The following is a 110,003-nucleotide window of genomic DNA, read 5'->3' as shown; positions in this document are numbered from 1 at the left end:
TGCTCTGCAGGGCACCATGCGTGCTCTGGTGGCCAACATGGTCAAGGGCGTAACCACCGGTTTCGAGCGCAAGCTGAACCTCGTCGGCGTGGGCTATCGTGCCCAGCTGCAAGGCGCTGCGCTGAAGCTCCAGCTTGGTTTCTCGCACGACGTGATCCATGAGATGCCGGAAGGCGTGAAGGCGGAAACGCCGACGCAGACCGAGATCATCATCAAGGGTGCGGACAAGCAGAAAGTCGGTCAGGTTGCCGCGGAAGTCCGCGCGTACCGCCCGCCTGAGCCCTACAAGGGCAAGGGTGTGCGTTACTCGGACGAGCGCGTCATCCTGAAGGAAACCAAGAAGAAGTAAGGGGTGCAATGATGAACAAGAAAGACGCTCGTTTGCGCCGTGCACGTCAGACCCGCGCCAAGATCGCGGAGATGAAAGTCAATCGTCTGACCGTGTTCCGTACGAATTCGCATATTTACGCCCAGGTTTTCTCGGAGTGCGGCACCAAGGTGCTGGCTTCCGCGTCGACCGCCGAGGTGGAAGTGCGCAAGGAACTGGATGGCAAGGGCGCTACCGCCGCTGCCGCCACCGTGGTTGGCAAGCGCATCGCCGAGAAGGCGAAGGCTGCCGGCGTGGAAACTGTCGCGTTCGATCGCGCCGGCTTCCGTTTCCATGGCCGCGTCAAGGCCCTGGCAGACGCCGCTCGCGAAGCCGGCCTGAAGTTCTAAGCGCATAGAGAGAGATACGTCATGGCAAAGATGCAAGCAAAAGTCCAACAGGACGAACGCGACGACGGCCTCCGCGAGAAGATGATCTCGGTCAACCGCGTCACCAAGGTGGTGAAGGGTGGCCGGATTCTCGGTTTCGCTGCGCTGACCGTGGTTGGTGACGGCGATGGCCGCATCGGCATGGGCAAGGGCAAGGCCAAGGAAGTGCCGGTTGCTGTTCAGAAGGCAATGGACGAAGCCCGTCGCAAGATGGTCAAGGTCTCGCTGAAGAACGGCACGCTGCAACACGAAGTCGTTGGCAAGCACGGCGCCGCCAAGGTGCTGATGATGCCCGCCAAGGAAGGTACCGGCGTGATCGCCGGCGGCCCGATGCGCGCGATCTTCGAAGTGATGGGCGTCACCAACGTGGTGACCAAGTCGCACGGCTCCACCAACCCGTACAACATGGTTCGCGCCACGCTGGACGGCCTTCAGAAGATGAGCACGCCGGGCGAAATCGCCGCCAAGCGTGGCAAGTCGGTCGAAGACATCCTGGGTTAAGGTGAACGCAATGTCGCAGAAAACCGTAAAAGTGCAACTCGTGCGCAGCCTGATCGGCACGCGCGAGGATCATCGCGCCACTGTTCGTGGCCTGGGCCTGCGCCGCATCAACTCGGTGTCGGAGCTGCAGGACACGCCCGCTGTGCGCGGCATGATCAACAAGGTCTCGTACCTGGTCAAGGTTCTGGCCTGATACCGGGAACTCGGAGAGCAAGATGCAACTGAACAACCTGAAACCGGCCGCCGGTTCGAAGCACGCCAAGCGTCGCGTCGGCCGCGGTATCGGCTCCGGCCTGGGCAAGACTGCCGGTCGCGGCCACAAGGGTCAGAAGTCGCGTTCGGGCGGCTTCCACAAGGTGGGCTTCGAAGGCGGTCAAATGCCGCTGTATCGTCGCCTGCCCAAGCGCGGCTTCACCTCGCTGACCAAGGCGTTCAACGCCGAAGTCACGCTGCGTGACATCGAGCGCCTGGAAGCGGCCGAAGTCGACCTGCTGGTCCTGAAGCAAGCTGGCCTGGTGGGCGAGCTGGTCAAGAGCGCCAAGGTCATCAAGGCTGGCGAACTGACCCGCAAGGTGACGATCAAGGGTCTGGGCGCCACCGCTGGCGCCAAGGCCGCGATCGAAGCCGCCGGCGGCCAGATCGCAGCCTGACAGGCATTTATCGCAGCATAGGCAGTTATAGTCGGAGCATCGTTTGGCCACGGCGAAACCCAATGCAAGCGCGCAAGCCAGGAACACGGCGAAGTACGGCGACCTCAAGCGCCGGCTGATGTTCCTGGTGCTGGCCCTGATCGTGTACCGCATCGGCGCTCATATTCCGGTGCCCGGTATCGATCCGGAGCAGCTTGCGAAGCTTTTCCAGAGTCAGTCGGGTGGCATCCTCGGGATGTTCAACCTGTTCTCGGGCGGGGCGCTGTCGCGCTTTACCGTCTTCGCGCTCGGCATCATGCCGTACATCTCGGCGTCGATCATCATGCAGTTGCTGACGATCGTGCTGCCGCAGCTGGAGGCGCTGAAGAAGGAAGGGCAGGCAGGGCAACGCAAGATCACGCAGTACACGCGCTACGGCACCGTGGTCCTGGCCACGTTCCAGGCGTTGTCGATTGCGGTGGCGCTGGAGTCGCAGCCTGGGCTGGTGCTGGATCCGGGCCTGATGTTCCGGGCCACGGCAGTGATTACGCTGGTGACCGGCACGATGTTCCTGATGTGGCTGGGTGAGCAGATCACCGAGCGTGGTCTGGGCAACGGCATCTCGATCATCATCTTCGGCGGTATCGCGGCGGGCCTGCCCAACGCGATCGGCGGACTGTTCGAACTGGTCCGCACGGGTTCCATGAGCATCATCGCGGCGATCTTCATCGTGGCGATCGTGATCGGTGTGACCTTCGCCGTGGTGTTCGTCGAGCGGGGCCAGCGCAAGATCCTGGTGAACTATGCCAAGCGTCAGGTCGGCAACAAGGTGTACGGCGGCCAGTCGTCGCACCTGCCGCTGAAGCTGAACATGGCAGGGGTGATTCCGCCGATCTTCGCATCGTCGATCATCCTGTTCCCGGCGACGATCGCGGGCTGGTTCACGTCCGACGCGACGGGTTCGGTTGGCGGGTTCATCAAGGACCTGGCTGCCACGCTGTCGCCGGGCCAGCCGGTCTACATCCTGCTGTACGCTGCTGCGATTGTATTTTTCTGCTTCTTCTACACGGCCCTGGTGTACAACAGCCGTGAAGTGGCAGACAACCTGAAGAAAAGCGGTGCCTTCATTCCGGGCATTCGTCCGGGCGAGCAGACGACGCGCTATATCGACAAGATTCTGGTGCGCCTGACGCTGGCTGGTGCGGTCTATATCACACTGGTCTGCCTGTTGCCGGAATTCCTGGTGCTGCGGTGGAACGTTCCGTTCTACTTTGGCGGAACCTCGCTGCTGATCATCGTGGTCGTCACGATGGACTTCATGGCTCAGGTTCAGTCTTACGTGATGTCGCAGCAATATGAGTCGCTGCTGAAGAAGGCGAATTTCAAGGGCAATCTGACCTTGCGCTGACTTCGGATCGGTACAGGCTAGGTATGGCAAAAGACGACGTCATCCAGATGCAGGGGGAGGTCCTGGAAAACCTTCCCAATGCGACGTTCCGGGTCAAGTTGGAAAATGGCCATGTAGTACTGGGCCATATCTCCGGCAAGATGCGAATGAACTACATCCGGATTCTTCCGGGTGACAAGGTGACGGTCGAGCTGACCCCATATGATCTGTCGCGCGCACGAATCGTCTTCCGGACGAAGTGAGCGAACAGGAATTGAAGGAAGAGGAAAATTATGAAAGTGCTGGCTTCTGTTAAGCGCATTTGCCGCAACTGCAAAATCATCAAGCGCAACGGTGTCGTGCGCGTGATCTGCTCGTCGGATCCCCGCCACAAGCAACGCCAAGGCTAATCGGAAAGAGGATTGACGAATGGCACGTATCGCAGGGGTTAACATCCCGAACCACAAGCACACCGAAATCGGCCTGACGGCCATTTATGGTGTCGGCCGCTCGCGCGCTCGCAAGATTTGCGAGGCCACCGGTGTACCGTTTGACAAGAAGGTCAAGGATCTGACCGACGCCGACCTGGAAAAGCTTCGTGACGAAGTGGGCAAGGTCACGGTCGAGGGTGACCTGCGTCGTGAAACCACGATGAACATCAAGCGTCTGATGGACCTTGGTTGCTATCGTGGCATGCGTCACCGCAAGGGCCTGCCCATGCGCGGTCAGCGTACCCGGACCAATGCCCGCACCCGCAAGGGTCCGCGCAAGGCCGGCGTGGCTCTGAAGAAGTAAAGCCGAAGGCAGAGGAAGAAACTAATGGCAAAAGGTCCGAATAACGCCGCTCGCGCGCGTAAAAAGGTCAAGAAGAACGTTGCCGACGGCATTGCGCACGTCCACGCCTCGTTCAACAACACCATCATCACGATCACCGACCGCCAGGGCAACGCCCTGTCGTGGGCGACCGCCGGTGGCCAGGGCTTCAAGGGTTCGCGCAAGTCGACCCCGTTCGCTGCCCAGGTTGCTGCCGAGAACGCCGGCCGCGTGGCGCAAGACCAGGGCATCAAGAACCTGGAAGTGCGCATCAAGGGCCCCGGCCCGGGTCGTGAATCGGCTGTCCGCGCGCTGAACGCGCTGGGCATCAAGATCGCGATCATCGAAGACGTCACGCCGATTCCGCACAACGGCTGCCGTCCGCCGAAGCGCCGCCGCATCTGAGCGTTGGTGTGTCCGGGCCCGGTGGGTTTACCTGCCGGTTTCGGATATGGTAGTATCGCGCGTTGACCTGCTGCATTTTAATGCGGCAGGTTTTCGTTTTGCGTCGAGGGAATGTCTCTTACGGCACATTCCCATGCCGGCGCACCGTAAATGCTTGCAGCGTTGTACCGGCAACGGGACGCGCTTAATAAGCCCACCGTCCGTCACGGTCTCCCGGGTGCAGAAATGCACTGCGGAAGTACTGCGTTGACGGACTCGCGGCGCGTCTTGAAGGCGTCGCGATCGATCAAAGGAAGACAACGTGGCACGTTATACCGGCCCGAAGGCCAAACTTTCCCGCCGTGAAGGCACCGACCTGTTCCTGAAGAGCGCCCGTCGCTCGCTCGCCGACAAGTGCAAGCTGGACAGCAAGCCGGGCCAGCACGGCCGCACCTCGGGTGCACGCACCTCCGACTACGGCAACCAGCTGCGCGAAAAGCAGAAGGTCAAGCGCATCTACGGTGTGCTCGAGCGCCAGTTCCGCCGCTACTTCGCCGAAGCCGACCGCCGCAAGGGCAACACCGGCGAAAACCTGCTGCAACTGCTGGAATCGCGCCTGGACAACGTCGTGTACCGCATGGGCTTTGGCTCGACCCGCGCTGAAGCGCGCCAGCTGGTGTCGCACAAGGCGATCCTGGTGAACGGTCAGACCCTGAACGTGCCGTCGGCCCAGATCAAGTCTGGCGACGTCGTCACCATCCGCGAACAGTCGAAGAAGCAAGTCCGTATCGCTGAATCGCTGTCGCTGGCCGAGCAGTCGGGCTTCCCGACCTGGGTGGCCGTGGATTCGAAGAAGTTCGAAGGCACCTTCAAGCAAGTGCCGGATCGCGCCGATATCTCGGGCGACATCAACGAAAGCCTGATCGTCGAACTGTACTCGCGTTAATCACGCGAGCGGAACGGCCCAGAGCTTGCGTTCGCCGCAAAGCTTCCCTTCCAGCCCGACGCGCTGTACGCGCGGTCGGGCTTCGCCCATCTCGCGATGGGATTTTCAGGTTCCAAACGTCAGCCTTATCGGTGTAACGAGCCGAGGGTATTGAAAAGGACAACCTAATGCAAACAGCACTCCTCAAGCCAAAAATCATCGCCGTCGAGCCTCTGGGCGACCATCACGCCAAAGTCGTGATGGAGCCGTTCGAGCGCGGCTACGGCCATACGCTCGGTAACGCCCTGCGTCGCGTGCTGCTGTCGTCGATGGTCGGCTATGCACCGACCGAAGTCACGATCGCTGGGGTGGTCCACGAGTATTCCACCATCGACGGCGTGCAGGAAGACGTCGTCAACCTGCTGCTCAATCTGAAGGGCGTGGTGTTCAAGCTGCACAACCGCGACGAAGTCACGGTGTCGCTGCGCAAGGATGGCGAAGGCGTGGTCACGGCTGCCGATATCGAGCTGCCGCACGACGTCGAGATCATCAACCCGAACCACGTGATCGCCCATCTGTCGGCCGGTGGCAAGCTGGACATGCAGATCAAGGTCGAGCAAGGCCGCGGCTATGTGCCGGGCAACGTGCGCAAGTTCGGCGACGAGTCGGGCAAGGTCATCGGCCGCATCGTGCTGGACGCCTCGTTCTCGCCGGTGCGCCGCGTCTCGTACGCGGTTGAATCCGCTCGCGTGGAACAGCGTACCGACCTGGACAAGCTGGTGATGAACATCGAAACCGACGGCGTGATCTCGCCCGAGGAAGCGATCCGCCAGTCGGCCCGTATCCTGGTCGACCAGCTGTCCGTGTTCGCAGCGCTGGAAGGCACCGAGTCGGCAGCCGAAGCTGCATCGAGCCGTACGCCGCAGATCGACCCGATCCTGCTGCGCCCGGTCGACGACCTGGAGCTGACGGTGCGTTCGGCCAACTGCCTGAAGGCCGAGAACATCTACTACATCGGCGACCTGATCCAGCGTACCGAGAACGAACTGCTCAAGACCCCTAACCTGGGTCGCAAGTCGCTCAACGAGATCAAGGAAGTCCTCGCCTCGCGTGGCCTGACCCTCGGCATGAAGCTCGAGAACTGGCCGCCCGCAGGTCTGGAGAAGTAATTGTGGCGCGGGGCATTGGTCCCGCACCGCGGTAACCGCCCTGGCTTCGTGCCAGGGCTCGTATGACTACCGGCCCGCGTCCAGCCGCATCGGACGATAGAAGAGCTGGTCAAACACTTAACTGAAAGGAATCATCATGCGTCACCGTCATGGTCTGCGGAAACTGAACCGCACCTCGTCGCACCGTCTCGCGATGCTGCGCAACATGTCCAACTCGCTGTTCCAGCACGAGCTGATCAAGACCACCGTGCCCAAGGCCAAGGAACTGCGCAAGGTTGTCGAGCCGCTGATCACGCTGGCCAAGAAGGACACCGTTGCCAACCGCCGCCTGGCTTTCGCCCGCCTGCGCGACCGCGACATGGTCACCAAGCTGTTCACCGAACTGGGCCCGCGCTACGCCACCCGTCCGGGCGGCTACACCCGCATCCTGAAGTTCGGTTTCCGTCAGGGCGACAATGCGCCGATGGCGCTGGTCGAACTGGTGGATCGTCCGGAAATCACCGAAGCCCCGGCTGAAGAAGCCGCGGAATAAGGTTGGTTTCCCGACCCGTCGCTGCGACGGGTCCGGGCACACCGCTTTACAATCGAGCCAGGCATCCGCCTGGCTCTTTTGTTTTTGGGACGCCGCAAGGAGAGTGTCGATGCAAAGTCATACCGACCCGGCCGAGGTGATCGTCGTGATCACCAATGCCCCCGATGCCGAGACTGCCGCGCACCTGTCGCAGGTAGTGCTGCAGGCGCGCGCCGCCGCCTGCGTGAACCGCCTGGCGCCGGTCGAGTCCGAGTACTGGTGGCAGGGCAAGCTGGAGCGCGCGCAGGAGTGGCCGCTGCTGATCAAGACCACGCGTGCACGTTACGCTGCGCTGGAGGCCGTGATCCGGCAACATCACCCCTACGACGTGCCGGAACTCATAGCGTGGCCGGTGACGGCTGGTTACGCGCCGTACCTGGCCTGGGTCCGTAGCGAGACCGAGACCGCCTCAGCGCCGGCAAAGTAGGGGCAACCGCGCCCGCAGCGCAGCAGCAGGTACGCCGGCCCCCCAGTTCAAGACAGACAGGAAACAGCGAGATGACCATTGGTTTGGCACTTCCGGAGCGCGCGCTCGGGCAGGACTGGGCGCGGCATATTGCCGCAGCGCTGTTGGCGGCATTGGCCTGGGTGTGCCTGGCGGGCGGCGTGCATGCCGCCACCGAAGACGACTTCCTGCCGCCGGAGCAGGCCTTCCGCTTCGCCGCGAGCCAGCTTGACGACAAGACGGTCGAGGTGCGCTTCGAGGTTGCCCCCGGCTACTACATGTACCGCGAGCGCTTCGCCTTTGCCGCGCAACCCGCCGACGTGAAACTGGGAACGCCGGCGTATCCGCCCGGCAAGGTCAAGTTCGACGAGACCTTCGGCAAGGAGATGGAGACCTACCGCGACAGCGTGGTCATCCGCGTGCCGGTGGAGGCGGCTCCGGCCGACGGCAAGTGGTCGCTGACGGTCACCTCGCAGGGCTGCGCCGACAAGGGCCTGTGCTATCCGCCGATGGAGAGCGTGTACAAGGTCGGCGGCAGCGGGCTTGCCGACCTGTTCGGCAAGCGCGGGCGCTCGGATGCGCCGGCGGCCGTGCCTGCCCCTGCGCCAGCCGCCCCCGCGGTGCTGCGCGCCGACGACAGCGACCGCATCGCCGGCGCGCTGGCGAGCCGCAACCTGGCCCTGATCGCCGCGCTGTTCTTCGGCCTGGGCCTGCTGCTGACGTTCACCCCGTGCGTGCTGCCGATGGTGCCGATCCTGTCCTCGATCGTCGTGGGCGAGCACGTCACGCGCGGCCGTGCGCTGGTGGTGTCGCTGGCCTACGTGCTGGGCATGGCGGTGGTGTACACCGCGGTCGGCGTGGCTGCCGGGCTGCTGGGCGAGGGCCTGTCGGCCGCGCTGCAGACACCGTGGGTGCTGGGCCTGTTCGCGGCGCTGATGGTGGCGCTGGCGCTGTCGATGTTCGGGCTGTACGAGCTGCAACTGCCGCAGCGCTGGCAGACCCGCCTGACCGAATCGTCGAACCGCCGCCAGGGCGGCCAGGTGGCGGGTGCGGCGGCGATGGGCGCGATTTCGGCGCTGATCGTCGGGCCCTGCGTCACTGCGCCGCTGGCCGGGGCGCTGGCCTATATCGCGCAATCCCGCGATGCCGTGATCGGCGGCGCGGCGCTGTTCGCCATGGCGCTCGGCATGGGCGTGCCGCTGGTGCTGGTGGGCGTGGGCGCGGGCAACCTGCTGCCGCGGGCCGGGCGCTGGATGGAGGTCACCAAGCGCTTCTTCGGCTTCCTGCTGCTGGGCGTGGCGCTGTGGATGCTGGGGCCGGTGCTGCCGGCCTGGGCCTCGATGCTGGCGCTGGCGGGGCTGCTGCTGGTGGCGGCGGTGTTCCTGGGCGCCTTTGACGGCCTGGGCCCGGATCCGCGCAACCTGGCGCGGGTGGGCAAGGGCGTGGGCGTGCTGTTCGCGATCGCAGCGGCCATCGTGCTGATCGGCGTGGCCTCGGGCGGGCGCGATCCGCTGCAGCCGCTGTCGCACCTGAGCGTGGCACGCGGTGGCGCAGAAGCCGCTGCCGGCGCGCAGGCGGTGCGCTTCGAGCGCGTGCGCAGCGTGGCCGAGCTCGATGCCCGCGTGGCGCAGGCCGCCGCCGCAGGCAAGCCGGTGCTGCTGGATTTCTACGCCGACTGGTGCGTCAGCTGCAAGGAAATGGAGCGCATGACCTTCGTCGATCCGCGCGTGCGCGCGCGGCTGTCCGAGATCGTGCTGCTGCAAGCGGACGTGACCGCCAACAATGCCGACGACAAGGCGCTGCTCAAGCGCTTCGGCCTGTTCGGGCCGCCCGGCATCATCCTGTTCGGGCCTGACGGGCGCGAGCGCCCGGTGCGCGTGATCGGCTACCAGTCGGCCAACCGCTTCCTGGAAAGCCTGGAGCGGGCCTTCGGCACGCGTACCAGCACCTGAGGCGTACCTTGGTGCTGCGCTGCGGCTACCGTTCCAGCCGCCGCCCCAGCGCCCACAGCGCGGCCAGCCCCAGCGCCACGGCGCCCATCAGGCCGATCGACCACCAGAACCCGTGCGGCTCGCGCAGCCAGGGCATGCGGTCGAAGTTCATGCCGAAGACACCGGTGATCAGCGTCAGCGGCATGAACAGCGCCGTGATCAGCGTCAGCGCGCGCATGGTGCGGTTGGTCCGGTGCGCCACGGCGGAGAAGTGGATCTGCACCGCCGACTCGATCGAATCCTCCAGCCGGCGCGCGTGCGCCAGCACGCGCTGGATATGCTCCATCACGTCGTTGATGCGCACCAGCAGCACCTCGTCACGCCCCGGCGCATTGGCCGGGCCGCCGGGCTGGTCGCTGCTGTAGCGGTTGTCGAGCAGGCTGTCGCGGAATTCCTGCAGCGCGTCGCGTTGCTCTTCGCTCAGGTGCTCCAGCTTGCGCAGCTGGATGCGGGCATCCAGCAGTCCCTCCCAGCTTGAGAAGCTGCGGCGCGAATTGAGCAGCGCGCGCTGCCAGCGGTCGAGCTGGCGCGTCAGCGGCGCGCGCAGTTCCAGGTAACGGTCGACCATCGCATTGAGCAGGCGCAGCATCAGGTCCTCGGGCCGGCTGGGCGGGCGCACGCCGTGCAGCAGCGGCTGGCCATTGCCGCGCACGGGCGTGGCCTGCGGGCGTGGTGCCTGGCATAGCTCGACCAGGCGCTGGCGCACCTGGTCAACGGTGCGCGATTGCCCCGAGCGCACCGTGACCAGCACCGTGTCGAACACGAAAAACGTGACCGGCTGGGTGTCGATCTTGGCCAGTGCCGGGAGGAAGCCGGGCGGATAGCGCTTCTGGCGGGCGGCGGACTCGGCAGCGGACGGCTTCGCCGTGCCGGCCGCAGGGTCCTGCGGCTCGGCCTCGGCGATGGCGCGGCTGGTCTCGAAGGTGAGCTTGCGGAAGATCACCATGTCGTACGCATTGGTCGTGTCGAAATACGACGGATGCGCGGCATTGGTGGCGTCGGCCAGGTGCAGGTCCAGGATCGGCGCGCCGGCAAGCTGGCGCACGCTCTCGCGCCAGGCATCCGGCGCGGCGGTGACTTCCTCGGTGGAGAAATCCGCCCAGACGAACAGTGACGCGGCATTGCCGCCGAGGAAGTTGCCCGCGTCGGTGAGCGAGGCGAGCGGGTGTACCTGGCTGGCCGAGAAGCCTAGCAGTTCCATAGGCGCTCTGTCGGTTGGCCGCTCAGGCCGTCAGCAGCCGCGCGGCGTCGCGCGCGAAATAGGTCAGGATGCCGTCGGCGCCGGCGCGGCGGAAGGCCAGCAGCGATTCCATCATCACCTTGTCGTGGTCCAGCCAGCCGTTCTGCGCGGCGGCCTTGAGCATCGCGTACTCGCCGCTGACCTGGTAGACGTAGGTGGGGAAGCGGAACTCGTCCTTCACGCGGCGCACGATGTCCAGGTACGGCATGCCGGGCTTGACCATCACCATGTCGGCGCCTTCCAGGATGTCCTGTGCCACTTCGCGCAGGGCTTCGTCGGTATTGGCCGGATCCATCTGGTAGGTCATCTTGTTGCCCTTGCCCAGGTTGGCGGCCGAGCCCACCGCGTCGCGGAAGGGGCCGTAGAACGCCGACGCATACTTGGCCGAGTACGCCATGATGCGCGTATGGATATGGCCGTTGTCTTCCAGCGCGGTGCGCACCGCGCCGATGCGGCCATCCATCATGTCGGACGGGGCCACGATGTCGACACCGGCTTCGGCCTGTGCCAGTGCCTGGCGCACCAGGATCTCGACGGTCACATCGTTGATGACATAGCCGTTGTCGTCCAGCACGCCGTCCTGGCCGTGGCTGGTGTACGGGTCGAGCGCCACGTCGCAGAGCACGCCGAGCTCGGGGAAGCGGTCCTTGAGCGCGCGCACGGCACGCGGCACCAGGCCCTCGGGGTTGGTGGCCTCGATGCCGTCCGGCGTCTTCAGCGACGGGTCGATCACCGGGAACAGCGCGATCACCGGGATGCCCAGCTTGACGCAGTCTTCGGCCACCGGCATCAGCAGGTCGACCGACACGCGCTCGACGCCCGGCATCGACGCCACCGCCTGGCGCTGGTTCTGGCCGTCGAGGATGAAGACGGGGTAGATCAGGTTGTCCGGCGACAGGCGATGCTCGCGCATCATGCGGCGGGAGAAATCATCGCGGCGCATGCGGCGCGGGCGGTATTCGGGGAAGGTGGACATGGCGGGCTTCTTGACTGTAGGGCTGGACAGGAAAGCGGGCCGGCAAGCACGGCGCGCGCGGCAAAGCGCGGTCCAAAGCCGCTGGCCGAAGAAAAACTAAACTTTTGAGCGTGCCCGCTATCATACTCGCGGACACTTTGCGTTGCGCCCTGCGTGGCGCGGTGTCTCCCGCTACTCCTCCCTGAGCGGGTACCCGCCCCAGCGGCGGGAAAGTTTGTCCCCGTTGCTTGCAGCGGGGCTTTTTTTTGCGTGCTGACCTGGTGATTACACTGCGGGATCGGCAGCAGGCGGCTCGCTCTTCTCCGCTGCGGACCGGGCTTCGGCCTTCTGCGCTTCCGGCAGGTTGAGCCAGCCGGCGATCACGCCCTGCGCCTCTTCGATGCCGCGGCGCTTCAGGCTGGAGAAGAGCTGTGCCGTCATCGGCACCGGTGTTTCCATCTGCTCGGCGTAGCCCTGCAGCATCTTGCGGGTCTCGCGCAGCGCCTTGGCGTTGTCGCTGTTGGTCAGCTTGTCGGCCTTGGTCAGCAGCACGTGGATGGGGCGCCCCGTCGGCAGGAACCACTCCACCATCTGGCAATCGAGATCCGTGAACGGACGGCGCGCGTCCATCATCAGGATCAGGCCGGACAGTTGCTGGCGCGTCTGCACATAGTCGCTCAGCAGTCCCTGCCAGTGGTACTTGGCCGAGCCCGAGACCTCGGCATAGCCGTAGCCGGGCAGGTCGACCAGGAAGGCGAGCGGGTCGGGCGCCTTGACCGGCGCCACCGAGAAATAGTTGATGTGCTGCGTGCGCCCGGGGGTGCGCGACGAGAACGCCAGCCGCTTCTGGTTGCACAGGATGTTGATGGCCGTGGACTTGCCGGCGTTGGAGCGGCCGGCGAACGCCACCTCCGGCACGGCCGTGGCGGGCAGGTCGCGCAGGTGGTTCACGGTGATGAAGAAGCGGGCCTGGTGAAGAAGGGACATGCGCTAGAGCGGTGGGGCGGGCCGCGGAGGCTGTGCGCATTGCGCATGCCGGGGCCGGGGTCTCGCCAGGGTGGGATGGCTGGCGGCCTGGGCCGCCCGCCGGGGTTGATCTGGCGCAGCCCGAAAGGGGCATGACAAGGCGCAAGGCATCAATCCGGCACATAACTTATTGTACAATACGCCGGTTTACGGTCTCCTGAACGGGTGACGCGTGGCATCCATGGCCGCGTGCCTCGACTGCCGTCGTCCGGGCGGGAAGCCTAGTGTGTCGTTCCATCGTGGGCAGGGCCTTTGCCCCGCATTGCGCGTTGCACCGGAGGGTGCGGCGGCGGGAGCGGGCTGGCGGGGTCTGCCGCCACGGCCAGCGCTTTGCGGATCGGTCAGCCGCGCGCGGGTGGCCACGATACCAGCCTTTGCACCGGTGCGTCCTCACCGCCGGCAAAGCGCCGGGGCGGCACGCATCACGGTATCCAAAACAATTCAGAGAAGGTGTGCGAATGAACCGCATTGCGAAGATTCTGGGTGTCCTGGCTTTGGCCGTTCCTGCCGCCGCCCTTTCCGGAATGGCATCTGCCGCAGAGCAGGCCGCCGCAAAGGCTGACCCGGCCAAGGGTGAAACGCTGTACACGCAAGGTGCCCCCGACCGCAATGTGCCCGCCTGCCTGAGCTGCCACGGCGCCGCCGGCAACAGCGCTGCCGCCGCCAACCCGAAGCTGGCCGCCCAGCATCCCGAGTACGTCCACAAGCAGCTGGCCGACTTCAAGTCCAAGGCACGCAACAACGCGATCATGGTGCCGATGGCATCGGTACTGACCGACGAGGAAATGCGCAACGTCGGCGCCTACCTGGCCAAGCAGTCGCTCAAGCCGGCCACCGCCAAGAACAAGGACACCATCGAAGCCGGCCAGAAGATCTACCGCGGCGGCATCGCAGCCAAGGGCGTGCCCGCCTGCGCCGCCTGCCACGGTCCTACTGCCGCCGGCATCCCCGCCCAGTACCCGCGCATCGGCGGCCAGTGGGCGGACTATACCGAGGCACAACTGGTGGCATTCCGCCAGGGCACCCGCAAGAACAACCCGGTCATGACAACCATCGCCGCCAAGATGTCGGATGCCGAGATCAAGGCGGTGGCGGATTACGTCGCCGGCGTTCGATAACGATTCCGCGACTCCGCTGGCGCCCGCCAGGCGCCGGCGCGTTGGTTTGGCGGTCCCCCGTTCCGGCGGGGGGCCGCGGCATGCAACCGAACGCGCCTGTCACAATCGAAAAGGGTGGCCTGCTTGCCAAAGCAGGTCCGCCCTTTTTTCATTTCCAGCCGCACGTTGTTTTAGGTTTCCCTGCACATGTCGACCGCTTCCACTTCAGGGCTGCACCTGAAGACCTCTCACCGCGTGCTGCGCGACGCGGTCGAATTGTTGTCCTCGATGCGCTTCGCGATCGCGCTGCTGACGGTGATCTCCATCGCCAGCGTGATCGGCACCGTGCTCAAGCAGAACGAGCCGTATCCCAACTACGTCAACCAGTTCGGGCCGTTCTGGGCCGATGTGTTCCACACGCTGTCGCTGCAGAAGGTCTACGGTTCCTGGTGGTTCCTGCTGATCCTGGCCTTCCTGGTGGTGTCGACCAGCCTTTGCCTGATCCGCAATGCGCCCAGGATGGTGGCGGACATGCGCTCGTGGAAGGACCATGTGCGCGAGCGCAGCCTGCGCGCCTTCCATCACCGCGGCGAATTCGACGGCGCGCGCCCGCGCACCGAGGCGGTGAGCCGCCTGTCGGCGCTGCTGCGCAACCGCGGCTACCGCCTCAAGGCGGTCGAGCATGACGGCGCCACGCTGCTGGCGGCCAAGGCCGGCGCGGCCAACAAGGCCGGCTATATCCTGGCGCACACCGCCATCGTGGTGATCTGCATCGGCGGCCTGCTGGACGGCGACCTGCTGATCCGCGCGCAGATGTGGCTGGGCGGCAAGACCCCGATCAGCGGCAACGCGGTCATCAGCGAGATCCCGCCGCAGCACCGGCTGTCGGCGAGCAACCCGGGCTTTCGCGGCAACGCCTACGTGCCCGAGGGCTCGACCGTCTCCACCGCTATCCTGAACATTTCGGACGGCGCGCTGGTGCAGGACCTGCCGTTCGCGATCACGCTCAAGAAGTTCAAGGTCGATTTCTACGAGACCGGCATGCCCAAGCTGTTTGCCTCGGATGTGATCGTGACCGACCGCGCGACCGGCAAGCAGACCGAGGCCACCATCAAGGTGAACGAGCCCCTGATCGTCGACGGCATCGCCATCTACCAGTCCAGCTTCGAGGACGGCGGCTCGCGCCTGAAATTCGTCGGCTACCCGATGCAGGGCAGCGGCCACGCCACCTTCACCATCGATGGCGCGGTGGGCGGCAACAAGCCGCTGGCGGGCACCGGCACCAGCGCCGACAGCGATGGCCTGACGGTCGAGTTCAGCGACTTCCGGCTGATGAACATCGAGAACGTCACCGATGCCTCGGGCAAGCCCGACGCGCGTGGCGTGGCGCGCAAATCGTTCAACGAGACCCTGGAAAAGCACCTGGGCGCCGCCGCCAGCACCGACCGCGCCAAGACGCTGCGCAATGTCGGCCCGTCGGTGCAATACAAGCTGCGCGACCGCACCGGCCAGGCGCGCGAGTTCAACAACTACATGGTGCCGGTGCAGATGGACGGCCAGTCGGTGTTCCTGGCCGGCATGCGCGAATCGCCCAGCGAACAATTCCGCTATCTGCGCATCCCCGCCGACGACCAGGGCAGCGTGGCCGACTGGATGCGCCTGCGCGCCGCGCTGCAGGACCGCGCGCTGCGCGGCGAGGCCGCGCGCCGCTTTGCGCTGGCCTCGATGCCGGGCGATGACAAGGCCGACCTGCGCCGCCAGCTGGCCGAAAGCTCGCTGCGTGCGCTCGACCTGTTCGCAGGCGCCACGCGGCCTACGCCGGATTCGCCCCCGGGCGGCTTCACCGCGATCGCCGCGTTCCTGGAGAAATCCGTGCCCCCGGCCGAGCAGCAGAAGGCCGCCGACGTGCTCCTGAAGATCCTGAACGGGTCGATGTGGGAGCTGTGGCAGCTGGCGCGCGCCCAGGACAAGCTGCCGGTGGTAGCCAACAGCGCCCAGAGCGGCACCTTCCTGCAGCAGGCCATCAACGCGCTGTCGGACAGTTTCTTCTACGGCGCGCCGGTGTTCCTGCAGCTCGACGACTTCAAGGAGATCAAGGCCAGCGTGTTCCAGCTGACCCGTGCGCCGGGCAAGAACATCGTGTATCTTGGCTGTCTGCTGCTGGTGCTGGGCGTGTTCGCGATGTTCTATATCCGTGAGCGCCGGGTCTGGATCTGGGTGAAAGACAAGCCCGCCGAGGGCGACACCGAGCCTGGCAGCCATGTGCTGATGGCGATGTCGACCCAGCGCCGCACGATGGATTTCGAAAAGGAATTCACGGCGCTGCGCGACGATATCGGCCGCGCCGCAGGGGGCCGCAGCGAGGCGCCCGAGCCCGCCGGCACCCCCCACTGAATTGAGCAGGTACGCTATGTCCTCAAATGTGAACCAGGCCGGTCCCGCCATGCGCGGCACCACGCGCGCCGACACCGGCGCTGACGAGGCCTATCTCGAACCTTCCTTCCTGCGCCGCCTGACCTGGGTGGACTGGCTCTTTGCGCTGGCGCTGGCAGTTGGCGCCGGCGTGGCGCTGTCGCAATACGGGCAGTGGATGGACGGCTACGACAAGGCCGTGCTGATCGGCGCCGTGCCTGCGTTCGCACTGCTCGGCTGGCACTGGAAGGCGGTGCGCCCGCTGATGCTGGCGCTCACCGCGCTGTCGCTGTTCGCGATCCAGCTCTACCAGGGGCAGCTGGCGCGCGCGGACCAGGCCTTCTTCCTGAAGTATTTCCTGTCAAGCCAGTCGGCCATCCTGTGGATGAGCGCGCTGGTGTTCCTGTCCACGCTGTTCTACTGGCTCGGGCTGGCGGCGCGCTCGAACACGGGCTACAGCATCGGCAGCAAGCTGTGCTGGGGCGCGGTGGTGCTGGGCTTCACCGGCCTGCTGGTGCGCTGGTACGAGTCCTACCTGATCGGCACGGACATCGGCCACATCCCCATTTCCAACCTGTATGAAGTGTTCGTGCTGTTCACGCTGATCACTTCGCTGTTCTACCTCTACTACGAAGGCCGCTACGCCACGCGCGCGCTGGGCCCGTTCGTGATGCTGGTGGTGTCGGCCGCGGTGGGCTTCCTGCTGTGGTACACGGTCAGCCGCAATGCGCAGGAGATCCAGCCGCTGGTGCCGGCGCTGCAAAGCTGGTGGATGAAGATCCACGTGCCGGCCAACTTTATCGGCTACGGCACCTTTGCGCTGGCGGCGATGGTCTCGGTGGCCTACCTGCTCAAGCAGCGCGGCATCCTGGCTGAACGCCTGCCATCGCTGGAGCTGCTCGATGATGTGATGTACAAGGCCATCGCAGTCGGCTTTGCCTTCTTCACCATCGCCACCATCCTGGGCGCGCTGTGGGCGGCCGAGGCCTGGGGCGGCTACTGGAGCTGGGACCCGAAGGAAACCTGGGCGCTGATCGTCTGGCTGAACTACGCGGCGTGGCTGCACATGCGGCTGATGAAGGGCCTGCGCGGCACGGTGGCGGCCTGGTGGGCGCTGGTCGGCCTGCTGGTGACGACCTTTGCGTTCCTGGGCGTCAACATGTTCCTGTCGGGCCTCCACAGCTACGGCGAACTGTGACGCGGCGCCATGCTGCAATGCAAAACCTGCCTCCGGGCAGGTTTTTTTTCGTCTTTTTTCAATTTTTCTGGATGCCCATGGAATAAAGGCGTCACATCCGGTGTTTACTTGAGGAGCGGTGCCGGCTGGCGGTACCGGTTTGTATGGAGAACAAGATCATGGCACGTGTGCGTCTTACCACTGCAGCATCCCTCGTTCGTCCCGCCGCGCTCGCGCTCGGCTGTGCGGCTGTCCTGCTCGCCGGTTGTTCCGGCATGGGCCTGGGCGGTGGCGGCGGCGCCGGCAACTTGCCGCCCACGGTGAAGGTGACCAGTGGCGTGCTGACCGATCCGCAGGGCCTGACGCTGTACACCTTCGACCGCGACACCGCCGGCAGCGGCAAGAGCGCCTGCAATGGCCCGTGCGCCACCAACTGGCCGCCGCTGATGGCCGCGCCTGGCAGCAATGCGTCGGGCCAGTACACCATCATCACGCGCGATGATGGCGGCAAGCAGTGGGCGTACCGCGGCATGCCGCTGTACCGCTTTGCCAAGGACGCCAAGCCGGGCGACCGCACCGGCGACAACCTCAACAACGTCTGGCACGTGGCCAAGCCCTGACGCTTCGGCAGCCACCGCAGCCACGGCATGGAAGGGTTTGACGGCCAGCTCGTCGCGCTGGCGCCGCGGCTGCGGCGCCATGCGCGCGGCCTCACCGGCGACGCGGCGCTGGCCGACGACCTGGTGCAGGACACGCTCGAGCGCGCGCTGCGCTACCGCTGGCGCTTCCGCCTGCGCCCCGGCGCCTGGTGGGGCGACGGCGCCGATGGCCTGCTGCCGTGGCTGCTGACCCTGATGCACCGCCTGCGCCTGAATACCGTGCGCAGGAAGGAACTGGTGGTCACCACCGAGACGCTGCCCGAGGTCAGCGCCCCCGCTGACGACCCCGGCCTGCGCCGCGACCTGGTGCAGGCGCTGGCGCAACTGCCGGAGGCGCAGCGCGCGGTGCTGCTGCTGGTCAGCCTGGAACAACTGACGTACGCCGAGGCCGCGCGCGTGCTCGATATTCCGCAGGGCACGGTGATGTCGCGCCTGGCGCGGGCGCGCGAGCAGATGCGGCGGCTGCTCGACGGCGCCGGCCCGGCCCGGCCTGCCGCCGCCAGCCCCCTGCAGCGGGTGAAATGATGTCCGCCATCCACGAAGCCGATCTACATGCCTACGCCGATGGCCAGCTTTCCGGCGCGCGGCGCGCCGCCGTGGAGGCGTACCTGGCGCAGCACCCGGAGGCGGCGGCACAGGTCGCAGTCTGGCGCCGGCAGGCCGATGCCCTGCACGGGGCGCTGGATCCCGTACTGAACGAACCCGTACCGCTCGCGGCCTTGCCGCCGGGGCTGCACGGAGATCGCAAGCGCAATGCCGCGCGAACCAAGCCGCGCTGGGCCATGGCGCTGGCGGCCACCTGCGCGTCGGTGGCGCTGCTGGCGGTGGGCGGCGCTCTCGGCTGGCTGGCGCATGACCGCCTTGGCAGCAGCACGCTGGTGCTGGCGCCCGGTGAGCGCTTTGCGCGCGAGGCGCTGGCGACGCACGCGGTCTACGCTCCGGAAATGCGCCACCCGGTTGAAGTCGCGGCGACGGAAGAGGCCCACCTGATCGCATGGCTGTCCAAGCGCCTGGGCACGGCGCTGCAGGTGCCGGACCTGCGCGCGCAGGGCTTCCACTTGATCGGCGGCCGCCTGGGCGTGGCCGAAGGCGGCCCGTCGGCCATCCTGATGTATGAAGCGGACGACGGTACGCGCCTGTCGCTGCAGCTGCGGCGCATGGCACAGGGCACGCCCGATACGGGCTTCCGCGTCGAGCGCATGCCAGGCGCAGGCTCCAGGCGGCCAGCCGCCGGCCGCGACCCGATGATGGCCTTCTACTGGATCGACCGCGACCTGGGCTTTGCGCTGGCGGGCCCGCTGGAACGGGCGCGGCTGCTCACGGTGGCGCAGGTGGTGTACCAGCAGTACCAGGGCGGATAGCCGCGCGCGAGGTGCCGGCGGCACATTGCGTGTGCCTGGCACCTCATGATCCGCGGCATTCCGACGCAGGCACAAAAAACTGTCAGGACTGGCCCGCACTCTCCGACCAAGGCCAGAGTCCAATCCTGCAAGCGTGTGGGCGCGACCGGCGCCGGCACGGCCAGGCAACGAGGAAAACCATGCTGATCCCTACCCCCAAATGGTTGCGCGGCGGCGATATCGCCGCCGGCGAGATCACGCCCCGTCACGTCTTCGAAGCGCGCCGCCGCGTGCTGGCGCTGGCCGCGGCCGGCGCCGCCGGCAGCACGCTGGCGCCGTGGTTCGCGCGCCAGGCCCTGGCGCAGGGGCAGCACGGCCAGAAGCTGGCCGCCACGCCCAACAACGCCTATGTCATCACCGACAAGCGCACGCCCTTCGAGGACGTCACCACCTACAACAACTTCTACGAATTCGGCACCGACAAGTCCGACCCGGCGCGCAACGCCGGCACGCTGCGCCCGCGCCCATGGCAGGTGTCGGTGGAGGGGCTGGTGAAGAAGCCCAAGGTCTATGACCTGGACGAGCTGATGAAGCTGGCGGCAATGGAAGAGCGCGTCTACCGCCTGCGCTGCGTGGAGGGTTGGTCGATGGTGATCCCGTGGATCGGCTACCCGCTGGCCGAGCTGATCCGGCGCGTCGAGCCGCAGCCTGGTGCCAGGTACATCCAGTTCATCACGCTGGCCGACAAGAAGCAGATGCCCGGCGTCAGCAGCGGCGTGCTCGACTGGCCGTACAGCGAGGGCCTGCGCATGGACGAGGCCATGCACCCGCTCGCGCTGCTGACTTTCGGCCTGTACGGCGAGGTCCTGCCCAACCAGAACGGCGCGCCGGTGCGCATGGTGGTGCCGTGGAAGTACGGCTTCAAGAGCGCCAAGTCGATCGTGAAGATCCGCTTTGTCGACAAGCAGCCGCCCACCAGCTGGAACCTGGCCGCGCCGCAGGAATACGGCTTCTATTCGAACGTGAACCCGGACGTGGACCATCCGCGCTGGAGCCAGGCTACCGAGCGCCGCATCGGCGAGGAGCGCGGCAGCGGCTTTGGCGCGTTGTTCGCACCCAAGCGCAAGACCCTGCCGTTCAATGGCTACGGCCAGCAGGTGGCGTCGCTGTACCAGGGCATGGACCTGAAGAAGTTTTTCTGATGCAAGGCGAGCGCATGGCTACCTCTTCCACCAGCGCCGCCGCCGTGGCGGCGCGCAAGCCGGCCGGCCTGGCCACGCTGTCGCCGCAGCGCGTGCGCGCGCTCAAGCTTGCGGTCTGGCTGCTGGCGCTGCTGCCGTTCGTACGGCTGCTGTACCTGGGGGCCACGGAGCAGTTCGGCGCCAATCCGCTTGAATTCGTGACGCGCTCCACCGGCACCTGGACGCTGGTGATGCTGTGCCTGACGCTGACCATCACCCCGCTACGCCGCCTCACCGGCTGGAACTGGCTGATCAAGCTGCGGCGCATGCTGGGCCTGTTCGCGTTCTTCTACGGCCTGCAGCACTTCCTGCTGTGGATCGGCGTGGACCGCGGATTTGACCTCGCCTACATGATCAAGGACGTGTACAAGCGGCCCTTCATCACGGTCGGGTTCACCGCCTTCATGCTGATGGTCCCGCTGGCGCTGACCTCGACCAACGGTATGGTGCGCTGGCTGGGCGGCAAGCGCTGGCAGGCGCTGCACAAGCTGGTCTATGCGATCGCGGTGCTGGCCATCCTGCACTACTGGTGGCACAAGGCGGGCAAGAACGACTTTGGCGAAGTGTCGATCTACGCGGCGGTGGTGTTCATGCTGCTGGGGATGCGGCTGTGGTGGCGGCTGCGCAAGCCCGCCGAGGGGGTGCGCCAGCCCGCCACGTAGGCGGGCCGGGCTTTGGGATTTAATCCTGCAGCAGGCGTTCGTCGCGGAACAAGTCCTCGACCAGTTCGCGCTCGCGCACCAGGTGCACCCTGGCGCCATCGACCATCACTTCGGCGGCGCGCGGGCGGGTGTTGTAGTTGGAGCTCATGGTGAAGCCGTAGGCGCCGGCCGACATCACTGCCAGCAGGTCGCCCGGCTGCACTGCCAGCGCGCGGTCGCGGCCGAGCCAGTCACCGGATTCGCACACCGGGCCGACGATGTCGTAGGTCACCGCTTGCGCGTCGCGCAGCACCACCGGCTCGATGCGGTGGTAGGCCTCGTACATGGCCGGGCGAGCCAGGTCGTTCATGGCGGCATCGACGATGCAGAAGTTCTTGGCCGCGCCGGGCTTGAGGAACTCCACCTGCGTCAGCAGCACGCCGGCGTTGCCCACCAGCGAGCGGCCCGGCTCGAACAGCACCTCGCGGTGGCCGTGGCCGCGCGCGGCCACGCGTTCCAGCAGCGTGGTGGCAAAGCCGGTGATGTCCGGCGGGGTTTCGTCGGTGTAGGTGATGCCCAGGCCGCCGCCCACGTCGATATGCTCCAGGCGGATGCCGTCGCGCTCGAGCGCCTCGACCACGTCCAGCACCTTGTCCAGCGCTTCCAGATAGGGCTCGACCTCGGTGATCTGCGATCCGATATGGCAGTCGATGCCGGTCACTTCCAGGTGCGGCAGCGCGGCCGCGGCGCGGTAGGTCGGCAGCACGTCCTCGAAGGCGATGCCGAACTTGTTGCCCTTCAGGCCGGTGGAGATATACGGGTGCGTCTTGGCGTCGACGTCCGGGTTGATGCGCAGCGACACGCGCGCACGCTTGCCCACGCGGCCGGCCACTTCGTTGAGGCGGTCCAGCTCGGGGATCGACTCGACATTGAAGCAACGCACGTCATGTGCCAGCGCCAGTTCCATTTCCGCCGCGCTCTTGCCCACGCCCGAGAACACCACCTTGCGCGGGTCGCCGCCGGCGGCCAGCACGCGCTTGAGTTCGCCGCCCGAGACGATGTCGAAGCCGGCACCGAGCTTGGCAAGCACCTGCAGCACCGCCAGGTTGGAGTTTGCCTTCATGGCGTACTGGACCTGCGCCTTGCGGCCCTGGCAGGCGGCGGCGTAGGCCTGGTAGGCAGCGGTCAGCGCCGCGCGCGAGTACACATAGGTCGGCGTGCCGAATTCAGCAGCGATGCGCGCCAGCGGCACCTGCTCGACGGCAAGCGCGCCGTCCTGGCGATGGAAAAATGCGGTCATGGTTATCGGGTGGTGGAGGCGGCAGGGGACGAGGCCGGCTGCGCGGCGGGGGCAGGGGTGGCGGGCGGGGCCGGCATGGCATCGGCGCGGCCCAGGCCCGGATCCGTCACGGTCGGCGGGGTCGGCTCGGGCGGCACTTTGGGCATGGTCAGCGGCCCGCGGATGCCGCATCCGCCCAGTAGGGGCATCGCAAGGGCGGCGGCAAACGCCGATACAATCGCAACACGACGCAGCATCGGGTCGTCCTTTAGGCTGTTGGCAAGGCGTTGGATGGCCCGCGCGCAACGGCCGGGCATCCGAAGGATTCTTAACAAAAAAGCCGTTCGCGCCACGTACGCCCGGTCCGGGCAGCGGCGGCAACGGCGGTCTCGGAGTTTAGCATGCCCCCCTTGAGCGAAAGCGAGTTCCTGGCCCTGGCCACGCAGGAGCTGGACCGCATCGAAGCCACGGTCGAGGCGGCCGCCGACGCGGCCGACGCCGATATTGAGATCAGCCGCACCGGCAACGTGATGGAGCTGGAGTTCGAGAACGGCACCAAGATCATCATCAACAGCCAGGCGCCGATGCAGGAACTGTGGGTGGCCGCGCGCGCCGGCGGCTTCCACTTCCGCCGCGACGGCGAGCGCTGGATCGACACCCGCAACGGCGGCGAGCTGTACGCGGCGCTGTCGGGCTACGTCAGCGAGCAGGCCGGCGCGGCCCTCACGCTGGGCTGACGCAAAGCCTGCCTCGCGGCAAAAGAAAAGCCGGCCTCGTGGGCCGGCTTTCCGCTGTCTGGCGGCCGTGATCAGGCGCCGCCGAACATCTCCAGGATCTTCTTCTTCTCGGTCTCGGTGTCGGCCGGCGCGTTGGTCGACTCCTCCGGCTTGCCCGGCCACGGATCGCCCAGGCCCACCGAAGCCACCCCGGCGCCGCCGGCATTCTCTTCGAAGGTCCAGTCGCCGCCCACCATCAGCACGCCTTCCGGCGCAGGGCGCTCCGGCGACTCCGGCACGCCCTTGAGCGCCTTGCTCATGTAGCCCACCCAGATCGGCAGCGCCAGGCCGCCACCGGTTTCGCGCACGCCCAGGCTCTTGGGCTGGTCGTATCCCATCCAGGCGATTGCCACCAGGTTGGGCGTGTAGCCGGCAAACCAGGCATCGACCGCGTCGTTGGTGGTGCCGGTCTTGCCCGCCAGGTCGTTGCGGCCCAGGCGCTGCTTGGCGCTGTTGGCGGTGCCTATGCGCACCACGTCGCGCAGCATGGTGTCGGCGAGAAAGGCGGTGCGTGCGTCAAGCACGCGCACGGCGTCGGTGCCGGCGCGCTGCGGCTGGGTTTCGGAGATCACGTTGCCGCGCGCGTCCACCACCTTCTGGATCAGGTACGGGTTGATGCGGTAGCCGCCGTTGGCGAACACCGAGTACGCGCCCGCCATCTGCAGCGGCGTCACGGCGCCCGAGCCCAGCGCCATCGGCAGGTAGGCCGGGTGCTTGTCGGCCTCGAAGCCGAAGCGCGTGATGTAGTCCTGCGCGTACTGCGTGCCGATCGCGCGCAGGATCCGCACCGAGACCAGGTTCTTGGACTTGGCCAGCGCGCGGCGCATGGTCATCGGGCCCTCGAAGCGGCCGTCATAGTTCTTCGGTTCCCACACCTGGCCGCCGGTATCGGGGCCGATCGTCAGCGGTGCGTCGTTGATCACCGTGGCCGGCGAGAAGCCCTTTTCCAGCGCGGCCGAGTAGATGAACGGCTTGAAGCTGGAACCCGGCTGGCGCCAGGCCTGGGTCACGTGGTTGAACTTGTTGCGGTTGAAGTCGAAGCCGCCCACCATCGAACGGATCTCTCCGTCCTGCGGGTTGATCGACACGAACGCCGCGGCCACTTCCGGCAGCTGGGTCACCGACCAGTTGCCTTTCTCGTCCTGGGTCACGCGGATGACCGCGCCGGGGCGCATCTTCATCTTGGGTTGCGCGTTGGACGACAGCGACGGCGCGATAAAGCGCAGCGCCGAGCCCTCGATGGTTGCCACTTCGCCGGACAGCAGCGTCGCCTTCACCTGCTTGGCCGACACGCTGGTGACCACGGCCGAGCGCAGGTCGCCGCTGCCGGGGTGCTCGACCAGCGCATCGTCGATGGCCTGCTCGCGCTCGGCCGGGTCGGAAGGCAGGTCGATAAAGGCCTCGGGGCCGCGGTAGCCGTGCTTGCGCTCGTAGTTCATGATGCCGGTGCGCACCGACTCATAGGCGGCGTCCTGGTCCGGCTTGGTCAGCGTGGTGTAGACCGTCAGGCCGCGCGTGTAGGTTTCTTCGCGGTACTGCGCGTACATCAGCTGGCGCACGATCTCGGCGACGTATTCGGCGTGGGTCGAGAACTCGTTGCCCTCGGTGCGCACCTTAAGCTCGGCATGCACGGCCTGCTCGTACTGGTCGGGCGTGATATAGCCCAGGTCGCGCATGCGCTGCAGGATGTACTCCTGGCGCACCTTGGCGCGGCGCGGGTTGACCACCGGGTTGTACGCCGACGGCGCCTTGGGCAGGCCGGCCAGCATGGCGGCCTCGGCCGGCGTCACTTCGCGCACCGACTTGCCGAAGTACACGCGCGCGGCGCTGTCGAAGCCGTAGGCGCGCTGCCCCAGGTAGATCTGGTTCATGTACAGCTCGAGGATCTGGTCCTTGTTCAGGTTGGCCTCGATCTTGTACGCCAGCAGCATCTCGTAGATCTTGCGCGTGTAGGTCTTCTCGCTGGACAGGAAGAAGTTGCGCGCCACCTGCATGGTGATGGTGGAGGCGCCCTGCGACAGCCCGCCGCGCAGGTTGGCCAGCCCGGCGCGCAGCACGCCGACAAAGTCGACGCCGCCGTGCTCGTAGAAGCGGTCGTCCTCGATCGCCAGGACCGCTTTTTTCATCACGTCCGGAATCTCGGCGATGGGCACGAAGTTGCGCCGCTCTTCGCCGAATTCGCCGATCAGCACATTGTCCGCGGTGTAGATGCGAAGCGGGATCTTGGGCCGGTAGTCGGTGATGGTGTCCAGCGAAGGCAGGTTGGGCGCGGCCACCAGCAGCGCGTAGCCGAGCAGCAGCGCAATCACGACGGCACCGGCGACAACCAGTCCGACCGCCCAGAACATGAGCCGCGTCCAGATCGGACGGCGGGCAGGGTGGGACGGCTTGTGTTGTGCGGTGGCCATAAGGGAAATACCTAGTCAGGGGTGCCCGGGATTATATCTTCCGGCATCGGCCCGCCCGGGCGTACAGTGGTGCGGGCGCCGCTATCGCGCTGTTACAAGATGTAATGTGGCGAATGCGTGCACGCACGGCGATGTTGTGTGCAGCTAGAGGGGTACGGGCAGGCGCACAAGCGGGCACGGAAGGGAACCCGACGACCGTGGGGTTTTGGCAACGGATTGGTGAGGGGCTTCTCAAAAAGAACTCGGCGCCAGTTCGGCACATTGCCACCGATGCTGGATTTTGTGAGAATCGACCAACATAAAAGAGCAAAGGTTTCATTCAAGAAACAAGGCTCGCCCGATTAGAGCGTTCAAGCCAGGGGCGAGTTCAAAAGTCAGGGGGTCACCTTGCGTCGGGGCATTTTGTCGGGGCTTCTACGCCGGACTACGGTCGGCGTGGATATCGGGTCGTCCAGTGTCAAGGTAGTCGAGCTGTCCGTAGGGGGCAGCAGGCAAGACTATCGGCTGGAAAAATGCGCCAGCGAACTGCTGGACCGCAACGCCGTTGCCGATGGCAACGTCATCAATATCGAGGCCGTCGGGATCGCGCTCAAACGCGCGCTGGGCAAGGCCGGCATCCGTTCGAAGGACGTGGTGCTGGGCGTGCCGTCCATGCTGACGGAGTCACAGACGGTCAGCCTGCCGGACAACCTGTCCGAAGACGAGCTGTATTCCCAGGTCGAGTCCGAGGCGCACCGGCTTTATCCGCCGTCGCAGGCGGTCAACTTCGACTTCGCCGTGATCGGCCCCAGCGAGACCGAGGGCGGCATCGGCGTGCGCGTCACGGCGGCCAACAGCGACCGCGTGCAGGAGCGCGTGACCGCGGCCGAGATGGCCGGGCTCAAGCCCCAGGTCATGGATGTCGAGGAATACGCGGTGCAGCGCTCGATCGTGCAGATGCTGGGCGTGCCGCACGAGATGCCCGAGGCCGATGCGCGCGCGCTGCCGGTGGTGGCGGTGATCCACCTGGGCGGCAGCCGTTCCAAGGCGATCTTCTACCAGGGCTGGAAGGAACTCTACGAGCAGCCGCTGAACAGCTACGGCGACCAGCTCACGCAGAGTGCGGCGCGCATGTTCACCCTCGACGCGCTCAAGGCCGAGATCAAGAAGCGCAAGAACACGCTGCCTGAAGCCTGGCGCGCGCAGTTGCTCAAGCCGTCGCTGGATGCACTGGCGATGGAAGTGCAGTCCGCGGTCGGCAACTTCATCGCCAGTTCCAGCCTGGGCCGGGTCGACGAGATCCTGCTCTCGGGCGGACATGCGTCGCTGCTCGGCGTGCAATCGGCAATCCAGCACCAGACCAAGATCACCACCACGCTGGCGAACCCGTTCGCCAACATGGCGACCAACGCCAAGGTCAACGAGCGCTACCTGCAGCGCGACTTGCCGGCGTACATCGTCAGTGCCGGCCTGGCCCTGCGCGGCCTGCAATAACGCACCGGAGGCATCAGATGTCTACGAACACACTGCCTTCGGTCAACCTGCTGCCTTACCACGAAGCCCGCAAGGCAGCACGCCGCAAGAAGGTCTATACGATGCTGGCCGGTGCCGCGGTGGCTGGCGCTGCCGTGGTGCTGCTGGGCGGCTTCTATATCGACGGGCGCATCGCTTCGGTGGTCGCGCTCAACCAGGTATTGAGCACTGAGAACGCCAGGCTGGACGGGCAGATCCGCGAGGTCAACAGCCTGAAGAAGGACATCGACGCGCTGCTGCAGCGCCAGAAGGCGGTTGAAAGCCTGCAGACCGAGCGCAACCGCCCGGTGCAGCTGCTTGAGGAACTGGTGCGGCAGGTGCCGGAGGGCGTCTACCTGACCAGTCTGAAGCAGACCGGCGAGGCCTTCACCATCGCGGGCGTGGCGCAGTCCAACGAGCGCATTTCCGAGCTGCTGCGCAACCTGAGCGGGGTGGCCTGGCTGGACAAGGCCGAGCTGGTCGAATCCAAGGCTGTCACCATGACCAACAACCTGCGCGAGCAGCGCCGGTTGTTCGACTTCTCGATGCGTTTCGCGTACCGCGCGCCGGAAGCGGCGGCCGACGGCAAGAAGGCCGTGCCGGGCGCGTCCGCACCCGCAGCCGCCCCAGTTCCCGCACCCGCAGCCGGAAAGGCCTGACCATGGCGCTCAATACTGAAATCAACCTGGCCGACCTGACCGGCCAGTTCCGCGGGCTCAACCTGAACGAACCGGAGACGTGGCCGGCCGCGCCGCGCGTGCTGTTCGCGGTGCTGGCCGCGGCCGTGGTGCTGCTGCTGGGCTGGCAGTTCTACTGGAGCGCCAAGTTCGACGAACTCGACCGCCAGCGCCAGGAGCAGGAAAGCCTGAAGCAGGCGTACCAGTCCAAGGTGGCGCAGGTGGCCAACCTGGACGCACTGCGCGAGCAGAAGAAGCAGGTGGAGCAGCGCGTGGCGCTGCTGGAGCGGCAGCTGCCCAACAAGGCCGAGATGGATGCACTGCTGGCCGACGTCAACCACGCCGGTGTCGCACGCGGGCTGCAGTTCGAGCTGTTCAAGCCGCAGGGGGCGGTGATCAAGCCCTACTTCGCCGAGATCCCGGTGAACCTGCGCGTGACCGGGCGCTACCACGAGGTGGCGCAGTTCAATGCCGACGTTGCGGCCCTGTCGCGGATCGTGTCGATGCAGAACCTGCAGCTGGCCAATACCAAGGAAGGCGGGATGTCGATGGAGGCGGTGGCGATGGCCTACCGCGCGCTCGACCCGGACGAGCAGGCCGCGCAGCGCAAGGCCGCGGCAGCCGCTGCGGCAGCCAAGGCAGGAGGTGCCAAATGAGGCGCACCGCCCGTACCCGCAGCCTCGCGTGGATCACGGCGCCACGCACGTTCGCGGCGGCGGCGCTGGCCGTCGGCCTGCTCGGCGCCTGCGGCGCCAGCGATGAAGACGCCTTGCGCCAGTGGATGGATGCCACACGCAGCGCGCGCGCCAAGCCGCCCGAGCCGCTGCCCGACGCCCGGCCCTATGTGCCGCGCGAGTACGCCGCAGCCAAGGCGCCCGAGCCCTTCGCGCAGGCCAAGATCGGCGAGCTGAACAAGACGCTGGCGGATTCGCCCGAAGCCGGGCGGCGCCGCGAGCCGCTGGAGGACTACCCGCTCGAGAACTTCAAGATGCTCGGGATGATGAAGAAGCACGGGGAGACTTTCGGCATCGTGCGGGTTGATAACAAGATCCACCATATCAAGGTGGGTCAGTATCTCGGCCAGAGCTATGGCCGGGTGGTCCGCATCACCGATCAGGAGATCGTGCTGCGCGAATTGGTCCGGGAGGGGGTATCAGAGTGGAAAGAGAAAATGACCAGCCTGAAGCTGGAGGTGGCGGCATGACCCTCGCGCGCTGGTACCGTGCGCTCGCGGGCGCCGCAAGAATGGCAATGGCGCTGTTGCTGGTGATTGCCGCGCCGGCCGCGCTGGCACAAAGCAACCGCATCAAGTCGGTTGACGTCAGCATGGTCGGGGAGCAGACCGTGTTCACGATCGAGCTCGAACGGCCGCTGGCGCAGAAGCCGGCGGACTTCACCACGCAGAACCCGGCACGGCTCGCGATCGATTTCTTCGATACCGGCTTTGCCAACCGGCGCGCGCAGTACGACTACGGCGGCAAGCTGGTCAAGTCAGCCAACGTGGTGCAGATCGGCGACCGTACCCGCGTGATCCTCGACCTCACGCGCAACGCCACCTATCGCACCGACCAGCGCGGCAACTATTTCGTGGTGGCGCTGGATAATGTGGCGCCGGCGGTCAAGAACGCTGCGCCCACGTTTGCGCCGGCTGCGACGGCGACGTCCACAGCCGCGGCGGCGCGGCCGTCGGTGCGCAATGTCGACTTCCGCCGCGGTGCCGATGGCGCCGGGCGCGTGGTGGTGGACCTGTCCTCGCGCGATTCGGGCATCAACATCGCGCAGCAGGGCAAGAATATCGTGGTCGATTTCCTCGGCACCACGCTGCCTGACAACCTGCGGCGGCGTTTCGACGTCAGCGACTTCGGCACGCCGGTGCAGGGCATGCAGGCCTCGGACACCAACGGCAACGCGCGCCTGACGATCGAGCCGCGCGGCAACTGGGAATACAGCTCGTACCAGACCGATACCCAGTTCGTGGTCGAGGTGCGCCCGGTCAAGGAAGACCCGACCAAGCTGATCAGTGGCCCAGGCTACCGCGGCGAGCGCCTGTCGCTGAACTTCCAGAACATCGACATCCGCTCGCTGCTGCAGGTGTTTGCCGATTTCACCAACCTGAACATCATCACCAGCGAAAGCGTGCAGGGCAACCTGACCCTGCGCCTGAAGGATGTGCCGTGGGACCAGGCGCTGCAGATCGTGATGGATGCCAAGGGCCTGGCCTCGCGCCGCAACGGCAATGTGCTGTGGGTGGCGCCCAAGGCGGAGCTGCAGACCAAGGAGAAGCTGGAACTGGAGTCGCAGCAGCAGATCAATGACCTGGAGCCGATCCGCAGCCAGGTGTTCCAGCTCAATTACCAGCGTGCCGAAGACGTGCGCAAGATGCTGCTGGGCATGGGGGCGGGCGGCGGTGCCGTGGCCGCCGTCAGTACCGCCGGGGCGGCGGGCGCCAGCACGCGCATGCTGTCCAGGCGCGGTTCGTTGACGGCCGATGCGCGCACCAACCAGCTCTTCGTCTCGGATATCGCCAGCAAGCTGGAAGAGGTGCAGAACTTCATCGGCAAGATCGACATCCCGGTGCGCCAGGTGATCATCGAGGCGCGCATCGTCGAGGCCACCGACTCCTTCAGCCGCAACCTGGGTGTGAAGCTGGGCTTTGCCGGGCAGTACAACAATGCCCGCGTCGGCAACACGTACAACAACGTGCTGCCCGGGGCCACCTCCGACAACGGCCCGTTCCTGAGCCTACCCGCCGGTGCCATCAACGGCACCAACCCGGCCAATGTCGCGGTCAGCCTGTTCAACAGCGCCGCCACCAAATTCCTGGCACTGGAGTTGTCGGCGCTGGAAGCGGATGGCAAGGGCAAGATCATCTCCAGCCCGCGCGTGGTCACGGCCAACAACATCAAGGCGCTGATCGAGCAGGGTACCGAGCTGCCGTACCAGGCGGCGACCTCCAGCGGTGCGACCTCGGTGCAGTTCCGCAAGGCCAACCTGAAGCTGGAAGTGACGCCCCAGATCACGCCCGAAGGCAATGTGCTGCTCGATGTGGATGTGAACAAGGACAGCGTCGGCATCCAGACCACTTCCGGCTTTGCCATCGACACCAAGCACGTGCAGACCCAGGTGCTGGTGGAGAACGGCGGCACGGTGGTGATCGGCGGCATCTACACCCAGACCGAGTCCAACGAAACCGACAAGGTGCCGCTGCTGGGTGATATCCCGGTGCTGGGCTACCTGTTCAAGAACAACGCCAAGGTGCGCAACCGCACCGAGCTGCTGGTGTTCCTGACCCCGCGCATACTGAACGAGAGCGTGTCGCTCCGGTAGGGACATGGCGTCCGGAGGACGCCGGATACAGTAGACTGGCAGGCCGCATCGAGGGATGCGGCCTTTTTTTTGCGCGCCGCGGGGGGCGGAGACGGCCCCGGGACGGGCCAGCCATGTGGGCCATGCCGCATTCGCCACTTGCCGGCCGCGCCACAACATAAGAAGATGATGCAGTTCCCAACCGGGGAGGACGGCCCGCATGCCGCGCTCCCGAACGACAGTCCAGTGACAGCCTCAGCGACAGGCCCGGCGGCACAGCGCCAGGCCCAGGATCGGCGCGATGCCGATCGATCTGACTCCGAGCGACCGGAATCCGATCGACCCAACCTCTTTTTCGTCGGCCTGATGGGCGCCGGCAAGACCACCGTGGGCCGCACGGTGGCGCGGCGCCTGCACTATCCGTTCTTCGATTCCGACCATGAACTGGAGGCGCACTGCGGCGTGCGCATCCCGGTGATCTTCGAGGTCGAGGGCGAAGCCGGCTTCCGCGACCGCGAGGCCGCGATGATCCGCGAGCTGGCCGCGCGCCAGGGCATTGTGCTGGCCACCGGCGGTGGCGCCGTGCTGCGCGCCGAGAACCGCGAGGTGCTGAAGGCCCGCGGCACGGTCGTGTACCTGCGCGCCAGCCCTCACGACCTGTGGCTGCGCACCCGCCACGACCGCAACCGGCCGCTGCTGCAGACCGAGGACCCCAAGGGCAAGCTCGAGGCGCTCTATGCCGAGCGCGACCCGCTCTACCGCGAGGTTGCCGACTTCATCATCGAAACCGGCAAGCCTTCGGTGGCGCAGCTTGCTAATATGGTGTTGATGCAACTTGAAATGGCCGGTTTCCCGATCGATCCCCCGCAGCCGGCCTCCGCGCCGCCGGAAGCGTCGGAGCCGCCGGCGCAGGACCCCAATCCATGATTACGCTTGAAGTCGACCTGGGCGAGCGCAGCTACCCCATCCATATCGGTACCGGCCTGCTGGACAACGCCGAACTGCTGCGCCCGCATGTACGCGGCCAGCACGCCGTCATCGTCACCAACGAAACCGTCGGCCCGCTCTACGCGGCGCGGGTGGAGGCGGCCCTGGCCGCGCTCGGCAAGACCGTGCGCACCGTCACGCTGCCCGACGGCGAAGCCTTCAAGCACTGGGAAACGCTGAACCGGATCTTCGACGCGCTGCTGCAGGCCGGCGCCGACCGCAAGACCACGCTGGTCGCGCTGGGCGGCGGCGTGGTGGGCGACATGACCGGGTTTGCCGCGGCCTGCTACATGCGCGGCGTGCCCTTCATCCAGATGCCGACCACGCTGCTGGCGCAGGTGGATTCGTCGGTGGGCGGCAAGACCGGCATCAACCACCCGCTCGGCAAGAACATGATCGGCGCGTTCCACCAGCCCAACGCGGTGATTGCCGACATCGACACGCTGCGCACGCTGCCCGCGCGCGAACTGGCCGCCGGCATGGCCGAGGTCATCAAGCACGGCGCCATCGCCGATGCCGAGTACTTCGGCTGGATCGAGCGCAATATCAAGCCGCTGAATGCCTGCGACCCGGACCTGATGGCGCTCGCCGTGCAGCGCTCCTGCGAGATCAAGGCCGGCGTGGTGGCCCAGGACGAGCGCGAGGGCGGCCTGCGCGCCATCCTCAATTTCGGCCACACCTTCGGCCATGCGATCGAGGCCGGCATGGGCTACGGCGCCTGGCTGCACGGCGAGGCCGTCGGCTGCGGCATGGTGATGGCCGCCGACCTGTCGCACCGGCTGGGCTTTATCGACACCGAGACCCGCGCCCGCATCCGTGAGCTGACGCAGGCCGCCAACCTGCCCGTGGTGGCGCCGGAACTCGGTGCCGACCGCTATATCGAACTGATGAAGGTCGACAAGAAGGCCGAGGCGGGCAGCATCAAGTTCATCCTGCTGAAGCAGCTCGGCGAAGCGTTCATCACCACCGTGCCGGACGCTGACCTGCGCGCCACGCTCGCGCACGCCATGCTCAAACCACCCACCGAGGCCCCGGTCGCCTGACCGATCGGTTATGCCTCGCCACCCCGCCCCAGCCACCGGACGCGCCGCATGACCGACTTTGAAAGCCATCTCGCCCCTTACGCCGCCCGCTCTGCGCAGACGCGCGGGCGGGTGCATGCAGAACCCGCATCGCTGTCGCGCAGCGAATTCCAGCGCGACCGCGACCGGGTCATCCACAGCACGGCGTTCCGGCGGCTCGAGTACAAGACCCAGGTCTTCGTCAACCATGAAGGGGACCTGTTCCGCACCCGGCTGACCCACAGCCTGGAGGTGGCGCAGATCGCCCGCTCGATCGCGCGCAACCTGCGCCTCAATGAAGACCTGGTCGAGGCGATCTCGCTGGCGCACGACCTGGGGCACACCCCCTTTGGCCACGCCGGGCAGGATGCGCTCAATACCTGCATGAAGAACCACGGCGGCTTCGAGCACAACCTGCAGAGCCTGCTGGTGGTGGACGAGCTGGAAGAGCGCTACGGCGGCTTCAACGGGCTGAACCTGACCTTCGAGACGCGCGAGGGCATCCTCAAGCATTGCTCGCGGGTCAATGCCTCGGCGCTGGGTGAGCTGGGCCGGCGCTTCCTGGAGGGCACGCAGCCGTCGCTGGAGGCGCAGCTGGCCAACCTCGCCGACGAGATCGCCTACAACAACCACGATATCGACGATGGCTTGCGCTCGGGGCTGCTGACGCTGGAGCAGCTCGACGAGGTGCCGATGTGGGCCCGCCACCGCGCCGAGGTGGCCGAAGTCTTCCCTGGCGTCAACGGCCGGCGCGCCATCAACGAGACGGTCCGGCGCATGATCAATACGCTGATCGTCGACCTGATCGAGACCACCAGCAGCAATATCGCCGCGGCCAACCCGCGCAATATCGACGCGGTGCGCGCCGCCGGCCCGCTGGTCGGCTTCAGCCCGCAGATGCATGAAGAAGCAGCCGAACTCAAGCGCTTCCTGTTCCGGCACCTGTACCGGCACTACCTGGTGATGCGTATGTCGGCCAAGGCGCAGCGCATTGTCGGCGACCTGTTCCAGGCCTTCATGTCCGACCCGCGCCTGCTGCCGCCGCAGTACCAGGCCAGCCATGGCGGCGACCAGTCGCGTCTGATTGCCCACTACATCGCGGGCATGACCGACCGCTACGCGATCCGCGAGCACCGCCGCATCTTCGCGGTCAGCGAAGGCAACTGACGGCCGCGTTCCGGCTGGCCGTCCAATCGGCGCGCCAGCCTGCCGCATAAGTGGGGACGGATCAGGCTATGATGCGGGCATCTATGCTCGCATGACTGTCATGGCACGCCTTCCCCGCTTTTCCCCCGCCGGTCTGCCCGCCCTGGTGTTGCAGCGCGGCAACAACCGCCAGCCCGTATTCCTGGGGCCGGACGACTACCTGCACTACCTCGACTGCCTGCGCATGGCCGCGCGCGAGCATGACCTTGCCATCCACGCCTACGCGCTGCGGCCCAACCACGTTCACCTGGTGGCCACGCCCAAGGAGTCAGACTCGCTGAGCCTGACCATGCAGGCGGTGGGGCGGCGCTATGCGCGCTACTTCAACCGGGTGGCCAGCCGCACCGGCACGCTGTGGGAAGGGCGCTTCCGTTCCGCGGTGTTCGACCCGGCCCGGTGGATGCTGCCGGCGATGCTCTATGTCGAGGGCAACGCGCTGCGCGCGGGCGAGGTGAGCGCGCCCGAGGGCGACCGCTGGAGCAGCTACCACCATCACGCCGGCATCGAGGCCAGCCCGTTTGTGAGCGACCACTCCGCGTACTGGGAGCTGGGCAATACGCCGTTCGAGCGCCAGTCGAACTACCGGATGCTGAGCGCCGAGGGCCTGTCGGGCAAGACCCTGGAGACCCTGCGCGCCCATGCCCACAGCGGCTGGCCGCTTGGCGACGAAGCGTTCCTGGCCCAATTGGAGCGGCACGCAACACGGCGCGTGCAACCGCTGCCGAAAGGGCGCCCCAAAAAGGTGCAAACGGCACCGGTGGATGTGCCAGAGCCGTCGCATAATTAATATGTCCCCATTTAAATAGATCACCGAAACGGTGCGTAACTTAATGTGATCCGACCCCATTTAAAAATTTTGCGAGGCGAACGCGATTCCCATATAGTTGCTCCACCCACAGTCATTGTGCGGCGCGTCACGCTCGTGTACGCCGCTGCGGCCCGCTGACAGCTTCGTCCCCATTTTCCGTCCCGCCGGTTTCCGGTTTGGGTGGAGGAATAAAGAAAACGAGAAAGCGCGCGGTCCCCGTTCCGGTACGCCCAGCCAGTTCGCGCAGCCTTCACCGGAATTCAGCCCGTGGACCAAACGAAAAATCTTTCGGCCCAAGCGCAGACCAGCGAGTCTTCCCACGCCATTGACCTGCGCCCGCAAGCGCAGGGCATGTACGATCCCAGCAACGAGCATGACGCCTGCGGCGTCGGCATGGTCGCGCATATCAAGGGCAAGAAGTCCCACGAGATCATCTCGCAGGGCCTGAAGATCCTGGAGAACCTGGACCACCGGGGTGCGGTCGGCGCCGATGCGCTGATGGGCGACGGTGCCGGCATCCTGATCCAGATCCCGGACCAGTTCTACCGCGAGGAAATGGCCGCGCAGGGCGTGAGCCTGCCGCCCGCCGGCGAATACGGCGTGGGCATGATCTTCCTGCCGAAGGAACACGCCTCGCGCCTGGCCTGCGAGCAGGAACTGGAGCGCACGGTCCGCCTGGAAGGCCAGGTCGTGCTGGGCTGGCGCGACGTGCCGGTCGACGCCAAGATGCCGATGTCGCCGACGGTGCGCACCACCGAGCCGGTGATCCGCCAGATCTTCATCGGGCGCGGCCGCGACATCATGACCACGGACGCGCTGGAACGTAAGCTCTACGTCATCCGCAAGACCGCCAGCCACGCCATCCAGGCGCTCAGGCTCAAGCACGGCAAGGAATACTTCGTGCCGTCGATGTCGGCCCGTACCGTGGTGTACAAGGGCCTGCTGCTGGCCAACCAGGTTGGCGAGTACTACCTGGACCTGCTGGACCAGCGCGCCGTCTCGGCCCTGGCCCTGGTGCACCAGCGCTTCTCGACCAACACCTTCCCGGCCTGGGAACTGGCCCACCCGTACCGCATGGTCGCCCACAACGGCGAAATCAACACGGTCAAGGGCAACGTCAACTGGATCAACGCGCGCACCGGCGCGATCTCGTCGCCGGTGCTCGGCGACGACCTGCCCAAGCTGTGGCCGCTGATCTACCCGGGCCAGTCCGACACCGCATCGTTCGACAACTGCCTCGAACTGCTGACGATGGCCGGCTACCCGCTCGTCCACGCGATGATGATGATGATCCCGGAAGCCTGGGAGCAGCACACGCTGATGGACGACAACCGCCGCGCCTTCTACGAGTACCACGCCGCCATGATGGAGCCGTGGGACGGCCCGGCCGCGATCTGCTTCACCGATGGCCGCCAGATCGGCGCCACGCTGGACCGCAACGGCCTGCGCCCGGCACGTTTCTACGTGACCGAGGACGACATCGTGGTGCTGGCTTCGGAAGCCGGCGTGCTGCCGTTCCCCGAGTCGCGCATCGTTGAGAAGTGGCGCCTGCAGCCGGGCAAGATGTTCCTGATCGACATGGAGCAGGGCCGCATCATCGACGACAAGGAACTCAAGGACAACCTGGCCAACGCCAAGCCGTACAAGAGCTGGATCGACGCCGTGCGCATCAAGCTGGACGAGCTCGACGCCAAGCCGGAAGACGTTGCCGCCGAGAAGAAGCCCGTGGCCAAGCTGCTGGACCGCCAGCAGGCCTTCGGCTACACCCAGGAAGACGTCAAGTTCCTGATGGCGCCGATGGCGCTGGCCGGCGAGGAAGCCACCGGCTCGATGGGCAACGACTCGCCGCTGGCCATCCTGTCGTCCAAGAACAAGACGCTGTACCACTACTTCAAGCAGCTGTTTGCCCAGGTCACCAACCCGCCGATCGACCCGATCCGCGAGAACATGGTGATGTCGCTGGTGTCGTTCATCGGCCCGAAGCCGAACCTGCTGGAGCTGAACAACATCAACCCGCCGATGCGCCTCGAAGTGTCCCAGCCGGTGCTGGACTTCAAGGACATCGCCAAGATCCGCAACATCGAGCACTACACCGGCGGCAAGTTCCGTTCGTACGAGCTGAACATCTGCTACCCGAAGGCCTGGGGCAAGGAAGGCATCGAAGCGCGCCTGGCCTCGCTGTGCGCCGAAGCCGTGGATGCGGTGCGTTCGGGCTTCAACATCCTGATCGTGTCGGACCGCCGCGTGGATGCCGAGCATGTCGCGATTCCCGCGCTGCTGGCCACGTCCGCCATCCACCACCATCTGGTGGAGAAGGGCCTGCGCACGTCCACCGGCCTGGTGGTCGAGACCGGCACCGCCCGTGAAGTGCACCACTTCGCGCTGCTGGCCGGCTATGGCGCCGAAGCCGTGCATCCGTACCTGGCGATGGAAACGCTGGCCGAAATGGCCCAGGGCCTGTCCGGCGACCTGTCGCCCGAGAAGGCCGTCAAGAACTTCGTCAAGGCGATCGGCAAGGGCCTGTTCAAGGTGATGTCCAAGATGGGCATCTCCACCTACATGTCGTACACCGGCGCGCAGATCTTCGAAGCCATCGGCCTGTCGCGCGAACTGGTGCAGAAGTACTTCCATGGCACCCCGTCGAACGTCGAGGGCATCGGCATCTTCGAGGTGGCCGAGGAAGCCCTGCGCCTGCACCGCGACGCCTTTGGCGACAACCCGGTGCTGGAAAGCATGCTCGACGCCGGCGGCGAATACGCCTTCCGCATCCGCGGCGAAGAGCATATGTGGACCCCGGACTCGGTCGCCAAGCTGCAGCACTCGGTGCGCGCCGACGACGGCAAGGGCGCCTACCAGACGTACAAGGAATACGCCAACATCATCAACGACCAGAGCAAGCGCCACATGACGCTGCGTGGCCTGTTCGAGTTCAAGGTCGATCCGGCCAAGGCGATTCCGCTGGAAGAGGTGGAGTCGGCCAAGGAGATCGTCAAGCGCTTCGCCACCGGTGCGATGTCGCTCGGCTCGATCTCGACCGAAGCCCACACCACGCTGGCGCTGGCGATGAACCGCATCGGCGGCAAGTCCAACACCGGCGAAGGCGGCGAGGACGAGAAGCGCTACCGCAACGAGCTGCGCGGCATCCCCATCAAGCAGGGCGATACCCTCAAGGGCCTGCTGGGCGACAACGTGATCGAACGCGACCTGGAGCTGCAGGAAGGCGATTCGCTGCGCTCGAAGATCAAGCAGGTGGCGTCGGGCCGTTTCGGCGTGACCGCCGAATACCTGGCTTCGGCCGACCAGATCCAGATCAAGATGGCGCAGGGCGCCAAGCCCGGCGAAGGCGGCCAGCTGCCCGGCCACAAGGTCTCGGACTACATCGGCAAGCTGCGTTACTCGGTGCCGGGCGTGGGCCTGATCTCGCCGCCCCCGCACCATGACATCTATTCGATCGAGGATCTGGCACAGCTGATCCACGACCTGAAGAATGTCAACCCAGTGTCGGACATCTCGGTCAAGCTGGTGTCCGAAGTCGGCGTCGGCACGGTGGCCGCGGGCGTGGCCAAGGCCAAGGCCGACCACGTCGTGATCGCCGGCCATGATGGCGGCACCGGCGCTTCGCCGTGGTCGTCGATCAAGCACGCCGGCACGCCGTGGGAGCTGGGCCTGGCCGAAACGCAGCAGACCCTGCTGCTCAACGGTCTGCGCAACCGCATCCGCGTGCAGGCCGACGGCCAGATGAAGACCGGCCGCGACGTCGTCATCGGCGCGCTGCTGGGGGCCGACGAATTCGGCTTCGCCACGGCGCCGCTGGTGGCCGAGGGCTGCATCATGATGCGCAAGTGCCACCTGAACACCTGCCCGGTGGGCGTGGCCACGCAGGATCCGCAGCTGCGCAAGAAGTTCCAGGGCAAGCCGGAACACGTGGTCAACTTCTTCTTCTTCGTGGCAGAAGAGGCCCGCGAGATCATGGCCCAGCTGGGCATCCGCAAGTTCGACGAGCTGGTCGGCCGCGCCGACCTGCTCGACACCAAGCCCGGCATCGAGCACTGGAAGGCGCGCGGCCTGGACTTCGGCCGCATCTTCCACCAGGTGTCGCTGGGCGCGGACGTGCCGCTGTACCACACCGACGTGCAGGACCACGGCCTGTCGGCCGAGGCCGGCAAGGCGCTGGACCACGTGCTGATCGCCAAGGCCCGCCCGGCGATCGAGAAGGGCGAGCGGGTCTCGTTCATCCAGCCGGTGAAGAACGTCAACCGTACCGTCGGCGCGATGCTGTCGGGCGTGGTGGCGCGCCAGCATGGCCACGAAGGCCTGCCGGACGACACCATCCACATCCAGCTGCAAGGCACCGCCGGCCAGTCGTTCGGCGCGTTCCTGGCGCACGGCATCACGCTGGACCTGGTGGGCGACGGCAACGACTATGTCGGCAAGGGCCTGTCGGGCGGCCGCGTGATCGTGCGCGCTCCGCATGAGTTCCGCGGCGACCCGACCCGCAACATCATCGTCGGCAACACCGTGCTGTACGGTGCCATCGCCGGTGAAGCGTTCTTCAACGGCGTGGCCGGCGAGCGCTTCGCGGTGCGCAACTCGGGTGCGGTGGCAGTGGTGGAAGGTACCGGCGACCACGGTTGCGAGTACATGACTGGCGGCACGGTGGTGGTGCTGGGCGGCACCGGACGCAACTTCGCGGCCGGCATGTCGGGCGGCGTGGCCTACGTCTACGACGAGGACGGCCTGTTCGACAAGCGCTGCAACACCTCGATGGTGGCGCTGGAAGCGGTGCTGGCCTCGGCCGACCAGGAGAAGGGCCAGCCCGAGGCTTCGTGGCACAAGGTCGACGGCAAGCGCGTGCTGGATGAAGTCATCCTGCGCAACCTGATCGAGCAGCATTTCCGCTACACCGGTTCCGAGCGCGCCAAGGCGCTGCTGGCCGACTGGACCACGGCACGCCGCAAGTTCGTCAAGGTTTTCCCGACCGAGTACAAGCGCGCGCTGGGCGAGATGTACGCCAAGGAACAGGCCGCCCGCGACAGCGACCGCGAAGCCATCGCGGCCTGAGCGAGCGCAACGCAACCACGCAGAGGGGCCGCGGCAGCCGCCGCGGCCCTGACAAGATTCTGACCCCACCGCAGGGCTGGCGACGCCGCCGGTCCCGCGCAGCATGACCAAGGACGCAACATGGGTAAGGCGACTGGCTTTCTCGAATTTCCGCGCCAGAACGAAGGCTACGAACCGGTAGTCAAGCGCGTGAAGCACTACAAGGAATTCGTGTTCGCGCTGTCCGACAGCGAAGCGAAGATCCAGGGTGCGCGCTGCATGGACTGCGGCATCCCGTTCTGCAACAACGGCTGCCCGGTCAACAACATCATTCCCGACTTCAACGACCTGGTGTACCGCCAGGACTGGAAGTCGGCGATCGAGGTGCTGCACCAGACCAACAACTTCCCCGAGTTCACCGGCCGCATCTGCCCCGCACCATGCGAGGCCGCCTGCACGCTGGGCATCAATGAACTGCCGGTTGGCATCAAGTCGATCGAGCACGCCATCATCGACAAGGCCTGGGAAGAGGGCTGGGTCAGGCCGCAGCTGCCGCGCCACAAGACCGGCAAGACCGTGGCCGTGGTCGGCTCCGGCCCCGCCGGCATGGCTGTCGCGCAGCAGCTGGCACGCGCCGGCCATGACGTGACCGTGTTCGAGAAGAACGACCGCATCGGCGGCCTGCTGCGCTACGGCATCCCCGACTTCAAGATGGAGAAGACGCTGATCGACCGCCGCATCGAGCAGATGCAGGCCGAAGGCGTGACCTTCCGTCCGGGCGTGATGGTGACCGACGGCGAACTGCCGGCCGGCATCAAGAACTACGCCCGTGAAACCATCTCGGCCCAGGCCCTGATGGACCAGTTCGACGCCGTGGTGCTGGCTGGCGGCTCGGAAGTGCCGCGCGACCTGCCGGTGCCGGGCCGCGACCTGGCCGGCATCCACTTCGCGCTGGAATTCCTGATCCCGCAGAACAAGGAAGTGGCCGGCGACGGCGAAAACGAGATCCGCGCCGAGGACAAGAACGTGATCGTGATCGGTGGCGGCGATACCGGCTCCGACTGCGTGGGTACATCCAACCGCCATGGCGCCACCTCGGTGACGCAGTTTGAACTGCTGCCGCAGCCGCCGGAAGAAGAGGACAAGCCGCTGGTGTGGCCGTACTGGCCGATCAAGCTGCGCACCTCGTCGTCGCACGATGAAGGCTGCGAGCGCGACTGGTCGGTCGCCACCAAGGAATTCATCGGCGAAAACGGCAAGGTCACCGCACTGAAGGCCTGCCGCGTCGAATGGAAGGATGGCCGCATGCAGGAGGTCGAAGGCAGCGAGTTCATCCTGCCGGCCGACCTGGTGCTGCTGGCGATGGGCTTCACCAACCCGGTGGGTTCGATGCTGGAAGCGTTTGGCGTGGATACCGATGCGCGCAAGAACGCCAAGGCCTCGACCGAGGGCGAGCGTGCTTACCACACCAACGTGCCCAAGGTGTTCGCCGCCGGCGACGTGCGCCGTGGCCAGTCGCTGGTGGTGTGGGCGATCCGCGAAGGCCGTCAGGCCGCGCGTTCGGTCGATGCCTTCCTGATGGGCCACACCGAACTGCCGCGCTGATTCACCCCGGCAGGAACAAAAAGCCCGCCTGGCGCAAGCCGGCGGGCTTTTTGCCGTGCTGGCGCCGGCGCAGCTCAGTCGGCCAGCGTGCGCTCCATCAGCACCGCACTGGCGCCGTAGCTGGCCAGCTTGTCCGCATGGGCGGCGGCCGTGTGGGCCGCCACCGGGGCGTACCCGAGCCTGCGCCACCAAGGCGCGGCCGACTGCACCGCGATCAGCCGCGAACGCCGCAGCCCCGCCGCGCGCGCGGCCGCCTGTGCCGCGGCGTACAGGCGCGGCGCCAGGCCCGCGCCGCGTCCGGCGGGCGCCACCGCCATGTCGTGCACGAACCAGGTGAGGGCGTCCGGCCCGGCGCCATGGCGCCAGCCATGGTCGAGCAGGCCGTCCAGCGGCGGCAGGGTGGCTTCGGGCCAGGCGTGGGTAAAGAGGTAGGCGGCGAGCGCGCCGGGATGTCCGGGATCGTCCGCGACCCAGCAGGTGGCGGGGGACAGCGCCAGCCGGCTTGCCAGCGCGGCCTGGCTCTCCAGCAGGACTTCGGTATAGCAGCTGGCTTGTACCGCCAGCACGGCCGGCAGGTCGGCTGTGACCATCGGCCGCACGGTGAAAATCGTCATCGGCCGATTATAGCCGGCGAGGTCCGTGCATCCATGCCCGCCATGGCGCGTTTGGCAAGGCCTGGCGGGGCCTTCAGGGTTCTCCCGGCTATGGTTTACGTGCCTGTGGTGCCCTGAGCAATGTCCTTACAATTTTCAAAAAACAACTAACGGAAACTGCCTCGCAAATCCTTTTTCCCCAGAACCAGCTTGCCGCCTCCTCAGGGGACCGGCCGGAGGAAATTGATGCCCGAAGTGCGCAATTTGTCGCGGCTTTGGCGAGGTAAAGCGAAGTTCGCGCCGCGCCCCCCACTGGGCGCAGTCCGGCGCTGGCTCCGGTCTTTCCTGTGCCTGTATGCCCTGGGGTGTGCCACGCTGGCGCTTGCGGTGCCAGCCATGCCGGCGCATGCGGGGACCCAGCAGCTCGCCCGCAGCATGTCGTTCCCCGACCGCCCGATGCGCCTGATCGTGCCATTCCCGGCCGGCGGCGTTGCCGATGCGGTGGCGCGCATGCTGGCCGAGCGCCTCTCCGTGCGGCTGGGCGTGCCGGTGGAGGTCGACAACCGACCTGGCGCCGCCGGCACCATCGCCGGCGACGTGGTCGCCAAGGCCAGCTCCGATGGCCACACCCTGTTGTTGCACCAGGCCAATATGCTGATCCAGCCCGGACTGGAGCCGGTGCCGTACGACGTCGTGCGCGATTTCACGCCGGTTGCGCGCGTGGCCACCACGCCGCTGTTCCTGGTGATCGATGCCCGGCTGCCCATGCGCACGCCGGAGCAATGGATGACCGCGGTCAGGTCGAACCCGGGCTCCTACAGCTATGGCTACGGCCAGCCGGGCAGCCCCTCCCACCTGTACGCCGAGTACGCCGTGCGCGGCATCCGCAGCGGCGTGCCGCTGGTCACCGCCAAGGGTGAGGCCGCCGTGGTCCAGGAGATGCTGGCCGGCCGCGTCAGTGCCTGTTTCTGTTCGTTTGCCGCGGTCCAGGGCCAGGTCAGGAGCGGCGGGCTGCGCCTGCTCGGGGTGACGGGCGTGGCCCGCTCGCCGCTGGCGCCGCTGGTGCCGACGTTGCAGGAGTCGGGGCTGGAAGGCTATGCCGCGGCCGCCTGGTTTGGCGTGATGGCGCCGGCCAAGACCCCGCGCGCGATCGTCGCCAGGCTGGCGGTCGAGCTCGACGCGGTCATGTCCGAGCGCGAGGTGCGTTCGCGCCTGCAGGCGGCGGGGGTCACGCCGCTGCGCGATTCGCCGGAGGCGTTTGCCACCGCGATCCGCTCGGAATCTATCCAATGGCAGGTGATCCTGAAGGACGTCTCGCCGATACAGGAGCCTTGAGCAGCAAAGGGATGGGCAGGTTTGGGGGGCTAGGGCAAGTCTGGGAGGCTCCCCCGACGGGGGCATGTGGCGCGGGGCACACGGGCGCCAGCAGGGCTAGGTAGTACACCTTATAATGCGCGACTGTCCTGACCGGTGCCAACGTGACCGATTCTGCTCAAAACCTCGTCGAACTGACTGCGGTGGACTTCGCCTATGCGGACCACGGCAAGCCGATCCTGTCCGGCCTGACCATGCAATTCCCGCGTGGCAAGGTGATTGCGGTGATGGGCGGCTCGGGTTGCGGCAAGACCACGGTGCTGCGGCTGATCGGCGGCCAGGTCCGTCCGCAGGCAGGCACGGTCAGCTTTGCCGGCACCGATATCCACACGCTGGATACCCGCGGCCTGTACACGGTGCGCCGCCAGATGGGCATGCTGTTCCAGTTCGGCGCACTGTTTACCGATCTGTCGGTGTTCGACAATGTGGCGTTCCCGCTGCGCGAGCACACCGACCTGCCCGACTCGATGATCCGCGATCTGGTGCTGATGAAGCTCAACGCGGTCGGCCTGCGCGGCGCGCGCGACCTGATGCCGGCGCAGATCTCGGGCGGCATGGCGCGGCGCGTGGCGCTGGCGCGCGCGATTGCGCTGGACCCGGCGCTGCTGATGTATGACGAGCCCTTTGCCGGGCTGGACCCGATCTCGCTCGGACTGACCGCGCGCCTGATCCGCAGCCTGAACGACGCGCTGGGCGCCACCACGATCATCGTCTCGCACGACGTGCACGAGACCTTCCAGATCGCCGACTACGTCTATTTCATTGCCGACGGCCGCATCGTCGCGCAGGGCGAGCCCGAGGCGCTGCGTGCCTCCACCGACCCGTTCGTGCACCAGTTCGTCCATGCCGAGGCCGACGGCCCGGTGCCGTTCCACTACGCCGGACCTTCGCTGGCCGAGGATTTCGCCGGAGGAGCGCGGTGACGGACTTCTTTACCACCATCGGCGCGGCCGTGCGCCGCAGCGTGTCGGGGCTGGGCCGCGCCACGCGCATGTTCCTGACGCTGCTGGGCCTGTCGCCGACGCTGCTGCGCCGCTTCCGCCTGGTGACCGACCAGGTCTTCTTTGTCGGCAACCTGTCGCTGGTGATCATCGCGGTGTCGGGCCTGTTCGTCGGCTTCGTGCTTGGCCTGCAGGGCTACTACACGCTGAACCGCTACGGGTCCGAGCAGGCGCTTGGGCTGCTGGTGGCGTTGTCGCTGGTGCGCGAGCTGGGCCCGGTGGTGACCGCGCTGCTGTTCGCCGGCCGCGCCGGCACCTCGCTGACTGCCGAGATCGGCCTGATGAAGGCGGGCGAGCAGCTGACGGCCATGGAAATGATGGCGGTGAACCCGCTGCAGCGCGTGATCGCGCCGCGCTTCTGGGCAGGCGTGATCGCCATGCCGGTGCTGGCGGCGATCTTCAGCGCGGTCGGCATCCTGGGCGGCTACGTGGTGGGCGTGCAGTTGATCGGCGTTGACGCCGGCGCCTTCTGGTCGCAGATGCAGGGCGGCGTCGATGTGCGCGCCGACGTGCTCAATGGCGTGATCAAGAGCTTTATCTTTGGCATTGCCGTGACGTTTATTGCCCTGTACCAGGGCTTCGAGGCCAAGCCCACGCCGGAAGGCGTCTCGCGCGCGACCACCCGCACCGTGGTGATTGCGTCGCTGGCCGTGCTGGGGCTGGATTTCCTGCTGACCGCGCTAATGTTCAGCAACTGACGCGGGCCATACCAACGACAAGACAGCGACAAGAACACTACGGGGTTGAAGAAAGAGATTCCAATGAAAAAGAACGCACTCGATTTCTGGGTGGGGCTGTTCGTGGCGGCGGGGTTCGTCGCCGTGCTGTTCCTGGCCCTCAAGGCGGGGAACATGAGCGCCTTTTCCTTCCAGGACACCTACAGCGTGCAGGCGCGCTTTGACAACATCGGCGGGCTCAAGCCGCGCGCGCCGGTCAAGAGCGCGGGCGTGGTGGTCGGCCGCGTGGCGGCGATCCGCTTCGACGACAAGACCTACCAGGCCACCGTCGAGATGAGCCTGGAGAAGCGCTACCAGTTCCCCAAGGACACCTCGGCCAAGATCCTGACATCCGGATTGCTCGGCGAGCAGTACATCGGCCTTGAAGCCGGCGGCGACGCCGCCATGCTGGCCGAAGGCGCGCGCATCACCATGACGCAGTCGGCCGTGGTGCTGGAAAACCTGATCGGACAGTTCCTGTACAACAAGGCGGCAGATGCCGGCGGCGGTGCGCCGGCCGGTGCCAGCGCGCCGGCGCCGGCAGGGGACCTCAAATGAGCGCTGCGCCATCGTTCTGCAAGGGCCTGGCCGCAGTCGCTGCCGCGGCCGTGCTCGCCGGTTGCGCCACGGGCCCCACCGCCAATCCGAAAGACCCGCTTGAGCCGTTCAATCGCGAAATCTCGAAGATCAACGAAGACTTCGACAAGGGCATCCTGCGGCCGGTGGCCCAGGTCTATGCCGACTACATGCCCACGCCGGTGCAGCGCGCGGTGGAGAACTTCTTCTCCAACGTGAGCGATGTCTACTCGGCGGCGAACAACCTGCTGCAGGGCAAGCCCACCCGCGCCGCCGAGGACACCATGCGGGTGGCCATGAACACCGTGCTGGGGATCGGCGGCCTGATCGACATCGCCACCCCGGCCGGCCTGCCCAAGTACAAGGAAGACTTCGGCCAGACGCTGGGCGTGTGGGGCGTGCCGCCCGGGCCGTACCTGGTGCTGCCGCTGTTCGGGCCGAGCACCGTGCGCGACACCGGCGGCATGCTGGTGGACCGCAGTTTCGACCCGTCGGCCTATCTCTATCCGGTATCGCTGCGCAATTCGCTGACCGGCGTGCGCATCGTTGCCGGCCGGGCGCAGTTGCTCGGCGCCAGCAACCTGCTGGAGCAGGCGGCGCTGGACAAGTACTCGTTCCTGCGCGATTCCTACCTGCAGCGGCGCCAGTACCTGGTCTACGACGGCAACCCGCCCGACGGCGACGAGGATGCGGACAGCGCCCCGGAGACCCCGGCGGCGCGCCCTGAAGCCCCTGCCGGGACCGAAGGTGAAACGCCCGCGACGCCCGCCACGCCGGCTGCGCCGTCGCAGCCTGCAGCACAGGCGCCCGCCGCGCCGCCGGCCGACGCCTCGGCCCCGGCCGCCACCCCGGCGCAGCCTGCGCAGACGCCCTCGGGCGACCTGCAGCCTGAGAGCCAGAGCTTGCCGATACCGCCCATGGATCCGATGCAGCGGATCATGCCGGGGGTGCGTATCCGCTGACCCTGCGCGGCGCGGGCGGCTCCAGGGTCCGCGCCAGGCTGTGAATGCCCTGTGAGGGCTGAAACAATTTGTTTGTAAGTAGTGGGAAAGGCGCTTGCGGGTGCAACCACCGCCCCGCGCTTATGTTCCAATCTCCGCAAGGCCGCGCGCCAGCCTGGCGCCTGGCCAGTTCGCCCTCGGCGAAGAACGTCTTTGATAAAGAAGGAAAATCCATGATAAAGCGACTGTTGGTCCCCTTCCTTACGGTAGTTGCCTTCGCAGGCACGGCGCATGCCCAGGTGGCGGCCCAGGACGCGGCCACCCCGGACGGGCTGGTCAAGGCCGTGGTCAACGACGTGATGATCACCGTCAGGGCCGACAAGGACATGCAGGCCGGCAATATCGCCAAGATCACCGCGCTTGTCGAACAGAAGATCATCCCCAACGCCAACTTCCAGAAGACCACGCAGATCGCCATGGGCCGCAACTGGTCCAAGGCCACGCCCGAGCAGCAGAAGCAGATCACCGAGGAATTCAAGACCCTGCTGATCCGCACCTATGCCGGCGCCATTGCCCAGATCCGCGACCAGACCGTGCAGTACCGCCCGTACCGCGGCACGGCTGACGATACCGATGCCACCATCCGCACCCAGGTCGTCAACAAGGGCGAGCCGATCCAGATGGACTACCGCCTGGAAAAGACCGCCCAGGGCTGGAAGGTCTATGACATCAACGTGCTGGGCGCTTGGCTGACCGAAGCCTACAAGGGCAGCTTCAATACCATCGTCGGCCAGCAGGGCGTCGAGGGCGTGATCAAGACGCTGCAGGACCGCAACCGCCAGCTGGCCAGCGCCAAGAGCTGAGGCGCCTGCCCAACGGTGCGCCGCTGCAATGCAGCACGGCGCACCGATCTGCTCTACAATGGCCGCTCGCGGCACAGACTCCCGCCCGACGTGCGGGAGTCGTCGTTTTTGCCACTGTATTCAAGCTACCGATCCCCAGGCCACGCATCCATGCTCTCGCTAGGTACCTCGCTGACCAACCAGAACGCCGCCGCCGTGCTGCGTGACGGGCTGGCGCGCCTGGCGCAGGGCGAGGTGCAGGTCGACTGCACCGGCCTGGCGCAGGTGGATTCCTCCGCGGTCGCCGTGCTGCTGGCATGGAACCGCGCCGCCGCCGCGCGCAAGCAGGCGCTGTCGCTGCGCGGCGTGCCGCCGCAGCTGTCGCAACTGGCCAGCCTGTACGGCGTGGACGGTCTGCTGGGCCTGGCCCCCGCGGCCGCAGCGCAGGTGCACCACCACCGACATTGATCCGGCATCGCCGGTCGCCAGCACGGCGGCCGCCCGCGATGCCGCGGCGACGGCCCTGCGCGGTCGCCGAGCCCCTGGGGGCGGATCAAGCGGGACCATCCCCGCATCCCCTATAATTCCGGGTTGTTCGCCCATCCCCCCGCCTGCTACCGGTTCATGCCATGCCGGGCCAGGAAGTCCGGGCACGCAGTTGCTCCCCAATTCCCGGCGGCCGGCCCCAAAAATGCCGAACCCGCCACAAACAATCGGCCATGAAAGCCATTGAAATCCACGACGTTCGCAAGCGCTACCGCAACCTGCAGGCGCTCAAGGGCGTCAGCTTCACCGTCGAACGCGGCGAATTCTTCGGCCTGCTCGGGCCCAACGGCGCCGGCAAGACCACGCTGATCTCGATCCTCGCCGGCCTGAACCGCGCCGATTCCGGCCGCGTCAGTGTGCTTGGCCACGATGTCGTTGCCGACTACCGGATGGCCCGGCGTATGCTGGGCGTGGTGCCGCAGGAGCTGGTGTTCGATCCGTTCTTCACGGTGCGCGAGACGCTGCGGCTGCAGTCGGGCTACTTTGGCCTGACCCGCAACGACGACTGGATCGACGAGATCATGGCCAACCTGGACCTGACCGGGAAAGCCGACGCCAATATGCGCCAGCTCTCGGGCGGCATGAAGCGGCGCGTGCTGGTGGCGCAGGCGCTGGTGCACCGCCCGCCGGTGATCGTGCTGGACGAGCCCACTGCCGGTGTGGACGTGGAACTGCGCCAGACGCTGTGGAAATTCATCTCGCGCCTGAACCGGGAAGGGCACACCATCATCCTGACCACGCACTACCTGGAAGAGGCCGAGGCCCTGTGCGACCGCATTGCCATGCTCAAGTTCGGCGAGGTGGTGACGCTGGACCGCACCAGCAACCTGCTGACGCAGTTTGCCGGCCTGCAGCTGGTGCTGACCTTTGCGCGCGGCGTCCTGCCGCCGGCGCTGGAGCCGCTGCGCATGCCGGCCAACCCCGGCGAGCGCGCGGTGCGCCTGCGATTGTCGGGCTACCAGGCGGTTGAACCGATCCTGGCCGCCTGCCGCGAAGCGGGCTGTGACATCGAAAACATGGAAATCAACAAGGCCGACCTCGAGGACGTATTTGTGCAGATCATGCGCCGCGAGGGGCATATGCCCGGTGCGCTGCCCGATCCGGCGATGGAGGCCGTGGCATGAAGCAGCCTGGCGATATCGAGGTCCTGGACGACACCGGCCTCGGGCCGATGGCCGTGGGCGGCCTGGTGGGTTTCCGCACCCTGCTGTACAAGGAAGTGCTGCGTTTCTGGAAGGTGAGCTTCCAGACCGTGGCCGCGCCGGTGCTGACCGCGGTGCTGTACCTGCTGATCTTCGGCCATGTGCTGGAAGACCGGGTCAAGGTCTATGACCAGATCAGCTACACCGCCTTCCTGGTGCCCGGCCTGGTGATGATGAGCGTGCTGCAGAACGCGTTTGCCAACAGCTCGTCATCGCTGATCCAGTCCAAGATCACCGGCAACCTGGTGTTCGTGCTGCTGCCGCCCTTGTCGCACTGGGAAATGTTCGGCGCCTATGTGGTGGCCTCGGTGATCCGCGGGCTGACCGTGGGCCTGGGCGTGCTGCTGGTGACGGCGTGGTTTGCCAACCTGCATTTTGCCAATGTGGGCTGGATCCTCGTCTTTGCGCTGCTGGGTGCGGGCATCCTAGGCACGCTGGGCCTGATCGCCGGCATCTGGGCCGAGAAATTCGACCAGCTGGCCGCGTTCCAGAACTTCCTGATCATGCCGGCGACCTTCCTGTCCGGCGTGTTCTATTCGATCCATTCGCTGCCCGCCTTCTGGCAGGCGGTGTCCCATGCCAATCCGTTCTTCTACATGATCGACGGTTTCCGCTATGGCTTCTTCGGCGTCTCGGACGTGTCGCCGCTGTTCAGCCTGGCGGTGGTCGGATCGGCGTTCGTGGTGCTGGCCGCGCTGGCGCTGCGCTTGCTGAAGTCCGGATACAAGCTGCGCCACTGAACTGTGGCCGGCCATACTGAATCACGCTGAAGAGAACCCCATGCTGCCTACACCGGAACAAGTCAGGGATTACATTGCCCAAGGACTGCCCTGCGAACATCTGCAAGTCGAGGGCGATGGCCAGCACTTCTTTGCCACCATCGTCAGCGCCGAATTTGAAGGCAAGCGGCTGATCCAGCGCCACCAGCGCGTCTATGCCGCGCTGGGCGACCGCATGCGTGCCGAGATCCACGCGCTGTCGATGAAGACGCTGACGCCTGCCGAGTGGCAGGCGGGCGAAGGCAAGTAAGCCCCGCCAATATGCGCCGCGCCACCCGCGCGGCCCCAGAACCATGACGCCGGGCGCGTGCCCGGCTCCAGACGACAGAACATGGACAAATTCCAGATCCACGGCAATGGCCCGCTGAAGGGCGAAATCCGCGTGTCGGGCGCCAAGAACGCAGCCCTGCCGATCCTGTGCGCGGGCCTGCTGACGGCGGATACCGTTTCGCTGGACAACGTGCCTAACCTGCAGGACGTGCGCACCACCCTCAAGCTGCTGCGCCAGATGGGCATGCAGGCCGAGCTGGATGGCGCCCGCGTGACCCTGAACGGCGCCGACGTCAACGTGCTCGAGGCCCCGTACGAGCTGGTCAAGACCATGCGCGCCTCGATCCTGGTGCTGGGCCCGCTGGTGGCCCGCTTCGGCGAGGCCCGCGTGTCGCTGCCCGGCGGCTGCGGCATCGGCGCGCGCCCGGTCGACCAGCACATCAAGGGCCTGCAGGCGATGGGCGCCGAGATCACCATCGAACACGGCTTTATCCATGCGCGGGCCAAGCGCCTGAAGGGCGCGCGCGTGGTCACCGACATGATCACCGTGACCGGCACCGAGAACCTGCTGATGGCCGCCACGCTGGCCGAAGGCGAGACCGTGCTGGAAAACGCCGCGCGCGAGCCCGAGGTGACCGACCTGGCCCAACTGCTGGTCAAGATGGGCGCGAAGATCGAAGGCATCGGCACCGACCGCCTGGTAGTGCAGGGCGTGGAGCGCCTGCATGGCGCCAGCCACAGCGTGATCGCCGACCGCATCGAGGCCGGTACCTTCCTGTGCGCCGCCGCCGCGACGCTGGGCGACCTGGTGCTGCGCGGCGTACAGCCGGACATCCTCGACACCGTGCTCGACAAGCTGCGCGAAGCCGGCGCAAAACTCGAGACCGGCGCCGACTGGATCCGCCTGGCCATGCCCCAACGCGCGAAGGCCGTGAGTTTCCGCACCTCGGAATACCCGGCCTTCCCGACCGATATGCAGGCGCAGTTCATGGCGCTCAATGCCGTGGCCGAAGGCACCGCGCGCGTGACCGAGACCATCTTCGAAAACCGCTTCATGCACGTGCAGGAACTGAACCGCCTGGGCGCCGACATCGCGGTCGAAGGCAATACCGCGGTGGTCAACGGCGTGCCGCGCCTGTCGGGCGCCAACGTGATGGCGACCGACCTGCGCGCCTCGGCCAGCCTGGTGATCGCCGGCCTGGTGGCCGATGGCGAGACCGTGATCGACCGCATCTACCACCTGGACCGCGGCTACGACCGCATGGAAGACAAGCTGTCGGCAGTGGGCGCGAAGATCCGCCGCATTGCCTGAGGAAGTCCGATGAGCCCCACTTTCAACGCATCGCCCAACCAGCTGACGCTGGCGCTGTCCAAGGGCCGCATCTTCACCGAGACGCTGCCGCTCTTGGAAGCCGCCGGCATCCGCGTCACCGAGGACCCCGAGACCTCGCGCAAGCTGATCCTGCCGACCTCCGACCCGGCCGTGCGCGTGGTGATCGTGCGCGCCTCGGACGTGCCGACCTACGTCCAGTATGGCGCCGCCGATTTCGGCGTGGCCGGCAAGGACGTGCTGATGGAAAGCGGCATGGCCGGCCTGTACGCGCCGATCGACCTGAACATCGCGCGCTGCCGCATGTCGGTGGCGGTGCCGGCCGGGTTTGACTATGCCAACGCGGTGCGCCAGGGCGCGCGCCTGGCCGTGGCCACCAAGTATGTGCAGACCGCGCGCGAGCATTTTGCGAAAAAGGGCGTTCACGTCGACCTGATCAAGCTGTACGGTTCGATGGAGCTGGGCCCGCTGGTGGGCCTGTCCGACGCCATCGTCGACCTGGTCAGCACTGGCAGCACGCTGCGCGCCAACAACCTGGTTGAAGTCGAAGAGATCGTGCAGATCTCGTCGCGGCTGGTGGTGAACCAGGCCGCGCTCAAACTCAAGCGCGAGCGGCTTGCGCCGATTCTCGACGCATTCGAACGGGCTTCGGCGGCGCTGGCGTAAGGCCACACCAGGCCCGCGCCGACTGAGAGGAAAGTAGTCATGAACGCAACCGAAATGGAAAACCTGCCGATCCGCCGGCTCGATTCCAGCAAGCCTGGCTTTGCCGAGGCGCTGCGCCAGGTGCTGGCCTTCGAGGCTGGCGAGGACGAGGCCATCGATCGCGCCGCGGCGCAGATCCTGGCTGACGTGAAGGCGCGCGGGGATGCCGCGGTGCTGGAATACACCAAGCGCTTCGACCGCGTGGAAGCGTCGTCGATGGGCGCGCTGGAGGTGTCGCAGCAGCAGCTCGAAGCCGCGCTCGAAGACCTCGAGCCCAAGCGCCGCGCCGCGCTGGAGGCCGCCGCCGCGCGCGTGCGCGCCTACCACGAGAAGCAGAAGATCGAATGCGGCAGCCACAGCTGGGAATACACCGAGGCCGACGGCACCATGCTCGGCCAGAAGGTGACGCCGCTGGACCGCGTCGGCATCTATGTGCCGGGCGGCAAGGCCGCGTATCCGTCGTCGGTGCTGATGAACGCAATCCCGGCGCGCGTGGCGGGCGTGAAGGAAATCATCATGGTCGTGCCCACGCCGGGCGGCGTGCGCAATGAGCTGGTGCTGGCCGCCGCGCAGATCGCCGGCGTGGACCGCGTGTTCACCATCGGCGGTGCCCAGGCGATTGGCGCGCTGGCCTACGGCACGGCGACGCTGCCGCAGGTCGACAAGATCGTCGGCCCGGGCAATGCCTATGTGGCCGCGGCCAAGCGGCGCGTATTCGGCACCGTCGGCATCGACATGATTGCCGGCCCGTCCGAGATCCTGGTGATCTGCGACGGCACCACCGACCCCGACTGGGTGGCGATGGACCTGTTCTCGCAGGCCGAGCACGACGAACTGGCGCAGTCGATCCTGCTGTGCCCGGACGCCGGCTATATCGCCCGCGTCGAAGCCAGCATCCAGCGCCAGCTCGGCACCATGCCGCGGCGCGAGGTGATTGCCGCCTCGATCTCCGGCCGTGGCGCGCTGATCAAGGTTCGCGACATGGAAGAGGCCTGCGAGATCGCCAACGCGATCGCGCCCGAGCACCTGGAGATCTCCGCCGAGAACCCGCGCCAGTGGAGCGAGAAGATCCGCCACGCCGGCGCCATCTTCCTGGGCCCCTATACCAGCGAGTCGCTCGGCGATTACTGCGCAGGCCCGAACCACGTGCTGCCGACCTCGCGCACCGCGCGCTTCTCTTCGCCGCTGGGCGTCTATGACTTCCAGAAGCGTTCGAGCCTGATCGAAGTGAGCGAGGGCGGGGCGCAGATGCTCGGCCAGATCGCCGCCGAGCTGGCCTATGGCGAAGGCCTGCAGGCCCACGCCCGCAGCGCGGAATATCGGTTCACCAAACGCAGTTGATCTACTGACCCACGCTGCCTGATAACGCAGCCAACTTTGGAGTTCCCATGTCAGCCGTAGAGCCCTCCCTGATCGAACGCATCATCCGTGACGACGTGCGCGCCATGGGCGCCTACCACGTGCCGGATTCGCACGGTCTGGTCAAGCTCGACGCGATGGAGAACCCGTACCGGCTGCCTCCCGATCTGCGCCGCGAACTGGCCGAGCGCCTGGGCGAGGTCGCGCTGAACCGCTACCCCGTGCCCAGCAGCGAAGCGCTGCGCGCCAAGCTGAAGACTGTGATGCAGGTGCCCGCCGGCATGGACGTGCTGCTTGGCAACGGCTCCGACGAGATCATCAGCATGCTGGCGCTGGCCGCGGCCAGGCCCGGCGCCAAGGTGATGGCGCCGGTGCCGGGCTTCGTCATGTACGCAATGTCGGCGCAGTTCGCCGGCCTGCAGTTCGTCGGCGTGCCGCTGCGCGCGGACTTCACGCTCGACCGCGCCGCCATGCTGGCGGCGATGGCCGAGCACCAGCCCGCCATCATCTACCTGGCGTACCCGAACAACCCCACCGGCAACCTGTTCGATGCCGCCGACATGGAGGGCATCGTCCGCGCCGCCCAGGGCGAGGTCTGCAACAGCCTGGTGGTGGTCGACGAGGCCTACCAGCCGTTCGCGCAGCACAGCTGGATGCCGCGCCTGACGGAATTCGGCAACCTGCTGGTGATGCGCACCGTGTCCAAGCTGGGCCTGGCCGGCATCCGCCTGGGCTACTTGGCCGGCGCGCCCGAATGGCTGTCGCAGCTGGACAAGGTGCGCCCGCCGTACAACGTCAACGTGCTGACCGAAGCCGCCGCGCTGTTCGCGCTGGAGCACGTGTCGGTGCTGGACGAACAGGCCGCCCAGCTGCGCGACGAACGCACCTGCGTGGCCGAAGGCATGGCCGCGCATGCGGGCGTGACGGTGTTCCCCAGCGCCGCCAATTTCCTGCTCGCGCGCGTGCCGGATGCCGCACAGACGTTCGACCGGCTGCTGGCCCGCAAGGTATTGATCAAGAACGTGAGTAAAATGCACCCGTTGCTGGCCAATTGTCTGCGCGTCACGGTCAGCACCCCCGAAGAAAACGCGCAGTTCCTTGAGGCATTCGCAGCGTCGCTGCAGGATTAACACCATGCGTGTTGCAGAGGTCACCCGCAATACTTCGGAAACGCAAATTCGCGTTTCCCTGAATCTCGACGGCAGCGGCCGCCAGAAACTGGCGTCCGGCGTGCCGTTCCTTGACCACATGCTGGACCAGATCGCCCGGCATGGCATGTTCGACCTGGAGGTCGAAGCCACCGGCGACACGCATATCGACGACCACCATACGGTGGAAGACGTGGGCATCACGCTCGGCCAGGCGGTGGCAAAGGCCATCGGCGACAAGAAAGGCATCACCCGCTACGGCCACAGCTACGTGCCGCTGGACGAATGCCTGTCGCGCGTGGTGATCGATTTCTCCGGCCGCCCCGGCCTGGAATTCCACGTGCCGTTCACGCGTGCGCGCGTGGGCAGCTTCGACGTGGACCTGACCATCGAATTCTTCCGCGGCTTCGTCAACCATGCGGGCGTGACCCTGCATATCGACAACCTGCGCGGCATCAATGCCCACCATCAGTGCGAAACCGTGTTCAAGGCCTTTGGCCGGGCACTGCGCATGGCGGTGGAGCTGGACCCGCGCGCGGCGAACACGATCCCGTCGACCAAGGGTACGCTCTGACCTTTCCACCACGGTAGGCGTGCCGGCTGGTTGCGGCGCCCGCTGACCTTCCAAGCCTGAACCTGGCCAGCGATGCTGGCGACCCGCAACCGATGGATACGCTCAAGTCGTTTATTTCGCTGCTGGCGCTGATCAACCCGATCGGGGCGATCCCGTTCTTCATCAGCCTGACCAGCCTGCAGACGGAAGCGGAAAAGCTGCGTACCATCAAGATCGCATCGGTTTCGGTGGCGATCGTGGTGGCGGTGTCGGCCTTGCTGGGGCAGCAGATCATCGAGTTCTTCAATATCTCGGTGGCGTCGCTGCAGGTGGGTGGCGGGCTCATCATGATCATGATGGCCATGAACATGCTGAACGCGCAGACCAGCCGCACCAAGGCCACGCCGGAAGAAGAGGACGAGGCCGAGGTAAAGTCCAGCATCGCGGTGGTGCCGCTGGCGCTGCCGCTGCTGACCGGGCCGGGCTCGATCAGCACGGTGATCGTCTATGCCGGCAAGACCCAGCACTGGTACCAGTTGCTGATCCTGGTCGGCCTTGGCGTGGTGATCGGTGCGGTGGTGTACCTGGTGTTCCGCGCGGCCGACCCGATCGCCCGGGTCATCGGCCGCACCGGCATCAATATCGGCACGCGCCTGATGGGGCTGATCCTGTCGGCGCTGGCCGTGGAATTCATTGTGGACGGGCTGAAGACATTGTTGCCTGTTTTGAAATCATGACTACCATAGCAATTGTGGATTACGGCATGGGCAACCTGCGCTCGGTGGCGCAGGCGCTGCGTGCCGCGGCGCCGGAAGCGGACGTGCGTGTGGTGGATGCCCCCGAAGGCATCCGCTCGGCCGACCGCGTGGTGCTGCCCGGCCAGGGCGCGATGCCCGACTGCATGTCGGCGCTGGGCGCGTCCGGGCTGCAGGAGGCGGTGGTGCAGGCCGCCGCCAGCAAGCCGATGCTGGGTGTGTGCGTGGGCGAGCAGATGCTGTTCGAGTTCAGCACCGAAAGCCGGGCCGGCGCGGACCGTACGCCGGCGCTGGGCCTGATGCCCGGCCAGGTGGTGCGCTTTGCGCTGGACGGCATGACGCAGCCCGACGGCTCGCGCTACAAGGTGCCGCAGATGGGTTGGAACCGGGTGCGCCAGGCCAGGCCTCACCCGCTGTGGGACGGTATCCCGGACGACAGCTGGTTCTATTTCGTCCACAGTTACTATGTGCAGGCGCAGGACCCGGCCCATGTTGCCGGTGAAACGGAATACGGAGTCGTATTTACCAGCGCGGTAGCGCGCGATAATATTTTCGCGACGCAGTTCCACCCCGAGAAGAGCGCGGCCCTGGGCCTGCAGCTGTACCGGAACTTCGTCCACTGGAATCCCTGACCCGATTCGTTTTTTTTGCCGATCATCGACCGCTAACTCGACCCGTCACCCGACCTGTTTCCGATCGACTATCGACCCGACCTGACCGGCAGCGCCGGTCTCGCTCAATCTCTATCACTCAACCACGCTCGTCACGCATATGTTGCTCATTCCGGCCATCGACCTGAAGGACGGTCAGTGTGTACGCCTCAAACAAGGCGACATGGACCAGGCCACCGTCTTTTCCGAAGATCCCGCCGCCATGGCACGCCACTGGGTGGAGCAGGGCGCCCGCCGCCTGCACCTGGTGGACCTGAATGGCGCGTTCGTGGGCAAGCCCCGCAACGAGGAGGCCATCAAGGCCATCATCGCCGAGGTCGGCGACGAGATCCCGGTGCAGCTGGGGGGCGGCATCCGCGACCTGAACACCATCGAACGCTGGCTGGATGACGGGCTGTCGTACGTCATCATCGGCACCGCCGCGGTGAAAAACCCCGGCTTCCTGAAGGACGCCTGCTCGGCCTTCGGCGGCCATATCATCGTCGGCCTGGATGCCAAGGACGGCAAGGTGGCGACCGACGGCTGGAGCAAGCTGACCGGCCACGAGGTGGCGGACCTGGCACGCAAGTATGAAGACTACGGCGTCGAGGCGATCATCTACACCGATATTGGCCGCGACGGCATGCTGCAGGGGATCAATATCGATGCCACCGTCAAGCTGGCGCAATCGATGTCGATCCCGGTGATCGCCAGCGGCGGGCTGTCCAACCTGGCCGACATCGACAACCTCTGCGCGGTCGAGGGCGAAGGTGTCGAAGGCGTCATTTGCGGCCGCGCGATCTACTCCGGGGATCTCAACTTTGCCGCCGCGCAGGCGCTGGCGGACAAGCTGCGCGACGGGCAATAAGGCAACGCGCCGCGGGCGCAGCCGCCGCCAGACTGGAGCTGGCGGCGGACAAGGAATCTCATGCTAGCCAAACGTATCATCCCCTGCCTGGACGTGACCAACGGGCGGGTGGTCAAGGGCGTCAACTTTGTCGAGCTGCGCGACGCGGGCGATCCCGTGGAAATCGCGCGCCGCTATGATGAGCAGGGCGCCGATGAAATCACATTCCTGGACATCACCGCGACCAGCGACGGGCGTGACCTGATGCTGCACATCATCGAGGCTGTGGCTTCGCAGGTCTTTATCCCGCTGACGGTGGGCGGCGGCGTGCGCACGGTCGAAGACGTGCGGCGCCTGCTCAATGCCGGCGCGGACAAGATCAGCGTCAACTCGTCGGCCATCGCCAATCCGCAACTGGTCTCGGACGCCACCGCCAGGTACGGCTCGCAGTGCATCGTGGTGGCGATCGACGCCAAGCGCAGCTCCGCCCCGGGCGAAGCGCCGCGCTGGGAAGTCTTCACCCATGGCGGGCGCAAGGCCACCGGGCTGGACGCGGTCGAATGGGCGCGAGAGATGGCCGCGCGCGGCGCCGGCGAGATCCTGCTGACCAGCATGGACCGCGACGGCACCAAGAGCGGTTTCGACCTGGAACTGACCCGCGCCGTCAGCGACGCGGTACCTGTGCCGGTGATCGCCTCGGGCGGCGTCGGCGGCCTGCAGGACCTGGCCGACGGCATCACCCAGGGCCGCGCCGACGCGGTGCTGGCCGCCAGCATCTTCCACTACGGGCAACACACCGTGGGCGAAGCCAAGGCATTCATGGCCCGCGAGGGCATTCCCGTGCGGATCTGATCATGGCAAAGAAGTGGCTCAACAAGGTCAAATGGGACGATAACGGCCTGGTGCCGGTGATCGTGCAGGAAGTCGGCTCGAACGACGTGCTGATGTTCGCGTTCATGAACCGCGACGCGCTGCAGCGCACCGTGGAGCTGGGCGAGGCCGTGTTCTGGTCGCGCTCGCGCAAGCGCCTGTGGCACAAGGGCGAAGAGTCCGGCCACGTGCAGAAGGTGCATGAGATCCGCCTGGACTGCGATGAAGACGTGGTCCTGCTAAAGGTGACCCAGATCGACAATATCGCCTGCCATACCGGGCGCCATTCCTGCTTCTTCCAGAAGTTCGAGGGTGATGTGGAGGCCGGCGACTGGCAGACGGTCGAGCCGGTGCTGAAGGACCCTGCCCAGATCTACACCAAGCCATGAGCGACACCCAACTCAGCAGCAACGATGTCCTGGCGCGCCTGGCCGAAGTGCTGGAATCGCGCAAGCCCGCCAACGGCGGCGACCCTGACAAGTCCTATGTGGCGCGCCTGTTCAGCAAGGGCGACGACGCCATCCTGAAGAAGATCGGCGAGGAAGCCACCGAGACCGTGATGGCCGCCAAGGACGCGCGCGCCGCCGGGCAGACTGGCGCCGAGGCCGGCAAGGTGGTCTACGAAGTGGCCGACCTGTGGTTCCATTGCATGGTATTGCTGGCCAACTTCGGCCTGACCCCTGCGGATGTGGTCAACGAGCTCGCGCGGCGCGAAGGGCTGTCCGGCCTCGAGGAAAAGGCCCGGCGCAAGGACTAGGTGGCCCGCGCAGGCTGGTCTTCCGCCTGCCCAAGGCAGGCTCTTAATAAAAGGGCGATTATGGCGAACGACTACACCGGGCAAGTCACCACCCCCAGCGGCGAACAGTTGAGCAGCCTGCGCAAGCTGCTGCACATCCTGTATGCCCTGTATGCGATCTTCTGGCTGACCGGCGGCATCACCGCGCTGATTGCAATCGTGATCAACTACGTCAAGCGCGACGACGCTCGCGGCTCGCTGTATGTCTCGCACTTCGCCTGGCAGATCCGTTCGTTCTGGTGGTCAGTAGTGTGGGGCGTGCTTGGCGGGGTGCTGTTCGCGACAGTCGTGCTGATGCCGCTGGCCTTTGCCGTCTGGGGCGTGCTGTCGCTGTGGATGCTGTATCGTATCGTCAAGGGCTGGCTGTACCTGAATGACAGCAAGCCGATGTACCCGGATCAGCAGTTCTGATGCCGGGCAGGCCGGGGCGCACGAAGCTGACAGCGGGTGCCGCGGCCGTCGCAATGAAATCTTCATGAACGCTCAGGATAATTGCATCTTCTGCAAGATCGTGGCCGGCCAGCTACCGTCGCGCAAGGTCTACGAAGACGACGACATGGTGGCCTTCCACGATATCCATCCCAAGGCCCCGGTACACTTTCTGGTCGTTCCCAGGTTGCATGTCGACTCGCTGGCCGATTGCGGCGCCGGCGAAGGGGCGGTGCTTGCTAGAATGATGCTGAAGGTGCCTGAACTGGCGCGCGCGGCAGGTTGTGCCAACGGTTTCCGGACGGTGATCAATACCGGCCCGGACGGTGGGCAAGAGGTCTACCACCTGCACCTGCATGTGCTGGGTGGGCCGCGCCACGAGTGGAAAGGACCGCTGCCCTGACCGGGCAGCCTTGGCATGGGAGCGCCCGCGGCGTTAACGCCTCGGGGCAGAAGCTGCGCCGGCAACCGTCGCCCGGCGCGGCCATAACGGGACGGAACAACGGGTCCGGGCATATCTGATTACGCCCGCGGCTTCATCAGGAGCAAGAAATGGGTTCGTTTAGCATTTGGCACTGGCTGATCGTGCTGGTGATCGTCATGCTCGTGTTCGGCACCAAGAAACTGCGCAATATCGGCCAGGACCTGGGCGGCGCGGTCAAGGGCTTCAAGGATGGCATGAAGGACGGCGAGGGCAAGGCTGCCGCCGATCCCGCCCAGTCCAAGGAACTGCGCGACTCCACCACCATCGACGTCGAAGCCAAGGAAAAGACCCGCCAGCAGTAATCCGGCGGTGTGTCATCCCTTCTACGCAAACCTCGCTGCCTGCGTGTCGTCCCGCGCCTGCGCTTTTCCGCATGTTGTCCGCATGATGTGTCCGCATGATTGATCTCGGCATTTCCAAGCTGGCGCTGATCGGCGCCGTGGCACTGATCGTGATCGGTCCCGAACGGCTGCCCAAGGTTGCGCGCACTGTGGGCGCGCTGGTCGGCCGGGCGCAGCGCTACATCAACGACGTCAAGGCCGAAGTCAGCCGCGAGGTTGAACTGGAAGAACTGCGCAAGATGCGCACGGAATTCGAGGACGCCGCGCGCGATGTCGAGCGCACCATTCACAAGGAAGTCAGCGAGCAGACCCAGGCGCTGAACGAAGCCCTGGGCGGTGCCGAGGGAACCAGCGGCGGCAGTAGCGCCGACGCCGGTGGCGGCTTCGTGCCAAGCTGGGATGCGGCCCACAAGGCGCACAACGGGCGCAAGAGCTGGCGCGTCAAGCAGGGCGCCCGCCCGCTCTGGTTCAAGCGCCAGCACAATGTCCGCGTCTGGGTGCAGTCGGGCGCGGCGCGCGTCAAGCGCCACCGGCCGGTCACCCGGCCATCCCGATCCTTCTTCGAGTGAGCATGCGCCGCGGCAACACCTTGCCGGCCGTCGTTCCGGCCGCTGCCGTCGTGGCCGCAGTCCTGGTTGCATTCGCGCGCCGCCGCGTTGCGGCCCCATCGATCCACCTTGCCAGCCCCCGCGGCTGAGCGGTTCACGCCATGAGCGACACCCGGTCCCCAGATCCCCAAGACCCGCAAGACGAGTCGCAGCAGGAAACCTTTATTTCCCACCTGGTCGAACTGCGCCAACGCCTGGTCAAGGCGGTGGCCGGCATCATCCTGGTCTTCGTCAGCCTGGTCTACTGGGCCCCGGTGATTTTCAACCTGTTTGCCGCGCCGCTGATGGAGTCGCTGCCCAAGGGCGGCAAGATGATCGTGACCGATGTCACCGGCTCGTTCTTCGTGCCGATGAAAGTCACCTTGCTGGTGGCCTTCCTGATCGCGCTGCCGTGGGTGCTGTACCAGGTCTGGCAGTTTGTCGCGCCCGGCCTGTACCAGCATGAGAAGCGCCTGATCCTGCCGCTGGTATCGAGCAGCTATTTCCTGTTCCTGTGCGGCGTGGCGTTCGCGTATTTCCTGGTGTTCCCCACGGTGTTCCATTTCATGGCGCACTACAACGCCCCGCTGGGGGCGGAGATGTCGACTGACATCGACAAATACCTCAGCTTTGCCATGACCACTTTCCTGGCCTTCGGCATCACCTTCGAGGTGCCGGTGGTGGTGATCGTGCTGGTGCGCTTTGGCGTGGTGGAGCTGGAAAAGCTCAAGCAGATCCGCCCCTATGTGATCGTGGGGGCCTTCATCATCGCGGCCATCGTGACCCCTCCCGATGTGCTGTCGCAGCTGCTGCTGGCCGTGCCGCTGGTGGCGCTTTATGAACTGGGACTGCTGCTGGCGCGTTTTGTCGGCCGTCCGTCCCCTGAAGCGGCTGCTTCAGGGGAAACGCAGCCCGACTAATTCGGCTGAGGTAGGCCTTTCAGGCCTGCCTAGCCCCGTTTTGCACCAAAACGGGGATTTCCCCATCCATTCCTGTTGCTCCCCCACAACAAAAACCGCCAGTAAGCATGGTTTACGCCGAAAAAGCCTTCTGACGGCCGGGGGGGCTGGCACATAATACGCAGCAGACGTGAATGTAAATGCGTCGCCCAAGTACTTGGGCAACCAAGATTTCCCAATCAGTTGACAAGGAAAGTGTCGATATGAAGATGAAACTGTTTGCTGCTGCCGTCGCCGCTCTGGCCGCTGGTGGCGCGTATGCCCAATCGAGCGTGACCCTGTACGGCGTGGCTGACGTCGGCCTCGAGTACGTCAACAACGCCAACGCCGCTGGCGACGACCTGTTCCGCATGTCGTCGGGTAACCAGTCCGGTTCGCGCTGGGGCCTGCGTGGCGTGGAAGACCTGGGCGGCGGCCTGAAGGGCGTGTTCGTGCTGGAAAGCGGTTTCGACCTGGACAACGGCACGTCGGCTCAAGGTGGTCGTCTGTTCGGTCGTCAAGCCTACGTCGGTCTGCAAAGCCAATTCGGCTCGCTGCTGCTGGGCCGTCAGCAAACGTCGTTCTATGACTTCGGTCTGCAGTTCGACCCGATGGCCATTTCGTCGCGCTACGGCATCCTGTCGCAAGACGCTCAATTCGCTGCGCGCGCTGATAACACCGTCAAGTACATCGGCAAGTTCGGTGGCCTGACCGCTTCGGCCTTCTACAGCTTCAACAACAACGGCCAGGAAGTCGCCGGCGCATTCCGCCGCGGCCAACAGTACGGCGCCCTGGTGAGCTACGCAGCTGGCCCGTTCGCAGTTGGTGCTGCTTATGACGAAATCCACGGCACCGTGTCGGCTGGTGGCGTTGACCAAAGCGGCCAGCGCACTCGCCGCGCTACCGTTGGCGCCAACTACGCCTTCGGTCCGGCCAAGGTCTATGCCGGCTATCGCTGGGCCAAGGCCTTCGACGGCGCTGCGCTGCCTGGCGGCACGACGGTTGACAACGGTATCCTGACCACGTCGACGGCTTCGAACCTGTACTGGCTGGGTCTGGGTTACCAGCTGACCCCGGCGTTCTCGCTGTCGGGCGCTGCTTACTACCAAGACTTCCGCAAGAGCGAAGCGGATCCGTGGCAGTTCGTGATCACGGCCGACTACGCGCTGTCGAAGCGTACCGACGTGTACACCTCGCTGTCGTACACCCTGAACGACAAGGGCTCGGCCCTGGGCGTGAACGGTTTCAACACCGCCACCACCACCAACGTTCAGGCGAACAAGGATCAGTTCGGTGCTGTGGTTGGTCTGCGCCACAAGTTCTAATCTGACGCGGGCGTAAGCTCGCTTAGGATTGGCTTGAACCAAAAGGCCGGCATCCGTAAGGATGCCGGCCTTTTGTCTTGTGCGGCACCAAGTGCTGGTACAGGCTGTTGCGCTGCTATTGTGCTGTGCCAGCCATGCCGTGCCTGGATAGCCGGCCGGAGAACGGGTGGCGTGGGCGCAGCGCGGTGTGCCGGCATTCTGCTTCGCGGCGATGTGGATCGGGCGCGGCGTTGCTCGTGCCGATCGTGACCGGTATGCACGTCGATCACGCCCCCGGGCGTGAGTTGCGCCTACCAGTGACGACCCCTGGTTCCACCGCCGCGATCCGGCAGCGCGGCGCGGCATTCCGTGATCGTTGCCTCGATGCCAAGGGCAGCAACTGCGCCAGGCATAAAAAAACCCCGCCATCCAAGGCGGGGCTTCTTCTTCAGGGCCGTGTCGTCGTGCCCGGCCTCACTCTTCCTCTTCAAACGGCAGCGAGCGGCGCGGCGGCGGAGGCCGTTTGCCGATGGTCACCGTCAGGTCCGTTGGCTTGCCGCGGCGGATCACGGTCATCTTGATGTCCACGCCCGGCTTGAGCTGGGCAATCGCGTTGAGCAGCGCGGTCGTGTCCGTGATCGACAAGCCATCCACCTTGGTCAGCACATCGCCGGGCTTCACGCCCGCCTTGTCGGCCGGCCCACCCTGGACCACCGCGGCGATCAGTGCGCCTTCCTTGGCATCGAGGCCGAACGATTCGGCGATCTCGGGCGTCATGTCCTGCGGCTCGACCCCGATCCAGCCACGCGTCACGCTGCCGGTGGAAATGATCGATTCCATCACCTGCTTGGCGGTCGACACCGGAATCGCAAAGCCGATCCCCAGCGAGCCGCCCGAACGCGAGTAGATCGCCGTGTTGATGCCCAGCAGGTTGCCCTGCGCATCCACCAGCGCGCCGCCGGAGTTGCCCGGGTTGATGGCCGCGTCGGTCTGGATGAAGTTCTCGAAGGTATTGATGCCCAAGTGGCTGCGGCCCAGCGCCGACACAATGCCCATCGTCACCGTCTGGCCGACGCCGAACGGGTTGCCGATGGCCAGCACCACGTCGCCTACCTTTACGTTCTCGAGCCGGCCCAGCGTGATCGCGGGCAGGTCCTTGAGCGTCACTTTCAGCACGGCCAGGTCGGTTTCCGGGTCGGAGCCTACCACCTTGGCGTTGGCTTTGCGGCCGTCGGTCAGCGCGATCTCGATTTCATCGGCGCCGTCGACCACGTGGTGGTTGGTTAGAATGTAACCCTCGGCGCTGACAATGACGCCGGACCCCAGGCTGGAGACCGGCTCCTGCCGCTCAGGCAGGCGGTCGCCAAAGAAGAAGCGGAACCACGGATCCTCGGCCTGCGGGTTGGGCGAGCGCTTGTTGCCGTTCTTGCTGGTAAAGATATTGACGACGGCCGGCATGGCCATCTGGGCGGCTTCGCTGTAAGACCCTTCGGCCGCAGGACCGGACACGTTGGGCACGACTTCCTTGAGCGCCACGATGGGCGAACCGGACTGGACCGCGACGCGCCCCCTCTGCAGCCAATCAGGCTTGAGCGTTGCCACGACGAACCAGACCGCCAGCACGACGGTGACAGCCTGGGCAAAGAACAGCCAAAAGCGCCGCAACATATTGGAGTTTTGAGCAGAAAATGAAAACAAAAGAGCTTGAATTGTACTTGAATGACCTGTTGGAAGTTTCCCGCTACAAGGACTATTGTCCCAACGGGCTGCAAGTGCAAGGTCGCTCAGAGGTCACACACGTCGTGACAGGAGTGACTGCAAGCCTGGCATTGGTCGATGCCGCGATCGAAGCGGGGGCCGACGCCATCCTCGTCCATCACGGCTACTTCTGGAAAAACGAAGATGCTCGCGTGGTCGGGCAGAAGCACGCGCGTCTGAAGCGCCTGCTTGGCGCGGACGTCAACCTGTTCGCCTTCCACCTGCCCCTGGATAACCACCCGGAGTTCGGCAACAACGCCCAGCTCGGCCTGCAGCTCGGCTTCACCCCGACCGGCCGCTTCAGCGACGACCAGCTCGGCTGGACCGGCACGCTGCCTGCGCCGATGCCGCTCTCTGCGCTGGCCGCGCATGTTGGTGGCGTGCTGGGGCGCGAGCCGCTGGCCATCGGTGAGCCGGACCAGATGATCCGCACCGTCGGCTGGTGCACGGGTGGGGCGCAAGGTTATTTCGATGCCGCGGTGGCCGCGGGTGTCGATGCCTACCTGAGCGGCGAAGTCTCGGAGCAGACCACGCACCTGGCGCGCGAAAGCGGCGTGGCTTACCTTGCCGCCGGCCATCACGCCACCGAGCGCTACGGCATCCGCTCGCTGGGCGAGCATGTGGCCGAACGCTTTGGCCTGCGCCATACGTTTATCGATATTCCTAATCCCGTCTGATCTGACGAAAAACAAAACGGCCCCATCGGGGCCGTTTTATCTTCCGGGGTCGGCGCGCAGACGGCGCACCAATCAGCGGGTCTTCAGGCTGTCCCGGATTTCACGCAGCAGCACGACTTCCTCGGGCGGTGCGGCGGGCGCTGCTTCCGGTTCCGCGGCGCGCATCCTGTTAAAGGCACGCACCATCAGGAAGATGATGAAGGCCAGGATCAGAAAGTTGACAACGATGGTCAGGAAATTGCCGTAGGCAAACACGGGCACGCCGGCCTTCTTCAAGGCATCGAGCGTAGTGGGTGTTCCGGGTGGGGGATCCGCCAGCACGATGAACATGCTGGAGAAGTCCAGCTTGCCGATCACGCGGCCTACCAACGGCATGATCAGGTCGTTGACCACTGAATCCACGATCTTGCCGAAAGCCGCGCCGATGATCACACCGACCGCGAGGTCGATGACGTTGCCGCGTACGGCGAAGGTTCTGAATTCCGAGATCATGCCCATGGGGGGTTCTCCTTCTTGTCGCTAGCGATGAACGGTTTCAAGCTCGAAGCCTGCCGCATCACTCACCGGAAAGCAAGCACCGAAGCCGCTTTCCGGGTTGCACGTCCGATAATCGCGCATGGCCGTGGCATTTTCTGCCTATCTAGTGCGCTGGTGTCTAAGGTACACTTTATGGTTGACGCAAAATCTAAATTGACTTCCCCTGGGGTTTGGAATGAGTGACCAGCAAGACGTGAAGAGCGTGGATAAGGGTCGCCGCAATTGGTTGATCGCGACATCCGTCGCTGGCGGCGTCGGAGGCGTAGCGGTAGCGGTTCCTTTCGTCAGTACTTTTGCACCATCGGAGAAGGCCAAAGCCGCGGGTGCTCCAGTCGAGGCGGATATTGGCGCGCTGAAGCCAGGCGAGATGATGACTGTCGAATGGCGCGGCAAGCCGGTCTGGATCATGCGGCGCACGGACGAACAACTGGCGTCGCTGAAGAAGACGGACGGCGAGGTGGCCGATCCCAATTCCGATGTGGCATTCACCATGCAGACGCCTGAGTACTGCAAGAACGAAACCCGTTCGCGCGCAGACCACAAGGACGTCCTGGTCGTGGTGGGTATCTGTTCCCACCTGGGCTGCTCGCCGTCGGGCCCCTTCGCCGCCGGTGCCAATTCCCAGCTCGGCTCCGATCCCGGTTTCCTTTGCCCCTGCCACGGGTCGACCTTCGACCTCGCCGGGCGCGTCTTCAAGAACAAGCCGGCTCCGCAGAATCTCGATGTTCCCCCCTACCAGTTCCTGACCGACAGCAAGATCGTGATCGGCAAGGACGAGAAAGGAGAAGCCTGATCATGGCGGCCGAAAAACAAGTCAAGACGACCGGCCTGCTGGGCTGGATCGACGCCCGCTTCCCCGCAACCCAACTGTGGGAAGACCACCTCTCCAAGTACTACGCGCCGAAGAACTTCAACTTCTGGTACTTCTTCGGTTCGCTGGCGCTGCTGGTGCTGGTGATCCAGATCGTCACCGGCATCTTCCTGGTGATGAACTACAAGCCGGACGCCACGCTGAACGCCGCCGGCATTCCCGTGGCCTTCGCCAGCGTGGAATACATCATGCGCGAAGTCCCCTGGGGCTGGCTGGTGCGCTACATGCACTCGACCGGCGCCTCGGCCTTCTTCGTGGTGGTCTACCTGCATATGTTCCGGGGCCTGCTGTACGGTTCGTACCGCAAGCCGCGCGAGCTGGTCTGGATCTTCGGCTGCCTGATCTTCCTGTGCCTGATGGCGGAAGCCTTCATGGGCTACCTGTTGCCATGGGGCCAGATGTCGTACTGGGGCGCCCAGGTGATCGTGAACCTGTTCTCGGCGATTCCCGTGATCGGCCAGGACCTGTCGCTGTTCATCCGCGGTGACTACGTCGTGAGCGATGCAACGCTGAACCGCTTCTTCTCGTTCCACGTCATCGCCGTGCCGCTGGTGCTGCTGGCGCTGGTCATTGCCCACATCATCGCGCTGCACGAAGTGGGTTCGAACAACCCGGACGGCGTCGAGATCAAGGCCAAGAAGGACGAAAACGGTATCCCGCTGGACGGCATCCCGTTCCACCCGTACTACTCGGTGCACGACACGCTGGGCGTTGCCGGCTTCCTGCTCCTGTTCTCGGCCGTGATCTTCTTTTTCCCGGAAGTGGGCGGCTACTTCCTGGAGCACAACAACTTCTTCCCGGCTGACCCGCTGAAGACCCCGCCGCATATCGCGCCGGTGTGGTACTTCACGCCGTTCTACTCGATGCTGCGTGCCACCACGTCGAACTTCCTGCCGATCCTGTGGGTGTTCTTCGCGCTGCTGCTCGGCATGGTGTTCCTGCGCAGCAAGGATGCGCGCGTGAAGATCGGTGCCGTCGCCATTGCGGTGATCCTGGCCGTGGGCTTCTACTTCATCGACGCCAAGTTCTGGGGCGTGCTGGTGATGGGCGGCTCGGTGGTGATCCTGTTCTTCCTGCCGTGGCTGGACCACTCGCCGGTCAAGTCCATCCGCTATCGTCCCGCTTTCCACAAGACCATCCTGACCGTCTTCGTGGTGGTGTTCCTGGTGCTCGGCTATCTTGGCGTGCAACCGCCGTCGCCGGTCGGTGAGAAGGTGTCGCAGCTCGGTACGCTGCTGTACTTCGCCTTCTTCCTGACCATGCCGCTGTGGAGCCGTGTCGGCGAGTTCAAGCCGGTCCCGGAGCGTGTCACGTTCCACCCGCACTGAGCGAAGCGAACCCCGACAAGAGCACAAGGACACAAGATGAAAAAGCTGCTTTCGATCCTCGCGCTGGCCGGCGCCTGCTTTGCCGGCGCGCCTGCCATGGCATCCGAGGGGGGCTTCCCCCTCGAGCCGGCACCGGTGAACACTGCTGACCTGTCGTCGCTGCAGCGCGGCGCCAAGCTGTTCGTCAACTACTGCCTGAACTGCCACGGCGCATCGATGATGCGTTACAACCGGCTCAAGGACATCGGCCTGACCGACGACCAGATCCGCGAGAACCTGCTGTTCAGCGCGGACAAGGTCGGCGAGACCATGACCATCGCCATGCAGCCGAAGGAAGCCAAGGCCTTCTTCGGTGCGCAGCCGCCGGACCTGTCGGTGATCGCCCGCGCCCGCGGCGACGACTGGCTCTACACCTACCTGCGCACGTTCTACCGTGACGACAGCCGCGCCACCGGCTGGAACAACCTGGTGTTCCCGAGCGTCGGCATGCCGCACGTGCTGTGGGAACTGCAGGGCCAGCGCGCCGCCAAGTTCACGGAAGTGGAAGAGCACGGCGAGAAGGTGCACAAGTTTGCCGGCTTCGAGCAACTGAGCCCGGGCAAGCTGAGCAAGGTCGAGTACGACCAGGCCAGCGCTGACCTGGTCGGCTTTCTGGACTGGATGGCCGAGCCCGCGCAGAACCACCGCAAGCGCCTGGGCGTCTGGGTGCTGCTGTTCCTGGGCGTGTTCACCGTCTTTGCCTGGCGCCTCAACGCCGCGTACTGGAAGGACGTGAAGTAAAGGCATGCCAGGGACCCGAATCCGGGCCCGGACAAGGCAAAGGCCAGGGGTGGCCGCTGCGAAAGCAGCACCGCCCCTGGCCTTTTCTCTTGGAAAACCTGCCGAAGCGCGCCAATAAAGTGCGCCATTTTCCACAAATTTGCTTTCTGATGGTCGACTTTGGCAGAATGACAGACCTTACTGTCCGACCCTGCTTCGGCTAAGCCCAAGGAATCCAACCATGATGGTGTTGTATTCGGGTACGACTTGCCCGTTTTCCCAACGTTGCCGCCTTGTCCTGTTTGAAAAGGGCATGGATTTTGAAATCCGCGACGTCGACCTGTTCAACAAGCCCGAAGATATTTCGGTGATGAACCCGTACGGCCAGGTGCCCATCCTGGTCGAGCGCGACCTCATCCTGTATGAGTCGAACATCATCAACGAATACATCGACGAGCGCTTCCCGCACCCGCAGCTGATGCCGGCTGACCCGGTGCAGCGCGCCCGCGCCCGCCTGTTCCTGTTCAACTTCGAAAAGGAACTGTTCACCCACGTCTACACGCTGGAGAACGAAAAAGGCAAGGCCGCGGAGAAGAACCACGAACGCGCCCGCGCCGCGATCCGCGACCGCCTGACGCAGCTTGCGCCGATCTTCGTCAAGAACAAGTACATGCTGGGCGAAGAGTTCTCGATGCTCGACGTCGCCATCGCGCCGCTGTTGTGGCGCCTGGACCACTACGGCATTGAGCTGTCGAAGAACGCCGCACCGCTGCTGAAGTATGCTGAACGCATTTTCAGTCGTCCCGCGTACATCGAAGCGCTCACCCCGTCCGAAAAGGTGATGCGCCGCTAACCGGCACCGGCCCGAAGGCATCCGCCCTCGGGCCACCACGGCGCCATTGGAAGCACAATGTCTGAAACCTCCACCAAGCCCTACCTGATCCGCGCCATCTATGAATGGTGCACGGACAACGGCTTCACGCCGTACATCGCCGTCTTCGTCGACGCCAACACCAGCGTGCCGCGCGAGTTCGTCAAGAACAACGAGATCGTGCTCAACGTCAGCTTCGACGCCACCAGCGGCCTGGACATGGGCAACGAGTGGATCACCTTCAGTGCACGCTTTGGCGGCGTCTCGCGCAAGATCGACGTCCCTGTCGAGAACGTGCTGGCCATCTACGCCCGTGAAAACGGGCAAGGCATGGCCTTCCCGGTCGAACGCAGCCTGCCGGAAACCCAGGCCGCCACCGAGCGTGAAAACAACCCGCCGCCCAAGCTGGCCCCGGTGGAAGCCGAGACCTCGGCAACTACCACCGACACTGGCCCCGGCGACGACGACACGCCGCCCCCGGTGCCCCGCATCGGCAGCAAGAAGCCCGCACTGAAAGTGGTGAAGTAAGCCATCCCAAAGCGGACCGCAATGCAGTAGAATCGCGGTCTGCACCAGACATGCCGGCTTAGCTCATCAGGTAGAGCAGTTGATTTGTAATCATCAGGTGGCGGGTTCGAGTCCTGCAGCCGGCACCAGAATTTGAAAACGGGCTACGCAAGATTGCGTAGCCCGTTTTGTTTTTGTGGCAAGGGCGCACAGCCGCATCAATGCCGAAAAAAATGACTTATTCATCTAGTCGTTGTGGCGTAGATTTCTGACTAGTAGCAATGACTAGAAGGCAATCCATGGCTGGCAGCCTGATTTCCAAGACCGAGTTCAAGGCGTGCGCCCTCGAGTATTTCCGCCAGATCGAAGCCTCGGGCGAGCCGGTCATTGTCACGGACCACGGCAAGCCCACACTCGAGGTGCGTCCCTATCGCGGGCTGGAGCGTGACCCCCTTCAGGTATTACGCGGCACCGTGGTGCGCTACGACGCGCCGACGGAGCCAGTGGACGTTGAGTGGGAGGCCGAGCGGTGATCGTGCTGGATAAGCGTGCCTTATTCCCTTACTGCACCGAGCGCAGCACCCAGCTTTCCAGCAAACCTCGACCCGTCCCCAAACGTCATCACCAACTGCCGCGTAGCCCGCGTCATCGCCACATACATCAGCCGCGCTTCGTCTTCATCCGCCTCATCATGCTTATGCGGCATCCCCGTGGCCGGAATGCATACCAGCGGAAACTCCAATCCTTTGCTGCTATGCATGGTGATCACCTTGACGCTGTCCGCGCCGGGTGTAAATCGCTTGGTGATTTGGGGACATTCGAACGGAATGCCCTTGCGCGTGAGCGCGCTGGTGACGTGTCCGACCGTGTCCCAATGGCGATAGAGCACCGCCATTTCTGACCAGGGCGTACCAGCCCGATTCTCGTCAGTCAGGATCTGCGCAATGCGCTCAGCTTCCGCCTCTACGTTTGGCAATTCGATCAGCAGCGGTTTGTTGCCGCGGCGCCCGGCACCGACAGGTTGCACGGTAGGCGCTTCGTCTTCGGCTGCCTCGGTCGGCCGCAGCAACTCATCCGCAAAGCTGCGCGCGACGGCCAGTATCTCCTGCGTATTGCGGTAGTTAAGCTTGAGGATGGTCGTACGGCCCCGGGCCTGGATGCCCACGCTGGCAAAGGTCATCCCGCGCTTCCTAGCGCCGCCATAAATGGACTGCGCATCGTCGTAGAGCACCAATAGGGAATTGCTCTCCGGATTCACCATCTGCACGACCAGCTTGAACCACTCCGGCCGGAAGTCATGCCCCTCATCGATCAGCACGGCGTCGTACTGGCCGGCCGGGATCGCTTTCCGGTCCACGCCCTGGATGACGCGATTTACCATTTCCTCAAAGAGCGCATCGCTGGGGCGCCCCTTCGGCCTGTCAATGTTGTAAGTCTCTAGTTGGCGCGAGCACCACGCATGGAAGTTGTGGACGTGGACCTTCTCTTCGATGCCTTTCTCGATCATCGTCGCCGCCAGCTTGGCGGCGAGGGTCTTGTTGTAGCAAAGCACGAGGACTGGCCGTGTGACGATCTTTGCAAGATGCTCAGCCCGGTAGCCGAGGATCATCGTCTTGCCAGAGCCGGCGACGCCATGAATGACCCGGTGGCCTTCGCCGAGGCTGCGTGCCAACTGCTCCTGCTGGAGATCCATGACGCGAAGGATGTCAGGCATATTCAGCGGCTCCGCGGCATCCTCCGGAAAGAGCGCGCGTTGCTCCGGCATGCGGATCTGCGGGAACAGGTGCCAGCGAATCCGCTCGATTTGCGGCAGGGAAAGCTTGAAGGTGAACTTGACCGGGAACATCTCCCACAGGCGCTGCTGGAAGCGTTCCGCGTCGACCGCCTCATACATCTCGTCCTGGCAGATCACCAGGTGCGGGGGCAGGACGTCACCGAGGTTGGTCTTGTCGAACTGGGCACGCGTGATGTTGGACAGGACGACGCCGCAGCCGTAGGGAAAGAAGGGTTTGCCTTTCAACGAGCCGCTAGGCCAGACCAACTGCGGATCGCGCTGCAGCAGGTTGGTGACATAGAACATGTACTGGCGGGCTTGCTCGAGGGGATTCATCTCCCGCACCAGCCCGCGATCCGTCAGCAGCGTGACATCGCGCTGGTCGATTTCCCGGATGGTATCCAGCCTCCAGTCTTTCACCTCCAACACCAGCAGACCCCGGCTGGGATGGAAGACGATGAAATCCGGATGCCTGGTTTTCTCTCCGATGGCGACGTCATACCAACACAGGTAGTCGTCCTCCAGCTTTGTCTCCAGACGCTCGGCGAAGCGTCTCTCTCCACTGGTCATGCGCGAAGTGACCGAACCCAGCGCGGGAATCAGCGTGGCCATGCGTTGTTGCTCTTCTTATTGCCCGTTCAGGAACTGCGCTGACCACGGTAGGTGTCGCGGACCCGGTGCGACGGCGGTCAGGCAGGTTTGTTATGCGGCAATTGTAGGCACAAAACGGTAACGGTGGCTATTTCGGTAGTTTTGGTGATTTGCCGGTTGGCGACACTGGCGAGCCGGCGGCTCCGGGGGCTGTCAAGCGGTCTGCGCCGGCTTTCCGGCGATCCGCGCCGCCGATCCGTCGATTCCCGCCACCCCCATATCAGAGCCCGGATCGCAGTGGTAACCTCCCGCTATCTCCGCCCCCAGCCACCCGCCCGTGCACTCCCCAGACTCCCGCATCTGGCGATCCGCCCCCGAGCAGCGCGCCTACGAAGACGCCCGCCGCCGCGTGCGCGCGCTGCGCTTCTTCTACATGCACGCCATGGTCTACGTGGCGGTCAATGCATTGCTGATCGGCTTCCATCTGGTGGGATCGCCGCATCGGCCGTGGTCCGGTGGGCCGCTCATGGGCTGGGGTATCGGCCTGGCGATACATGGCGTGATGACGTGGAGTCGCGTCGGCCTGCTCGGGCGGCAGTGGGAAGAGCGCAAGATCGCGCAATACATGGCGCAGGAACAGGTGCGCACGCTGTCGACGGAGAAGCAGCTGGTCGAAGCCCGCATGCGCCTGCTGCAGGCCCAGATCGAACCGCACTTCCTGTTCAACACCCTGGCCAACGTGGTCAGCCTGATCGAGCCCGCGCCGCAGAAGGCCACGCTGATGCTGGAGCATTTCATCGCCTACCTGCGCGCATCGCTTGCAGCCAGCCGCGCCACGCAAGGCACGGTGGCGCAGGAGGCCAAGCTGCTGCGTGACTATCTGGCGCTGATCCGGATCCGCATGGGGGACCGGCTGCATTACTCGGTCGATGTCGACCCCGAACTCGAATCGATGCCGCTGGCGCCGATGCTGCTGCAGCCCGTGGTCGAGAATGCGATCAAGCATGGGCTGGAGCCAAAGATCGAAGGCGGGCGGCTGCTGGTCCGGCTGGAGCGGCGCGGCCCGCGCATGCTGGCGACCATCGAGGACGATGGCATGGGCTTTCGCCCCTCGGCCGGCGCCGGGGTCGGGCTTTCTAACCTGCGTGAACGGCTGGCTGTGCTGTATGACGGTGACGCCCACGTACGCATTGAAGAACGCTCGCCCGGCACTGCCGTGCTGATCGAAATCCCGCTGCCGCGTACATCCTGAAACGGAGACGCCCATGACGCCCACCGCCCTGATTGCCGACGACGAAGAGCACCTGCGCGCATATCTGCGCGGCAAGTTGCAACGCCTTTGGCCGGAGCTGCAGATCGTTGCCGAGGCGACCAACGGCATCGAAGCCGCCGACGCCATCGCACGGTTGTCGCCGAGCGTAGCCTTCCTCGACATCAAGATGCCCGGCCTGTCCGGCCTGGAGGTGGCGCAAGGGATTGAAACCGATACGCGGCTGGTGTTCGTCACGGCGTATGACGAATTCGCGCTCGATGCGTTCGAGCGCGCGGCCGTCGATTACCTGGTCAAGCCGGTCAGCGAGGAACGGCTCGGCCGCACCATCGAGCGGCTGCGCAAGGCGTTGCAGGAAGCGGCACCCTTGCCGGAACTGGCCCAGCTACTGAGCCAGCTCACACGCGCCCAGCCGCGCGCGGAAAGCGGCGGCCAGCTGCGCTGGGTACGCGCCAGCCGCGGCAATACCACCAGCCACGTGCCGATCCAGGAAGTGATGTACTTCCAGAGCGACGACAAGTACGTGGTCGTGCATACCCGCGATGGCGAGCACCTGATCCGCACGCCGCTGGCGGAGCTGATTGCCGGCCTCGATCCCGAGGTGTTCTGGCAGATCCACCGCTCGTCCATCGTCAACATGGAATACGTGGCCGGAACGCGCCGCGATGAGGCAGGGCGGCTCTTTGTCCGGATGCGCGACAGCGAAGCCGAACTGCCGGTATCGCGCGCGTACATGCACCGCTTCCGGCAGATGTAAGGCGGTCGGCGGCGCCACTGCGCCGCCGGCCGAGGGATTCACTTGCGATCCATGAATTCCTGGATCTTGCGCTGTTCCCAGTCACGCCCGCGGCGCGACAGCCGCATCCATACCAGCAACCCATGCACGGTCAGCGCCAGGCCCCAGGCCAGGGTCGTGGTCAGCGGCCATGGCCAGCCGGTGGCGGCGTAATGCGACCACCGCGGCGACGGAAAGTAGAAGAAGCGGAACCACAGCCAGCCATTGACGACAGCGTAGACCAGCAGGTGGATGTACCAGCCGCGCAGGGCGTGCACCATGCGGCGCGCGCGCCAGTAGGCCATGGCGTTGGGGTCGTCGTTGGGAGGGAAGGCGTGGTGCATGGGATACCTCGATCAAGATGGTTGGCTTGCGTCAGGTATAGGCCATCGCCAAGCGCCGCTCCAGGCCCATGGGCCGAATCGACGGATTTCGTTCGCCGGTGGGCGCGCGGACAGCGCGAATGTCGGCGGGTCCGACCCCTCCATGCCCCCCGACTTCTTGCTGCTCTTGACCCGTCTCGCCGGGAATACCCGCATAGGAAAAGCCCAGTCCTTCACCATAATCATAGTAATTATGATCATAAATACGAAGCGATGGATTCCAAGCCGACCCCGCAGATAGAGGGCAGCAGACGCGTGAAGCGTTCGGACCAGGTGGTCAACGATATCAAGCGCTGGATCGTGCAGACGCACCAGAAGGTCGGAGACAAGCTGCCGCAGGAAGCAGCGTTGATCGAACAGATGGGCGTCGCACGCGGGACGGTGCGTGAGGCGCTTGCCTCGCTGCAGGCGCAGGGGCTGGTCAAGGTCAGCACGGGGCCGAACGGCGGTGCCACGCTGACGCAGCCGCCTTATGAGCGATGCCTGGAGGCAGTGTCCAACTTCCTGTACTTCCAGTCGGTCGACATCGTCACGCTTTACGCCCTGCGCCGCGCGGTTGAGCCGGAGCTGGCAGCCAACGCCGCCTTGCGCCTGACCGATGCCGACATCGCCGATCTCGAAGCGCTGGTCGGGCTGAGCCACCCGGAACACGGCGGCAGCACGGACTGGAACGAGCGGCGCGAAGCCGACCTGCTGTTCCACGACCGCCTGGCCGATGCCTGCAGCAGCCCGATGCTGGCGTTGTTCTGCCGCCTGCTCAACGACATCATCCGCCGCGTCATCGTGGTGCGTAATGCGCAGGATGATTTCGACGACTTTGATGAAGAGATCTTCCACAGCCACAACGCGCTGATCGAAGCCTTCCGGTCGCGCGACCCGGAGCGTGCGCGTGCCCTGATGCAGGAGCACATGGAGCATGCCGAATCCTTGGCCCTGGAAGCCGAGTCCCGGGTGGACCGCGGGAGCTTGCTGATGAGCCCGGTCGACTGATCCCCTGACGCGCTAGCGTCCCCCTTTTTCTGCACACCCAACCGCCATCGTGGCATCCGACACGGCGGGTGGGATTCCTATTGCCTGAATCCTGGGAGCCTTGACGTGAAACCTGCTGAATTGCTTTGGCGCTGGAGCGCTGTCGATATTGCCGATGCCGTGCGGCGGCGCGAGATTTCCTGCCGCGAGGTCACGGCCAGCGTGCTGGCTCGCATCGATGCCCTTAACCCTCGCCTGAATGCGTTGCCGGAGGTGCTGGCAGAAGAGGCGCTGGCCAGCGCGGATGCCGCGGACCGCCAGGTCGCTGAGGGCGCAGAACTGGGGCCGCTCCATGGCGTGCCGGTCACGATCAAGATCAATGTCGACCAGGCAGGCCATGCCACCACCAACGGCGTGATTCCGCTGAAGCACAACATCGCGCGTGAGGATGCCCCCGTGGTCGCGAACCTGCGCAGTGCCGGGGCCATCATCGTCGGGCGCAGCAATACGGCTACCTATTCCTCGCGCTGGTTTACCGACAACGGCCTGCACGGGCGCACGCTGAACCCGTGGGATGCGGATATCACCCCCGGCGGCTCCAGCGGCGGTGCCGCGTCCGCGGTCGCTTCCGGCATGGGGGCGCTGGCGCATGGCAATGACATCGGCGGCTCCATTCGCTATCCGGCCTATGCCTGCGGTGTCGCCGGCTTGCGGCCGACGACGGGGCGGGTGCCCGCGTACAACCCGTCGGCCACTGCCGAGCGCAGCATCACGCCACAACTCATGTCCGTGCAAGGGCCGCTTGCGCGCAGCATTGCCGACCTGCGGCTCGGCTACCACGCCATGGCCCGTTATGACGGGCGCGACCCAGCCTGGGTGCCGGTGCCGCTGGAACTGCCGCTGCCGCCGGGACCGATCCGCGTGGCGCTGTTCCGGCGTTGTCCGGGCATTCCCGTCGATCCCGCGGTCAGCGCAGCGCTGGACAGTGCCGCGCAATGGCTGCAGCAAGCGGGCTACGCCGTCGAGGAAGCCAGCCTGCCTGATTTCATGGAAGCGGCAGCGCTGTGGCGCACGCTGACGGTCGACGACAGCCGCCGCAACATCATCGCGGGCGTTGACCAGCATGGCGACGAGGCCATGCGGCAAAGCCAGCGCAACATGCTGGACGGGATGCAGGAAACCGACCGCGATGGTTTTCTGGATGCCCTGGCACGGCGCCAGGCGATTGCACGAAGCTGGTCGGTGTTCATGCAAACCTATCCGCTGGTGCTGATGCCGGTGTCGTGGCAGCGCCCGAGCGTGCAAGACGCGGATATCCGCACGCCAGAAGAGAATCGGGCCTTGCTGGACGCACAGAGCCCCATGCTGGCAACAGCGATGCTCGGCATGCCGGGGCTGTCCGTGCCGACGGGCATGGCCGGCGGCGTTCCGGTCGGCGTGCAGCTGATGGCATGGCGCTTCCGCGAAGACCTGTTGCTGCGCGCCGGCCAGGCGATTGAAGACGCGGCGCGTTTTACCCCTTACACCGACGTGCAAACCGGCATCTAGACCCAGGAGCTTCCCATGAACGAACGCAAACCTGCTTACGCCCCACGGCTGTCGCGCCGCGCCATGCTGGCCGGAACCGCCGCCGCCCTGTGTACCGGTGGCCTGCTCTCCAGGGCCGCATGGGGGCAGTCCGTATCGCGCATCATCGTGCCGTTTCCGCCGGGCGGGCCGGCCGACTACATGGGCCGCCTGCTGTCCGAGAAGCTGAAAGACGCCATGGGCCGCACCGTCATCGTCGACAACCGGCCCGGTGCCGGGACGCGCGTGGCGGCCGAAGGGCTGAAGAACGCCCCGGCCGACGGCACCACCGTGCTGCTGGCCCCCGTCGATCCGATGTTCATCGGGCCGCTGATCTACAGCAATATGCGTTTCAATCCCGCCACCGACTTCACGGCGATCACCGATGTGACGGGCGTCCAGTTCGGCATTGCAGTCAGCGCCAGCTCACCCATCAAGACACTGGCCGACTTCGTCAAGGCCGCCAGGGCCAAGCCGGCTGACTATTCGATCGGCATCAGCACGGTTGGCACGCTGCTGCATTTCCTTGCCGTGGAGTTCGTCAGCCAGTCCCGCGCCGGCAGTACGCTGGTACCGTATCGCGGTGGCGCGGCGATGGCAACGGAAATGATGGGCAACCAGATCGCGGCAGGCATGGACGCCATCACGACTTTTACCGAACTGCATCGCGGCGGCAAGCTCCGCGTGCTGGCCGTGGCAGGGGAAAAGCGCGCCGATGCCTTGCCGGATGTGCCTACGTTTGCGGAGTCTGGCTTTCCCAACCTTGTGACCTCGTCGCGCTACCTGCTTTATGTCCGCGCCAACACGCCGCCCGACGTGACCGCGCAGTGGTATCAGGCCGTGCGCAAGGTGCTGGCCATGCCGGACGTGCGCGAGAAGCTGGCGCGCGCTGGCTATGACATCTTGCCGGGCGGCACTTCTGATGAGGTTGCCAGGTATGCGAGCGCGCTTTCGGCACGGTGGACGCCGGTGATCAAGGCGTCGGGTTTCAAGGGGGATTGAGAGGAATTTCGTAGCCGCAGCCAAACTCGGCTGGAGACGATTTCCATTTGTGCCAGCTAGCTGGGGAATTCCTGCGGCACCCTCCTCCTGTAGGGTGCCGCTTTGTATTAAGCATGTCTGTCCCAGTGTCGTAATTAGCCTCAGAAGACAACCTGGGCGGCGCCAAGGGAAAGTGCCAATGGCGCCGCATCGTGCCGACTGGCGCAATTGCTGTGGGGCGCAGCCGCTCAGGCTGTGAGCCATACACCCGAGCGTATCCAGCCATGACCTCCTCCTCTTTCCGCGCCCGCCGCCTGTGGCTCGCCACAGGCGTTAGCCTGGCACTCTCCGCCTGCGCCCCGATGATCGCGACCACCCCGGCAACAGTGGAGCTCATGCAGCCAGCTGCCACGGCCAAGCGCGTCCAGCTTCTAGCGCCGGCGCAGGTCAAGCTCGACACCGGCTATTCCCGAGACCTCGCTGCCAAGTCGACCTGGTCGCAGGTCGGGCGCCTCCCGCAAGGCGATGTCTACCGCCCCGTCGGCACCATTCTCACAATCGAGGGCCGCCACGTTCATGAGGCCTACCTGGTCGTCCGCAACAAGACGCTGGTGGGCTTCTATCTGCCTGGGGAGCAGAACTACTCCCCGCTAACGACAGCAGTACCTTTGAACTTGGGAGAATCGGAATGAAACGGGTTGCGCGCATGCTGATCGCCGGACTGGCGGTGTCATCGCTGCTGGCGGGATGCGCTTCGGGCGTGAAGCACGCCGAGATGGCGGCTTCGATGCCCACGCTGAAGCCGGGCGAGGGTCGGATTTATTTCCTGCGTTCGGCGTCGATGTTCGGGGCGGCTATCCAGCCGGATATTCGCCTGAATAGCCAGGTCGTTGGCGAATCCAAGCCCGGCGGTTTCTTCTTCGTGGACCGCACGGCCGGCAAGTATGTCGCGGCGGCCTCGACCGAAACCGAGAAGACGCTCAGCTTCGTGCTGGATGCCGGCGAAACCAAGTACGTGCGCAGCTCCCCGTCGCTGGGGCTGATGGTGGGCCGCGTGGTGCTGGAGCTGGAAACGCCGGAGAAGGCGAAGGAGGAACTGGCTTCGCTGAGCTACACCGGGGACCAGGTGAAGACTGCGGCGAAGTAAGTGGATTGACTCAGCCGCGTTGCGGGCTGAGTCGCGTTGACGACGCCGGTGCGTCGTCAATTGACCCATCGGAATTCCGCATGGCTTGCAGCTCAGCGCGGGCATATCAACGTAGGCAAGGCACCTCCTCGTGATTTTGGCAAAGCAGGGTTGCGTCGCCCTTTTCATTGTAGTAACGTAACTACATTGAAGTGGGCGGGAGTGCCATCATGACGATCACAACCCTATCGAGCCGAGAACTCAATCAGGACGTGACAAGAGCCAAGAAGGCGACGAAGGACGGTCCGGTCTTCATTACGGACCGCGGCAAACCGGCGCATGTGCTGTTGAGCTTCGAGGAATATCAGAGGCTCACCCAGCAGCGCCGCAACATTGCAGACGCACTCGCGATGCCCGGCGTTGAGGACATCGAGTTCAATCCGCCACGTGCCAACATCAAATTCCGGCCCGCTGATCTCACATGATGTTCGTGCTCGATACCAATGTCGTTTCCGAACTGCGCAAGGTCCGAGCCGGTAAAGCTGATGCAAACGTTGCAGCGTGGTCTGCCAGCGTTGATGCAGCTTGGCTCTTTGTGTCGGCGGTCACCATCATGGAACTGGAAACCGGTGTCTTGCAGATCGAGCGGCGGGATGCCCGCCAAGGTGCGCTGCTGCGGGCGTGGCTGGACCACCATGTATTGCCCGAATTCGCAGGCCGCGTTTTGCCCATTGATACCGCCGTGGCCCTGCGTTGCGCTCGGTTGCACGTACCAGACCGGCAATCGGAGCGGGATGCGTTGATTGCCGCCACAGCAATCGTGCACGGTATGACCGTCGTTACACGAAATGTCGCCGACTTCATGGCAACTGGCGTCAGCATCCTGAACCCTTGGGAGGCCTGATCGTAATTCGCCGTCGTTTCCCAGTTGCCGAAACTATAGAAGTTCTCGCCCCTGAGTCGGCAGCCGGCGGTGAAGGCGCTTTTCGCGCGCATCGCTTCTTATGCCGTAATGCCTTCGCCACTGCCCTGTGACTCGACCTTAGACGCCCACCCGGATTTCGCCGCGCGTAGCACGATCTTCTGCTTCTCCGCGCGCTCGACTGCGTTGATGCGTTTGATGACTGTGTCGTGCTTGACTAGCGTGGGCTGTTTCGCCGGCGTAGCCAGCGAAACAGCCCACGCCCGCCAAGCACGACACCCAACCGCAGTGCCGCAGCCCGAAAACCACACCCCAATCCCACAAACCGCTAGCCCCCGCCAATCGGCCATGAGCCTATTTTTATGGGTTGAAGTGTACTGAGGTGGCGCGCTCCCACGCTCTGCGAGTGGTGCATTCGCTGCGAGCCCACACCAGGGGTGAGAGAGGCTCCCCGACTTCACTGTCAACGCCTTTGCCGGGAAGCCATCCCATTAAGGTGCAGGCAGCTCATCCGCCAACACACTCTCCAGCTGCGCCTTCACCAGCCCCAACAAGCAAAATGCACTAAAGCAGCCCTCGAATTGCACACTCTGCTGTTCCAGCAGGGTAAGCACACCATCCATATCAGCCGAGACTGACTGAAGGCTGTACCGCGCCGTGGATAGATCGATTTCCGACATAGGACCTCCTATCGTTGAGTGAAGGTCCGCCGCACGACGTTAGGGGAGGGCGGCGGGCCTGACGACGAGGGTGGAAAACCGGTGCCAAAGCCAATGCCGGTCAGCCTTGCGGCTACCTCGCCCGGCCCGCCATAGCAGGATGGCTTGCTCGTATGGGCGGGACCGATCGTCAAGTACGACCGGTCCGGCTTTGGCATTCGAGTTTCCACACTCGGTCACCGTTGTTCGATGACAGCCCCAGTCTCTCGCGTCGCGGCGCTCGACTCGATAAGACACTTCGCATTCCCACACGGACGCCGCATCCTGCCCGACCCCCGCCCGCCCGCAAATAGCCAAACGCCTAAACCACCCTCCTCAATCCACCAGCGTCGCCAATGCCTCCCGCGCCTCCCGGCGCAACTTCTCCAGATCCAATCCGACGATCATCCCATCGCGCACTACCTGACGCCCGCGCACCAGCACATCCCGCACCGGCGTAGGCTCGCCTGCCGCCACTGGTGCCGTGCCGATGTCATGGAAGCCATGGAACCGCAGTCCGCTGACGTCATAGATCGCGAGGTCGGCCGACTGTCCCGGCGCGAGCGTGCCGATTCCCGGCAGCCCCAGCACCTGCGCACCGCCTGCGGTGCCCCAATGGATGACTTCTTCCACGCGGGTTTGCGCGGCCCCGCCCAGCGCCCGGTGCACCAGCCACGCGAAGTTGGCTTCATGCACCATGCTGCCCGACTCGTTGGATGCCACCCCATCCACGCCCAGTGAGATCGGCACGCCCGCATCGGCGATCGCGCGCACTGGCGCAATACCGCTGCCGAGCCGCGCATTGCTGACAGGGCAGTGCGCCATGCCGGTGTTGGTCACGGCGAGCATGCGGATCTCTTCGGGATTCACGGTGACCAGGTGCGCGAACCAGACGTCAGGCCCCAGCCAGTCGTGGTCGGCCACGAACTGCACCGGCGTGCACTGGTACTTCTCTCGGCAGAACTTCACGTAGTTGTCGGTCTCGGACAGGTGCGAATGCAGCCGCAGGTCCATGCCGCGACCGAAGGCGGCCAGCTCGCGCAGCAGGGCGGGCGGCAGGGAGAAGGTCGGCGTAGTCGGCGCGACCACCACGCGGCGCAGGCCATCTGCTGAGGCATCGTGGTAGCGGGCCTTGAGCCGTTCGATATCGGCAAGCATCTCGTCCAGCGTCTCCGGCACCAGTGCAGTCGCGCGCATGCCGGGGTGATCTGAGGCTGACTGGATGGCGCCGCCGCGGCACAGCACCAGGCGCATGCCAAGCTCCTCCGCTACCTCGAACAGCACGTCGCCGGTCTCCGCCCCATGGCCGTGGTGATACAGGTAGTGGTGATCGGCGCAGGTGGTGGTGCCGGACAGCAGCAGTTCGGCCATGCCCAGTCGCACGGCGGTACGAAAGATCTCCGGCGTGAAGCGCGCCAGGCGCGGGTAGGCGACGGAGGCCAGCCATTGTTCCAGCCCCACGTTCATGCCGCTGGGCACGGCCTTGAGCAGGTTCTGGAACAGGTGGTGGTGGGTGTTGACCCAGCCCGGGTAGACCACGCAACCGGTGGCGTCCAGCACAGCCTCGCCGTCGTGGCGCGGCAGGGCTGCACCGATCTCGGCGATGCGGCCGTCGCAGATGCGGATGTCGGCGGCGCCCGCTCGCGCGGCATTGCCGGTGCGGCCGGTCATCACGGCGGCGGCGTTGCGGATCAGCAGGTCGCCGGCGGGCGCGGCGCTGGTGGTGTTGGTGTTCTGCACCATGTTTCAGACCCCTTGGACGTTGTCGGCACTGGCGGGCAGCTCGTCGGCTTCACGGGCGGGCACGCCATTGAGAATCAGGTTGAGCAGCACGGAGACCACGCAGGCGATGATCACGCTGCTGTGGACAAAGGGCTGCAGGAAGCCGGGCAGCTTCTCCAGCATGCCGGGCAGCATCACGGGCATCATCGCGCAGCCGAGCGTGATGGAGACGATGGAGAGGTTGTTGGGATTGCGGTCGTATTCGACCTCTCCCAGCGTCTTGATGCCGGCGGCCACGACTACGCCGAACATGACCATGGTTGCACCGCCCAGCGCCGCGGCCGGGATCGAGGCAAACAGCGCGCCGATCTTGGGCACCAGCGCCACGGCGCACAGCATCGCGCCGCAGGTGGCCACTACCCAGCGGCTGCGCACGCCGGTGACGATGACCAGGCCCACGTTCTCCATGAAGGCGATATACGGGAACGCCGCGAACATGCCGCCGATGGCGCTGGCCAGGCCGTTGGCACGCAGGCCGCGGGTGGCATCGCGCTCGGTCAGGGGGCGCTTGACGATATCGCCGACGGCGATGAACAGGCCCATCGATTCCACCATCTGCACCACCATCACGATCACCATGGTGGTGATGGCGCCCACGTTGAAGGTGGGCATGCCGAAGGCGAACGGCGTCACCATGGTGAACCACGGCGCGCGCGCGACTTCATCGAAGCTGCCCATGCCCAGCATCCACGCCGCCGCACCGCCGACCAGCAGGCCGATCACCACGGACAGGTTTCGGATCAGCTCGCCGCCGTGCCGGTTGATAAACAGGATCAGTGCCACTACGCCGAAGGCAACGATGAAAAAGATGGGAGCGCCGAAATCCGACGCGCCCCTTCCGCCTCCAAACCAGTGAAACGAAACCGGGAACAGCGACAGGCCCACCGCGGTGATGGTGCAACCGCTGACAACCGGCGGGAAGAAGCGCTTGAGCTTGCCAATGATCGGCGCAAGGAACATCGCGATCACGCCCGCGGCGATGATGGCGCCGCAGACGCCGTTGGAGCCCAGCGACGGATCGGTGCCGATGGCGATGACGGGGCCCACGGAGCTGAACGCCACGCCCTGCATCAGCGGCAGGCGCACGCCGAACTTCCAGAAGCCGACGGTCTGCAGCAGGGTGGCGATGCCGGAGGTGAACAGCGCGGTGCTGATCAGCATGGTGGTCTGCGCCGGCGTCATCTTGAGCGCGCCGGCCACGATCATCGGCACCGCGATGGCACCGAGATAACTGACCAGCATGTGCTGGAAGCCGAGCGTCGTCATGGCGCGTGCCGGCAGGACCTGGTCGACGGGGTGAGCCGCTGCTTGCATGATGTTGTCTCCTGCCGCGTGCTGGGGGAAAGTGCGCCATGCCGGCGGCGGCTGGCCCGGTCTGTTGGTTGCCGGGCTCGGTCCGTCACGGTGCCATGCGCGGCGCATGGCCGACGCATGCCTTGCACAGTAGTGATGCGTGGCAGGCCGTCATAGCGTTATTGCGAAGACACTGGCACCGGGCCGCAATCGCGCTTGCAAAATGCGCGCCCGGGGCATCAGGGGTTTCCCTTGGGTTGCGTGAGGGCGGGGGTGGCCATAGGATGGATGCGCTTGCCACGGCCGCTGGTTTGCTCCCCTCTCCCGCGCGCGGGAGAGGGGAGAACGCCGCCGGATGTTGATGCGTCGGTCGCGGTTGATCCGTTCACTTCTTTCTCCAACGCCATGTCACCCACCGCAGGATGGTTAGCTGCAGCCTCCCGCTCGCCAGTCAGCCGCGGCGGTGACCTCGACCGCATCCAGTCGCTGTCCGGCCGCGTGTTCGGCCCTACGCGGCTGCGCGCGACCGAGGCCGATGCGGCGCTCGATGCCCGTATCGACACCAGCACCATCGGCCGGCTGACGCTGGTCACCATTGCCTATAACCAGGCAGTGCAGATCGAGCCGCAGCCCAACAAGGATGAGTTCGTGATCCAGACCGTGCTGGCGGGTACGTGCCGCGTGGAGACCCCGCGCGGTGCGATGCTGATGCCGCCGGGGGCGACCTTTGTGTTCTCGCCCACCGTGCCGGCCACGTTGTCGCTGGATCCGGGCTGCGAGCGCTTCAGCGTGGTGATCCGCCGGCAGCTGATCGACGAGGCGTTCCGCCAGCAGTTCAGCTTCGAGCCGCCGGTGCCGATTGAATTCGACATGCAGCCGGTGGCGGACGATGGCCGTGCCGCGCGCTGGCAGGCGCTGGTGAGCTACCTGCGCGCGGAAACGCGGGTGCGGCGCGAAGGCAGCGGCGTGCCGGCGGTGGATGGCAGCATCGAGCGCATCGTGCTGTCGACACTGCTGCTGGACCGCTTTGCCGCGGATGGCAATATGCTGCCGCGCCGGTTCGAGGCTGTGCTGCCTGACTATGTGCGCAATGCCATCGCCCACCTGCGCGCCAATCTTGACCAGCCGCTGACGCTGGAGCAGATCGCCGCGCATTGCGGCGTATCGGCACGCACCTTGCAGCTGGGTTTTCGCAAGAGCAAGAACACCACGCCGATGGAGTACCTGCGTCTGCTGCGCCTGCATGGGGCGCGCGCCGATCTGCAACGGGCACGGCAAGAGAAGGGGATGGTCAGCGCGATTGCGCTGCGGCACGGCTTTACCCACCTGAGCCTGTTCTCGCGCGAGTACCGGCGCCAGTTTGGCGAGCTGCCGTCACAGACCTTGCGGGCGGCAGCGCAGCAGGGGGGCTGACGGCGAGCCAGGCCCCTGTTGCTCAGGACCTTCAGCACTCAGATCGTGCCCGCGGCCGCCAGGGCTTCGATCTCTGCCTCGTTCATGCCGAGCGACTTCAGGACAGAAGCAGAGTGCTCGCCGACTGCCGGCACATTCCCCATGGCAGCCGGTACGCCCGACAGCGTTGCCGGCGGCAGGAGTGCCTGGATGGCGCCACCCGGCGTCTGGACTTCCCGCCAGCGATTGCGTGCGGCAAATTGCGCGTGCTGCCACACATCATGCATGTCGTTCAGGGGCGAGTTGGCAATACCCCCGCGATCGAGACGCTTGACCAGCTGCTCCCGGGTCATGGAGCGGAGATGACTGGCGATCTCCTGGTCCAGCGCAGCGCGATTGGCGACGCGTTGGAGATTGGAGTTGAAGCGGGCATCCGCCGCCAGGGCCGGGTCCTCCAGCACCTCGGTGCAGAAGCGCTGCCATTCCCGTTCATTCTGCAGCCCGAAGATGACGCTGGCCCCATCGCCGGTCTGGTACTGGCCATAGGGGGCGATACCCGGATGCGCAACACCGTTGCGTGCGGGCGGCGTGCCGCCATAGTGAGCGAAGTTCAGCGGATATGACATCCATTCGCTCAACGCCTCGAGCATGGTGACTTCAACCCTGAGGCCGGCGCCAGTCCGTGCGCGCTGCAGCAAGGCGGACAGGATGCCGGTATAGGCGTACATGCCAGCGGCAATATCCGCGATGGAAATGCCGGTGCGCGACGGCGCAGGGTCCGTACCGGTTACCGAAATCAGCCCTGCAGCGGCCTGGATCAAGAGGTCATAGGCCTTCTTGTTGCGGTATGGCCCGCTGTCGCCATACCCCGAGATATCGCAAACGATCAGCTCAGGATAGTCGGCATGCAATGACTCGAAGTCCAGCCCCATGCGTTGGGCGGCGCCTGGCGCCAGGTTCTGGATGAATACGTCCGTTTCGGCGAGCAGCTTGTGCACGATCGTCTTGGCCTCGGGCTTCTTGAGATCCAGTGTAAGGCTTTCCTTGCCGCGATTTGCCCAGACAAAGAACGACGACTGGCCGTGCACGGAATGATCATAGTCGCGGGCGAAATCGCCAACGACCGGGCGTTCCACCTTGATGACGCGGGCGCCGAGATCGGCGAGCTGGCGGCTGGCAAAGGGCGCCGCTACAGCGTGCTCGAGCGCCAGAACGGTGATGCCATCAAGGGGGCGTAGGCTGGGTTTCATGGAGGGGAGTGAAGAGACCTGGCGGCACATGGGCCGGACGACAAAGTATAGGAACGGTCCTCTTCCCCCGAACAGTCGAGAATTCCTAAGGCGGCTTCGAAGTCTTCGAAACCGGCCGCATGCTTAGCCTTACGGTGCAGCGTCCGGTGCGCCCCATTCAGCGACATAGCGGATAAAGTCGCGCGTATAGGCCGGGAGCGCCTTCTGGCTCCGCACGACGATCCGCTGCTCGCGCCGGGCCCACGGCTCGTCCAGGGCCACCCCTTCCACCACCCCTTGCTCGATCAGGGGACCCGCTACCGAACGTGGCACGAGCGAAATGCCGGCGCCTTCCTGTACGCAACGCATGGCCGCGGCAAAGTCGGGTGCATGCACGCGAACGCGTGGCTTGATGCCGGCACGCGCTGCCATGTCATTGAGGAAGAGGAAATTGCTGCTCTTGCTGCCGACGGATACCAGGTCGTACACCAACGCCTGTGCAAGGGACATCTTGTCGAGCAACCCGGACGGGTGGCGTGCCGGAACCACGAACATCAGCTCATCGACGCCATATCGAATGAATTCCAGGCCCCGCATGTCGATCGCGCCGGCCACCAGTCCGACGTCCGCACGGTCTTCGATCACTGCCCGCACGCTGTCCTCGCTGAGGTGCTCCTCCAGGTCGACATTGACATTCGGGTACGCCGCCAGGAACCGGCTAAGCGCGGCGGGCAGGCTGGCCATGGTGCTGCTGTTCGCGTAGACGCGGATATGCCCTTCAATACCGTCGGTATGGCGCCGCATCTCCGACTGCAGGCGTTCGACGTTCTCCATGATCGCCTCGGCGTAGCGCAGTACCGTATCGCCCGCCGGCGTCAGGGCCATGCCCTTCTGTGTCCTGTTGAACAACGGAACGCCCATTGCCTGTTCGAGGTTCTTGAGGCGGTAGCTGGCCGAAGGCGCCGTCAAATGCATATCTGACGCTCCTGCCGTCACACTCTTGGCCTGCGCAATGGCGAGGAATACTCGCAGATCGGTGAGTTCGAAACGCACGCTTGTCTCCGTTGCTTGCCCGACAGTTCCCGGGGGTGTTTAGAAAAATTCTAACGACACCCCAGGAGCTTTCGACTGGTGTCCTTGTAGGGTCCGATTCTATATTTCGGCTCGTCACCGCAGCTATCGCTGTGCTGCGCGAAAAAGAATCGGAGACCAACATGACCATACTCTTCCGCAGGATCGCCAGTGCGTTGGGCAGCGCCGCGACACTCCTGGCCTGTGCGTCCCCTTCAGTGGCGCAGACCGACTACCCGGTGCGGCCTGTCCGACTCATCGTTCCGTATGCCGCTGGCGGGCCGACGGACACCTTCGCCCGATCGCTGGCTGCAAGCTGGAGCCGCAAGCTGAACACCTCGGTGGTTGTCGAGAACAAGTCGGGGGCCGGCACGATAGTCGGCACCGAGCTCGCGGCGAAAGCCGCACCGGACGGCTATACGTTGCTGCTGACCACTGTAGCGCATGCCGTGAACCCAAGCATTCACGCCGGCCTGCCGTATCGCACGATCGAGGACTTTGCGCCAGTCGGGCTGGCGGCTCGTGCGCCGCTGGTGCTGGTCGTGAACAAGAGCGTTCCGGCGAAAACACTGCCGGAATTCATCGCTTATCTGAAGTCGCGTCCCGGCCAGGTCAACTATGGCTCAGCGGGAGTTGGCAGTGCCCCGCATCTCGCCGGGGAACTGCTGAACTACACGGCAGGAACGAAAGCGGTCCATGTCCCGTATCGGGGGAGCGCGCCTGCCATGGCCGATCTTATCGGTGGCCATGTCGAATTCATGATCGACAGCGCACCGACAGGGCTGGCGCAGGTGCGGGCAGGAACGGTGCGCTTGCTGGGAACGTCGATGGAAAAACGCCTGCCGCAGACCAGGGAGACGCCGGCGATTGCGGAAGCCGTATCCGGCTATGAAGCGTACACCTGGAATGCGGTATTCGTGCCAGCCCGAACACCTTCGACAGTTGTCCAGAAGCTGGTCTCGACACTTGGCGATGCACTCAGCGATCCCGCCCTGCAAAGCAAGGCCTTCGAGCTCGGGTTGCAGCTGGAGACCCAGCCTACACCAGCGGGGCTCGACAAATTCCTGCGCGCGGAACTGGAGAAGTGGAAGCGGGTGGCCGTCGCCACGAATATGAAAGCCGACTGAGCGAAACCCGCGCAGCCCAGCGCCGGAACCAACCATCAGGCATACGGAGAAGCCATGAACGCCTATCAACTTTGTCCGCAGCGCTACTTTGAGGATTTCGAACTCGGAGAGCACTTCAACCTGCCGTCCCGCACCATGACCGACGCGCTGTTCGCGGCGTTCCAGCTGGCAAGCGGGGACAACCATCCGGTTCACTACGACGTCGAGTACTGCCGTGCTCACGGCATGCCGCACATGCTGGCACACGGCTTCCAGGTCGTGATACAGACTGCCGCGGGGGCAGGCCTGTTCCCCCATATGGTCGAGGAGTCCCTGAAGGGCTTCATCGAGCAGAGCAGCCGCTTCCTCGCACCTGTCTACGTCGGCGATACGTTGTACTGCCGCCTCACCGTCACCGAGCTGGTTCCCGGCCGTACGACCGGCGTGCTGGCGATGCGGTCGGAGGTGCGCAACCAGAACGGCGTCTGCGTCATGGAGGGGACGCAAAGGTACTTGCTGCGCAAGCGCGTGCCGGGCAGCAGCGGGGACTGACGGGAGGTCAGCCCCCGCTGCTGGTCAGGACCGTCAGGCTGCCTGGGTCACAGGCAGGCAGACCTTCAGCAGCGTCTGCAAGCGCAGCTTGTCGAGGTGCCGGCCGATAAACACGAACTTGCTTTGCGCGGCTTCCGGCCCCCAGGCGTCGGCGGGATGAAAATCCATCAGCCGGTGCACGGCTTGCAGCACGTAGCGGCGGTCATCGCCCTCCACGGCCACGATCCCCTTCATCCGGAACACATCGTCCCCTTGCGCCGCGAGCAGTGCCTTCAGGCCGTGCTCCAGGCGCTGGCGGTCGAACGGCTGGTCGAACACCAGCGATACGGACGTGACCGACGGATCGTGGCGGTGGCCATGCGCGTCGTCATCGTGCACGTGGTCGCAATGCTCGTCGCACACGTGGTCGTGATGGTCGTGGTCGTGCGCATGTTCGTGGTGGTCATCGTGCGCGTCCGCCTGGATCGTGCCCGTGGTAAAGCCGCCGATGCCGAGGATCTTGCCCAGGTCCACCTGGGCAAAGTTTGAGCGCAGGATCTGCGCGCCCTCGTTCAGCCGGTGGATGCGTGCCTCCAGCCTGTCGAGCTGCGCGGCGTTCACCAGGTCGGTCTTGTTGAGGATCACGCGGTCGGCCGCCACGATCTGGTCGACGGCCTGGTTGTCGAAGCCGGTCAGCTGAGGGTCATCGAGGTGGCTTTCGATATGCACCGCGTCCACCAGCGTCAGGATGCCGTCGAGCGTGACCTGCTTGGCGACTTCATTGTCCATGAAGAAGGTGGCCGCCACCGGCGTGGGATCGGCCAGGCCGCTGGTCTCGACCAGGATATGGTCGAAGCGCTCGGGCTGCTCCAGCAGCTTCTGCAGGATGCGCACGAGGTCGGTGCGCACATCGACCACGCAGCAGATGCAGCCGTTGGTCATCTGGTAGATCTCCTCGTCGGAGGTCATCACCAGGTCGGAATCGACATCGACCTCGCCGAACTCGTTTTCGATCACGGCGATGCGGTGGCCGTGCTTCTGCGTCAGGATGTGGTTGAGCAGCGTCGTCTTGCCCGAGCCGAGGAAGCCGGTAAGGATGGTGACCGGGACGGGCGGCTGTTGTGCGACGGCAGGTGCGTTCATGTTGTCTCCTGATTTGTACCAGTTGGGTACTGCGTTCCCCGCAATCGCGGGGCGAAAGTTCTCGTGTTCTCTTCAGGCGGTGGCCACGTTGGGGCGCAAGCCTTGCCAGCGTTCCACCAGCCCGTCGTGCGGCACGTCGAACAGGTCCAGCACGCGCCCCACGGTGTGGTTGACGATGTCGTCCACTGACTGCGGATGTGTGTAGAAGGCCGGCACCGGCGGCAGCACGATGGCGCCCATCTCGGTCACCGTGGTCATGTTGCGCAGGTGCACCAGGTGAAAGGGCGTCTCGCGCGCCAGCAGCACCAGCCGGCGGCGCTCCTTGAGCATCACGTCGGCGGCGCGGGTGACGAGGTTGTCGGCAAGCCCGGTGGCGATGGCGGCCAGCGTGCGCATGGAGCACGGCGCCACCACCATGCCGTCGCAGCGGAACGAGCCGCTGGCGATGGTGGCGCCGATATCGCGCACGTTGTGCACCACGTCGGCCATGGCTTCGATCTGGGGGCGCTGCAGGCCCAGCTCATGGTGCGCGGTCAGCAGGCCGGACGGCGAGCAGACCAGGTGGGTCTCCCAGCCGTCCAGCGCCGACAGTGCCTGCAGCACGCGCACGCCGTACACCGCGCCGCTGGCGCCGGTGATGGCGACCACCAGGCGTTGCTTGCGGGTCATGGGGTGGCGCCTTCCTTCGCTGCCTTCTCCGCCAGTGCCTGCAGCACTTGCTCCGGCTTGATCGGGTAGTGCCGGAAGCGCACGCCGATGGCATCGAACACCGCATTGGCAATCGCCGGTCCGATCGCGACGATCGGGTCCTCGCCCACGCCCTTGGCGCCGAACGGGCCGCCGGGGTCGGGCGCCGCCTCCAGGATCACCGTGTGGATGGGCGGCATGTCCATCGCCAGCGGCATCTTGTAGTCGACGAAGTTGGCGTTGAGCGAGCGCCCGGTGCGCATGTCGATCTGGTAGTCCTCATACAGCGTATGGCCGATGCCTTGCTGGATGCCGCCTTCGATCTGCCCTGCGGCAGCCACCGGGTGGATCACCTTGCCGACGTCATGCACCGGCACCACCTGCTGCACGGTGATGAAGCCGGTTTCGGTATCGACCGCCACCTCGACGAAATGCGCGGCGAATGAATACGACTTGGTCGGGTGATAGGTGGCGGTGCCCACCAGCTGCGCGGCGGGGATGCCCTTGCGCGGCATCACGGCCTCGCGCACGGTCAGGGTCGGGCCGTCGCGGTCGCGCACGGCGATCACGCCGGCGGTGAGCGTCAGGGCCTCGGGCTCGCATTCCATCAGCTTGGCCGCGCGATCGAACAGCTGGCGCTTGATCTCGCCCGCCGCCATCTGCGCGGCCTTGCCGACCATATAGGTGGTGTGGCTGGCAAAGGCGCCGATGTCCCAGGGCACCACGTCGGTATCGCCGTGCACGACCGCCACCGCTTCGAACGGCAGGGTCAGTTCTTCTGCCACGATCTGGGCGAGGGCGGTATGCGCACCGGTACCCAGCCCGGCCGCGCCGGTCAGCAGCACCACGGTGCCATCCTCATTCATCTTGATGATGGCGTTGCCCTGTTCCTTGATGCCGGGATAGGCGCTGCTGCCGTGCATCTCGCAGCCCAGGCCCCAGCCGGTGCGGATCGGGCCGCTGGTGTCGCGCGGGCGGCGGCGCAGCGCGGGCCAGTCGACCAGTTCCATGCCCTTCTCGATGCAGGCCTCCAGGCCGTGCCCGATCAGCGGATGGTTGGACGGCGCAATGTCGCCTTCGCGCACAGCGTTCTTCAGCTTCAGCCCGGCGGGGTCCAGGCCCAGGTGCTCGGCGGCCTCGTCCATCTGCACGTCGAGCGCGTAATAGGTCTGCACCACGCCATAGCCGCGGAAGGCGCCGGCGATGGGGCTGTTGGTGTAGACGCAGCGGCCTTCGAGCAGCACGTTGTCGCAGCGGTACAGCGAGACCATGGCGGCAGTGCCGACATTGGTCACGCCCGGGCCGTGCGAGCCATAGGCGCCGGAGTTGAACACCACCTTGGCCTGGCGCGCGGTGATGGTGCCGTCGTTGCGGAAGCCTTGCTTGAGCCAGATCTTCGCCGGATGGCGCGTGCGGCCGCCGAGGAAGGTTTCCTCGCGCGTGTATTCCATGCGCACCGGGCGGCGCGTCTCGCGCGCCAGCAGCGCGCACAGGAACTCCTGCTGGAACAGGTCCTGCTTGGCGCCGAAGCCGCCGCCCATGTGGTCGACCAGCACGCGCACCTTGTGCAGCGGCAGGCCCAGCACCTCGGCCATGATGCCGCGCACCATGAAGGCGGTCTGGGTGGAGACCCACACCGTCAGGTTGCCGTTGCCGTCCCAGCTGGTGGTGCAGACGTTGGGCTCCATGTAGGCGGGGGTGGGACGGCCGCCTTCGTAGATGCCTTCGAGGATGAAGTCCGCCTCGGCAAAGCCCGCTTCCACGTCGCCGCGTTTGATGATCACCGGCGGCAGCACCAGGTTGCCGCCGGGTTCGCGGTCGTGGATGCGCGGGGCGTCGGAGCGCTCGGCGTCCTCGGTGGTGAAGACGGCGGGCAGCGTTTCGTATTCGACTTCGATCAGCTCGACCGCGCGCTCCGCGATCTCTTCGCTGATGGCGGCCACCGCGGCCACGCCTTCGCCCCAGTAGCGCACCTTGTCGTCCAGGATGTACTGATCGCAGGTCACCGAGGCGGAGCGCGGGTGGGGCGAGCCGGCGTGCAGCACGCGCGGCACGTTCTCATGGGTCAGCACGGCCTTGACGCCTGGCAATGCCAGCGCACGCGAGGTGTCGATGCGGCGGATTTTCGCGTGCGCGAGGTTGCAGCGCTTGATCTTGCCGAACAGCAGGCCGGGGAAGGGCATGTCGGCAACGTATCTGGCGTTGCCGGTGACCTTGTCGAGCAGGTCGGTGCGCTTGACGCTGTGTCCGATCACGGCGTGGGTCATCATGCCTCCTCGCTGGCGCGGGCCTTGCAGCCCGCGAATTCCATGGCCTCGGCGGTCCTCTCGATGGCCTCGATGATCTTGGTGTAGCCGGTGCAGCGGCAGATATTGCCAGCAATGGCAAAGCGGATTTCGTCGCGCGTGGGACGCGGGTTCTCGTCCAGCAGCGCCTTGGCCATCACCACGAAGCCCGGCGTGCAGAAGCCGCACTGCGCGGCGCCGCACTGCATGAACTGCTCCTGGATCGGGTGCACGGTGTCGGGCGCGGGCTGCACGCCTTCGATGGTGGTGATGTGGCAGCCGTGCGCTTCGGGCGCCAGCACCAGGCAGGAATTCATCGGCTGGCCGTCGATGATGACGGTGCATGAACCGCATTCGCCCACGTCGCAGCCCTTCTTGGTGCCGGTCAGGCAGGCGTCGTTGCGCAGGGCGTCGAGCAGCGTGCCGTGCGGCTCCACCGCCAGTTCGCGCGGCTCGCCGTTGATGACGAGTTCGATCATTTTTCGCATGTTGCGGCCTCCAGGGCTTGTTCCAGGGCGCGGCGGGTCAGCACGCCGACCATCTGCCGCCGGTAGGCTTCGCTGGCGCGCACGTCGCTGATGGGGCGGGCTTCGCCCATGGCGGCGTGCGCGGCCTGCAGGATCAGGGCGTCCGTCACGCGCTGGCCGCGCAGCACCTGCTCGGCACGCACGGCGCGTACCGGGGTCGGGCCGACCGCTGCCAGCACAATGCCGACCTCGGCGCAGTGGCCGTTCTCGACTGTCAGCGATACCGCCACGCCGACGGTGGCCAGTTCCATCTGCACGCGGCGGCCATGCTTGAGGTAGACCTTGCCGGTGTGGGCGCGCGGCGCCGGCACGGTGATGCGGGTGACGATCTCGTCCGGCGCGATGGCGGTCTTGCCGACGCCGGTGACGAAGTCCTCGACGCGCAGCTCGCGCGAGCCGGACAGGCCATACAGGTGCACCGAAGCACCGTCCGCCACCAGCGGCGCGATCGAATCGGCCGACGGTGACGCGCGGCAGACGTTGCCCACCACGGTGGCGCGATGGCGCACCTGGATCGAGGCGAAGTCCGTCACGGCTTTCGCCAGGCTGGCGTAGTGGCGCTGCACGAAGCCCGAGGTCTCCACCGCGCGCGTGGTCACCAGCGCGCCGATGCGCAGGCCGTTGACGGGGTCGAACGTCAGCACGTCCATGCCCGGGATCTTCTTGATGTTGATCACCTGCTCGGGCTTGCGCACGGACTCCTTGATCTGGACCAGCAGGTCCGTGCCGCCGGCCAGCACGCTGGCCTTGCCGCCGCACCGGTGCAGCATGGCCGAGGCTTCCGCCAGCGTTGCCGGTTCGAAATATTCAAACGCTCTCATTGCTCCTCCTGGTCTGTGCCATCGGCGTCTGCCTGTCGTGTGGGGCGCGCACCGTTGAAGTCATCATGGGCGGATGGGCTTCATCGGTAAAGGCCCGGAAACGGATTAATTGATCGTGTTACCCTCTGAATCAGACGCGCCGGCCAACCTGGCAAAACAAGCGCGCACCCCGACATCCCGGAGGTAGACAACGTGCCCAACATCAGCAACATGAACGTGTCGCTGCGCCAGCTGCGCGCGTTCATCGCCGTGGCGCAGGAGCGCCACTTCACCCGCGCGGCCGAGAAGCTGGACCTGTCGCAGTCGTCGGTCAGCGCGCTGATCCACGAGCTGGAAGGCAACCTCGGCCTGAAGCTGTTTGACCGCCACACGCGCCAGCTGCACATCACACAGGCGGGCGCGGAGCTGTTGCCGCTGGTGAAGAAGGCGGTGGCCGATATCGACAGCGTGATCGAGAACTCCAGCGAGCTGCGCACGCTGGGTCGCGGGCGCGTGTCGATCTCGGCGTCGTCGATCCAGGCGGCGCTGATGCTGCCGCGCGTGATCCGCGAGTTCTGCGTGAGCCATCCCGGCGTGAAGGTGGAACTGCACGACGTGTCCGAGCATGAGGTGACCAAGATGGTCAGCTCGGGCGAGGTGGATTTCGGCATCGGCACCATCCCAGAGGGCCAGCCCGACCTGAGCGCGCAGCGGCTGATGTCCGATCCCTTCGTGATCGTGATGCCGGCGCATCATCCGTTGCGCCGGCGCAAGACGCTGCGCTGGGAAGACGTGGCGGGCCTGCCCGTGATCGGGCCGCACAAGGGCAACCCGATCCGCGACTGCCTGGATACCGCGCTGGCCGCGCGCGGCATTTCGCTGCAGCGGGTGCACGAGGTGTTCCTGCCGCTGACCATGGTGGGCATGGTGGATGCCGGGCTGGGCATCGCGGTGATGAGCGCGGCGGTCACGCGGCTGACTTCCGCGCTGGGGCTGGCCACGGTGATGCCGACCGATCCGGTGATCCACCGCGAGATCTCGCTGCTGGTGCACGCGGACCGGTCGCTGTCACCGCCGGCCCAGGCTTTCCGCGATCTGCTGATGCGCTATCGCGCCAAGCTGGCCGACGCAGGCTGACTACTTCATGCCGGTTCCTTCGCCAGCCCGTGGGCCTGGGGGACCGGCGAGCGGGCGTTGAACAGCAGGTTCAGCAGCACCGCGGTCAGCGTGCCGAGCAGGATGCCGTTCTGGCAGAACTTGGCCAGCAGCTCCGGCATCTGCGCGAAGAACTTGTCCGACACCAGCGGGATCATGCCCAGCGCCACGCTGACGGCGACGATATAGGCGTTCTTCTTGTTCTCGACAAAGTCCACATGGCCGAGGATGCGCACGCCCGTGGCAGCCACCATGCCGAACATCACCAGCGCCGCGCCGCCCAGCACATATTGCGGGATCGAGGCGGCAAAGAAGGCGAGCTTGGGCAGGCAGCCCAGCACGATCAGAATGCCGCCGGCGGTGGCGCAGACCCAGCGGCTGCGCACGCCGGTGACCTGCACCAGCCCCACGTTCTGCGCGTACGAGGTGTAGGTGAAGGTGTTGAACACCGCTCCCACCAGCGCGCCCACGCCGTCGGCACGCAGGCCGCGCGCGAGGTCGTCGCTGCCCACCGGGCGGCCCACGATTTCGCCCAGCGCCAGGAACTGGCCCACGCCCTCGATCATGATCACGATCATCACCACGCACAGCGTGACCGCGGTCATGGCATCGAAGGTGGGCCAGCCGAAGTGGAAGGGCGTGATGAACTCCACCCAGTGCGCGTTGTGCATGCCGTCGAAGTTGACCTTGCCCAGCGACAGCGCGATCACGAAGCCCACCGCGATGCCGATCAGCACCGCCACGTTGCACAGGAAACCCCTGGCAAAGGCCACCAGCGCCAGCACCGTGCACAGCACCGCGGTGGCGATGGCGATGTTCACCGGCAGGCCGAAGTTGGGATTGGGCACGGGGCCGGCCGCCGTGTTGATGGTCGGGTTGCCGCCCGCCGCCCAGTTGATGCCGACGCGCATCAGCGAGACGCCGATCACCAGCACCACCGTGCCGGTCACTACCGGCGGGAACCAGCGCACCATCTTGCCGACATAGGGCGCGGCAATGTAGGTGAAGATGCCCGCCACCATCACCGCGCCGAACACGGCCGGCAGGCCCAGCGACGGATTGGAGCCGGTGGCGATGATCGGCGCGATGGCGGTGAAGGTGACGCCCATCATCACCGGCAGGCGGATGCCGACCTTCCAGATGCCGATGCTCTGGATCATCGTCACCAGGCCGCAGCAGAACAGGTCCGCGGCGATCAGGAAGGCCACCTGGTCCTTGGGCAGCTTGAGGGCGCCGCCGATGATCATCGGCACGGCAATGGCGCCGGCATACATCACCAGCACGTGCTGCAGGCCAAGGGCCAGCAGGCGGGGCGGGGGCAGGACCTCGTCGACGGGATGCACGGGGGCATTCCCTTGCGTAGGCAGGGTGGGGTTCATGCTGTCTCCTTTGGTCGGTATCACGCCGGTTGCGCATTGCGCTAACGTGTCGCCAAGGTCGCCGGCGTTTCCTCTTCGGGATGGTCAGTTGCCATCCTCTCGTGCGAAGCCCGCGCCTGTCCTGTCTTATAAGTCAGCATGACAGCGGCGGCGGGAAGGTACAACGTTTGGGGCGGATTTATCGATCGGGTGAAACGATGAATCCGCCAGTTTCAGCGGGTTATCCCTTACGGCATGTGGGAGCCCGCGCGTTCCAGCCGCTTCAGCAGTGCTGCCGCGCGCGCCATCGCGGCAGGGTCGATGCGCGCGCGGATACCGTCGAAGGCAGGTCCGCGCGTGGCGTCCAGCCCCATGCGTGACGTGGTGCCCACACCCGAGGCCGAGGGGTCGAGTGCGCTGCCAGGCAGGCCGTCGACCACCACCACGTCCAGGTGCGGTTGCAGGTGTGTGGCCATCGCCCACAGCACTTCTTCATCGCGGGTGATGTCGACGTCCTCATCCACCGCGACCACCGTCTTCAGGTACGGATCCCAGCCGAGCAGGCCCAGCATCACCTGGCGCGCCTCGCCTGGGCGGCTCTGGCGCAACGCCACGTAGGCGTGGAAGTGCGTACCGGAGCTGGGGTAGTGCACGGCGGTGACGCCGGGAAAGCGCTCCCTGAGCTTTTCGACCATCTCCGATTCGCGCGGGATGCGGCCCAGGTTCAGGTGTTCGGCCGAGTTGCCGCCGACCACGTCGACCAGCCATGCATCGGTGCGGCGCATCACGCTTTCCACGCGCAACAGGTTGTTGGTTGAACGGTCCGACGAATAGCCGGTGAATTCACCGAAGGGGCCTTCGTCGACGCGCGCTTCGGGATCGATCACGCCTTCAAGCACGATCTCCGCATGCGCTGGCACCAGGATGCCGTGGCGCGGTGTGCGTACCGCTTCCAGCGGCGCGCCGAACAGGCCACCGGCAACGTGGCGCTCGTCCACGCCGTAGGGCAGCCGCGCGGCGCCGGCCAGCATGAACAGCGGATGCGCGCCGATCACCATGGCCACCGGCAGGGGCCGGCCCAGTTCGGTGGCGCGCTGCTGCATGCGCCACAGGTGCCCGCGCGAATGGAGGCTGGTGGCGATCTCGGTGGGCGAGTGCAGCATCGAGCGGTGGTAGCTGGCGTTGCCGATACCGGTGTCGGGATCTTCCGCGATCAGGATCGCGTTGGTGATGTAGGGGCCGCGGTCGCTGGCGAAGTGCTTGATCGCCGGGATCGTGCGCAGGTCGATGTGTTCAGTCTCGACATGGCCGGTGACGGCGCCGCTGTCCAGCACGCGCGGCGCCACCATGCGGCGGCTGCGGGCCTGGTATTCGGCATGGATGCCGGCGGGCGCCACGCCGCCCAGCATGCGCCCCACGCGCTCGCGCGAGGCAAAGAGGTTGGTCGCCAGCGACGTGCCCAGCCCTTCGACGTGGTCGAACAGCAAGGCCGGATGGCGGCCCTGCGCGGCCAGCGCCCACACCAGTGCGGTCGGGTCCTGGTCGGCGCCGACCGGCTCGCGGATATGCAGCACGTCTTCGGGAAAGGCCTCGCGGTAGGCGGCCAGGAACTGGTGGAAGTCCTGCGAGGTGTCGTGAAACGGCTTGCGCGCCGATGCCGCTGAGGCGAAGGGCGCTGAGGGTGAGTTCATGGATCGGCTCCTGTGGTCAGGGTTGGCCAGGGCGAAGGCTGCCCCGGCGGCCGGGAATGGTCCCGGCCGCCGTGCCGTGCCTGCCTGCCGAACAGCTATCGGCTAGCGACTACGTGTCAGCGCGTGCTGGCGTACGTATCCTTCAGCCGCGCCAATGCCTCTTGCTGCGTCTTGGGCGGCGCCGTGGTCTCGATGCCGACCAGCCGGGCGATGTTGTTGCCCATGTAGTCCTCCAGCCCGTCCTCGTCCAGGTCCATGCCCTGCGGCGCGGGGCCGCACAGCATCTCCAGCTCGCGCAGCCACATGCCGGGCTCGTTGGGCGGGGTGTCGGTGCCGAACACGATCTTGTCGCGCGGCAGCTGGCGCGCGAACTCGACGATGCGCGACTGGAAGCACCAGCCCGATTCGCAATACACGTTGGGCGTGTCCATCGCCATCCAGAAGGCCTCGAACGAGTAGTTGCCGCCGGTCTGGATGCCGAAGTGGCCGATGATGAAATTGACCATCGGGAACTCGCGGATGATCGGGTAGAACATCGTCGGGATCGTGTACGGCCCGTCGCCGGTGTGGATCAGCACCACCACGTTGTACTTGGCGCAGACCTTCATCGCCGGGCGCAGCCAGTCCAGCGCGCGATCGGGGCGGTAGCCATGCATGTTGGCATGCAGCTTGAGCATCTTGAAGCCGTATTCCTTGACGTGGAATTCCAGCTCCTGCGCGCCTTCTTCCGGGCCCCAGCGCGGGTTGAAGGTGAAGTTGCCGATAAAGCGGTCGGGGTACTTCTGGCAGAGCTCCGCGATATAGGCCATGTAGTCGCGGATGCCTTCGCGCCCGCGGCGATTGCCGTCGCGGTAGCCGGTGTTGCCCGGCGGCGGCTGGATAAAGCCCATGTCGATGCGGCGCGGCTTGCCGTTGATCATGTAGGGGCCGTCCATCATCTTGAGCATGCGCTCGCCGTTGAAGGGCTCGCCGGTGTGGCGCCAGGCCTCGTCGACGAGATTGGTCGGGTGCAGATGGGTATCGATAATCATGTTGTGTGCTCCGGAGTCCGTTGTCGGTGGCGCGGGCTTGTGTGCGCTTACGCGGCCAGGCGTGCTTTCGCTTCTTCGAGCGTGCGCGGGACCGGCGTCGGTTCCAGGCCGATCATCCGGGCGACGTTGTTGCCGAGGTAGTCCTCCAGCGTGTCTTCATCCAGGTTCAGGCCCTGGGGCGGCTCGAAGCACAGCACTTCCAGCAGGCGCAGCCACATGCCGGGCTCGTTGGGCGGGGTGTCGGACCCGAACAGGATCTTGTGCTTGGGCAGCACCTTGGCGAACTCAACGATGCGCGACTGCAGGCACCAGCCCGATTCGCAGTACACGTTGGGCATGTCCATGGCCATCTGGAACGGCTCGAAGCAATACACGCCGCCGGTCTGCACGCCGAAGTGGGCCATGATGAAGTTCACCGTCGGGAACTCCTTCATCATCGGCACCCATTCGGTCGGGATGCTGTAGGGGCCGTCGCCGGTATGCAGCTTGACCAGCACGCCCAGCTCGGCGCACTTCTGCAGCGCCGGGCGCAGCCAGTCGAGGGCACGGTCCGGGCGGTAGGCATGCATGTTGGCCTGGAACTGGACCATCTTGAAGCCCAGCTTCCTGACGTAGTGCTCCATGGCATTGACGCCGTTCTCGACGCCGCAGCGCGGGTTGTAGACGAAGCAGCCGATAAAGCGTTCCGGGTACTTCTTCACCATCTCCGCGGTGTAGGCCATGTACGCGTCGATAGACTCGCTGCCTGACTTCACGCCGTCGGTGTAGGTGTAGATGGTGTTGCCCTGCGGGGGCTGGATAAAGGCTTTATCGATGCGGCGCGGCTTGCCGTTGATGGTGAACGGGCCGTCCATCATCTGGATCAGGCGCTCGCCGGTGAACGGGTCGCCGTCGTGGCGCCAGGCCAGGTCCACCAGGTTGGTCGGATAACAGCTGGTGTCGATGATCATGGGAGATCCCCTAACAATGACTAGGTTGGACACGCATGCGGCGGGCGTGCGCGAACAACGCCGCGGGGCCGGCCTTGCATGCTGCTATCGGGAGTCTTTGTCAGGGGAGCTGTTGGACCACTGCGCCACCGACGAAACACTCCGTCAGTGAGCAATCTCCAGTTGAACCTCGCGGCATTGCACCGCTGCTGTCCAATCGACCGCTTCTACCCACGCGCTCTTTATACATAGCGCCCGAGCGTTGCGTCAAGCGCATCATGTGTTGCGCCGCACGAACAGCGGGTGCACGTGCATTCCAACCATGGTACGAATCCGCTACATTGCAAGAACCGTGGTGGCAGGCCCGCCGGCGCGGGGCAGGGAGAACTCGGGCCGATTGCTTTGAACGGGGTTTATCACGGGGAAGGGGTGAAAACATGCACGGCAACTTTGCGGTGATGGCGGGGGCCATGCTGTCTGTTGCGCTGTCAATGGCGCTGGGCGGCTGCGGCGGGGATGGGGGCCAGACGGAAATGGTGTCGCCGACGGCGACGACCACGGCGGCCACGACAACGAAATACGGGGTAACGGCAACCACCAGCGCCACCACGCGCTGGGCACCGGCGCTCACCGACACCTGGCAGATCCAGCTGACCGGCAAGCTCAACACCAGCTATGCGGTGACCGCCTACGACTTCGACCTGTTCGATACGCCGCAGGCCACCATCGCCGCGCTCAAGGCCCAGGGCCGGCGCGTGATCTGCTATTTCTCCGCGGGCAGCTCCGAGGACTGGCGCCCCGACTACAACCAGTTTGCCGCCGCCGACATGGGCGCGCCGCTGTCAGGCTGGGCGGGCGAGCGCTGGCTCGATACGCGCTCGGCCAACGTGCGCCGCATCATGCAGGCGCGCATGGACCTGGCGGTCAGCAAGGGCTGCGACGCGGTCGATCCGGACAATGTCGATGGCTATACCAACAGCACCGGCCTGCCGCTGACGGCCGAGACCCAGCTCGACTACAACCGCTTCCTGGCGGCCGAGGCGCATGCGCGCGGGCTGGCGGTGGGGCTGAAGAACGATGTGGAGCAGGTGGCCGACCTGGCGGCGAGCTTCGATTTCGCCATCAACGAGCAGTGCTTCCAGTACCGGGAGTGCGGCGCCTATACGGCGTTCACGGGGCAGGGCAAGCCGGTGTTCCAGATCGAGTACGCCACCAAGTACAGGGACGCGGCCACGCGCGCCGGGCTGTGCGCCAAGGCGCAGGCCGCCAACCTGCGCACGCTGGTGCTGCCCAAGACGCTGAACGGCTCGTTCCGCTACGCCTGCGACGCCTGAGTGCCTGCGCCGGCGGGGGCAGCGCGTTCCAGCTCCCGCCAGGCCAGGTAGAGCCGGGTATCGAATTCCAGCTGGTGGTAGCGCGGCTCCATGTGTTCACAGAGCCGGTAGAAGGCCTTGTCGTGATCGCTCTCTTTCAGGTGGGCGAGTTCGTGCACGACGATCATGCGCAGGAATTCCGGCGGCGCTTCCTTGAACAGCGACGCCACGCGGATTTCCTTCTTGGCCTTGAGCTTGCCGCCCTGCACGCGCGAGATCGCAGTGTGCAGGCCCAGCGCACGCTGGGCCGAATCGAGGCGCGCATCGAAGCCGACCTTGTGCAGCGGCGGCGCGCTGCGCAGGTATTCCTGCTTGATGTCCGTGGTGTATTCGTACAGCGCGCGGTCGGTCTGCACGGTGTGGCGCCCGGGGTAGCGCCGGGCGATATGGTCCCCGAGCCGGCCGGCGGCGATCAGCTCGCGCACCTGGTCCAGCACGCCGGGCGGGTAGCCGCCCAGAAAGCGCATCGGGTCCTTGCCGGCGGGGCGCCAGGTTTCAGTCACGGCAGTGGCCTGCTCAGTGGTGGTGGTGATGGTGGTGCATCCAGCTGTTGTCCAGCGAGTTGACGAAGGACTCGACCGCATCCTTGTCGCCGGTGGCGTGGCGCATCATCTCGCCGCACTTGCAGAAGCCCTGGTATGGGGTGATGTGCGAGCAGGCCGACGTCTTTTGCAGGTACAGCGTGACGGGTTTGGTGCACTTCTTGCACTTGAACTTCAGGGTCAGGGCGGGTTTGCTCATGGCGATGGCTTGGGAAGTCGGCGAAAAATCGAACCTGTCATTGTACCGGCCAGGGCGGAATCAAGCAGGACCGCCTCAGCGCGCCGCGCCTGCCTGATACACTCCCGCCATTCCCGAACAACCCTCCAACACGCACCCATGGCACAGTACGTTTTCACCATGAACCGCGTGGGCAAGATCGTCCCGCCCAAGCGTCACATCCTGAAGGACATCTCGCTGTCGTTCTTTCCCGGCGCCAAGATCGGCGTGCTGGGCCTGAACGGCTCGGGCAAGTCCACGCTGCTCAAGATCATGGCCGGCCTCGACAAGGAAATCGAGGGCGAAGCCACGCCGATGCCCAACCTGAACATCGGCTACCTGCCGCAGGAACCGCAGCTCAATCCCGAGCAGACCGTGCGCGAGTCGGTGGAAGAGGCCCTGGGCGGCGTGTTCGAGGCGCGCAAGAAGCTCGACGAGATCTACGCGGCCTATGCCGAGCCGGACGCCGACTTTGACGCGCTGGCCGCCGACCAGGCCAAGTACGAAGCCATCCTGGCCGCCAGCGACGGCAACAATGTCGAACTGCAGCTGGAAATCGCCGCCGACGCGCTGCGCCTGCCGCCGTGGGAGGCAACGATCGGCAACCTGTCCGGCGGTGAAAAGCGCCGAGTGGCGCTGTGCCGCCTGCTGCTGTCGCGCCCCGACATGCTGCTGCTGGACGAGCCGACCAACCACCTGGATGCGGAATCGGTGGAATGGCTGGAACAGTTCCTGACGCGCTTCCCGGGCACCGTGGTGGCCGTGACCCACGACCGCTACTTCCTCGACAACGCCGCCGAGTGGATCCTGGAACTGGACCGCGGCCAGGGCATCCCCTGGAAGGGCAACTACAGCTCGTGGCTGGACCAGAAGGAAGCGCGCCTGAAGCAGGAAGAGGCCAGCGAATCGGCACGCCAGAAGGCCCTGCACAAGGAACTGGAGTGGGTGCGCCAGAACCCGAAGGGCCGCCAGGCCAAGTCCAAGGCGCGTCTGGCCCGCTTTGACGAACTGAACAGCCAGGACTACCAGAAGCGCAACGAAACCCAGGAAATCTTCATCCCGGTGGGTGAGCGCCTGGGCAACGAGGTGATCGAGTTCGACGGCGTGAGCAAGGGCTACGGCGACCGCCTGCTGATCGACAACCTCAGCTTCAAGGTGCCGCCGGGCGCCATCGTCGGCATCATCGGCCCGAACGGCGCCGGCAAGTCGACCTTCTTCCGCATGCTGACCGGCAAGGAACAGCCCGACAGCGGCGAGATCAGGATCGGGCCGACCGTGAAGATGGCGTTCGTCGACCAGAGCCGCGATGCGCTCGATGGCACCAAGACCGTGTTCGAAGAGATCTCGGGCGGCTCCGACATCCTGACGGTGGGCAGGTACGAAACGCCGTCGCGCGCCTATATCGGCCGCTTCAACTTCAAGGGCGGCGACCAGCAGAAGCAGGTCGGCACGTTGTCGGGCGGCGAACGCGGCCGCCTGCACATGGCCAAGACGCTGATCGCTGGCGGCAACGTGCTGCTGCTGGACGAACCGTCCAACGACCTTGACGTGGAAACGCTGCGGGCGCTGGAAGATGCGCTGCTGGAATTCGCGGGCTGCGTGATGGTGATCTCGCACGATCGCTGGTTCCTGGACCGGATTGCTACCCACATCCTGGCGTTCGAGGGCGACTCGCATGTGGAGTTCTTCCCGGGGAACTACCAGGAGTACGAGGCGGACAAGAAGCGGCGGCTGGGTGAGGAAGGGGCCAAGCCCAAGCGGATTCGATACAAGCCGATTGTGCGGTGATGGGCTCTGTTTGCGATAGAGTGCCGGCCTGCGCGCCTGCACGTTGCTGACAACCTTCACACGCAGCGGGTTTGCTCCCTCTCCCGCTTGCGGGAGAGGGAGCAAACAAGTGGCGCTTCGAAACCGAGGCGCCGCCACAAGCAAGGCCCCGACTCAGTTGAGCGGGGCTTTTTGCTTCGCCTCAGCGGCAATCATGCCTACGCCCGCACCAGCCTGACCCGCGTAATCTCCGACGGCGCCCCAAGCCGCTTCGGCGGTCCCCAATACCCGGTGCCACGGCTGATATAGATCCACAGCGAACCATGCCGCACCAGTCCGGCGGTGTATGGCTGCTGCATCGGCACGAACAGGTTCCACGGCCAGAACTGGCCGCCGTGGGTATGGCCGGACAACTGCAGGTCGAAACCGGCTTCCGCCGCGGCGGCAGCGGTGCGTGGCTGGTGGGCCAGCAGCACGCGCGCGCCGGCGTGTGCCGGGGCGCCGGCGATGGCGCGGTGCGGGTCGCTGCGGTGGCTTTCGTGGAAGCGGCCGGCGGAGTAGTCGGTGACGCCGCCGAGTACCAGCACGTCGCCGTCGTGCTGCAGCACCACGTGTTCGTTCATCAGCACGCGCACGCCCAGGCGGCGCAGCTCAATGATCCACGGCTCCGCGCCGGAGTAGTACTCATGGTTGCCGGTGACGAAGTAGGTGCCGTGGCGCGCCTGCAGCCGGGCCAGCGGCGCGGTGTGCGCGGAAAGTTCGCGCACGGTGCCGTCGACCAGGTCGCCGGTGATGGCGACGGCGTCGGCCTGCAGGCTGTTGACGCGGTCGACGATGCGGTCGAGGTAGGGCCGCTTGATGGTGGGCCCGACATGGATGTCGCTGATCTGGGCGATGGTGAAACCATGCAGGGCGTCAGGCAGGCCGGCCACGGGCACGTCGACTTCGACCACGCGTGCCAGCCGGCGGGCATTGATATAGCCGGCCAGCGTGACCAGCAGCGCCAGCAGCGGCACCGCCACCGCACTGCCCGCGGACAGGCCGGGCGCGTGCCAGCCGAGCAGTTGCCCGGCCAGCCAGGCCGCCGCCAGCGCCACGTCGCGTACCAGCGTCAGCACCAGCAGGGATGAGAAGAATCCCATTGCCAGCATGCCGATCCAGGAAACCAGGTCCGACCAGGGCTGGCTGACGCGCCGCGCCAGCAGCCCGGCCGGCAGCAGGGCGCAGGAGAGGGCCAGCCAGATGACGGCCAGTGTCTTGACCGCCATCGGCACCGGCATCGCCGGCAGCAGGCGCAGCCCGATATAGCCGTGCAGCAGGGCTGTCACGAGGGCGGCGGTCAGGATGGTGGTGCGTGGAGGCATGGGGGCGGGGGCCAGGGGGAGTCTTTGAAGATGAGGCCGCGGGGGGGCGGCTTCAAGGGGCGATGGGGTGGCATCAGGCCAAGCAAGATGCACACCCGCCTCGCCCGCGCGCGTCGCAACGGCGCATTGCGGCTTGACATGGCGGCCCGCCGCCCCGACTCCTACTTGTATGAAGACCGCTGTCGAGGCCGGCTGATCTGTCTTTTTTCTGGCAGATCCTGAATGTTTTCGAATCAGATTGTTCGCCTTTGCGGCCTAATTTAGATTCGCGGGAAGGGCCGCCTGTTGTGCAGCATCGTGCCCGCGGTGCCGGCCCGCCGGCGCAGGCGGCTTCCTCCCGGAGAAACCCATGTCTTTTCGCCTGAAGCAGACCAGCGCCCTGATCGCCGCGGCGTGGCTTGCACTCGCCCCGCTCAGCCCGCACGCCGCCACGCCGGCCAAGCCAGCCGCGGCTGCCCTGAGCTGGCCGCGCAACTTCGACGCCGCCAACGATCACGTGGAGCTGTACCAGCCCCAGATCGAGACCTGGGACGGCAACCGGCTGTCCGGGCGCGCGGCGGTGGCGGTGGGCGAGAAATCGGGTTCGCCGACCTACGGCGTGGTGCATTTCTCGGCCACCGGCGATATCGACAAGCCTTCCGGGCTGGTGCAGCTGACCCGGATCACGGTGGACAGCGTCGAAGTGCCGACGCGGCCCGACGCCGCCGACCGGGTGCGCCAGGCGCTGGTGTCGCGCCTGCCGGCCAACGGGCTGACGGTGCCGCTGGACCAGCTGCAGGCCAGCTATGCGGTATCGCAGCAACTGGCCAAGGCTGGCCGCGTGGCGGTGCGCAATGACGCGCCCCAGATCCTTTTTGCCACCACGCCGACGCTGCTGGTGCTGGTCGACGGCGACCCGGCCTGGCGCGCCGTGCCGGGCACGCAGTACGAACGGGCGCTGAACAGCCGTGCGCTGCTGCTGCGCGAATCCGGCGGCGAGCTGCACCTGAAGGCGGCCGGCTACTGGTATCGCTCCGAATCGGCCGGCGGCGCCTGGGAAGTGATGACGACCGTGCCCAAGGCGCTGGAGGGCGCGGCCACCAAGGCGGCGGCCGGCATGAAGCCCGACACGATGCTGCCGGCCGACGGCAAGCGGCCGGCCAGGGCGCCGGCGATCCTCTTTGCCACGCAGCCGACCGAGCTGGTCATGACCAGCGGCGCGCCGCAGATGACGCCGGTCAGCGGCGTCAGCCTGCTGACGATGTCCAATGCCGACCACGCGGTCTTTGTCGATCCGGCCGCCAACCAGTATTACGTGCTGGTCTCGGGCCGCTGGTTCCGCGCGCCGATGCTGACCGGGCCGTGGGAGTACGTGCCCGGCAGCCAGCTGCCGGCAGACTTCGCCAGGATCCCGGCGACCGATCCCAAGGCCAACGTGCTGGTCTCGGTGCCCGGCACGCCGCAGGCACGCGAGGCCGAGATCGCCGCCACCATCCCGCAGACCGCCACGGTGTCGCGCAGCAAGGCCAGCCTGGCGGTGGCGTATGACGGCGCGCCGCGCTTCACGCCGATCACCGGCACCTCGCTCAGCTACGCGGTCAACAGCGGCACGCCGGTGATCGAGGTCGACAGCAGCCACTACTACGCGGTCGCCAACGGCGTCTGGTTCACGGCGCCGGCACCGTCCGGCCCGTGGCATGTGGCCACCGAGGTGCCGTCGGCGATCTACACCATCCCGCCGACTTCGCCGGTGTACTACGTGACCTACGTGCGCATCTATTCGGTCACGCCGGAGACCGTGGCGGTGGGCTACACCCCCGGCTACATGGGCGTGGTGGTCAGCGCCGACGGCACGGTGGTGTACGGCACCGGCTATGTCTATCCGCCCTATGTGGGCGCGGTCTACTACGGCTACCCGGCCACCTATGGCTACGGCGCCGGCTTTGGCATCGGCATGGCCGAGGGCTTTGCCTTCGGCTTCGCCGCGGGCGCGTTCTGGGGCGCGGCCTCGCCGTACTGGGGCCCTTATTGGTGGGGCGGCGCGTACAACTGGAACTACGTCAACGTGAACCAGGCCAATTTCTACGGCCGCTGGGGCCAGGGTACCGTGACCCACGCCCAGGGCTGGAACGCCTGGACCGGCACCGAATGGCGGGGCACCGCCGGCGCCGGCTACAACCCCGCCACCGGGGCGCGCTACCAGGGCAGCCGCGGTGCGGCGTTCAATCCCTATTCCGGCAACTATGCGGCGGGCCGCCAGGGCTCGTTCGCCAATCCGTCGACCGGGCGCGAGGGCGCCGCGCGCGGCGGCGTGGCCGGCAACACTTACACCGGCAACTATGCCGCCGGCCGCCAGGCGGCGGGCTACAACGCGCAGACCGGCCGCGTCGGCGCGGCCGAGGCGGGCATTGCCGGCAATACGCAGACCGGCCAGCACACTGCCGGCAGC

At 65.8% G+C, this 110,003-nt stretch carries 113 protein-coding genes and 1 tRNA gene (2 of these 114 running past the window's edge); 86 read left to right on the top strand and 28 right to left on the bottom strand.

Annotated features, from left to right (window positions below; translation table 11 throughout):
• The 15 genes from rplF to dsbD form a co-directional block, all read left to right on the top strand.
• Positions 1 to 349, top strand: the 3' portion of a protein-coding gene (gene rplF / locus AC3WLE_RS24620; RefSeq protein ID WP_010812383.1) for a 50S ribosomal protein L6. Its footprint begins 185 nt before the window's first position; only the last 349 of its 534 coding nucleotides appear in the window; the start codon falls outside the window, past its left edge; it ends in the stop codon at positions 347 to 349.
• Positions 350 to 360: 11 nt separating this feature from the next.
• Positions 361 to 717: a 50S ribosomal protein L18 gene (gene rplR, locus AC3WLE_RS24615; protein WP_010812382.1), complete on the top strand. Its 357-nt coding sequence runs from the start codon at positions 361 to 363 to the stop codon at positions 715 to 717.
• A 21-nt stretch (positions 718 to 738) separates the two neighbouring features.
• Positions 739 to 1,257, top strand: coding sequence for a 30S ribosomal protein S5 (gene rpsE, locus AC3WLE_RS24610; protein WP_006160449.1), 519 nt, complete (start codon positions 739 to 741; stop codon positions 1,255 to 1,257).
• Between the two features lie 10 nt (positions 1,258 to 1,267).
• Positions 1,268 to 1,450 (top strand): 50S ribosomal protein L30, encoded by a 183-nt coding sequence (rpmD, locus tag AC3WLE_RS24605; protein ID WP_010812381.1) that lies wholly within the window; start codon positions 1,268 to 1,270, stop codon positions 1,448 to 1,450.
• Between the two features lie 22 nt (positions 1,451 to 1,472).
• The gene (rplO, locus tag AC3WLE_RS24600; RefSeq protein WP_010812380.1) at positions 1,473 to 1,907 is read left to right on the top strand and encodes a 50S ribosomal protein L15; all 435 of its coding nucleotides are present in this window, start codon (positions 1,473 to 1,475) and stop codon (positions 1,905 to 1,907) included.
• 43 nt (positions 1,908 to 1,950) lie between these two features.
• Entirely contained in the window at positions 1,951 to 3,294 is a 1,344-nt protein-coding gene (gene secY / locus AC3WLE_RS24595) for a preprotein translocase subunit SecY (protein ID WP_010812379.1), read from the top strand.
• 23 nt (positions 3,295 to 3,317) lie between these two features.
• The gene (infA, locus tag AC3WLE_RS24590; protein ID WP_010812378.1) at positions 3,318 to 3,536 is read left to right on the top strand and encodes a translation initiation factor IF-1; all 219 of its coding nucleotides are present in this window, start codon (positions 3,318 to 3,320) and stop codon (positions 3,534 to 3,536) included.
• A gap of 30 nt (positions 3,537 to 3,566) precedes the next feature.
• Positions 3,567 to 3,683 (top strand): 50S ribosomal protein L36, encoded by a 117-nt coding sequence (gene rpmJ, locus AC3WLE_RS24585; protein ID WP_008642959.1) that lies wholly within the window; start codon positions 3,567 to 3,569, stop codon positions 3,681 to 3,683.
• Positions 3,684 to 3,702: 19 nt separating this feature from the next.
• Entirely contained in the window at positions 3,703 to 4,068 is a 366-nt protein-coding gene (gene rpsM / locus AC3WLE_RS24580) for a 30S ribosomal protein S13 (protein WP_010812377.1), read from the top strand.
• 24 nt (positions 4,069 to 4,092) lie between these two features.
• The gene (rpsK, locus tag AC3WLE_RS24575; RefSeq protein WP_010812376.1) at positions 4,093 to 4,491 is read left to right on the top strand and encodes a 30S ribosomal protein S11; all 399 of its coding nucleotides are present in this window, start codon (positions 4,093 to 4,095) and stop codon (positions 4,489 to 4,491) included.
• A 301-nt stretch (positions 4,492 to 4,792) separates the two neighbouring features.
• Positions 4,793 to 5,416, top strand: a complete 624-nt coding sequence (gene rpsD, locus AC3WLE_RS24570) for a 30S ribosomal protein S4 (RefSeq protein WP_013958240.1) — start codon at positions 4,793 to 4,795, stop codon at positions 5,414 to 5,416.
• A 167-nt stretch (positions 5,417 to 5,583) separates the two neighbouring features.
• Positions 5,584 to 6,564, top strand: coding sequence for a DNA-directed RNA polymerase subunit alpha (locus tag AC3WLE_RS24565; protein ID WP_010812374.1), 981 nt, complete (start codon positions 5,584 to 5,586; stop codon positions 6,562 to 6,564).
• A 136-nt stretch (positions 6,565 to 6,700) separates the two neighbouring features.
• On the top strand, positions 6,701 to 7,096 hold the full coding sequence (rplQ, locus tag AC3WLE_RS24560; RefSeq protein WP_010812373.1) for a 50S ribosomal protein L17: 396 nt from the start codon (positions 6,701 to 6,703) through the stop codon (positions 7,094 to 7,096).
• 109 nt (positions 7,097 to 7,205) lie between these two features.
• Positions 7,206 to 7,562: a divalent-cation tolerance protein CutA gene (cutA, locus tag AC3WLE_RS24555; protein ID WP_492320436.1), complete on the top strand. Its 357-nt coding sequence runs from the start codon at positions 7,206 to 7,208 to the stop codon at positions 7,560 to 7,562.
• A 71-nt stretch (positions 7,563 to 7,633) separates the two neighbouring features.
• Positions 7,634 to 9,532 (top strand): protein-disulfide reductase DsbD, encoded by a 1,899-nt coding sequence (dsbD, locus tag AC3WLE_RS24550; protein WP_492357225.1) that lies wholly within the window; start codon positions 7,634 to 7,636, stop codon positions 9,530 to 9,532.
• Between the two features lie 25 nt (positions 9,533 to 9,557).
• Here dsbD and AC3WLE_RS24545 read toward each other — a convergent pair whose 3' ends face one another.
• The 3 genes from AC3WLE_RS24545 to yihA form a co-directional block, all read right to left on the bottom strand.
• Positions 9,558 to 10,772, bottom strand: coding sequence for a magnesium transporter CorA family protein (locus AC3WLE_RS24545; protein WP_492320434.1), 1,215 nt, complete (start codon positions 10,770 to 10,772; stop codon positions 9,558 to 9,560).
• Between the two features lie 22 nt (positions 10,773 to 10,794).
• Entirely contained in the window at positions 10,795 to 11,787 is a 993-nt protein-coding gene (hemB, locus tag AC3WLE_RS24540; RefSeq protein WP_010812369.1) for a porphobilinogen synthase, read from the bottom strand.
• 264 nt (positions 11,788 to 12,051) lie between these two features.
• Positions 12,052 to 12,753: a ribosome biogenesis GTP-binding protein YihA/YsxC gene (yihA, locus tag AC3WLE_RS24535; protein ID WP_492294440.1), complete on the bottom strand. Its 702-nt coding sequence runs from the start codon at positions 12,751 to 12,753 to the stop codon at positions 12,052 to 12,054.
• Between the two features lie 497 nt (positions 12,754 to 13,250).
• Here yihA and AC3WLE_RS24530 point away from each other — a divergent pair, with 497 nt between their 5' ends.
• From AC3WLE_RS24530 to msrQ, 8 genes are all read left to right on the top strand, one after another.
• Positions 13,251 to 13,910 carry a c-type cytochrome gene (locus AC3WLE_RS24530; RefSeq protein WP_010812367.1) on the top strand — a complete coding sequence of 220 codons (660 nt, stop codon included), beginning with the start codon at positions 13,251 to 13,253 and terminating at the stop codon, positions 13,908 to 13,910.
• A 186-nt stretch (positions 13,911 to 14,096) separates the two neighbouring features.
• A complete protein-coding gene (locus AC3WLE_RS24525; RefSeq protein ID WP_492320432.1) occupies positions 14,097 to 16,283 on the top strand; it encodes a cytochrome c biogenesis protein ResB in 2,187 nt (728 codons plus the stop codon).
• Between the two features lie 49 nt (positions 16,284 to 16,332).
• Positions 16,333 to 17,499: a c-type cytochrome biogenesis protein CcsB gene (ccsB, locus tag AC3WLE_RS24520; protein ID WP_492320449.1), complete on the top strand. Its 1,167-nt coding sequence runs from the start codon at positions 16,333 to 16,335 to the stop codon at positions 17,497 to 17,499.
• A 158-nt stretch (positions 17,500 to 17,657) separates the two neighbouring features.
• Positions 17,658 to 18,098 carry a COG4315 family predicted lipoprotein gene (locus AC3WLE_RS24515; RefSeq protein WP_011616154.1) on the top strand — a complete coding sequence of 147 codons (441 nt, stop codon included), beginning with the start codon at positions 17,658 to 17,660 and terminating at the stop codon, positions 18,096 to 18,098.
• Between the two features lie 27 nt (positions 18,099 to 18,125).
• Positions 18,126 to 18,662 carry an RNA polymerase sigma factor gene (locus tag AC3WLE_RS24510; protein WP_492320431.1) on the top strand — a complete coding sequence of 179 codons (537 nt, stop codon included), beginning with the start codon at positions 18,126 to 18,128 and terminating at the stop codon, positions 18,660 to 18,662.
• Positions 18,659 to 19,498, top strand: coding sequence for an anti-sigma factor family protein (locus tag AC3WLE_RS24505; RefSeq protein ID WP_492357590.1), 840 nt, complete (start codon positions 18,659 to 18,661; stop codon positions 19,496 to 19,498). Before AC3WLE_RS24510 ends, AC3WLE_RS24505 begins: the two co-directional genes overlap by 4 nt.
• 179 nt (positions 19,499 to 19,677) lie before the next feature.
• Entirely contained in the window at positions 19,678 to 20,679 is a 1,002-nt protein-coding gene (gene msrP / locus AC3WLE_RS24500) for a protein-methionine-sulfoxide reductase catalytic subunit MsrP (protein WP_492353422.1), read from the top strand.
• Positions 20,679 to 21,380 (top strand): protein-methionine-sulfoxide reductase heme-binding subunit MsrQ, encoded by a 702-nt coding sequence (gene msrQ, locus AC3WLE_RS24495; protein ID WP_492320428.1) that lies wholly within the window; start codon positions 20,679 to 20,681, stop codon positions 21,378 to 21,380. The genes msrP and msrQ overlap by 1 nt, the downstream gene beginning before the upstream one ends.
• A gap of 19 nt (positions 21,381 to 21,399) precedes the next feature.
• On the opposite strand, the gene lysA is transcribed toward msrQ, so the two are convergent.
• The gene (gene lysA / locus AC3WLE_RS24490; RefSeq protein WP_492320427.1) at positions 21,400 to 22,659 is read right to left on the bottom strand and encodes a diaminopimelate decarboxylase; all 1,260 of its coding nucleotides are present in this window, start codon (positions 22,657 to 22,659) and stop codon (positions 21,400 to 21,402) included.
• 2 nt (positions 22,660 to 22,661) lie between these two features.
• Entirely contained in the window at positions 22,662 to 22,895 is a 234-nt protein-coding gene (locus AC3WLE_RS24485) for a hypothetical protein (RefSeq protein ID WP_492320426.1), read from the bottom strand.
• Between the two features lie 144 nt (positions 22,896 to 23,039).
• Here AC3WLE_RS24485 and cyaY point away from each other — a divergent pair, with 144 nt between their 5' ends.
• On the top strand, positions 23,040 to 23,375 hold the full coding sequence (cyaY, locus tag AC3WLE_RS24480) for an iron donor protein CyaY (protein ID WP_010812358.1): 336 nt from the start codon (positions 23,040 to 23,042) through the stop codon (positions 23,373 to 23,375).
• 71 nt (positions 23,376 to 23,446) lie between these two features.
• Here cyaY and AC3WLE_RS24475 read toward each other — a convergent pair whose 3' ends face one another.
• Positions 23,447 to 25,822: a penicillin-binding protein 1A gene (locus AC3WLE_RS24475; RefSeq protein WP_492352804.1), complete on the bottom strand. Its 2,376-nt coding sequence runs from the start codon at positions 25,820 to 25,822 to the stop codon at positions 23,447 to 23,449.
• A 402-nt stretch (positions 25,823 to 26,224) separates the two neighbouring features.
• On the opposite strand from AC3WLE_RS24475, the gene pilM reads away from it, so the two are divergent.
• From pilM to AC3WLE_RS24420, 11 genes are all read left to right on the top strand, one after another.
• Positions 26,225 to 27,295 (top strand): type IV pilus assembly protein PilM, encoded by a 1,071-nt coding sequence (gene pilM / locus AC3WLE_RS24470; protein ID WP_035820419.1) that lies wholly within the window; start codon positions 26,225 to 26,227, stop codon positions 27,293 to 27,295.
• Between the two features lie 17 nt (positions 27,296 to 27,312).
• Entirely contained in the window at positions 27,313 to 27,972 is a 660-nt protein-coding gene (locus AC3WLE_RS24465) for a PilN domain-containing protein (RefSeq protein WP_492357215.1), read from the top strand.
• A 2-nt stretch (positions 27,973 to 27,974) separates the two neighbouring features.
• Positions 27,975 to 28,646 (top strand): type IV pilus inner membrane component PilO, encoded by a 672-nt coding sequence (locus tag AC3WLE_RS24460; RefSeq protein WP_456806731.1) that lies wholly within the window; start codon positions 27,975 to 27,977, stop codon positions 28,644 to 28,646.
• Positions 28,643 to 29,194: a pilus assembly protein PilP gene (locus AC3WLE_RS24455; protein WP_492320423.1), complete on the top strand. Its 552-nt coding sequence runs from the start codon at positions 28,643 to 28,645 to the stop codon at positions 29,192 to 29,194. The genes AC3WLE_RS24460 and AC3WLE_RS24455 overlap by 4 nt, the downstream gene beginning before the upstream one ends.
• Positions 29,191 to 31,317 carry a type IV pilus secretin PilQ gene (locus AC3WLE_RS24450; protein ID WP_492357214.1) on the top strand — a complete coding sequence of 709 codons (2,127 nt, stop codon included), beginning with the start codon at positions 29,191 to 29,193 and terminating at the stop codon, positions 31,315 to 31,317. Before AC3WLE_RS24455 ends, AC3WLE_RS24450 begins: the two co-directional genes overlap by 4 nt.
• Before the next feature lie 345 nt (positions 31,318 to 31,662).
• Positions 31,663 to 32,223: a shikimate kinase gene (locus AC3WLE_RS24445; RefSeq protein WP_211982343.1), complete on the top strand. Its 561-nt coding sequence runs from the start codon at positions 31,663 to 31,665 to the stop codon at positions 32,221 to 32,223.
• Positions 32,220 to 33,326 (top strand): 3-dehydroquinate synthase, encoded by a 1,107-nt coding sequence (aroB, locus tag AC3WLE_RS24440; protein WP_492357213.1) that lies wholly within the window; start codon positions 32,220 to 32,222, stop codon positions 33,324 to 33,326. Before AC3WLE_RS24445 ends, aroB begins: the two co-directional genes overlap by 4 nt.
• A gap of 48 nt (positions 33,327 to 33,374) precedes the next feature.
• Positions 33,375 to 34,511 (top strand): deoxyguanosinetriphosphate triphosphohydrolase, encoded by a 1,137-nt coding sequence (locus AC3WLE_RS24435; RefSeq protein ID WP_010812349.1) that lies wholly within the window; start codon positions 33,375 to 33,377, stop codon positions 34,509 to 34,511.
• Positions 34,512 to 34,611: 100 nt separating this feature from the next.
• Complete coding sequence (locus AC3WLE_RS24430; RefSeq protein ID WP_492320421.1) at positions 34,612 to 35,337, top strand: transposase; 726 nt, start codon at positions 34,612 to 34,614, stop codon at positions 35,335 to 35,337.
• Positions 35,338 to 35,625: 288 nt separating this feature from the next.
• Positions 35,626 to 40,419, top strand: coding sequence for a glutamate synthase-related protein (locus tag AC3WLE_RS24425; protein ID WP_492357212.1), 4,794 nt, complete (start codon positions 35,626 to 35,628; stop codon positions 40,417 to 40,419).
• Positions 40,420 to 40,539: 120 nt separating this feature from the next.
• A complete protein-coding gene (locus tag AC3WLE_RS24420) occupies positions 40,540 to 42,003 on the top strand; it encodes a glutamate synthase subunit beta (protein ID WP_492320419.1) in 1,464 nt (487 codons plus the stop codon).
• Between the two features lie 74 nt (positions 42,004 to 42,077).
• Here the strand turns inward: AC3WLE_RS24420 and AC3WLE_RS24415 are convergent, their stop codons facing one another.
• Positions 42,078 to 42,617: a GNAT family N-acetyltransferase gene (locus AC3WLE_RS24415; protein ID WP_492320418.1), complete on the bottom strand. Its 540-nt coding sequence runs from the start codon at positions 42,615 to 42,617 to the stop codon at positions 42,078 to 42,080.
• A gap of 225 nt (positions 42,618 to 42,842) precedes the next feature.
• Here AC3WLE_RS24415 and AC3WLE_RS24410 point away from each other — a divergent pair, with 225 nt between their 5' ends.
• The 27 genes from AC3WLE_RS24410 to AC3WLE_RS24280 all read left to right on the top strand — a co-directional run bounded on the left by AC3WLE_RS24410 (position 42,843) and on the right by AC3WLE_RS24280 (position 63,960).
• The gene (locus AC3WLE_RS24410; RefSeq protein ID WP_492320417.1) at positions 42,843 to 43,931 is read left to right on the top strand and encodes a Bug family tripartite tricarboxylate transporter substrate binding protein; all 1,089 of its coding nucleotides are present in this window, start codon (positions 42,843 to 42,845) and stop codon (positions 43,929 to 43,931) included.
• A gap of 143 nt (positions 43,932 to 44,074) precedes the next feature.
• Positions 44,075 to 44,893 (top strand): ABC transporter ATP-binding protein, encoded by an 819-nt coding sequence (locus AC3WLE_RS24405; RefSeq protein WP_492320416.1) that lies wholly within the window; start codon positions 44,075 to 44,077, stop codon positions 44,891 to 44,893.
• Positions 44,890 to 45,669, top strand: coding sequence for a lipid asymmetry maintenance ABC transporter permease subunit MlaE (mlaE, locus tag AC3WLE_RS24400; protein ID WP_492320415.1), 780 nt, complete (start codon positions 44,890 to 44,892; stop codon positions 45,667 to 45,669). The genes AC3WLE_RS24405 and mlaE overlap by 4 nt, the downstream gene beginning before the upstream one ends.
• Before the next feature lie 63 nt (positions 45,670 to 45,732).
• Positions 45,733 to 46,245 (top strand): outer membrane lipid asymmetry maintenance protein MlaD, encoded by a 513-nt coding sequence (mlaD, locus tag AC3WLE_RS24395; protein ID WP_492320414.1) that lies wholly within the window; start codon positions 45,733 to 45,735, stop codon positions 46,243 to 46,245.
• On the top strand, positions 46,242 to 47,225 hold the full coding sequence (locus AC3WLE_RS24390) for an MlaA family lipoprotein (RefSeq protein WP_492357211.1): 984 nt from the start codon (positions 46,242 to 46,244) through the stop codon (positions 47,223 to 47,225). The genes mlaD and AC3WLE_RS24390 overlap by 4 nt, the downstream gene beginning before the upstream one ends.
• A 212-nt stretch (positions 47,226 to 47,437) precedes the next feature.
• On the top strand, positions 47,438 to 48,067 hold the full coding sequence (locus tag AC3WLE_RS24385; RefSeq protein WP_492357210.1) for an MlaC/ttg2D family ABC transporter substrate-binding protein: 630 nt from the start codon (positions 47,438 to 47,440) through the stop codon (positions 48,065 to 48,067).
• Between the two features lie 114 nt (positions 48,068 to 48,181).
• Complete coding sequence (locus tag AC3WLE_RS24380) at positions 48,182 to 48,514, top strand: STAS domain-containing protein (protein ID WP_492357217.1); 333 nt, start codon at positions 48,182 to 48,184, stop codon at positions 48,512 to 48,514.
• Between the two features lie 251 nt (positions 48,515 to 48,765).
• Entirely contained in the window at positions 48,766 to 49,716 is a 951-nt protein-coding gene (locus AC3WLE_RS24375) for an ABC transporter ATP-binding protein (RefSeq protein WP_010812337.1), read from the top strand.
• Entirely contained in the window at positions 49,713 to 50,534 is an 822-nt protein-coding gene (locus AC3WLE_RS24370) for an ABC transporter permease (protein ID WP_010812336.1), read from the top strand. Before AC3WLE_RS24375 ends, AC3WLE_RS24370 begins: the two co-directional genes overlap by 4 nt.
• 40 nt (positions 50,535 to 50,574) lie before the next feature.
• Entirely contained in the window at positions 50,575 to 50,823 is a 249-nt protein-coding gene (locus AC3WLE_RS24365; RefSeq protein WP_010812335.1) for a BolA family protein, read from the top strand.
• Positions 50,824 to 50,904: 81 nt separating this feature from the next.
• A complete protein-coding gene (gene murA, locus AC3WLE_RS24360) occupies positions 50,905 to 52,155 on the top strand; it encodes a UDP-N-acetylglucosamine 1-carboxyvinyltransferase (RefSeq protein ID WP_011616142.1) in 1,251 nt (416 codons plus the stop codon).
• A gap of 9 nt (positions 52,156 to 52,164) precedes the next feature.
• Positions 52,165 to 52,839: an ATP phosphoribosyltransferase gene (hisG, locus tag AC3WLE_RS24355; protein ID WP_010812333.1), complete on the top strand. Its 675-nt coding sequence runs from the start codon at positions 52,165 to 52,167 to the stop codon at positions 52,837 to 52,839.
• A 39-nt stretch (positions 52,840 to 52,878) separates the two neighbouring features.
• Positions 52,879 to 54,219 (top strand): histidinol dehydrogenase, encoded by a 1,341-nt coding sequence (gene hisD, locus AC3WLE_RS24350; protein WP_035826019.1) that lies wholly within the window; start codon positions 52,879 to 52,881, stop codon positions 54,217 to 54,219.
• A 47-nt stretch (positions 54,220 to 54,266) separates the two neighbouring features.
• Positions 54,267 to 55,367 (top strand): histidinol-phosphate transaminase, encoded by a 1,101-nt coding sequence (gene hisC, locus AC3WLE_RS24345; RefSeq protein ID WP_492320411.1) that lies wholly within the window; start codon positions 54,267 to 54,269, stop codon positions 55,365 to 55,367.
• A 4-nt stretch (positions 55,368 to 55,371) separates the two neighbouring features.
• Positions 55,372 to 55,959: an imidazoleglycerol-phosphate dehydratase HisB gene (gene hisB / locus AC3WLE_RS24340; protein ID WP_013958203.1), complete on the top strand. Its 588-nt coding sequence runs from the start codon at positions 55,372 to 55,374 to the stop codon at positions 55,957 to 55,959.
• 92 nt (positions 55,960 to 56,051) lie between these two features.
• Positions 56,052 to 56,675, top strand: a complete 624-nt coding sequence (locus tag AC3WLE_RS24335) for a YchE family NAAT transporter (protein WP_010812329.1) — start codon at positions 56,052 to 56,054, stop codon at positions 56,673 to 56,675.
• On the top strand, positions 56,672 to 57,325 hold the full coding sequence (gene hisH, locus AC3WLE_RS24330) for an imidazole glycerol phosphate synthase subunit HisH (RefSeq protein WP_035813874.1): 654 nt from the start codon (positions 56,672 to 56,674) through the stop codon (positions 57,323 to 57,325). The genes AC3WLE_RS24335 and hisH overlap by 4 nt, the downstream gene beginning before the upstream one ends.
• Before the next feature lie 139 nt (positions 57,326 to 57,464).
• Positions 57,465 to 58,211 carry a 1-(5-phosphoribosyl)-5-[(5-phosphoribosylamino)methylideneamino]imidazole-4-carboxamide isomerase gene (gene hisA / locus AC3WLE_RS24325; protein WP_427311601.1) on the top strand — a complete coding sequence of 249 codons (747 nt, stop codon included), beginning with the start codon at positions 57,465 to 57,467 and terminating at the stop codon, positions 58,209 to 58,211.
• A gap of 60 nt (positions 58,212 to 58,271) precedes the next feature.
• A complete protein-coding gene (gene hisF, locus AC3WLE_RS24320) occupies positions 58,272 to 59,042 on the top strand; it encodes an imidazole glycerol phosphate synthase subunit HisF (protein ID WP_492320410.1) in 771 nt (256 codons plus the stop codon).
• Between the two features lie 2 nt (positions 59,043 to 59,044).
• Positions 59,045 to 59,449, top strand: a complete 405-nt coding sequence (hisI, locus tag AC3WLE_RS24315) for a phosphoribosyl-AMP cyclohydrolase (protein ID WP_010812325.1) — start codon at positions 59,045 to 59,047, stop codon at positions 59,447 to 59,449.
• Positions 59,446 to 59,817 (top strand): phosphoribosyl-ATP diphosphatase, encoded by a 372-nt coding sequence (locus tag AC3WLE_RS24310; RefSeq protein WP_492352798.1) that lies wholly within the window; start codon positions 59,446 to 59,448, stop codon positions 59,815 to 59,817. The genes hisI and AC3WLE_RS24310 overlap by 4 nt, the downstream gene beginning before the upstream one ends.
• Positions 59,818 to 59,877: 60 nt before the next feature.
• Positions 59,878 to 60,267, top strand: coding sequence for a DUF4870 family protein (locus tag AC3WLE_RS24305; RefSeq protein WP_492357209.1), 390 nt, complete (start codon positions 59,878 to 59,880; stop codon positions 60,265 to 60,267).
• A 64-nt stretch (positions 60,268 to 60,331) separates the two neighbouring features.
• Positions 60,332 to 60,688, top strand: coding sequence for a histidine triad nucleotide-binding protein (locus tag AC3WLE_RS24300; RefSeq protein ID WP_492320408.1), 357 nt, complete (start codon positions 60,332 to 60,334; stop codon positions 60,686 to 60,688).
• Between the two features lie 149 nt (positions 60,689 to 60,837).
• Positions 60,838 to 61,071, top strand: coding sequence for a Sec-independent protein translocase subunit TatA (tatA, locus tag AC3WLE_RS24295; RefSeq protein WP_010812321.1), 234 nt, complete (start codon positions 60,838 to 60,840; stop codon positions 61,069 to 61,071).
• 95 nt (positions 61,072 to 61,166) lie between these two features.
• On the top strand, positions 61,167 to 61,679 hold the full coding sequence (gene tatB, locus AC3WLE_RS24290; RefSeq protein ID WP_492320407.1) for a Sec-independent protein translocase protein TatB: 513 nt from the start codon (positions 61,167 to 61,169) through the stop codon (positions 61,677 to 61,679).
• Between the two features lie 140 nt (positions 61,680 to 61,819).
• Positions 61,820 to 62,617, top strand: coding sequence for a twin-arginine translocase subunit TatC (tatC, locus tag AC3WLE_RS24285; protein ID WP_035826013.1), 798 nt, complete (start codon positions 61,820 to 61,822; stop codon positions 62,615 to 62,617).
• A gap of 242 nt (positions 62,618 to 62,859) precedes the next feature.
• A complete protein-coding gene (locus tag AC3WLE_RS24280; protein ID WP_492320406.1) occupies positions 62,860 to 63,960 on the top strand; it encodes a porin in 1,101 nt (366 codons plus the stop codon).
• A 453-nt stretch (positions 63,961 to 64,413) separates the two neighbouring features.
• Here the strand turns inward: AC3WLE_RS24280 and AC3WLE_RS24275 are convergent, their stop codons facing one another.
• Positions 64,414 to 65,607 carry a Do family serine endopeptidase gene (locus AC3WLE_RS24275; RefSeq protein ID WP_492320405.1) on the bottom strand — a complete coding sequence of 398 codons (1,194 nt, stop codon included), beginning with the start codon at positions 65,605 to 65,607 and terminating at the stop codon, positions 64,414 to 64,416.
• Between the two features lie 20 nt (positions 65,608 to 65,627).
• Here AC3WLE_RS24275 and AC3WLE_RS24270 point away from each other — a divergent pair, with 20 nt between their 5' ends.
• Entirely contained in the window at positions 65,628 to 66,374 is a 747-nt protein-coding gene (locus AC3WLE_RS24270) for a Nif3-like dinuclear metal center hexameric protein (RefSeq protein WP_013958190.1), read from the top strand.
• A 72-nt stretch (positions 66,375 to 66,446) separates the two neighbouring features.
• Here the strand turns inward: AC3WLE_RS24270 and mscL are convergent, their stop codons facing one another.
• Complete coding sequence (mscL, locus tag AC3WLE_RS24265; RefSeq protein ID WP_010812315.1) at positions 66,447 to 66,872, bottom strand: large conductance mechanosensitive channel protein MscL; 426 nt, start codon at positions 66,870 to 66,872, stop codon at positions 66,447 to 66,449.
• Positions 66,873 to 67,086: 214 nt separating this feature from the next.
• Between mscL and petA the strand changes: the two genes are divergently transcribed.
• From petA to AC3WLE_RS24230, 7 genes are all read left to right on the top strand, one after another.
• Positions 67,087 to 67,704: a ubiquinol-cytochrome c reductase iron-sulfur subunit gene (gene petA, locus AC3WLE_RS24260; RefSeq protein ID WP_492320404.1), complete on the top strand. Its 618-nt coding sequence runs from the start codon at positions 67,087 to 67,089 to the stop codon at positions 67,702 to 67,704.
• A gap of 2 nt (positions 67,705 to 67,706) precedes the next feature.
• The gene (locus tag AC3WLE_RS24255) at positions 67,707 to 69,110 is read left to right on the top strand and encodes a cytochrome b (protein ID WP_492352797.1); all 1,404 of its coding nucleotides are present in this window, start codon (positions 67,707 to 67,709) and stop codon (positions 69,108 to 69,110) included.
• 36 nt (positions 69,111 to 69,146) lie between these two features.
• Positions 69,147 to 69,890, top strand: coding sequence for a cytochrome c1 (locus AC3WLE_RS24250; protein WP_035826002.1), 744 nt, complete (start codon positions 69,147 to 69,149; stop codon positions 69,888 to 69,890).
• A gap of 220 nt (positions 69,891 to 70,110) precedes the next feature.
• On the top strand, positions 70,111 to 70,722 hold the full coding sequence (locus AC3WLE_RS24245; protein WP_010812311.1) for a glutathione S-transferase N-terminal domain-containing protein: 612 nt from the start codon (positions 70,111 to 70,113) through the stop codon (positions 70,720 to 70,722).
• Positions 70,723 to 70,779: 57 nt separating this feature from the next.
• On the top strand, positions 70,780 to 71,268 hold the full coding sequence (locus tag AC3WLE_RS24240; RefSeq protein ID WP_492320403.1) for a ClpXP protease specificity-enhancing factor: 489 nt from the start codon (positions 70,780 to 70,782) through the stop codon (positions 71,266 to 71,268).
• Positions 71,269 to 71,320: 52 nt separating this feature from the next.
• Positions 71,321 to 71,396: transfer RNA gene (locus tag AC3WLE_RS24235), tRNA-Thr, on the top strand.
• Between the two features lie 150 nt (positions 71,397 to 71,546).
• Positions 71,547 to 71,780, top strand: coding sequence for a type II toxin-antitoxin system Phd/YefM family antitoxin (locus AC3WLE_RS24230; RefSeq protein ID WP_492320402.1), 234 nt, complete (start codon positions 71,547 to 71,549; stop codon positions 71,778 to 71,780).
• 20 nt (positions 71,781 to 71,800) lie between these two features.
• Here AC3WLE_RS24230 and AC3WLE_RS24225 read toward each other — a convergent pair whose 3' ends face one another.
• Positions 71,801 to 73,633 (bottom strand): DEAD/DEAH box helicase, encoded by a 1,833-nt coding sequence (locus AC3WLE_RS24225; RefSeq protein ID WP_492357208.1) that lies wholly within the window; start codon positions 73,631 to 73,633, stop codon positions 71,801 to 71,803.
• A gap of 316 nt (positions 73,634 to 73,949) precedes the next feature.
• Between AC3WLE_RS24225 and AC3WLE_RS24220 the strand changes: the two genes are divergently transcribed.
• Positions 73,950 to 74,864: a sensor histidine kinase gene (locus tag AC3WLE_RS24220; RefSeq protein ID WP_492320400.1), complete on the top strand. Its 915-nt coding sequence runs from the start codon at positions 73,950 to 73,952 to the stop codon at positions 74,862 to 74,864.
• A gap of 13 nt (positions 74,865 to 74,877) precedes the next feature.
• Positions 74,878 to 75,639, top strand: a complete 762-nt coding sequence (locus AC3WLE_RS24215; protein ID WP_492320399.1) for a LytR/AlgR family response regulator transcription factor — start codon at positions 74,878 to 74,880, stop codon at positions 75,637 to 75,639.
• A gap of 38 nt (positions 75,640 to 75,677) precedes the next feature.
• Here AC3WLE_RS24215 and AC3WLE_RS24210 read toward each other — a convergent pair whose 3' ends face one another.
• Positions 75,678 to 76,001: a 2TM domain-containing protein gene (locus tag AC3WLE_RS24210; RefSeq protein ID WP_010812298.1), complete on the bottom strand. Its 324-nt coding sequence runs from the start codon at positions 75,999 to 76,001 to the stop codon at positions 75,678 to 75,680.
• Between the two features lie 294 nt (positions 76,002 to 76,295).
• Here AC3WLE_RS24210 and AC3WLE_RS24205 point away from each other — a divergent pair, with 294 nt between their 5' ends.
• The 7 genes from AC3WLE_RS24205 to AC3WLE_RS24175 all read left to right on the top strand — a co-directional run bounded on the left by AC3WLE_RS24205 (position 76,296) and on the right by AC3WLE_RS24175 (position 81,586).
• Positions 76,296 to 77,030, top strand: a complete 735-nt coding sequence (locus AC3WLE_RS24205; protein ID WP_316151692.1) for a FadR/GntR family transcriptional regulator — start codon at positions 76,296 to 76,298, stop codon at positions 77,028 to 77,030.
• Positions 77,031 to 77,135: 105 nt separating this feature from the next.
• Positions 77,136 to 78,557, top strand: coding sequence for an amidase family protein (locus AC3WLE_RS24200; protein WP_492357593.1), 1,422 nt, complete (start codon positions 77,136 to 77,138; stop codon positions 78,555 to 78,557).
• Between the two features lie 15 nt (positions 78,558 to 78,572).
• Positions 78,573 to 79,577, top strand: coding sequence for a Bug family tripartite tricarboxylate transporter substrate binding protein (locus AC3WLE_RS24195; protein WP_492320397.1), 1,005 nt, complete (start codon positions 78,573 to 78,575; stop codon positions 79,575 to 79,577).
• 263 nt (positions 79,578 to 79,840) lie between these two features.
• Positions 79,841 to 80,248: a hypothetical protein gene (locus AC3WLE_RS24190; RefSeq protein ID WP_492320396.1), complete on the top strand. Its 408-nt coding sequence runs from the start codon at positions 79,841 to 79,843 to the stop codon at positions 80,246 to 80,248.
• Complete coding sequence (locus AC3WLE_RS24185; RefSeq protein WP_010812293.1) at positions 80,245 to 80,703, top strand: DUF2846 domain-containing protein; 459 nt, start codon at positions 80,245 to 80,247, stop codon at positions 80,701 to 80,703. The genes AC3WLE_RS24190 and AC3WLE_RS24185 overlap by 4 nt, the downstream gene beginning before the upstream one ends.
• A gap of 209 nt (positions 80,704 to 80,912) precedes the next feature.
• On the top strand, positions 80,913 to 81,167 hold the full coding sequence (locus tag AC3WLE_RS24180) for a type II toxin-antitoxin system Phd/YefM family antitoxin (RefSeq protein WP_078198072.1): 255 nt from the start codon (positions 80,913 to 80,915) through the stop codon (positions 81,165 to 81,167).
• Positions 81,164 to 81,586: a type II toxin-antitoxin system VapC family toxin gene (locus AC3WLE_RS24175; RefSeq protein WP_492320395.1), complete on the top strand. Its 423-nt coding sequence runs from the start codon at positions 81,164 to 81,166 to the stop codon at positions 81,584 to 81,586. Before AC3WLE_RS24180 ends, AC3WLE_RS24175 begins: the two co-directional genes overlap by 4 nt.
• A gap of 509 nt (positions 81,587 to 82,095) precedes the next feature.
• Here the strand turns inward: AC3WLE_RS24175 and AC3WLE_RS24170 are convergent.
• The 3 genes from AC3WLE_RS24170 to AC3WLE_RS24160 form a co-directional block, all read right to left on the bottom strand.
• Complete coding sequence (locus AC3WLE_RS24170) at positions 82,096 to 82,284, bottom strand: hypothetical protein (protein ID WP_492357594.1); 189 nt, start codon at positions 82,282 to 82,284, stop codon at positions 82,096 to 82,098.
• Between the two features lie 354 nt (positions 82,285 to 82,638).
• A complete protein-coding gene (locus tag AC3WLE_RS24165; protein ID WP_492353041.1) occupies positions 82,639 to 84,045 on the bottom strand; it encodes an amidohydrolase family protein in 1,407 nt (468 codons plus the stop codon).
• 3 nt (positions 84,046 to 84,048) lie between these two features.
• Positions 84,049 to 85,398: a nucleobase:cation symporter-2 family protein gene (locus AC3WLE_RS24160; RefSeq protein WP_492357451.1), complete on the bottom strand. Its 1,350-nt coding sequence runs from the start codon at positions 85,396 to 85,398 to the stop codon at positions 84,049 to 84,051.
• A 384-nt stretch (positions 85,399 to 85,782) separates the two neighbouring features.
• Here AC3WLE_RS24160 and AC3WLE_RS24155 point away from each other — a divergent pair, with 384 nt between their 5' ends.
• Positions 85,783 to 86,790, top strand: a complete 1,008-nt coding sequence (locus AC3WLE_RS24155) for an AraC family transcriptional regulator (RefSeq protein WP_492320392.1) — start codon at positions 85,783 to 85,785, stop codon at positions 86,788 to 86,790.
• 38 nt (positions 86,791 to 86,828) lie between these two features.
• Here the strand turns inward: AC3WLE_RS24155 and AC3WLE_RS24150 are convergent, their stop codons facing one another.
• Both AC3WLE_RS24150 and AC3WLE_RS24145 read right to left on the bottom strand, forming a co-directional pair.
• A complete protein-coding gene (locus tag AC3WLE_RS24150) occupies positions 86,829 to 88,019 on the bottom strand; it encodes a CaiB/BaiF CoA transferase family protein (RefSeq protein WP_492320391.1) in 1,191 nt (396 codons plus the stop codon).
• Positions 88,020 to 88,148: 129 nt separating this feature from the next.
• The gene (locus tag AC3WLE_RS24145; RefSeq protein WP_492320390.1) at positions 88,149 to 89,051 is read right to left on the bottom strand and encodes a LysR family transcriptional regulator; all 903 of its coding nucleotides are present in this window, start codon (positions 89,049 to 89,051) and stop codon (positions 88,149 to 88,151) included.
• 161 nt (positions 89,052 to 89,212) lie between these two features.
• Here AC3WLE_RS24145 and AC3WLE_RS24140 point away from each other — a divergent pair, with 161 nt between their 5' ends.
• Both AC3WLE_RS24140 and AC3WLE_RS24135 read left to right on the top strand, forming a co-directional pair.
• The gene (locus AC3WLE_RS24140) at positions 89,213 to 90,196 is read left to right on the top strand and encodes a tripartite tricarboxylate transporter substrate binding protein (protein ID WP_492320389.1); all 984 of its coding nucleotides are present in this window, start codon (positions 89,213 to 89,215) and stop codon (positions 90,194 to 90,196) included.
• A gap of 54 nt (positions 90,197 to 90,250) precedes the next feature.
• On the top strand, positions 90,251 to 90,727 hold the full coding sequence (locus AC3WLE_RS24135; protein ID WP_492357452.1) for a MaoC family dehydratase: 477 nt from the start codon (positions 90,251 to 90,253) through the stop codon (positions 90,725 to 90,727).
• Positions 90,728 to 90,760: 33 nt separating this feature from the next.
• Here AC3WLE_RS24135 and AC3WLE_RS24130 read toward each other — a convergent pair whose 3' ends face one another.
• The 5 genes from AC3WLE_RS24130 to AC3WLE_RS24110 form a co-directional block, all read right to left on the bottom strand.
• Positions 90,761 to 91,849 carry a CobW family GTP-binding protein gene (locus AC3WLE_RS24130; protein WP_492357453.1) on the bottom strand — a complete coding sequence of 363 codons (1,089 nt, stop codon included), beginning with the start codon at positions 91,847 to 91,849 and terminating at the stop codon, positions 90,761 to 90,763.
• Positions 91,850 to 91,921: 72 nt separating this feature from the next.
• A complete protein-coding gene (locus tag AC3WLE_RS24125) occupies positions 91,922 to 92,518 on the bottom strand; it encodes a UbiX family flavin prenyltransferase (RefSeq protein ID WP_492357454.1) in 597 nt (198 codons plus the stop codon).
• A complete protein-coding gene (locus tag AC3WLE_RS24120) occupies positions 92,515 to 94,803 on the bottom strand; it encodes a xanthine dehydrogenase family protein molybdopterin-binding subunit (protein ID WP_492357457.1) in 2,289 nt (762 codons plus the stop codon). The genes AC3WLE_RS24125 and AC3WLE_RS24120 overlap by 4 nt, the downstream gene beginning before the upstream one ends.
• Positions 94,803 to 95,309, bottom strand: coding sequence for a (2Fe-2S)-binding protein (locus AC3WLE_RS24115; RefSeq protein ID WP_492320385.1), 507 nt, complete (start codon positions 95,307 to 95,309; stop codon positions 94,803 to 94,805). Before AC3WLE_RS24115 ends, AC3WLE_RS24120 begins: the two co-directional genes overlap by 1 nt.
• Entirely contained in the window at positions 95,297 to 96,169 is an 873-nt protein-coding gene (locus tag AC3WLE_RS24110) for an FAD binding domain-containing protein (protein ID WP_492320384.1), read from the bottom strand. The genes AC3WLE_RS24115 and AC3WLE_RS24110 overlap by 13 nt, the downstream gene beginning before the upstream one ends.
• Positions 96,170 to 96,361: 192 nt before the next feature.
• On the opposite strand from AC3WLE_RS24110, the gene AC3WLE_RS24105 reads away from it, so the two are divergent.
• Positions 96,362 to 97,285 carry a LysR family transcriptional regulator gene (locus AC3WLE_RS24105; protein ID WP_492353036.1) on the top strand — a complete coding sequence of 308 codons (924 nt, stop codon included), beginning with the start codon at positions 96,362 to 96,364 and terminating at the stop codon, positions 97,283 to 97,285.
• Between the two features lie 5 nt (positions 97,286 to 97,290).
• Here AC3WLE_RS24105 and AC3WLE_RS24100 read toward each other — a convergent pair whose 3' ends face one another.
• From AC3WLE_RS24100 to AC3WLE_RS24085, 4 genes are all read right to left on the bottom strand, one after another.
• Positions 97,291 to 98,682, bottom strand: a complete 1,392-nt coding sequence (locus tag AC3WLE_RS24100; RefSeq protein ID WP_492357455.1) for a nucleobase:cation symporter-2 family protein — start codon at positions 98,680 to 98,682, stop codon at positions 97,291 to 97,293.
• Positions 98,683 to 98,909: 227 nt separating this feature from the next.
• Entirely contained in the window at positions 98,910 to 100,352 is a 1,443-nt protein-coding gene (locus AC3WLE_RS24095; RefSeq protein ID WP_492357456.1) for a UbiD family decarboxylase, read from the bottom strand.
• Positions 100,353 to 100,468: 116 nt separating this feature from the next.
• Positions 100,469 to 101,383: an amidohydrolase family protein gene (locus AC3WLE_RS24090; RefSeq protein WP_153955447.1), complete on the bottom strand. Its 915-nt coding sequence runs from the start codon at positions 101,381 to 101,383 to the stop codon at positions 100,469 to 100,471.
• Positions 101,384 to 101,430: 47 nt separating this feature from the next.
• Positions 101,431 to 102,333: an amidohydrolase family protein gene (locus AC3WLE_RS24085; RefSeq protein ID WP_011616127.1), complete on the bottom strand. Its 903-nt coding sequence runs from the start codon at positions 102,331 to 102,333 to the stop codon at positions 101,431 to 101,433.
• A 416-nt stretch (positions 102,334 to 102,749) separates the two neighbouring features.
• Here AC3WLE_RS24085 and AC3WLE_RS24080 point away from each other — a divergent pair, with 416 nt between their 5' ends.
• The gene (locus AC3WLE_RS24080; RefSeq protein ID WP_492353034.1) at positions 102,750 to 103,646 is read left to right on the top strand and encodes an endo alpha-1,4 polygalactosaminidase; all 897 of its coding nucleotides are present in this window, start codon (positions 102,750 to 102,752) and stop codon (positions 103,644 to 103,646) included.
• Here the strand turns inward: AC3WLE_RS24080 and AC3WLE_RS24075 are convergent.
• Positions 103,628 to 104,152, bottom strand: a complete 525-nt coding sequence (locus tag AC3WLE_RS24075; protein WP_492320447.1) for a YgjP-like metallopeptidase domain-containing protein — start codon at positions 104,150 to 104,152, stop codon at positions 103,628 to 103,630. The two genes, AC3WLE_RS24080 and AC3WLE_RS24075, sit on opposite strands and share 19 nt — an antisense overlap.
• Positions 104,153 to 104,201: 49 nt before the next feature.
• Complete coding sequence (locus AC3WLE_RS24070) at positions 104,202 to 104,426, bottom strand: hypothetical protein (RefSeq protein ID WP_010812270.1); 225 nt, start codon at positions 104,424 to 104,426, stop codon at positions 104,202 to 104,204.
• 138 nt (positions 104,427 to 104,564) lie between these two features.
• Between AC3WLE_RS24070 and ettA the strand changes: the two genes are divergently transcribed.
• Entirely contained in the window at positions 104,565 to 106,232 is a 1,668-nt protein-coding gene (ettA, locus tag AC3WLE_RS24065; RefSeq protein WP_492320378.1) for an energy-dependent translational throttle protein EttA, read from the top strand.
• 197 nt (positions 106,233 to 106,429) lie between these two features.
• Here the strand turns inward: ettA and AC3WLE_RS24060 are convergent, their stop codons facing one another.
• On the bottom strand, positions 106,430 to 107,575 hold the full coding sequence (locus AC3WLE_RS24060; RefSeq protein WP_492321487.1) for a metallophosphoesterase: 1,146 nt from the start codon (positions 107,573 to 107,575) through the stop codon (positions 106,430 to 106,432).
• A gap of 349 nt (positions 107,576 to 107,924) precedes the next feature.
• Between AC3WLE_RS24060 and AC3WLE_RS24055 the strand changes: the two genes are divergently transcribed.
• Positions 107,925 to 110,003 carry the 5' portion of a carbohydrate-binding family V/XII gene (locus tag AC3WLE_RS24055; RefSeq protein WP_492357592.1) on the top strand. It continues 318 nt past the right edge of the window, so 2,079 of the gene's 2,397 nt are visible here — the first part of the coding sequence; it begins with the start codon at positions 107,925 to 107,927; the stop codon falls past the right edge of the window.

The organism is Cupriavidus sp. FW306-1B-F12B, assembly GCF_058781795.1.
This window is presented reverse-complemented; position numbering and strand designations above follow the sequence as displayed.

Bases quoted from the DNA above. Each gene is read 5' to 3' on its own strand.
- rplR (WP_010812382.1), top strand. From the start codon at position 361: ATGAACAAGAAAGACGCTCGTTTGCGCCGTGCACGTCAGACCCGCGCC.
- rpsE (WP_006160449.1), top strand. From the start codon at position 739: ATGGCAAAGATGCAAGCAAAAGTCCAACAGGACGAACGCGACGACGGC.
- rpmD (WP_010812381.1), top strand. From the start codon at position 1,268: ATGTCGCAGAAAACCGTAAAAGTGCAACTCGTGCGCAGCCTGATCGGC.
- rplO (WP_010812380.1), top strand. From the start codon at position 1,473: ATGCAACTGAACAACCTGAAACCGGCCGCCGGTTCGAAGCACGCCAAG.
- infA (WP_010812378.1), top strand. From the start codon at position 3,318: ATGGCAAAAGACGACGTCATCCAGATGCAGGGGGAGGTCCTGGAAAAC.
- rpmJ (WP_008642959.1), top strand. From the start codon at position 3,567: ATGAAAGTGCTGGCTTCTGTTAAGCGCATTTGCCGCAACTGCAAAATC.
- rpsM (WP_010812377.1), top strand. From the start codon at position 3,703: ATGGCACGTATCGCAGGGGTTAACATCCCGAACCACAAGCACACCGAA.
- rpsK (WP_010812376.1), top strand. From the start codon at position 4,093: ATGGCAAAAGGTCCGAATAACGCCGCTCGCGCGCGTAAAAAGGTCAAG.
- AC3WLE_RS24565 (WP_010812374.1), top strand. From the start codon at position 5,584: ATGCAAACAGCACTCCTCAAGCCAAAAATCATCGCCGTCGAGCCTCTG.
- rplQ (WP_010812373.1), top strand. From the start codon at position 6,701: ATGCGTCACCGTCATGGTCTGCGGAAACTGAACCGCACCTCGTCGCAC.
- cutA (WP_492320436.1), top strand. From the start codon at position 7,206: ATGCAAAGTCATACCGACCCGGCCGAGGTGATCGTCGTGATCACCAAT.
- dsbD (WP_492357225.1), top strand. From the start codon at position 7,634: ATGACCATTGGTTTGGCACTTCCGGAGCGCGCGCTCGGGCAGGACTGG.
- AC3WLE_RS24545 (WP_492320434.1), bottom strand. From the start codon at position 10,772: ATGGAACTGCTAGGCTTCTCGGCCAGCCAGGTACACCCGCTCGCCTCG.
- hemB (WP_010812369.1), bottom strand. From the start codon at position 11,787: ATGTCCACCTTCCCCGAATACCGCCCGCGCCGCATGCGCCGCGATGAT.
- yihA (WP_492294440.1), bottom strand. From the start codon at position 12,753: ATGTCCCTTCTTCACCAGGCCCGCTTCTTCATCACCGTGAACCACCTG.
- AC3WLE_RS24530 (WP_010812367.1), top strand. From the start codon at position 13,251: ATGAACCGCATTGCGAAGATTCTGGGTGTCCTGGCTTTGGCCGTTCCT.
- AC3WLE_RS24525 (WP_492320432.1), top strand. From the start codon at position 14,097: ATGTCGACCGCTTCCACTTCAGGGCTGCACCTGAAGACCTCTCACCGC.
- ccsB (WP_492320449.1), top strand. From the start codon at position 16,333: ATGCGCGGCACCACGCGCGCCGACACCGGCGCTGACGAGGCCTATCTC.
- AC3WLE_RS24515 (WP_011616154.1), top strand. From the start codon at position 17,658: ATGGCACGTGTGCGTCTTACCACTGCAGCATCCCTCGTTCGTCCCGCC.
- AC3WLE_RS24510 (WP_492320431.1), top strand. From the start codon at position 18,126: ATGGAAGGGTTTGACGGCCAGCTCGTCGCGCTGGCGCCGCGGCTGCGG.
- AC3WLE_RS24505 (WP_492357590.1), top strand. From the start codon at position 18,659: ATGATGTCCGCCATCCACGAAGCCGATCTACATGCCTACGCCGATGGC.
- msrP (WP_492353422.1), top strand. From the start codon at position 19,678: ATGCTGATCCCTACCCCCAAATGGTTGCGCGGCGGCGATATCGCCGCC.
- msrQ (WP_492320428.1), top strand. From the start codon at position 20,679: ATGCAAGGCGAGCGCATGGCTACCTCTTCCACCAGCGCCGCCGCCGTG.
- lysA (WP_492320427.1), bottom strand. From the start codon at position 22,659: ATGACCGCATTTTTCCATCGCCAGGACGGCGCGCTTGCCGTCGAGCAG.
- AC3WLE_RS24485 (WP_492320426.1), bottom strand. From the start codon at position 22,895: ATGCTGCGTCGTGTTGCGATTGTATCGGCGTTTGCCGCCGCCCTTGCG.
- cyaY (WP_010812358.1), top strand. From the start codon at position 23,040: ATGCCCCCCTTGAGCGAAAGCGAGTTCCTGGCCCTGGCCACGCAGGAG.
- AC3WLE_RS24475 (WP_492352804.1), bottom strand. From the start codon at position 25,822: ATGGCCACCGCACAACACAAGCCGTCCCACCCTGCCCGCCGTCCGATC.
- AC3WLE_RS24465 (WP_492357215.1), top strand. From the start codon at position 27,313: ATGTCTACGAACACACTGCCTTCGGTCAACCTGCTGCCTTACCACGAA.
- AC3WLE_RS24460 (WP_456806731.1), top strand. From the start codon at position 27,975: ATGGCGCTCAATACTGAAATCAACCTGGCCGACCTGACCGGCCAGTTC.
- AC3WLE_RS24455 (WP_492320423.1), top strand. From the start codon at position 28,643: ATGAGGCGCACCGCCCGTACCCGCAGCCTCGCGTGGATCACGGCGCCA.
- AC3WLE_RS24450 (WP_492357214.1), top strand. From the start codon at position 29,191: ATGACCCTCGCGCGCTGGTACCGTGCGCTCGCGGGCGCCGCAAGAATG.
- AC3WLE_RS24445 (WP_211982343.1), top strand. From the start codon at position 31,663: ATGGGCGCCGGCAAGACCACCGTGGGCCGCACGGTGGCGCGGCGCCTG.
- aroB (WP_492357213.1), top strand. From the start codon at position 32,220: ATGATTACGCTTGAAGTCGACCTGGGCGAGCGCAGCTACCCCATCCAT.
- AC3WLE_RS24435 (WP_010812349.1), top strand. From the start codon at position 33,375: ATGACCGACTTTGAAAGCCATCTCGCCCCTTACGCCGCCCGCTCTGCG.
- AC3WLE_RS24430 (WP_492320421.1), top strand. From the start codon at position 34,612: ATGGCACGCCTTCCCCGCTTTTCCCCCGCCGGTCTGCCCGCCCTGGTG.
- AC3WLE_RS24420 (WP_492320419.1), top strand. From the start codon at position 40,540: ATGGGTAAGGCGACTGGCTTTCTCGAATTTCCGCGCCAGAACGAAGGC.
- AC3WLE_RS24415 (WP_492320418.1), bottom strand. From the start codon at position 42,617: ATGACGATTTTCACCGTGCGGCCGATGGTCACAGCCGACCTGCCGGCC.
- AC3WLE_RS24410 (WP_492320417.1), top strand. From the start codon at position 42,843: ATGCCCGAAGTGCGCAATTTGTCGCGGCTTTGGCGAGGTAAAGCGAAG.
- mlaD (WP_492320414.1), top strand. From the start codon at position 45,733: ATGAAAAAGAACGCACTCGATTTCTGGGTGGGGCTGTTCGTGGCGGCG.
- AC3WLE_RS24390 (WP_492357211.1), top strand. From the start codon at position 46,242: ATGAGCGCTGCGCCATCGTTCTGCAAGGGCCTGGCCGCAGTCGCTGCC.
- AC3WLE_RS24385 (WP_492357210.1), top strand. From the start codon at position 47,438: ATGATAAAGCGACTGTTGGTCCCCTTCCTTACGGTAGTTGCCTTCGCA.
- AC3WLE_RS24375 (WP_010812337.1), top strand. From the start codon at position 48,766: ATGAAAGCCATTGAAATCCACGACGTTCGCAAGCGCTACCGCAACCTG.
- AC3WLE_RS24370 (WP_010812336.1), top strand. From the start codon at position 49,713: ATGAAGCAGCCTGGCGATATCGAGGTCCTGGACGACACCGGCCTCGGG.
- AC3WLE_RS24365 (WP_010812335.1), top strand. From the start codon at position 50,575: ATGCTGCCTACACCGGAACAAGTCAGGGATTACATTGCCCAAGGACTG.
- murA (WP_011616142.1), top strand. From the start codon at position 50,905: ATGGACAAATTCCAGATCCACGGCAATGGCCCGCTGAAGGGCGAAATC.
- hisG (WP_010812333.1), top strand. From the start codon at position 52,165: ATGAGCCCCACTTTCAACGCATCGCCCAACCAGCTGACGCTGGCGCTG.
- hisD (WP_035826019.1), top strand. From the start codon at position 52,879: ATGAACGCAACCGAAATGGAAAACCTGCCGATCCGCCGGCTCGATTCC.
- hisC (WP_492320411.1), top strand. From the start codon at position 54,267: ATGTCAGCCGTAGAGCCCTCCCTGATCGAACGCATCATCCGTGACGAC.
- hisB (WP_013958203.1), top strand. From the start codon at position 55,372: ATGCGTGTTGCAGAGGTCACCCGCAATACTTCGGAAACGCAAATTCGC.
- AC3WLE_RS24335 (WP_010812329.1), top strand. From the start codon at position 56,052: ATGGATACGCTCAAGTCGTTTATTTCGCTGCTGGCGCTGATCAACCCG.
- hisH (WP_035813874.1), top strand. From the start codon at position 56,672: ATGACTACCATAGCAATTGTGGATTACGGCATGGGCAACCTGCGCTCG.
- hisA (WP_427311601.1), top strand. From the start codon at position 57,465: ATGTTGCTCATTCCGGCCATCGACCTGAAGGACGGTCAGTGTGTACGC.
- hisF (WP_492320410.1), top strand. From the start codon at position 58,272: ATGCTAGCCAAACGTATCATCCCCTGCCTGGACGTGACCAACGGGCGG.
- hisI (WP_010812325.1), top strand. From the start codon at position 59,045: ATGGCAAAGAAGTGGCTCAACAAGGTCAAATGGGACGATAACGGCCTG.
- AC3WLE_RS24310 (WP_492352798.1), top strand. From the start codon at position 59,446: ATGAGCGACACCCAACTCAGCAGCAACGATGTCCTGGCGCGCCTGGCC.
- AC3WLE_RS24305 (WP_492357209.1), top strand. From the start codon at position 59,878: ATGGCGAACGACTACACCGGGCAAGTCACCACCCCCAGCGGCGAACAG.
- AC3WLE_RS24300 (WP_492320408.1), top strand. From the start codon at position 60,332: ATGAACGCTCAGGATAATTGCATCTTCTGCAAGATCGTGGCCGGCCAG.
- tatA (WP_010812321.1), top strand. From the start codon at position 60,838: ATGGGTTCGTTTAGCATTTGGCACTGGCTGATCGTGCTGGTGATCGTC.
- tatB (WP_492320407.1), top strand. From the start codon at position 61,167: ATGATTGATCTCGGCATTTCCAAGCTGGCGCTGATCGGCGCCGTGGCA.
- tatC (WP_035826013.1), top strand. From the start codon at position 61,820: ATGAGCGACACCCGGTCCCCAGATCCCCAAGACCCGCAAGACGAGTCG.
- AC3WLE_RS24280 (WP_492320406.1), top strand. From the start codon at position 62,860: ATGAAGATGAAACTGTTTGCTGCTGCCGTCGCCGCTCTGGCCGCTGGT.
- AC3WLE_RS24275 (WP_492320405.1), bottom strand. From the start codon at position 65,607: ATGTTGCGGCGCTTTTGGCTGTTCTTTGCCCAGGCTGTCACCGTCGTG.
- AC3WLE_RS24270 (WP_013958190.1), top strand. From the start codon at position 65,628: ATGAAAACAAAAGAGCTTGAATTGTACTTGAATGACCTGTTGGAAGTT.
- mscL (WP_010812315.1), bottom strand. From the start codon at position 66,872: ATGGGCATGATCTCGGAATTCAGAACCTTCGCCGTACGCGGCAACGTC.
- petA (WP_492320404.1), top strand. From the start codon at position 67,087: ATGAGTGACCAGCAAGACGTGAAGAGCGTGGATAAGGGTCGCCGCAAT.
- AC3WLE_RS24255 (WP_492352797.1), top strand. From the start codon at position 67,707: ATGGCGGCCGAAAAACAAGTCAAGACGACCGGCCTGCTGGGCTGGATC.
- AC3WLE_RS24250 (WP_035826002.1), top strand. From the start codon at position 69,147: ATGAAAAAGCTGCTTTCGATCCTCGCGCTGGCCGGCGCCTGCTTTGCC.
- AC3WLE_RS24245 (WP_010812311.1), top strand. From the start codon at position 70,111: ATGATGGTGTTGTATTCGGGTACGACTTGCCCGTTTTCCCAACGTTGC.
- AC3WLE_RS24240 (WP_492320403.1), top strand. From the start codon at position 70,780: ATGTCTGAAACCTCCACCAAGCCCTACCTGATCCGCGCCATCTATGAA.
- AC3WLE_RS24230 (WP_492320402.1), top strand. From the start codon at position 71,547: ATGGCTGGCAGCCTGATTTCCAAGACCGAGTTCAAGGCGTGCGCCCTC.
- AC3WLE_RS24225 (WP_492357208.1), bottom strand. From the start codon at position 73,633: ATGGCCACGCTGATTCCCGCGCTGGGTTCGGTCACTTCGCGCATGACC.
- AC3WLE_RS24215 (WP_492320399.1), top strand. From the start codon at position 74,878: ATGACGCCCACCGCCCTGATTGCCGACGACGAAGAGCACCTGCGCGCA.
- AC3WLE_RS24210 (WP_010812298.1), bottom strand. From the start codon at position 76,001: ATGCACCACGCCTTCCCTCCCAACGACGACCCCAACGCCATGGCCTAC.
- AC3WLE_RS24195 (WP_492320397.1), top strand. From the start codon at position 78,573: ATGAACGAACGCAAACCTGCTTACGCCCCACGGCTGTCGCGCCGCGCC.
- AC3WLE_RS24190 (WP_492320396.1), top strand. From the start codon at position 79,841: ATGACCTCCTCCTCTTTCCGCGCCCGCCGCCTGTGGCTCGCCACAGGC.
- AC3WLE_RS24185 (WP_010812293.1), top strand. From the start codon at position 80,245: ATGAAACGGGTTGCGCGCATGCTGATCGCCGGACTGGCGGTGTCATCG.
- AC3WLE_RS24180 (WP_078198072.1), top strand. From the start codon at position 80,913: ATGACGATCACAACCCTATCGAGCCGAGAACTCAATCAGGACGTGACA.
- AC3WLE_RS24175 (WP_492320395.1), top strand. From the start codon at position 81,164: ATGATGTTCGTGCTCGATACCAATGTCGTTTCCGAACTGCGCAAGGTC.
- AC3WLE_RS24170 (WP_492357594.1), bottom strand. From the start codon at position 82,284: ATGTCGGAAATCGATCTATCCACGGCGCGGTACAGCCTTCAGTCAGTC.
- AC3WLE_RS24165 (WP_492353041.1), bottom strand. From the start codon at position 84,045: ATGGTGCAGAACACCAACACCACCAGCGCCGCGCCCGCCGGCGACCTG.
- AC3WLE_RS24160 (WP_492357451.1), bottom strand. From the start codon at position 85,398: ATGCAAGCAGCGGCTCACCCCGTCGACCAGGTCCTGCCGGCACGCGCC.
- AC3WLE_RS24155 (WP_492320392.1), top strand. From the start codon at position 85,783: ATGTCACCCACCGCAGGATGGTTAGCTGCAGCCTCCCGCTCGCCAGTC.
- AC3WLE_RS24150 (WP_492320391.1), bottom strand. From the start codon at position 88,019: ATGAAACCCAGCCTACGCCCCCTTGATGGCATCACCGTTCTGGCGCTC.
- AC3WLE_RS24140 (WP_492320389.1), top strand. From the start codon at position 89,213: ATGACCATACTCTTCCGCAGGATCGCCAGTGCGTTGGGCAGCGCCGCG.
- AC3WLE_RS24135 (WP_492357452.1), top strand. From the start codon at position 90,251: ATGAACGCCTATCAACTTTGTCCGCAGCGCTACTTTGAGGATTTCGAA.
- AC3WLE_RS24130 (WP_492357453.1), bottom strand. From the start codon at position 91,849: ATGAACGCACCTGCCGTCGCACAACAGCCGCCCGTCCCGGTCACCATC.
- AC3WLE_RS24125 (WP_492357454.1), bottom strand. From the start codon at position 92,518: ATGACCCGCAAGCAACGCCTGGTGGTCGCCATCACCGGCGCCAGCGGC.
- AC3WLE_RS24120 (WP_492357457.1), bottom strand. From the start codon at position 94,803: ATGACCCACGCCGTGATCGGACACAGCGTCAAGCGCACCGACCTGCTC.
- AC3WLE_RS24115 (WP_492320385.1), bottom strand. From the start codon at position 95,309: ATGCGAAAAATGATCGAACTCGTCATCAACGGCGAGCCGCGCGAACTG.
- AC3WLE_RS24110 (WP_492320384.1), bottom strand. From the start codon at position 96,169: ATGAGAGCGTTTGAATATTTCGAACCGGCAACGCTGGCGGAAGCCTCG.
- AC3WLE_RS24100 (WP_492357455.1), bottom strand. From the start codon at position 98,682: ATGAACCCCACCCTGCCTACGCAAGGGAATGCCCCCGTGCATCCCGTC.
- AC3WLE_RS24095 (WP_492357456.1), bottom strand. From the start codon at position 100,352: ATGAACTCACCCTCAGCGCCCTTCGCCTCAGCGGCATCGGCGCGCAAG.
- AC3WLE_RS24090 (WP_153955447.1), bottom strand. From the start codon at position 101,383: ATGATTATCGATACCCATCTGCACCCGACCAATCTCGTCGACGAGGCC.
- AC3WLE_RS24085 (WP_011616127.1), bottom strand. From the start codon at position 102,333: ATGATCATCGACACCAGCTGTTATCCGACCAACCTGGTGGACCTGGCC.
- AC3WLE_RS24080 (WP_492353034.1), top strand. From the start codon at position 102,750: ATGCACGGCAACTTTGCGGTGATGGCGGGGGCCATGCTGTCTGTTGCG.
- AC3WLE_RS24075 (WP_492320447.1), bottom strand. From the start codon at position 104,152: ATGCGCTTTCTGGGCGGCTACCCGCCCGGCGTGCTGGACCAGGTGCGC.
- AC3WLE_RS24070 (WP_010812270.1), bottom strand. From the start codon at position 104,426: ATGAGCAAACCCGCCCTGACCCTGAAGTTCAAGTGCAAGAAGTGCACC.
- ettA (WP_492320378.1), top strand. From the start codon at position 104,565: ATGGCACAGTACGTTTTCACCATGAACCGCGTGGGCAAGATCGTCCCG.
- AC3WLE_RS24060 (WP_492321487.1), bottom strand. From the start codon at position 107,575: ATGCCTCCACGCACCACCATCCTGACCGCCGCCCTCGTGACAGCCCTG.